The organism is Shewanella psychropiezotolerans, from assembly GCF_007197555.1.
In the GTDB taxonomy this organism is placed as follows: domain Bacteria; phylum Pseudomonadota; class Gammaproteobacteria; order Enterobacterales; family Shewanellaceae; genus Shewanella; species Shewanella psychropiezotolerans.
In genome coordinates this window covers 5,817,860-5,933,202 of sequence record NZ_CP041614.1, presented here as the reverse complement: position 1 = coordinate 5,933,202, position 115,343 = coordinate 5,817,860, and the positions used below count along the sequence as shown (strand labels likewise).

At 45.7% G+C, this 115,343-nt stretch carries 94 protein-coding genes, 1 tRNA gene and 8 pseudogenes (2 of these 103 running past the window's edge); 59 read left to right on the top strand and 44 right to left on the bottom strand.

Features of this window, described 5'->3' with window-relative positions; translation table 11 throughout:
- The 5 genes and pseudogenes from FM037_RS25885 to FM037_RS25865 all read right to left on the bottom strand — a co-directional run.
- Positions 1-345 carry the 5' portion of an acyltransferase gene (locus FM037_RS25885; RefSeq protein WP_144048367.1) on the bottom strand. Its footprint begins 561 nt before the window's first position, so 345 of the gene's 906 nt are visible here — the first part of the coding sequence; it begins with the start codon at positions 343-345; its stop codon lies beyond the left edge, outside the window.
- Between the two features lie 92 nt (positions 346-437).
- Positions 438-1,960, bottom strand: a pseudogene (locus FM037_RS25880) (YifB family Mg chelatase-like AAA ATPase).
- Positions 1,961-2,259: 299 nt separating this feature from the next.
- Positions 2,260-2,664 (bottom strand): MaoC family dehydratase, encoded by a 405-nt coding sequence (locus tag FM037_RS25875; RefSeq protein ID WP_144048366.1) that lies wholly within the window; start codon positions 2,662-2,664, stop codon positions 2,260-2,262.
- Positions 2,654-4,432: a class I poly(R)-hydroxyalkanoic acid synthase gene (gene phaC / locus FM037_RS25870; protein WP_144048365.1), complete on the bottom strand. Its 1,779-nt coding sequence runs from the start codon at positions 4,430-4,432 to the stop codon at positions 2,654-2,656. The genes FM037_RS25875 and phaC overlap by 11 nt, the downstream gene beginning before the upstream one ends.
- Before the next feature lie 54 nt (positions 4,433-4,486).
- On the bottom strand, positions 4,487-4,837 hold the full coding sequence (locus FM037_RS25865) for a phasin family protein (RefSeq protein WP_144048364.1): 351 nt from the start codon (positions 4,835-4,837) through the stop codon (positions 4,487-4,489).
- Between the two features lie 698 nt (positions 4,838-5,535).
- Between FM037_RS25865 and FM037_RS25860 the strand changes: the two genes are divergently transcribed.
- From FM037_RS25860 to FM037_RS25800, 12 genes and pseudogenes are all read left to right on the top strand, one after another.
- The gene (locus FM037_RS25860; RefSeq protein ID WP_144048363.1) at positions 5,536-6,126 is read left to right on the top strand and encodes a TetR/AcrR family transcriptional regulator; all 591 of its coding nucleotides are present in this window, start codon (positions 5,536-5,538) and stop codon (positions 6,124-6,126) included.
- A gap of 147 nt (positions 6,127-6,273) precedes the next feature.
- A complete protein-coding gene (locus FM037_RS25855; protein WP_144048362.1) occupies positions 6,274-7,431 on the top strand; it encodes an iron-containing alcohol dehydrogenase in 1,158 nt (385 codons plus the stop codon).
- Between the two features lie 105 nt (positions 7,432-7,536).
- A complete protein-coding gene (locus FM037_RS25850; RefSeq protein ID WP_144048361.1) occupies positions 7,537-8,217 on the top strand; it encodes a type 1 glutamine amidotransferase domain-containing protein in 681 nt (226 codons plus the stop codon).
- Positions 8,218-8,228: 11 nt separating this feature from the next.
- The gene (locus tag FM037_RS25845; RefSeq protein ID WP_144048360.1) at positions 8,229-8,855 is read left to right on the top strand and encodes a glutathione S-transferase family protein; all 627 of its coding nucleotides are present in this window, start codon (positions 8,229-8,231) and stop codon (positions 8,853-8,855) included.
- 323 nt (positions 8,856-9,178) lie between these two features.
- A complete protein-coding gene (gene cyaB / locus FM037_RS25840; protein WP_144048359.1) occupies positions 9,179-9,727 on the top strand; it encodes a class IV adenylate cyclase in 549 nt (182 codons plus the stop codon).
- A gap of 36 nt (positions 9,728-9,763) precedes the next feature.
- Positions 9,764-10,810 carry an NAD(P)H-dependent flavin oxidoreductase gene (locus tag FM037_RS25835; RefSeq protein ID WP_229381024.1) on the top strand — a complete coding sequence of 349 codons (1,047 nt, stop codon included), beginning with the start codon at positions 9,764-9,766 and terminating at the stop codon, positions 10,808-10,810.
- Between the two features lie 754 nt (positions 10,811-11,564).
- Complete coding sequence (locus FM037_RS25830; RefSeq protein WP_144048358.1) at positions 11,565-12,836, top strand: YeeE/YedE family protein; 1,272 nt, start codon at positions 11,565-11,567, stop codon at positions 12,834-12,836.
- Positions 12,837-13,026: 190 nt separating this feature from the next.
- Positions 13,027-14,004 (top strand): transposase, encoded by a 978-nt coding sequence (locus FM037_RS25825; RefSeq protein ID WP_144048357.1) that lies wholly within the window; start codon positions 13,027-13,029, stop codon positions 14,002-14,004.
- Between the two features lie 662 nt (positions 14,005-14,666).
- Complete coding sequence (locus FM037_RS25820; protein WP_144048356.1) at positions 14,667-15,176, top strand: HD domain-containing protein; 510 nt, start codon at positions 14,667-14,669, stop codon at positions 15,174-15,176.
- Positions 15,177-15,222: 46 nt separating this feature from the next.
- Positions 15,223-15,939, top strand: coding sequence for a hypothetical protein (locus FM037_RS25815; RefSeq protein WP_144048355.1), 717 nt, complete (start codon positions 15,223-15,225; stop codon positions 15,937-15,939).
- Between the two features lie 103 nt (positions 15,940-16,042).
- Positions 16,043-16,344: pseudogene (locus FM037_RS25810) on the top strand (IS110 family transposase); the annotation flags it as partial.
- Between the two features lie 283 nt (positions 16,345-16,627).
- Positions 16,628-17,262, top strand: a pseudogene (locus FM037_RS25800) (transposase); the annotation flags it as partial.
- An 860-nt stretch (positions 17,263-18,122) separates the two neighbouring features.
- Here FM037_RS25800 and FM037_RS25795 read toward each other — a convergent pair.
- From FM037_RS25795 to FM037_RS25780, 5 genes and pseudogenes are all read right to left on the bottom strand, one after another.
- Complete coding sequence (locus tag FM037_RS25795; protein WP_144048352.1) at positions 18,123-18,701, bottom strand: nucleoside triphosphate pyrophosphohydrolase family protein; 579 nt, start codon at positions 18,699-18,701, stop codon at positions 18,123-18,125.
- Between the two features lie 176 nt (positions 18,702-18,877).
- Positions 18,878-19,126 carry a hypothetical protein gene (locus tag FM037_RS25790; RefSeq protein WP_144048351.1) on the bottom strand — a complete coding sequence of 83 codons (249 nt, stop codon included), beginning with the start codon at positions 19,124-19,126 and terminating at the stop codon, positions 18,878-18,880.
- Positions 19,127-19,270: 144 nt separating this feature from the next.
- Positions 19,271-20,445, bottom strand: a pseudogene (locus tag FM037_RS25785) (saccharopine dehydrogenase family protein).
- 24 nt (positions 20,446-20,469) lie between these two features.
- Positions 20,470-20,664 carry a hypothetical protein gene (locus FM037_RS29860; protein ID WP_229381023.1) on the bottom strand — a complete coding sequence of 65 codons (195 nt, stop codon included), beginning with the start codon at positions 20,662-20,664 and terminating at the stop codon, positions 20,470-20,472.
- Positions 20,625-21,566 (bottom strand): saccharopine dehydrogenase, encoded by a 942-nt coding sequence (locus FM037_RS25780; RefSeq protein WP_229381022.1) that lies wholly within the window; start codon positions 21,564-21,566, stop codon positions 20,625-20,627. The genes FM037_RS29860 and FM037_RS25780 overlap by 40 nt, the downstream gene beginning before the upstream one ends.
- A 138-nt stretch (positions 21,567-21,704) precedes the next feature.
- On the opposite strand from FM037_RS25780, the gene FM037_RS25775 reads away from it, so the two are divergent.
- On the top strand, positions 21,705-24,092 hold the full coding sequence (locus FM037_RS25775) for an aminotransferase class III-fold pyridoxal phosphate-dependent enzyme (RefSeq protein ID WP_227993203.1): 2,388 nt from the start codon (positions 21,705-21,707) through the stop codon (positions 24,090-24,092).
- Between the two features lie 219 nt (positions 24,093-24,311).
- Positions 24,312-25,805 (top strand): Na+/H+ antiporter NhaC, encoded by a 1,494-nt coding sequence (gene nhaC, locus FM037_RS25770; RefSeq protein WP_185976913.1) that lies wholly within the window; start codon positions 24,312-24,314, stop codon positions 25,803-25,805.
- Positions 25,806-25,853: 48 nt separating this feature from the next.
- Here nhaC and FM037_RS25765 read toward each other — a convergent pair whose 3' ends face one another.
- Entirely contained in the window at positions 25,854-27,920 is a 2,067-nt protein-coding gene (locus FM037_RS25765; protein ID WP_144048349.1) for a S9 family peptidase, read from the bottom strand.
- Between the two features lie 187 nt (positions 27,921-28,107).
- On the opposite strand from FM037_RS25765, the gene FM037_RS25760 reads away from it, so the two are divergent.
- The 3 genes from FM037_RS25760 to FM037_RS25750 all read left to right on the top strand — a co-directional run bounded on the left by FM037_RS25760 (position 28,108) and on the right by FM037_RS25750 (position 30,400).
- Positions 28,108-28,623 carry a DUF2975 domain-containing protein gene (locus tag FM037_RS25760; protein WP_144049142.1) on the top strand — a complete coding sequence of 172 codons (516 nt, stop codon included), beginning with the start codon at positions 28,108-28,110 and terminating at the stop codon, positions 28,621-28,623.
- Between the two features lie 32 nt (positions 28,624-28,655).
- Positions 28,656-28,868, top strand: a complete 213-nt coding sequence (locus FM037_RS25755) for a helix-turn-helix domain-containing protein (RefSeq protein ID WP_144048348.1) — start codon at positions 28,656-28,658, stop codon at positions 28,866-28,868.
- Between the two features lie 218 nt (positions 28,869-29,086).
- Positions 29,087-30,400 (top strand): winged helix-turn-helix domain-containing protein, encoded by a 1,314-nt coding sequence (locus FM037_RS25750; protein WP_144048347.1) that lies wholly within the window; start codon positions 29,087-29,089, stop codon positions 30,398-30,400.
- A gap of 44 nt (positions 30,401-30,444) precedes the next feature.
- Here the strand turns inward: FM037_RS25750 and fre are convergent, their stop codons facing one another.
- Together fre and ubiD are read right to left on the bottom strand one after the other, a co-directional pair.
- Positions 30,445-31,155: an NAD(P)H-flavin reductase gene (fre, locus tag FM037_RS25745; protein WP_144048346.1), complete on the bottom strand. Its 711-nt coding sequence runs from the start codon at positions 31,153-31,155 to the stop codon at positions 30,445-30,447.
- Between the two features lie 205 nt (positions 31,156-31,360).
- Positions 31,361-32,829: pseudogene (gene ubiD / locus FM037_RS25740) on the bottom strand (4-hydroxy-3-polyprenylbenzoate decarboxylase).
- A 209-nt stretch (positions 32,830-33,038) separates the two neighbouring features.
- Between ubiD and FM037_RS25735 the strand changes: the two are divergent.
- A complete protein-coding gene (locus tag FM037_RS25735) occupies positions 33,039-33,542 on the top strand; it encodes a hypothetical protein (RefSeq protein ID WP_144048345.1) in 504 nt (167 codons plus the stop codon).
- A 158-nt stretch (positions 33,543-33,700) separates the two neighbouring features.
- Positions 33,701-34,684, top strand: a complete 984-nt coding sequence (locus FM037_RS25730; protein ID WP_144048344.1) for a chemotaxis protein — start codon at positions 33,701-33,703, stop codon at positions 34,682-34,684.
- Positions 34,685-34,838: 154 nt separating this feature from the next.
- Here FM037_RS25730 and FM037_RS25725 read toward each other — a convergent pair whose 3' ends face one another.
- On the bottom strand, positions 34,839-35,357 hold the full coding sequence (locus FM037_RS25725; RefSeq protein ID WP_144048343.1) for a GNAT family N-acetyltransferase: 519 nt from the start codon (positions 35,355-35,357) through the stop codon (positions 34,839-34,841).
- Between the two features lie 173 nt (positions 35,358-35,530).
- On the opposite strand from FM037_RS25725, the gene FM037_RS25720 reads away from it, so the two are divergent.
- The gene (locus FM037_RS25720; RefSeq protein WP_144048342.1) at positions 35,531-36,961 is read left to right on the top strand and encodes an aminotransferase-like domain-containing protein; all 1,431 of its coding nucleotides are present in this window, start codon (positions 35,531-35,533) and stop codon (positions 36,959-36,961) included.
- A 30-nt stretch (positions 36,962-36,991) separates the two neighbouring features.
- Positions 36,992-37,153 (top strand): hypothetical protein, encoded by a 162-nt coding sequence (locus tag FM037_RS28700; RefSeq protein ID WP_185976912.1) that lies wholly within the window; start codon positions 36,992-36,994, stop codon positions 37,151-37,153.
- 18 nt (positions 37,154-37,171) lie between these two features.
- On the opposite strand, the gene FM037_RS25715 is transcribed toward FM037_RS28700, so the two are convergent.
- The 3 genes and pseudogenes from FM037_RS25715 to lepB form a co-directional block, all read right to left on the bottom strand.
- Entirely contained in the window at positions 37,172-37,597 is a 426-nt protein-coding gene (locus tag FM037_RS25715) for a hypothetical protein (protein WP_144048341.1), read from the bottom strand.
- 72 nt (positions 37,598-37,669) lie between these two features.
- Positions 37,670-38,167, bottom strand: a complete 498-nt coding sequence (locus tag FM037_RS25710; RefSeq protein ID WP_144048340.1) for a TlpA family protein disulfide reductase — start codon at positions 38,165-38,167, stop codon at positions 37,670-37,672.
- 122 nt (positions 38,168-38,289) lie between these two features.
- A pseudogene (lepB, locus tag FM037_RS25705) lies at positions 38,290-38,939 on the bottom strand (signal peptidase I).
- A gap of 197 nt (positions 38,940-39,136) precedes the next feature.
- Between lepB and FM037_RS25700 the strand changes: the two are divergent.
- The 3 genes from FM037_RS25700 to FM037_RS25690 all read left to right on the top strand — a co-directional run bounded on the left by FM037_RS25700 (position 39,137) and on the right by FM037_RS25690 (position 41,174).
- Positions 39,137-40,075, top strand: a complete 939-nt coding sequence (locus tag FM037_RS25700; protein WP_144048339.1) for an ABC transporter substrate-binding protein — start codon at positions 39,137-39,139, stop codon at positions 40,073-40,075.
- Positions 40,076-40,259: 184 nt separating this feature from the next.
- Entirely contained in the window at positions 40,260-40,946 is a 687-nt protein-coding gene (yjjG, locus tag FM037_RS25695; protein WP_144048338.1) for a pyrimidine 5'-nucleotidase, read from the top strand.
- 137 nt (positions 40,947-41,083) lie between these two features.
- A tRNA-Ser gene (locus FM037_RS25690) sits at positions 41,084-41,174 on the top strand.
- 136 nt (positions 41,175-41,310) lie between these two features.
- Here FM037_RS25690 and FM037_RS25685 read toward each other — a convergent pair.
- Positions 41,311-41,828: pseudogene (locus FM037_RS25685) on the bottom strand (DUF3859 domain-containing protein).
- A 78-nt stretch (positions 41,829-41,906) separates the two neighbouring features.
- Here FM037_RS25685 and FM037_RS28690 point away from each other — a divergent pair.
- From FM037_RS28690 to FM037_RS25675, 3 genes are all read left to right on the top strand, one after another.
- Positions 41,907-42,077, top strand: coding sequence for a hypothetical protein (locus tag FM037_RS28690; RefSeq protein ID WP_005496049.1), 171 nt, complete (start codon positions 41,907-41,909; stop codon positions 42,075-42,077).
- A 41-nt stretch (positions 42,078-42,118) separates the two neighbouring features.
- Complete coding sequence (locus tag FM037_RS25680; protein ID WP_229381021.1) at positions 42,119-42,970, top strand: carbon-nitrogen hydrolase family protein; 852 nt, start codon at positions 42,119-42,121, stop codon at positions 42,968-42,970.
- A 119-nt stretch (positions 42,971-43,089) separates the two neighbouring features.
- On the top strand, positions 43,090-44,412 hold the full coding sequence (locus FM037_RS25675) for a lactonase family protein (RefSeq protein WP_144048337.1): 1,323 nt from the start codon (positions 43,090-43,092) through the stop codon (positions 44,410-44,412).
- An 86-nt stretch (positions 44,413-44,498) separates the two neighbouring features.
- On the opposite strand, the gene rsd is transcribed toward FM037_RS25675, so the two are convergent.
- On the bottom strand, positions 44,499-44,966 hold the full coding sequence (rsd, locus tag FM037_RS25670; protein WP_144048336.1) for a sigma D regulator: 468 nt from the start codon (positions 44,964-44,966) through the stop codon (positions 44,499-44,501).
- Between the two features lie 502 nt (positions 44,967-45,468).
- On the opposite strand from rsd, the gene hemE reads away from it, so the two are divergent.
- Positions 45,469-46,533: a uroporphyrinogen decarboxylase gene (gene hemE, locus FM037_RS25660; RefSeq protein ID WP_144048335.1), complete on the top strand. Its 1,065-nt coding sequence runs from the start codon at positions 45,469-45,471 to the stop codon at positions 46,531-46,533.
- 97 nt (positions 46,534-46,630) lie between these two features.
- Here hemE and FM037_RS25655 read toward each other — a convergent pair whose 3' ends face one another.
- From FM037_RS25655 to FM037_RS25640, 4 genes are all read right to left on the bottom strand, one after another.
- Complete coding sequence (locus FM037_RS25655) at positions 46,631-48,106, bottom strand: sensor histidine kinase (protein WP_144048334.1); 1,476 nt, start codon at positions 48,104-48,106, stop codon at positions 46,631-46,633.
- A 53-nt stretch (positions 48,107-48,159) separates the two neighbouring features.
- On the bottom strand, positions 48,160-48,900 hold the full coding sequence (locus FM037_RS25650; protein WP_144048333.1) for a response regulator transcription factor: 741 nt from the start codon (positions 48,898-48,900) through the stop codon (positions 48,160-48,162).
- 80 nt (positions 48,901-48,980) lie between these two features.
- Positions 48,981-49,709: a spondin domain-containing protein gene (locus tag FM037_RS25645; protein ID WP_144048332.1), complete on the bottom strand. Its 729-nt coding sequence runs from the start codon at positions 49,707-49,709 to the stop codon at positions 48,981-48,983.
- 11 nt (positions 49,710-49,720) lie between these two features.
- Positions 49,721-50,422, bottom strand: a complete 702-nt coding sequence (locus FM037_RS25640; protein WP_144048331.1) for a spondin domain-containing protein — start codon at positions 50,420-50,422, stop codon at positions 49,721-49,723.
- A gap of 352 nt (positions 50,423-50,774) precedes the next feature.
- Between FM037_RS25640 and FM037_RS25635 the strand changes: the two genes are divergently transcribed.
- Both FM037_RS25635 and FM037_RS25630 read left to right on the top strand, forming a co-directional pair.
- Positions 50,775-53,354: a sensor domain-containing protein gene (locus tag FM037_RS25635; protein ID WP_144049141.1), complete on the top strand. Its 2,580-nt coding sequence runs from the start codon at positions 50,775-50,777 to the stop codon at positions 53,352-53,354.
- A gap of 85 nt (positions 53,355-53,439) precedes the next feature.
- Positions 53,440-54,243 (top strand): SDR family oxidoreductase, encoded by an 804-nt coding sequence (locus tag FM037_RS25630; protein WP_144048330.1) that lies wholly within the window; start codon positions 53,440-53,442, stop codon positions 54,241-54,243.
- Positions 54,244-54,437: 194 nt separating this feature from the next.
- On the opposite strand, the gene FM037_RS25625 is transcribed toward FM037_RS25630, so the two are convergent.
- The 4 genes from FM037_RS25625 to purH all read right to left on the bottom strand — a co-directional run bounded on the left by FM037_RS25625 (position 54,438) and on the right by purH (position 60,791).
- On the bottom strand, positions 54,438-55,727 hold the full coding sequence (locus tag FM037_RS25625) for a hypothetical protein (RefSeq protein ID WP_144048329.1): 1,290 nt from the start codon (positions 55,725-55,727) through the stop codon (positions 54,438-54,440).
- Positions 55,688-57,436, bottom strand: coding sequence for a hypothetical protein (locus FM037_RS25620; RefSeq protein ID WP_144048328.1), 1,749 nt, complete (start codon positions 57,434-57,436; stop codon positions 55,688-55,690). The genes FM037_RS25625 and FM037_RS25620 overlap by 40 nt, the downstream gene beginning before the upstream one ends.
- A gap of 284 nt (positions 57,437-57,720) precedes the next feature.
- Positions 57,721-59,013, bottom strand: coding sequence for a phosphoribosylamine--glycine ligase (gene purD, locus FM037_RS25615; RefSeq protein WP_144048327.1), 1,293 nt, complete (start codon positions 59,011-59,013; stop codon positions 57,721-57,723).
- 188 nt (positions 59,014-59,201) lie between these two features.
- Positions 59,202-60,791 carry a bifunctional phosphoribosylaminoimidazolecarboxamide formyltransferase/IMP cyclohydrolase gene (gene purH / locus FM037_RS25610; RefSeq protein WP_144048326.1) on the bottom strand — a complete coding sequence of 530 codons (1,590 nt, stop codon included), beginning with the start codon at positions 60,789-60,791 and terminating at the stop codon, positions 59,202-59,204.
- A 311-nt stretch (positions 60,792-61,102) separates the two neighbouring features.
- Between purH and zntR the strand changes: the two genes are divergently transcribed.
- The 4 genes from zntR (at position 61,103) to FM037_RS25590 (ending at position 67,737) form a co-directional block, all read left to right on the top strand.
- Entirely contained in the window at positions 61,103-61,582 is a 480-nt protein-coding gene (zntR, locus tag FM037_RS25605; protein WP_144048325.1) for a Zn(2+)-responsive transcriptional regulator, read from the top strand.
- A 2-nt stretch (positions 61,583-61,584) separates the two neighbouring features.
- Positions 61,585-62,973 (top strand): SO_0444 family Cu/Zn efflux transporter, encoded by a 1,389-nt coding sequence (locus FM037_RS25600; protein WP_144048324.1) that lies wholly within the window; start codon positions 61,585-61,587, stop codon positions 62,971-62,973.
- A 497-nt stretch (positions 62,974-63,470) separates the two neighbouring features.
- On the top strand, positions 63,471-65,384 hold the full coding sequence (locus tag FM037_RS25595) for a multiheme c-type cytochrome (protein ID WP_144048323.1): 1,914 nt from the start codon (positions 63,471-63,473) through the stop codon (positions 65,382-65,384).
- 370 nt (positions 65,385-65,754) lie between these two features.
- Positions 65,755-67,737 carry a S9 family peptidase gene (locus FM037_RS25590; RefSeq protein WP_144048322.1) on the top strand — a complete coding sequence of 661 codons (1,983 nt, stop codon included), beginning with the start codon at positions 65,755-65,757 and terminating at the stop codon, positions 67,735-67,737.
- An 86-nt stretch (positions 67,738-67,823) separates the two neighbouring features.
- Here the strand turns inward: FM037_RS25590 and FM037_RS25585 are convergent, their stop codons facing one another.
- Positions 67,824-68,849 carry a DUF4382 domain-containing protein gene (locus FM037_RS25585; RefSeq protein WP_144048321.1) on the bottom strand — a complete coding sequence of 342 codons (1,026 nt, stop codon included), beginning with the start codon at positions 68,847-68,849 and terminating at the stop codon, positions 67,824-67,826.
- Between the two features lie 234 nt (positions 68,850-69,083).
- A complete protein-coding gene (locus tag FM037_RS25580) occupies positions 69,084-69,809 on the bottom strand; it encodes a YebC/PmpR family DNA-binding transcriptional regulator (protein ID WP_144048320.1) in 726 nt (241 codons plus the stop codon).
- A gap of 664 nt (positions 69,810-70,473) precedes the next feature.
- On the opposite strand from FM037_RS25580, the gene FM037_RS25575 reads away from it, so the two are divergent.
- Together FM037_RS25575 and FM037_RS25570 are read left to right on the top strand one after the other, a co-directional pair.
- Positions 70,474-71,436 (top strand): TAXI family TRAP transporter solute-binding subunit, encoded by a 963-nt coding sequence (locus FM037_RS25575; RefSeq protein WP_144048319.1) that lies wholly within the window; start codon positions 70,474-70,476, stop codon positions 71,434-71,436.
- Positions 71,437-71,579: 143 nt separating this feature from the next.
- Positions 71,580-74,180, top strand: a complete 2,601-nt coding sequence (locus FM037_RS25570) for a TRAP transporter permease (RefSeq protein ID WP_144048318.1) — start codon at positions 71,580-71,582, stop codon at positions 74,178-74,180.
- A gap of 80 nt (positions 74,181-74,260) precedes the next feature.
- Here FM037_RS25570 and FM037_RS25565 read toward each other — a convergent pair whose 3' ends face one another.
- The gene (locus tag FM037_RS25565) at positions 74,261-75,196 is read right to left on the bottom strand and encodes a LysR family transcriptional regulator (RefSeq protein ID WP_144048317.1); all 936 of its coding nucleotides are present in this window, start codon (positions 75,194-75,196) and stop codon (positions 74,261-74,263) included.
- Between the two features lie 97 nt (positions 75,197-75,293).
- Here FM037_RS25565 and FM037_RS25560 point away from each other — a divergent pair, with 97 nt between their 5' ends.
- The 6 genes from FM037_RS25560 to FM037_RS25535 all read left to right on the top strand — a co-directional run bounded on the left by FM037_RS25560 (position 75,294) and on the right by FM037_RS25535 (position 82,824).
- Positions 75,294-76,352 carry an HlyD family secretion protein gene (locus FM037_RS25560; RefSeq protein WP_144048316.1) on the top strand — a complete coding sequence of 353 codons (1,059 nt, stop codon included), beginning with the start codon at positions 75,294-75,296 and terminating at the stop codon, positions 76,350-76,352.
- A 2-nt stretch (positions 76,353-76,354) separates the two neighbouring features.
- Complete coding sequence (locus FM037_RS25555; protein ID WP_144048315.1) at positions 76,355-77,947, top strand: DHA2 family efflux MFS transporter permease subunit; 1,593 nt, start codon at positions 76,355-76,357, stop codon at positions 77,945-77,947.
- A gap of 64 nt (positions 77,948-78,011) precedes the next feature.
- Positions 78,012-78,917 carry a LysR family transcriptional regulator gene (locus tag FM037_RS25550; protein WP_152830769.1) on the top strand — a complete coding sequence of 302 codons (906 nt, stop codon included), beginning with the start codon at positions 78,012-78,014 and terminating at the stop codon, positions 78,915-78,917.
- Between the two features lie 152 nt (positions 78,918-79,069).
- Complete coding sequence (locus FM037_RS25545; RefSeq protein WP_144048313.1) at positions 79,070-80,509, top strand: DUF1254 domain-containing protein; 1,440 nt, start codon at positions 79,070-79,072, stop codon at positions 80,507-80,509.
- A 46-nt stretch (positions 80,510-80,555) separates the two neighbouring features.
- Positions 80,556-82,094 (top strand): sulfatase-like hydrolase/transferase, encoded by a 1,539-nt coding sequence (locus FM037_RS25540; RefSeq protein WP_144048312.1) that lies wholly within the window; start codon positions 80,556-80,558, stop codon positions 82,092-82,094.
- 82 nt (positions 82,095-82,176) lie between these two features.
- Complete coding sequence (locus FM037_RS25535; protein WP_144048311.1) at positions 82,177-82,824, top strand: porin family protein; 648 nt, start codon at positions 82,177-82,179, stop codon at positions 82,822-82,824.
- 142 nt (positions 82,825-82,966) lie between these two features.
- Here the strand turns inward: FM037_RS25535 and FM037_RS25530 are convergent, their stop codons facing one another.
- Positions 82,967-84,190 carry an OmpP1/FadL family transporter gene (locus FM037_RS25530; RefSeq protein ID WP_144048310.1) on the bottom strand — a complete coding sequence of 408 codons (1,224 nt, stop codon included), beginning with the start codon at positions 84,188-84,190 and terminating at the stop codon, positions 82,967-82,969.
- Between the two features lie 152 nt (positions 84,191-84,342).
- The gene (locus FM037_RS25525) at positions 84,343-85,740 is read right to left on the bottom strand and encodes a DUF1254 domain-containing protein (protein ID WP_144048309.1); all 1,398 of its coding nucleotides are present in this window, start codon (positions 85,738-85,740) and stop codon (positions 84,343-84,345) included.
- A 162-nt stretch (positions 85,741-85,902) separates the two neighbouring features.
- Here FM037_RS25525 and FM037_RS25520 point away from each other — a divergent pair, with 162 nt between their 5' ends.
- Together FM037_RS25520 and FM037_RS25515 are read left to right on the top strand one after the other, a co-directional pair.
- On the top strand, positions 85,903-87,072 hold the full coding sequence (locus FM037_RS25520) for an anaerobic sulfatase maturase (RefSeq protein ID WP_185976910.1): 1,170 nt from the start codon (positions 85,903-85,905) through the stop codon (positions 87,070-87,072).
- A gap of 63 nt (positions 87,073-87,135) precedes the next feature.
- The gene (locus FM037_RS25515) at positions 87,136-87,594 is read left to right on the top strand and encodes a GNAT family N-acetyltransferase (protein WP_144048308.1); all 459 of its coding nucleotides are present in this window, start codon (positions 87,136-87,138) and stop codon (positions 87,592-87,594) included.
- Positions 87,595-87,657: 63 nt separating this feature from the next.
- Here the strand turns inward: FM037_RS25515 and FM037_RS25510 are convergent, their stop codons facing one another.
- Positions 87,658-87,903, bottom strand: a complete 246-nt coding sequence (locus FM037_RS25510; protein WP_144048307.1) for a hypothetical protein — start codon at positions 87,901-87,903, stop codon at positions 87,658-87,660.
- Positions 87,904-88,124: 221 nt separating this feature from the next.
- Here FM037_RS25510 and FM037_RS25505 point away from each other — a divergent pair, with 221 nt between their 5' ends.
- Positions 88,125-89,009, top strand: coding sequence for a radical SAM protein (locus tag FM037_RS25505; protein WP_144048306.1), 885 nt, complete (start codon positions 88,125-88,127; stop codon positions 89,007-89,009).
- A 44-nt stretch (positions 89,010-89,053) separates the two neighbouring features.
- Here FM037_RS25505 and FM037_RS25500 read toward each other — a convergent pair whose 3' ends face one another.
- The 4 genes from FM037_RS25500 to FM037_RS25485 form a co-directional block, all read right to left on the bottom strand.
- Positions 89,054-89,995 carry a LysR family transcriptional regulator gene (locus FM037_RS25500; RefSeq protein WP_144048305.1) on the bottom strand — a complete coding sequence of 314 codons (942 nt, stop codon included), beginning with the start codon at positions 89,993-89,995 and terminating at the stop codon, positions 89,054-89,056.
- Positions 89,992-90,951: a LysR family transcriptional regulator gene (locus FM037_RS25495; RefSeq protein WP_144048304.1), complete on the bottom strand. Its 960-nt coding sequence runs from the start codon at positions 90,949-90,951 to the stop codon at positions 89,992-89,994. The genes FM037_RS25500 and FM037_RS25495 overlap by 4 nt, the downstream gene beginning before the upstream one ends.
- Before the next feature lie 596 nt (positions 90,952-91,547).
- On the bottom strand, positions 91,548-92,564 hold the full coding sequence (locus FM037_RS25490) for an outer membrane beta-barrel protein (RefSeq protein WP_144048303.1): 1,017 nt from the start codon (positions 92,562-92,564) through the stop codon (positions 91,548-91,550).
- 391 nt (positions 92,565-92,955) lie between these two features.
- Complete coding sequence (locus FM037_RS25485) at positions 92,956-93,789, bottom strand: mechanosensitive ion channel family protein (protein ID WP_144048302.1); 834 nt, start codon at positions 93,787-93,789, stop codon at positions 92,956-92,958.
- A 237-nt stretch (positions 93,790-94,026) separates the two neighbouring features.
- On the opposite strand from FM037_RS25485, the gene FM037_RS25480 reads away from it, so the two are divergent.
- The gene (locus FM037_RS25480) at positions 94,027-94,491 is read left to right on the top strand and encodes a hypothetical protein (protein ID WP_144048301.1); all 465 of its coding nucleotides are present in this window, start codon (positions 94,027-94,029) and stop codon (positions 94,489-94,491) included.
- A gap of 137 nt (positions 94,492-94,628) precedes the next feature.
- Here the strand turns inward: FM037_RS25480 and FM037_RS25475 are convergent, their stop codons facing one another.
- Entirely contained in the window at positions 94,629-94,841 is a 213-nt protein-coding gene (locus FM037_RS25475) for a YdcH family protein (RefSeq protein WP_144048300.1), read from the bottom strand.
- Between the two features lie 327 nt (positions 94,842-95,168).
- On the opposite strand from FM037_RS25475, the gene udp reads away from it, so the two are divergent.
- Entirely contained in the window at positions 95,169-95,927 is a 759-nt protein-coding gene (gene udp, locus FM037_RS25470) for a uridine phosphorylase (RefSeq protein ID WP_144048299.1), read from the top strand.
- Positions 95,928-96,004: 77 nt separating this feature from the next.
- Here the strand turns inward: udp and FM037_RS25465 are convergent, their stop codons facing one another.
- The 4 genes from FM037_RS25465 to FM037_RS25450 all read right to left on the bottom strand — a co-directional run bounded on the left by FM037_RS25465 (position 96,005) and on the right by FM037_RS25450 (position 99,535).
- Positions 96,005-96,757 (bottom strand): ion channel protein Tsx, encoded by a 753-nt coding sequence (locus tag FM037_RS25465; protein ID WP_144048298.1) that lies wholly within the window; start codon positions 96,755-96,757, stop codon positions 96,005-96,007.
- Positions 96,758-97,193: 436 nt separating this feature from the next.
- Positions 97,194-98,390 carry a diaminopropionate ammonia-lyase gene (gene dpaL / locus FM037_RS25460; RefSeq protein ID WP_144048297.1) on the bottom strand — a complete coding sequence of 399 codons (1,197 nt, stop codon included), beginning with the start codon at positions 98,388-98,390 and terminating at the stop codon, positions 97,194-97,196.
- A gap of 60 nt (positions 98,391-98,450) precedes the next feature.
- Positions 98,451-98,834, bottom strand: a complete 384-nt coding sequence (locus tag FM037_RS25455) for a RidA family protein (RefSeq protein ID WP_144048296.1) — start codon at positions 98,832-98,834, stop codon at positions 98,451-98,453.
- Positions 98,835-98,857: 23 nt separating this feature from the next.
- Entirely contained in the window at positions 98,858-99,535 is a 678-nt protein-coding gene (locus FM037_RS25450; RefSeq protein WP_144048295.1) for a helix-turn-helix transcriptional regulator, read from the bottom strand.
- Between the two features lie 334 nt (positions 99,536-99,869).
- Between FM037_RS25450 and FM037_RS25445 the strand changes: the two genes are divergently transcribed.
- The 9 genes and pseudogenes from FM037_RS25445 to FM037_RS29855 form a co-directional block, all read left to right on the top strand.
- Entirely contained in the window at positions 99,870-100,784 is a 915-nt protein-coding gene (locus FM037_RS25445; protein WP_267874832.1) for a M24 family metallopeptidase, read from the top strand.
- The gene (locus tag FM037_RS30050) at positions 100,778-101,035 is read left to right on the top strand and encodes a M24 family metallopeptidase (protein ID WP_267874831.1); all 258 of its coding nucleotides are present in this window, start codon (positions 100,778-100,780) and stop codon (positions 101,033-101,035) included. Before FM037_RS25445 ends, FM037_RS30050 begins: the two co-directional genes overlap by 7 nt.
- Positions 101,036-101,051: 16 nt before the next feature.
- Positions 101,052-102,638, top strand: coding sequence for a BCCT family transporter (locus FM037_RS25440; protein WP_144048294.1), 1,587 nt, complete (start codon positions 101,052-101,054; stop codon positions 102,636-102,638).
- Positions 102,639-102,710: 72 nt separating this feature from the next.
- Positions 102,711-103,883: a M20 aminoacylase family protein gene (locus FM037_RS25435; RefSeq protein ID WP_144049139.1), complete on the top strand. Its 1,173-nt coding sequence runs from the start codon at positions 102,711-102,713 to the stop codon at positions 103,881-103,883.
- A gap of 232 nt (positions 103,884-104,115) precedes the next feature.
- Entirely contained in the window at positions 104,116-105,240 is a 1,125-nt protein-coding gene (locus FM037_RS25430) for a hypothetical protein (protein ID WP_407695618.1), read from the top strand.
- A gap of 300 nt (positions 105,241-105,540) precedes the next feature.
- Complete coding sequence (locus FM037_RS25425) at positions 105,541-106,011, top strand: NfeD family protein (RefSeq protein ID WP_144048293.1); 471 nt, start codon at positions 105,541-105,543, stop codon at positions 106,009-106,011.
- 49 nt (positions 106,012-106,060) lie between these two features.
- On the top strand, positions 106,061-107,008 hold the full coding sequence (locus tag FM037_RS25420; RefSeq protein WP_144048292.1) for an SPFH domain-containing protein: 948 nt from the start codon (positions 106,061-106,063) through the stop codon (positions 107,006-107,008).
- Positions 107,005-107,946 (top strand): SPFH domain-containing protein, encoded by a 942-nt coding sequence (locus FM037_RS25415; RefSeq protein ID WP_144048291.1) that lies wholly within the window; start codon positions 107,005-107,007, stop codon positions 107,944-107,946. Before FM037_RS25420 ends, FM037_RS25415 begins: the two co-directional genes overlap by 4 nt.
- Before the next feature lie 97 nt (positions 107,947-108,043).
- Positions 108,044-108,181 (top strand): annotated as a pseudogene (locus tag FM037_RS29855) (rhombotarget lipoprotein); the annotation flags it as partial.
- A 43-nt stretch (positions 108,182-108,224) separates the two neighbouring features.
- Here the strand turns inward: FM037_RS29855 and FM037_RS25405 are convergent.
- Both FM037_RS25405 and FM037_RS25400 read right to left on the bottom strand, forming a co-directional pair.
- A complete protein-coding gene (locus FM037_RS25405; protein WP_144048290.1) occupies positions 108,225-110,651 on the bottom strand; it encodes an EAL domain-containing protein in 2,427 nt (808 codons plus the stop codon).
- 82 nt (positions 110,652-110,733) lie between these two features.
- Positions 110,734-111,765 (bottom strand): ABC transporter substrate-binding protein, encoded by a 1,032-nt coding sequence (locus FM037_RS25400; protein WP_185976909.1) that lies wholly within the window; start codon positions 111,763-111,765, stop codon positions 110,734-110,736.
- Between the two features lie 365 nt (positions 111,766-112,130).
- Here FM037_RS25400 and FM037_RS25395 point away from each other — a divergent pair, with 365 nt between their 5' ends.
- The 3 genes from FM037_RS25395 to ubiA all read left to right on the top strand — a co-directional run.
- Complete coding sequence (locus FM037_RS25395) at positions 112,131-112,484, top strand: RidA family protein (protein WP_144048288.1); 354 nt, start codon at positions 112,131-112,133, stop codon at positions 112,482-112,484.
- Between the two features lie 101 nt (positions 112,485-112,585).
- Complete coding sequence (gene uvrD / locus FM037_RS25390) at positions 112,586-114,751, top strand: DNA helicase II (protein WP_144048287.1); 2,166 nt, start codon at positions 112,586-112,588, stop codon at positions 114,749-114,751.
- A gap of 123 nt (positions 114,752-114,874) precedes the next feature.
- On the top strand, positions 114,875-115,343 hold the 5' portion of the coding sequence (ubiA, locus tag FM037_RS25385; protein WP_144049137.1) for a 4-hydroxybenzoate octaprenyltransferase. The gene runs 395 nt beyond the window's last position; only the first 469 of its 864 coding nucleotides appear in the window; its start codon is at positions 114,875-114,877; the stop codon falls past the right edge of the window.

Genomic DNA, 115,343 nt, shown 5'->3' with positions numbered 1-115,343 from the left:
GAACTTCAGGAAAGGAATCTTACGGTTCAGCACTCGTTGCAAAATTAAAATATCGACCCAAGATTGGTGATTGGCTATGACCATGTACCACTCTTTTGTCGAGAGTTCTGCATCGCTATGGATGTGCACATTTACCGGGTGAAAGATACGTTCTATTACACCGTTAATGGTGATCCAGCTGGTGGCACAACTGTCTAATAAGCTAGAGCAGGTGGTTCTGACCGCTGGGATAGGTATGAGTTTAATTGGGCTAAATATGATGATAGGAAGTACCCATAAAATAGTATTCACTAGCCAACACACGAACGCCAGACTGCCTCTGATTAATGACAAAACTCTACCCACCTAGTATCCCCCGACAAAATTGGAGACTTATAATATACCAATTGCATTAGATATGTAATTAATCCTGAGGGATTCACGCCGTGTGGCTAAGGTTAATATTGCGCCTTTAAGTTATTTAACAGTCGATCCATGGCTCTGTAGCCCAAGGCTTGAGCTATGTGTCTGCGTTCGACAGCTACACTCTGCTGTAAGTCGGCGATGGTGCGTGCGACTCTTTGTAAGCGATGATAGCTTCTTACCGATAAGCCTAACTTGTTGACGCTCATCTCCAGAAAAAGCAGGTCGGCCTGTTTGAATTGTCCTAATTGTTTAAGCTGCTTCCCGGTTAAGTCACTGTTGAGCACTCCTGCCCGCGCCAGTTGTGATTCTCTGGCCATTTTTACTCGCAGTGCTATTGATGCACTGGTTTCAGTCGAGGGCTCGATTTTGGTCAAGGCTCCGGGCGGGAGACGAGGGACCTCAATGGTGAGATCGAACCTGTCTAAGAAGGGGCCAGATAAGCGAGATAGGTATCTTTGTATCTGATCTGGCGTAGCTCTGGCATTATCGATATCACCACATGGACTCGGGTTCATTGCCGCTATCAGTTGAAAGCGGCTGGAAAATTTAAGCTTAGCCGCAGCGCGGGAGATGACCACCTCGCCACTTTCCATGGGCTCACGCAGACAGTCCAGAACTTTGCGAGGAAATTCGACCACCTCGTCGAGGAAGAGTACGCCTCTGTGAGCCAAAGATATTTCGCCAGGTTTGGGATGAGTGCCGCCGCCAACCAAAGAGACCGCAGAACTTGTGTGGTGGGGGTTGCGAAAGGGGCGTTTGTAAAAGGATTTGGGCTCGATAGCCTGACCCGCCACCGAATGTAAGGTGGCGACCTCCAGAGCCTCATCGTAGTTCAGTGGCGGTAATAGCTGCATTAAGCGACTGGCAAGCATACTCTTGCCGGTTCCTGGAGGTCCTAGAAGCATTACGTTATGATTGCCAGCCGCGGCAATTTCCAACCCCAGCTTGGCCTGATATTGACCGATGACATCGCTGAAGCAGAGATTAGTGTCGATATCTTCCGCTTCTATCCACTCCAGCCCTGGCTCTATGCCAGGCAACCTCGTCTGTCCGTGCAGGTATTCGCTTAAACCTTGCAGGTGAGTGGCAAAAAAAACCTTATTGAAACCGACTAATTCGGCATCGGCTCGATTATCCAGGGGATCACCAGGCGGGTACCTAGTTTTCGCGCCTCAACAATGACAGGTAGCAGACCCTGGCAATGCTTTATATGGCCAGACAGGGCTAACTCGCCAACAAACTCATGATCTTTTAGTGCGTTCTTGGGGATTTGTTTCGATGCCGCCAGAATGCCGATGGCAATGGGTAGATCGTAACGACCACCTTGCTTGGGAAGATCGGCAGGTGCTAGGTTTACTGTGATGCGGCGCATGGGGAATTCGAATCCGGCATTAATAATCGCGCTGCGAACACGCTCTTTGGCTTCCTTGACTGAAGTCTCCGGTAAACCGACCAGATTGAATGCGGGTAAACCATTGCTGAGATGAACTTCGACGGTAACCGGAGGGGCATCGACTCCCTTATTAGCTCTGGTAGCGACACAGGCGATGGCCATAAACAAATCCTTTTGTCTAGCTAAACTGCTTATTTTAAGTCACTGCTTCAGTGATCTAATCTGAGTGATTTATGTTAAGTGACCTATTCTAAGTGATTTATGTTAAGTGACCTATTCTAAGTGATTTATGTTAAGTGACCTATTCTAAATGATTTGGGTTTAAGTGTTTAATCTGTATTTTAGCTGCTGTAATGAGTGTAGCAGGTAAAATAGGGCAAGTGATATGGAGAGGGTAACTTGGTCGCTTGATAAAATAGCAATGCCTGAGCATTGCTATCTAGCTGACATATTCCTAAGTTTTAAACGGCTTGAGCCAGCTTAACGGTTGCTTCACCAGATATGGTCAACTCCATTTGCTGGTTAAACACTTCAGTGAGCAAGGTCACTATGGGCTTGTCTTCTCGAATCTGGGTCACGGTCACTTTGGCTGTGACTGATTCACCGACATAAATAGGCTTAGTGAACTTGATTGTCTGACCCAAATAGATACACCCTTTTCCCGGAAGCTTACTGGCTAACAGACCCGAGATCAGGCTGGATGCCAGCATGCCATGAACGATAGGCTTGCCAAATTGCGTGGTTGCCGCATATTCCTCATCGAGATGCACCGGATTAAAGTCTTCGGCAATCTTGGCGAAAGCCGCCACGGTTTCGGCATCGATGGTTTTTTCAATCGTCTCGGTATCGCCAATTTTAATCTTCATGTGATACTTCCTCTTTAGTTGCCTGGATGACGTCTGCAATACGTTGTTTTACATAAGTGCCCGGGGCGTCCAATTCACCTTGAAGAGTACGTGGTTCAATGCGCTCGCCGAAGTTGCGTTCATCGGCCCAGGTTTGCCAGTGCTGCCACCAGGAGCCGTCATGTTTATCGGCGGTACTCAGCCAATCTCTGGCATCCAGCTTGGTATCGGCATTTGTCCAGAAACCGTATTTCTGAGCATCCGGGTGATTCATAGGTCCGGCGATATGGCCACTCTCGCCCAGGACGAAGGTGCTATCGCCACCGAGCAGATGATTACCTTGGTATGTGCCTTGCCATAATGCGATGTGATCTTCGATAGCCGACATGAAATACACAGGAGCATTGACCTTTTGCAGATCTATAGCGACATTGCCTACCTTGAATTTTCCCTTCTCACAGAGCTCATTATTGAGATAGAACTGCCTCAACATCTGGTTATGACAGGCCGCTGTGATATTGGTGTTATCGCTATTCCAGAAGAGTAAGTCGAAAGCCATCGGGCTTTCACCCTTAAGATAATTGGTGATGTAGTAGTTCCAATACAGGGCATTTTCTCGTAGCAGGCTAAAAGATACCGCCATCTGTCGGCCGTCCATATAGCCTTTAATATTATTTTGAGCCTCGATGGCACTGATCATCTGGTCACTGATAAACACGCCTAACTCACCGGGATGAGAGAAGTCGAGCATAGTCGTTAGCAAGGTTGCAGACTTAATCCTCTGTTTAGTGCGCTTAGCCGCCATATAAGCCATCGTCGTGGTCAGTAATGTGCCGCCAATGCAGTAGCCGATACCGTTGACCTCACGCTCGCCTGTCTGCTTTTCAATGGCATCCAGTGCTGGGATCACACCTTGTAGCACATAATTCTCAAAACCCGTTGCAGCCATCTCGGCATTAGGGTTAGTCCAGGACATACAAAATACGGTATGGCCCTGGGCAGCGAGCCAACGGATATAGGAGCGTGACTCTCGTAGATCCATGATGTAGTACTTGTTGACGAATGGCGGGACTATGAGCAAGGGACGTTTATAAACCGTGTCTGTGGTCGGCTGATATTGGATCAGTTCGAATAACTCATTTTGAAATACGACCTTGCCTGGAGTGGCTGCGATATTCTCTCCTAATATGAAGGCCTTCTCATCTGTCATTCTAATGTTCAGGGTGTCGGCGCTTTGAGATAAGTCTTTGGCCAGTTGTTCAAAGCCACGAGCAAGATTTTCCCCATTCGTTTCCAGAGTCAGCTTGAGTATTTCTGGATTGGTCATGACGAAATTTGTTGGTGCCATGGCATTGAGAAACTGACGTGTAAAAAATTCGAGTCGATGTCGGGTTGGGTCATCGAGATCATCGGCAGAAGCGATTGAAGCTTCTATATTTTTACAGGTCAGCAGGTAACTTTGTTTAATGTAATTGTGAAAGGCATTCTCGCTCCAGGCTGGATCGCTGAAGCGTCGATCGGCTTTTTTATCTGTATCCGTTTGATCTGAGCAGGCACCTGTCACACAGGTATTAAACAGTTCCATCTGCTGCTGCCACCACTGCATCTGTTGCTCAAGGTGTGTCATCGGCTGATTACTGAAAGATTGCATCAGAGAGGCAAAATCTTGAGTCTGATTCTCCAGCAGGGCTTTTTGAGTCGGAGATTGGGATTGCAGCGGTTGTAGAAACTGCTGGTTCATTTTAAGGAGTTGATCGAATACATGGTGAAAGGGGGATTGATTAGTCATGAGTATTTTCCTCAATGGGATACCAGCAAAAGCGGCCCCTGAGGCCGCACGAAATTACTTTGCAGGTTTAGCCGCTTTAGTACTTTCATTCACATACTGATCGGCTGCCTGTTTGAAGGACTGGCCGATTTGAGTGAACTTCTGACTGTCTTCCATCAGTTGCTGGCTCACCTTAGTGATCAACTCGAGTTGTTTAGAACCGTGAGTCGCCAGGCTCTGTCCATCGCTAATCGATGTAGCACTCTTGACCTGCTCATTTCCTAGCGTGCTGTAGGCCTTCAGGCTTTCAAGCTGAATGCGTGAAAGCTGCTCGATATTCTCTGCGACTAGTTGGTTAAATTGGTTTAAAGGGGCAAACACTTGTTGTAGCTGGTCATTAAAAGATTTAAACATTTCCTGATTCATCGCTTTTATCTCCACTGTTAATCTACTTTGTCTTTGGCCCATTAGCCGACATCCCGTGTAATAAGCGATATCCAAACAAGTTGTAAAAACAAAAACGTTAAACAATTGTTTGAATTGCTTACGTTGCCGATACTGACAAGCAAAAATGACAATGTCATTACTTAATTTAACTCGTTGAATATATTTGTTAACATGATATTGATGATTTGATTTAAAACATTGGCAGTACTTGTTAAGGAACTCGCAATGTATCTAGCGTTGAAGCGTTTTGTTATTTGATCGTCTTGTTTGAAATTCTAATTCAAAAAACAATGTAAATATTTTGATATGTAATAAATAGTTGTGTTTATTTATTATCTCTTATCTGTTTTTATATCTTTAATCTGTATTTTTAATCTATTAATTACAAAAGTAACACTTGTGGTGATTAATATTCTTAACGTGATTTATTTGGCTGATGTCAATTAATTAAAAGATATTTAGTGCAAACAGACATATATAATATGAGTCATATACGTGAATAAGTCCGGACTAAATTTAATAGCTTACCTCCTTATTCGTCGATAATATTGTGGCTCTAATATCCGAGTTAAAATCAAGCAAGCGAATGACTTGCGGTACATGCTCGACTCACAGGTCTGATAGGATAAAAAAGAACCACTAGACGACTGGTCTAATTTGTCGTAGAATCGCTTCCTATGAAAACAGAATCACCGACACAATCCACTCGTCAGCATATCCTCGACGTAGGCTACAAGCTTATTGTCGCCAAGGGATTTTCCTGTATGGGACTATCGCAACTACTGCAAGCGGCAGAAGTGCCAAAGGGCTCCTTTTACCATTATTTCAAATCGAAAGAGCAATTTGGTGAAGCGCTTATCCAAGGTTACTTCGAAGGTTATAAAGCTGAGCTCGATAGCCTGTTTGGCAATACTAGCTTGAGCGGTTATGAACGTCTGATGACGTATTGGCTGAGATGGCTGACTGCACAGACCCAAGGTTGTATCGACCAGAAGTGTTTGGTGGTTAAGCTCAGCGCTGAAGTGGCCGACTTGTCTGAGGCTATGCGTTTAGCGCTTCTCAAAGGCTCCGCCGGCGTGATTCAGCGCCTGACCGATTGCATTACCGCAGGTATCGAAGATGGGTCCATCGCGGAGCAAGATCCACAATCTACAGCCGAAATGCTGTATCACATGTGGTTAGGTGCCAGTTTGATGAACAAATTGGGCCATAGCCCGGATGCACTCGATAGGGCCATACAAACGACTCAATCAGTCCTGCAACCTTAAGTTCGTACACGAATAAATTATTAGACTCCCGCGTGCCTGGTTAAGGTGCGCGGGGATTTTTTTCAATAAATACTAGACGACTGGTCTATTTCGTCTGATTAGACAATAGATTGGTTTCAAATAAGATCATTTATGTGAGGCAATGCCATGTTAAATTTCGATTACTACAACCCTACCCGCATCAGCTTTGGTGAGGGGAAAATTAGTGAACTAGATAAGTTAGTCCCACAGGGTGCCAAAGTCTTAGTGTTATTTGGCGGTAACAGTGCCCGAAAAACCGGTACTTTAGACGAAGTTAAACAGGCCCTGGGTCAACGTGAACTCATTGAGTTCGGTGGGATAGAGCCTAACCCAACCTATGAGACCTTGATGCAGGCGGTCGAGGTCGTCAAAGCAGAGAAGATCGACTTCTTATTGGCTGTGGGCGGCGGGTCTGTGATTGATGGCACTAAGTTTGTCGCTGCGGCGGCTGTTTTTGAGGGTGAACCTTGGGATATCTTGCTTAATTGGGGCGCGAATGTCACTCAGGCCATGCCTTTTGGCACAGTGTTAACGTTGCCGGCTACTGGCAGCGAGATGAATAATGCCAGCGTGGTGACCCGTAAATCCATCAAGGCCAAACTGCCATTCCGTAACGATCTTGTGTATCCGCAGTTTTCGGTATTGGATCCGACTAAGACCTATACCTTACCTGAGCGTCAGGTAGCTAACGGCGTCGTCGATGCTTTCGTGCATATCACCGAGCAATATCTGACATACCCGGTGAATGCTGCGGTTCAAGACAGAATAGCCGAAGGCCTACTCCAGACGCTTATAGAGTTAGGTCCTCAGGTACTCGTTAATCCTGATGACTATGACATACGTGCCAACTTGATGTGGGTCGCTACGACGGCGCTCAATGGCACCATAGGTAGCGGTGTTCCCCATGATTGGGCGACACATATGATCGGTCACGAGCTCACGGCTCTGTATAACATGGACCATGCCCGTACCTTGGCGGTCATTCTGCCATCCTTACTGGCGCTGACTAAAGACGCTAAGCGTGAAAAGTTACTGCAATTTGCTCATCGTGTGTGGCATCTGCAGCAAGGTAGCGATGATGAAAAAATTGAACTCGCGATCACTAAGACCCGCGACTTCTTCGAGGCCATGGGGATCCCGACTCGACTCTCTGACTATGACTTAGGTAAAAAAGATGTCGATGCCGTCGTCGCGCAATTAGAAGCGCACGGCATGGTGGCACTCGGTGAACATGAAAATATTGACCTAGCCATGAGTCGCGATATTTTAACCTTAGCGCTATAACTTGTTTGCATGAATTTCAACACAAGCCGTGGGTACGGCTTGTTAGTTCGGCTAACGACTAATACCTTTCGGTATGAAATTACTTTTGAATATTAAGGATCGAAAATGAACATTCTTATGGTACTGACCTCTCACGATAAACTCGGCGATACTGGCCTTAAGACAGGCTTTTGGTTAGAAGAGTTTGCCGCGCCTTTCTATGCATTTAAAGATAAAGGCCACAGCATTACATTGGCATCCCCCTTAGGTGGCCAGCCACCACTGGACCCTAAGAGTGATGAAGTCGATTTTCAAACGGCGGCGACACATAGATTCGCCAAAGACTCAGCATCTCAGGCGCTACTGGCTAACACCCAGATATTAAATACTATCAATGCCGAGGATTATGACGCGGTATTTTATCCCGGTGGTCATGGCCCATTATGGGATCTGGCCGAAGATAAAGATTCTATCGCACTGATTGAAGCGGTCCATCAGGCAGGCAAGACGCTTGGGCTAGTATGTCATGCACCAGCGGCGCTACTGCATCCCAAAGGGACCGATGGCAAGCCGTTAGTCGATGGCAAGCAAGTCACAGGGTTTAGTAACTCAGAAGAAGATGCAGTGCAGCTGACCGATATAGTGCCTTTCTTAGTGGAAGATATGCTGCAACAGCAGGGTGGCACATATGTGAAAGGCGATGATTGGGCAAGCTTTATTGTCACCGACGGCAACTTGATCACGGGTCAAAACCCGGCATCATCGGATGCGGTAGCCCATGCCATGATGGCGCAACTTAACCGCTAAGGAAGACAGTTATGATCACCTTGCACCATCTGAATAAGTCGCGTTCTAAACGTATTATCTGGTTACTCGAAGAGCTGGGTCAGGCTTATGAGATCAAGAGCTATCAACGTGATAGCCAGACATTTTTGGCGCCACCAGAGCTTAAGCAGATCCATGCTCTGGGTAAGTCTCCTGTTATCGAGTTCGACGGTCAGGTTATCGCCGAGTCAGGTGCGATAACCGAGTATCTGATCGAGCGATTCGCGGCCGATAGCTTAGCGCCCGCTCGTGACAGCCAAGATTATATCGATTATCTACAATGGCTCCACTTCGCCGAAAGCTCGGCAATATTGCCGTTGTTATTGCGTATGTTCGTCGAAAAAGATGGCTGCACCACTAACTTCCTCGAAGGCTATGCTAAGGTGGAAGTCGAGAAGGTGCTGAATTATTTCAACGCTATGCTCGAAGATAAAACCTATTTAGTCGGTGGTAAACTCAGCGGTGCGGATATCATGATGTCCTTTATCGTTGAGATAGTGCAAAACAATGGTGAGTTAGGCCAGTACCCTCATATCGAACGCTATGGGGCGTTATTAAGTCAGCATCCTCATTGGTTAAAGTCGGTTGAGATCGAAGCCAAGCTTGATGCGTCGGCTTAATAACCTGGTGTCTTAAAGCAGAGTAAACAAGCTCATTAGGTTGAGCTTGTTTAATTTTAGAATTAGCCTTTCATCAAAACCTCTAAATTCACTTATATAAAACTAGATAACCCAAGCTATTAGCAAAATATATAGCTGAAATCTATTTTGTTTTAATTATAAATTAACCAAGTAAATGACGTGGAGGCACAAGTCTGACGAGCCAGTTATTAACGCCAGAAATGTACCATATGGTCGTTTTTCTATCTCTGATTTGACTGATGCTTTTTGTTATCTAAGGGAGTAATATTTCAGCCTCTCAGGAATATAAGAAGTAGCATTCTATGAACAAGCATTTCGAAGGTAGATTTGAAGTTGAACTCAAGTATCGATTGAGTAACAGAGAGGGGTTTATTAAGGCATTAGCCGCTATGGCGCCTGAAGTGATGCACGAAGATAATCTGGAGCAGGATACTTACTTCGATCTGCCGGATTTAAGTCTGGAGAGCCAAAACAAATCTGTTTGTATCCGTGATATTCAACCCTCCGGCATCATGCTTTGGATAGTAAAGGGACCGGAAGCTGATCGCTGTGAAGCGGTAAATATCAATAATGCTACCAAAGCCAGAAGCATGCTCAGTACCATGGGCTATCGCCAGGTTCTGGAAGTGAAGAAGCTGCGTAGCATCTATTTTCTCGGAAAGTTTCACGTCACTGTAGACAGGCTCGAAGGCCTTGGGAATTTTGCCGAGCTTGCCATCATGACCGAAGATGAATCCAAGTTGGAGAGCTATCGATTGCAGCTCCTATCTCTGGCCGGGGAGCTGGGCTTGTCTTCTGAGCAGCTGGAAGTGCGTTCATACCGAGAGCTTCAAACGGAACTTGTGACTTAAGTTAATTCATATATATGATTGAAATGGAGTAGCAACATGATGCGTATACAAGAGCTCTTAGGTGTAGATTTACCTATTATTCAGGCCCCGATGGCCGGGGTTCAGAACAGTAAACTGGCATTGGCGGTCTCTTCCGTCGGCGCTCTGGGCTCTATTCCCTGCGCCATGCTCAGTCACGATGCCTTGAGGGCAGAGTTGAGCCATATTCAGTCGCAAACCCAAGCTCCCATCAATGTGAATTTTTTCAGTCATCATCAAGCCGAATTAAACGTCGAACGTGATGCTATATGGCGCAGGACCTTAGCCCCCTATTTTAGAGAATATTCCATCGACAGCGACGCATTACCCGAGGGGCCTAGCCGCCAACCGTTCAGCAATACCGTCGCAGATATCCTGGAGGAGTTTCGACCTCGAGTGGTGAGTTTCCACTTTGGTCTGCCTGAAAAAGCCCTGCTTGCACGGGTAAAAGCCTGGGGCGCGACAGTATTGAGTACGGCGACGACGCTGGAGGAGGCCCTCTGGCTCGAAGCCAATGGCGCCGACGCCATCATAGCTCAAGGTTTAGAGGCTGGTGGTCACAGGGGCATGTTCCTGTCAGAGGAGCTTGGTCTGCAGGTGAGTACCTACTCACTGCTACAACAAATTCTGGCACGGGTCAGCTTGCCCGTAATAGCGACAGGCGGCATTGTTGACGCCAAAGGCGTAAGCGCAGCTCTCTCACTCGGCGCGGCGGCGGTACAAGTCGGCACCGCTTATTTGTTGTGTGATGAAACCAACACCAGCACGCTACACAGGCAAGCCATCAAGAGTAATCGCTCACATAAAACGGTTATCACCAACCTGTTCTCCGGCAAACCGGCCCGTGGCATCGTCAACCGGGTCATACATGAGCTTGGTCCCATAAGCGAGCTCGCCCCAGAATTTCCCCATGCCGCCACTGCGATAACAGCTATCAGACAGCAAGCCGAAGCCCAAGGCTGCAGTGACTTCTCTCCACTCTGGTGCGGCCAAAACACCACAGGCTGCAAAGAGATCTCGGCAGCTGAGCTAACTTTGGAGTTAGCCAGAGGTGTGGAAGTATAGTTAGACTTCGTCTAACAATGAAAGTCATGGGTGTAGCTACTTTGATTTACCCAAAGTTGGCAAATGTATTAGATAACCAAGCTGCGCTTGAGCTTTATAATTAGACTTCGTCTAATAACTAAAGTCGTGGGTCTTCAACCCCTTTCCGTTGTTAAGAGTCGACCAAGGAGGACTGTCCTCATCAACAACATCCTGTCTAAGGGCCAGTTCGCCATCCATGGCTCTCGCTCAAAGAGGCCATTATCATGACCTTCGCCCCTGCATCCACCATAACGCCCCGGCGAAGTTACATGCATTGAGTACGGGCCTCATACTCCAATAAAAATTGCCTAACGGCTCAGATGCTACATCCATGTAGCCCCGAGCCTGAACCATCATCCATGATGGTTCTACAGCATTTTCATCTGCATATTTCGGTAACTTCCAACGGGGAATTATTGAACCAGCAGGCTATCAGAGAGATTCTAGCGTATATGAATTGGCAGGTTTCATTGCAGGGAGTGCTGTCATTGGTGGCAAAACTTGAATGGAGTAGAAGCCAATTCGTTCTGACTCCTTTGTTTGGTGCTCTTAATACAAGCGTATGAGTTATTACAAAGGGGTCTATCTAAAACACGCTATAGCGATAGACAGAAACAGCTAGATTCACCACAATCTGCAACCTAAATGACAGGAACGGCAAAGCGTTTGAAAAGCATAACGTTTTGTTTGTTTTTTGTTTGGTATTTGTTATTGAGTGTGGTTGGTTAGTCCTGTGGTTATAAATAAGAATCAAGCGGTGATGGCCGTAACAATTTTACTGTTGACGTTAGTGGTTGGCGCAACTCAGTTAGCCAATGACGGGCTCTTTTTACGTTTGTTATTAGGGCTCAGCTTAGGCTTTGCTTTAGTCAAGGGAGCCGTTGGTTTTGCCGGTAGTATTAACCGAGCTTACCGCCGAGGTTCAACGCAGTTATTGCAAACCCTGATGTTTATGTTTGTGATCACTGCAATCATCAATGCCGGTTTACTGCTTAATGCTGACAGCCAGAACTATAATTTATGGATTAATCCTATCAATGCAGGGCTGCTCATTGGCGGCATCATGTTTGGCGCAGGCATGAGCTTATCAAGCTGCTGCGCAACCGGCGTGATGGTGGAGCTTGTCAGTGATGTCCCAAGAGCTGCAACGACATTGGTGTTTTTTGGCGCTGGGGTCTTCTTTGGCTTTCCATTACAAAGCAGCCAAAGCTGGATAACTGATTCGTGGTTTTCATCAGCAAGCTATCAAGGTAAAGGCGTCTTTTTGCCTGACTTGTTTGCTGGTACACCGCTGAATGGTTATTTTATGTCTATATTAGTGACCCTATTTTTAGCGTTAAGCGTAGTGGTTATTGCCAAAAAGTATGAAAATTATCGCCGCCGCAATGGCTCATATTTAGGTGTGTCGAGTGAAATTGAGCGGCAGAATATTCAACATCAAAGCAATCAAAACGGCGAAGATAAATCGTTTAGATTATTCAGCCGTGAAACATATCAAAACTGGTTCGCTAATCTCTGGCAAATGCGCACCACCGCGTTAGTCATAGCGGTTATTTTTGGCATCATGATGGCAAGTACCGGCTCAGGCTGGGGAGCGTCGACACCCTTTGGTATCTGGTTCGCAAAGGGATTGATGTTCTTTGGGGTCGAATTAAGCACCATTACCGAGATAAGCCAGCGACCTGAAGCTATGTTTACCACGCCGTTTTTTGAACATGGCGTGTCAGTGCAAAACTTGGCTATTTTATTAGGCACCTTAATAGCGGTGTTGTTTATGGGTAAGTTTAAGTTTTCATTTACCCTAAACCACTCAGCTAAACAGCTGGCGCTTTTTGCTTTAGGTGGATTATTAATGGGATTTGGTACTCGTTTTGCCAATGGCTGTAATGTGGGAGCATTGTTCACCCCTATCGCTAACTTCTCATTATCTGGATGGGTGTATTTACTGGTAATGATTGGTGGTGCTATCGCAGGCAACCGTTTCCAGCAAGCGGTGATGAAGTAACTCACTGCTAGAACGCTTAGCTGCGAGTTAACGGTTCACCGAATACGGAACGCTGCGCTCACAGATAAAGCGATAAGTATAAACAGTGCCACCCAGACTTAATGGCGTATAAACAGTGCCACCCAGACTTAATGGCGTATTTTCACCCCTCTTACTAAGCTTTAATGAAGAGCTTAAGTGGGAGATTGTTATGCCGCGTCCAAGAAGAACTCAAGTCAGTATTGAAGACACGCCAATGTACCATTGCTGTAGTAGGGTAACCAGAAGAGCCTTCCTTTTTGGATATGATGAGCTTACTGGTAAGAACTATGACCATAGGCGTGGCTGGGTTGAATCTCAGTTACTGAAATTATCGGGTGTGTTTGCTATAGATATTGCAGCCTATGCAGTGATGTCTAATCATCTACATGTTGTTCTTAGTGTTGATATTTATGAGTCAAATCGTTGGACTGACAAAGAAGTGGTTAAGCACTGGCATCAAATATTTTTGGGAACTGAAGTCACTCAAAAATTTGCTAAAGGTGAAGTGATAGAAAGCTTCGAAGTTAACAGTTTAAAGCATTCGATTGCTCTATATCGAAGTCGATTAAGTGATATCAGCTGGTTTATGCGGTCGCTCAATGAACCCATTGCCCGCATGGCAAACAAAGAAGATAAGTGTACAGGTCGTTTTTGGGAAGGACGCTTTAAAAGCCAAGCATTATTAGATGAAGCAGCTGTACTTGCCTGCATGACTTACGTAGACCTTAATCCTATCAGAGCAAAAATGGCCGATACGCCAGAGCAATCAGACTACACGAGTATTCAGCTTAGAATCCAATCCGCCCTCAATGGCAAACAACCAGCCAAACTCCTCTCTTTTATTGGTAATGAGCGCTTAAATCAACCTAAAGGGATAAACTTCACACTGAAAGACTACCTTGAATTGGTTGATGAAACAGGCCGAATGATTCGAGATGATAAGCGAGGAGCCATATCAGCCAATGCTGAAAAAATTCTGGCAAGGTTAAATATTCCTTGTGAGAATTGGTTAAAAATCACCGCTGATTTTGGCAAGTTATTTCATGGTCCAGTGGGGACATTACAAGAGCTGACGAGTTACTGTGAACATTTGGGTAAACGACGACGGCACTTTTCTCAAAACTGCCAGTATTTTCAAGCTGGCTAAGCGTTTCAATCACTCCTCCTGTTAAAGTAGGCTCATTATGAATTGAGTCAAAACCTGCTATCTGAATTTCATCATTATCGCCTCTAAATACCCACTCCCAGTACTTTTTAAGCTTCGAATAATGTATAGACCCATTCGATTGGTTTTATCGCCAAGTAGAGCATTGATAACCAGCTATACTCACTATGTTATTGATTAGCCATGGGTGGCACGATTTATTGTGATTAGCCATGGGTGGCACGATTTATTATTGGCACGATTTATTATTGCACGATTTATTATTGTTATTTTTGGATCACGAGGGTCGTGGAATTGATTTAGGTGGCTTATGACTGATTACAATGTAAAGAACTCAAAAATTTAAACCTAATGATATATTAAGTGGTTATAAAAGGTTCATGAAAACCCCGTGCCTTGTAACCTATCTCGACGATTTGTTTCGCTACCATCGTTTCACTTTGCTTGACTGTATAGAAATACACCCCTTGATGTGCGGTAACTGTTATCAGGGAGTAACAGCGTGTAGAGCACTAATAAAACGGTGAAGGCAGGAAAGCTATTTAATATGAGAAGTGTGAACGAAAGCTGGTTTTTTAATCTTTTTGTACATAGTAAAACTGATAATATCAAATAAAGCTTTGTTATTTTTAGGCGATAGGTAAATGGGTACATCAAATAAGCCATTACCAAGATATTTTAAATATTGGGGGAAGGCAGTAAAAAACGAAGGTGGTAGTGATGATGCGTATCATTTATTACCTTATCATTGTTTAGATGTGACAGCCGTCGGCCAACAATTGCTCTGTTCTAATAAACCCCTTACCAAAGCTCTCGCCGATTTTCTCGAATTATCACCACAGCAGCTCAATGCATTATTTGTGTTTAGCTTAGCATTACATGATTTAGGTAAGTTCGCTTCCGCATTTCATGTGGCGGACCGGGATAACCCTCTTATCAGTGCAAGTAGTCGGTTTGACTATGATGGTTCGCAGTACAGGCACGACCGTATGGGGTTGTACTTTTGGCAAAATATAGAGTTGAGCTTTTTTGAGGCTGCCAATTCATTTATCAATAATGCCTACGCATTGATTCAACCTGATTTCCCTCTGGACATCCTTCATACACCAGAAATTACTATAGGTCAGAGTTGCTTATGTTTAAGAAACGAATGACGGCTCGATCTCAGTTTATGACAGAACCGATTAATAGAGGTGTGAAATGGCTTACGAAGCTCTAGCAGATAATTTTCAAGACGGAGATGTAATTTACGGTTTAGATGTTCCTCGAGCCGTAGCATTACAAATGCTTAAAAGCCGATATGTAAATCGAACTCAGCCAATCATAAACGTCTATTGCTGTGGATTGTTTAGCTCAACTACCACTAAAAGGCACATCATAATTCAAAATGATCTTACTAATGCAGTCTGGAATCCGAGCTTGCCCGGGAGGTATTCTAGTAATAAAAGCATTAATAGTGAGTTAGTTGACGGTCAGCGAGGAATTGCTTTTAAAAACTTCTTGGGAAATCACCCCAATTATAATGTTGCTTCTCGGCTTGATCTAGAAATTGACTTAGTAAAAAGATCTAAAAATGCATGGCAACGTACAAGTAAATCTGGGCTGGAATTCCATGTGAAATCTAAGGGTACCGTGCATTTTATCATAACAAATTTACAGATCGATGCAGTCGTATCAAAGGTAGGGTATGGTGAAAGTATAACCAGTGCAGAATTGCGTTGGTTATATAGGCATAAGAACGTGCAAGATGTTATTGGTCATGTAAAATTTTATGTGGCAGATAAAGAAGTTCTTTATCGCGATGTGTTTAATAATCCAGCTTGGGAGACTTATACATCGAGTAAGACATACGGTAGTGACTGGAAAGTTACGACAATTTCAAAAATGATTGATCTGGTGAAAAATCGACGTTGTTGAATAAATAAGAAAACAAGACTGAATGTGAGATAATTGGACTCCCCACACTAATAAAGTAAGTTAATATGATTATCAAAATGAAAATATAATCAGGGGTATTATCATGCGCAATACTATCGTTGGCGTTGATTTAGCTAAAAATGTTATCCAAGTTTGTGTTTATAGAAACAAAAAGCAATAGAGTCAGGGCATGATGGTCGCCTAATTTCAGCGAAATTAGTATCGGCAGTCAGGAAAAATCAAAAAACAGATAAAAATGACGCGTTAGCAGTCATTCAAGCCACAATGCTGCCAGATGTGAACTTTATAACGGGTAAAAGTGTTGAACAACAATTACAATCAATTAAGCGATTGAGAGAGTTGACTATAAAACAAAGGGATGCCTCTCACAAGCAAGTCGCATCCAGGGTGAGAGCGTGAACGTTTTTGAGCTATAGAAGAATGGTAAGTACTGTTTATTTATATCCAATAGGCTGTAACAGATGGCAATTTAGAATGTTTATTAAACAATCCGAGAGTGTGGATATACATTCTCAACAAAAGATTATCCAACTTATCAATCTGTACAAAACTTGTACAGCAGGCTGCAGAGAAACTATAACAATGCTCAGTTTTCACTCTCGTAACTAATCAATGTTTAGGCGCGTCAGTTTATTTTTAACATAAAATCAACTCACGCTCTTGCCCTGAAGTCGCATCCCTATTGCATGAATTAAACTTTAGAGTGCCAAATAGCATTTCTGGTATGGAAAATTCAATTGAAGATATATTAGAGGACGCTACTAATAAGTTGTCATTTCAATTTAGAGAGGCCCTTAATGAGGCCATGAATCAATTAACCTCATTAGCCGAAACAGTCTCAACCTATGACCGTTGTTTAGAGATGTCAATTCAGGATCATCCTGAGTGTCAGAAGTTATTAAAACTTGAAGGTGTAGTGTAGGGCCAATAAACGCGATTAATCTCTATATTGCTCTTGGTTGTGCTGATATAGGCACATTTAGCCGAGGTCGAGATGCATCAGCTTGCATAGGTGTTACCCCCATTCAGCATTCTTCAGGTGGAAAAACAAAATTAGGCACAATAGGCAAAGGGTCTAAAAATAATATACTTCGAAGCCAATTAATTACAGGGGCTATGGCGGAAGTGCGGCATATTAAAAACAAAGAAGCAAAAACAAAGAAAGAGCAGTGGCTAAAATCACTGATTGATCGGCGCGGGAATAAGTGCGCAGCCGTCGCATTGGCGAATAAAACGGTAAGAACGGCTTTTGCCATGTTAACGAAAGGGACAGAGTATAAAGCCGAATTACTGACAGTGTAAAAAGGTCCATACGACAGATAAAAGAGTTCACACAATAAAAATGCATAAACGAAGATAAAAATCAGTAAGTTAAGTCAGTCGTAAGCATAGAGCCACCAAAATACTTGGCAAGCTCGCTTGTGAGATTTGACAGCTTGTCCGTGTAAATATCATAGAGCCAGAGTTAGCTACTCAAAGTAGAGCTCGTACATAAGCACGCATTTATTTCTTTTGTTTATTTAGGTTTATTGTTGACAACGGGGAATCCACATAAGCTTACGCAGCAAAGGCTATAGCTTAATTGAGCAGGATTTTATTGCTGCTTAGCATGAAGGAGCACCGCGTTAGTATCTGGTATAGCTAAATTGATGAGGCCAACTTTCAGACGAGCAGTCAGCTGACAATTGATTGATAAAAAGGAGTGTATTGTCCCTGACTCGTCATTTTCGAGGGTTCTTCCACTGGACCCGATATTGAATAGAAAGGTATCACATGTCGATAATTCAAAGAAGTGAATAATCTGGTGTGAACGCGGCTGTGACCTTCGACAGCAGGGATGCTGTCGCAGAGCCCACAGGGAGCGTGCTTGAATGATATCCTATCTAAAGGCCAGCTCGGCATCCTTGCCTCTCGCTCATAAGCACATGGCTACGCCAAATTCACCGTGTCGCAGAAGTGTTTGCACATTAGCCTGCGGCAGGCAATAGATCACAATGAAGCTATGGTTTTCAATTCAATAACCCAATATGAAAATTTAAACCGTAAGAAAGCAAAAAAGCACTCCAAATGAAGTGCTTTAAAGTCTAGGGCTGACGATGTGCAATGACCTATCTACGAAGAGATAATCCACCAGACATCAACGAACCAAAAAAAATTAACGATTAAGCTTTAACGAGCTTTGCTAGATCTGCCGGACGATAGTAAACCGACTTTAGCACCTTGCCCTGGCGTACGATTTTACCTGCCATATCTACATCATTAGCGCACTTAGCGATAATGAAGTCGCCCTTGGTGCTGCCGACGATCTCGACGCCTTGCTTGGCGTAAAACTCGATAGTCTCTTCAAGTTCTTTCTCGTTGCGACACACCTTGCTCATGTTGCTCGAATGAACTTCGTCCCAACAGGTGATGAAGTCGATCTCGCGGTTCTTGGCCACATGTAACAGTAGGTCGATGACGTAGCTGATTTCCATGCGGTCACTGACTTGAGTTGCACCTAAGTGAACCAGGCGGCCCATCAAGACATAGACAGAATCGACGATAGCATCGGCCTGCTCCATGCGGCTGTCGGCTTCGGCAAGCTCGGTCAGCTCTTCGATGGCCAATGAAGTGTGCAGTGTATCGGCTTTATCATCCAATGTGCTCTCATCTTCGCTTGGTAAATCGAAAGTAGAGCGAAACTGGAGGATGTCACGATAAAGGTGATCGTAGAGAGGCTGAGTGAGTGCGGTAAGTTTCATTGATTCTGCCTTGAAGCCTGAGCTTTCTGTCATTAGGGTTGAGTTGAGATAACTCGAATGGCGGTGATTCTAAGTTAATGGCAGAGCAAAATAAAGCGAACTGAAGAGGGCTCGCTTGCATAACAAATGAAAATTGATACTCGACGAGTAGTTAGCCATATATTTTTTTGGCAAACTTAATTGATTATGCTGCTGAGCACTCCGCTAGCGACATCCTGATGGGTGACTTTACCATCCCGCAATGGAGGTGGGGTACTGGACTCTCTTCGTTGTTGAGCCTTGAAAATCTCTGTGCTTAAATCCATAGAGGTTGACTGGGCATGATGACTCGAACAGCCAGTGATGAAGAAAGAGAACACAATTGAAATTAATGTGAGACTCGTTGATTTGATTTGTAAGTGATGGAGATTTCTAGTCGATACCATTGCGTCAATTCCCTTTAAACGATTCAATATAATTCAACATTAGATTATTTAGTTGAGTTGTTCAAGGAAGCATAAATATGCTTCCTTTTGTCGTGGATATATTTCGACAATGAACTCTAGTTGGCTAATTTCTGTGGCAGTTAGCTAGACCAGCTGATGACGGAACACCTTCTCATTCATCTTATCCAGCTCATTAAGCCACTTGGTCACTGTCTTCTCATCGTGTGGAGCCGGAGAGACACCGATAGCCAGCTCACCGGCGACTAAAGATTCGATGGCGATAGCCACTGTGAGAGAAACCAGACGGGCCATGGCTGAGCCGCGCTCGTCACCGGCTTCATCTACGCCGTAACTTGAATGCCAGACTGTCTGCTTACCTTGAGGATCTTTGACTTCCAGCTCAACCGATAGCACCACGCGGTCGGCTTCACCCTTGTCGTATTGGTGCTTGTCCCAGAGTCCGTCACTGAGCTCGGCTAAACGGGCCAGTCCCGCATCACCTACTGCACTATCTATTTCGAAATTGTCTACCTCGGTAAACAGCTCACTCCAGGCGTCTGACCAACCATTGAGGCGCAGCGTGCCGCGAACAAATTCCTGAATGTTCCAGTCGCTTGCAAAACCATATTGCTGCTGGAAAGGAATAGAGTCTCGGTTTGGATAAGCCTGGAACGTCTCCAGACTGGCATCACTCATGCGCATATCGAAATCTGATAGGGCCAACCAAGGTTTCTCGGTACGCTGTATTTCGCCGTCTTGGGTCCATTGCGCCGGAGACTTGAGGGCTTTTAGTACCCCAGTGGTGACCAGGAGAACTTATATCTGAAATCGTTGGCGACTTTAGGGAAGCCGCCGCAGTATGAGCGGAAGCTATGCTGGTTTTGCTTGTCGAATTTATCCGATGCCTGATATTCGGCGATCAAGGCGTGGGCCAGCAGGTGATCTAGCCCGGGATCTAGCCCCACTTCATTGACGAAGCAGAGGTTTAGGCTCTTGGCCTTATCATGCAAGGCCTGCATTTCCGGTGACACATAGCTGCTGGAGATGAAATGGGCTTTGAGCCCAAGACATAACTCGGCAACCTGCAGATGCAAGGTGGCTGGCAACATGGAGATCACCTGATCGCCTGGGTTAACTTCGGCTTCCAGAGCAAGCCAATTTAACTGCTTGGTCGGAACCTTAATGCCTAAGCTGGCAACCGCTTGCTCGGCCTTAGCTAAGGTGCGGTTCCAGAGGATCAGCTGTTGACCCGATTGTGCGACCTTGCGTATTCCCGGCAGTGACGAGAGTCCTGCACCTAACCAATGAACTGTTTGCATGTTGATTATCTCTTAATTTAGTTGTTATACCTGACTGAGCTTATCGGTAAAAATTTTATTCGCTTTTTGCCACACGCCTAGATTGAGATTGTCCAGTTGCAGTAGATGTGGCAAGAGTTGCTGGCAGAAATCTTCACTGCTCTCGACCGGCAGCAGCGAGGGTAAGTGGTCTATGGCGATCAAGTCGACGGGATTGCCCCCTCTATGATACGCAGGCACGGCTTATCAAATGTGGTACAGCTTGCGTAGATAGGCAAGGGGTTGTAAGTACCATATGGGTCGCAACTGACGTCACAGATAATGGCCAGGCGTCGTGGCTCTATGCCATTGGTCTCGAGCATGGGCAAGGTAATAAACGGCGGCAGAGCTTCTTGTACGAACACGCAGTTGACCAGTACATCAAAGTCTAAAATATCTTCGAAGGGGCCGCCTACTTGAGTCTCTGCCATGTCCCACTGCGTAACCTCAGCGCCTACGCTCTTAGCCATCTCCACGGCGCCGCGTCCGCTTCGGCCCTTAGCGCCAATCACTAATACCTTGGGTGGTCGTGCTAGCGGACTCAGTGACTCGGCCACATCATCGACCAGCGCCTGCTTGCTTGGCATCGAAGCTAACTTATCCAATACTGGCTGGTCTGTTTGTGCTGTGGAATCTAGCTGCTGACGTTTGCCGAACGCCTTAAGCGCCACGGCAGCGCCGGCAAATCCGGCCCAGTAGCCGAAGGCGGCCACACGGCGATTATTATTATCCACCAGATATTCTAGATCGTATAGCTCGCCTTTGCCGGTCTTGAAGCGGCGCAGCACATCTTGCCAGCCTTGCTGCTCTTTATACACATGAGCGAAATGAATATGACGATGAACCAGAGGCCAATTATCTTCACTGAGTTCTTTGAGGCCCAAGATGATGGTGTCTTGTGGGGCTTGCTGCCAGCTGTGGGCTGGCACAATGTCGCAACCTATCCCTTGGTATTCTTGGGCTGGGATGGCACTCAAGGGGGACTCTTCGACAGTGATCTTGAACCCCGCCTCCAAGAGTTTCCGGGCGACATCGGGTGTAAGGGCAATGCGTTCTTCTAAGGGTTTAGATTCCGCGCGTAACCAAATATGGGCTTTTGTCATACCGCAAGCTCTCCTACAAGTCTCTCGTTAGAGACTACTCGATAAATTGCTATTGAAAAACAGTTAGTGTATACAATATCCCTATTTACACAAGATTAACATCACAGCTTAAGTGAAGAAACCAGAGGCAGAATGGCAATGCAAGAGTTGAAAACTAAGGTCGTTGAATATTCACCATCCACAGTGAAGGCGTTGGTGCAGGAGCATTTCCGGATGGCTGTAGAGGTGAAATCATTGCCCGGTTATGTGGATCTAAATTTTCTGCTTACAGATACACAGGGGAAACGTTTTATCCTCAAGATTGCTAATGCGGATGAGCCACTGGCCGAGTTGGATATGCAAAATGCTGTGATGAATTATCTTAACGGGCAAGACTTGCAGCCCTATCTGTTACCTGAGGTGATCAAAAACCTGGCAGGTCATGAGATCACGTCTCTAAAGGACGGACATGGCAGGCCGAGACCCATGCGCCTGCTTAGCTATGTGCCCGGCGTGTTCTACTGTGACCATAAGGCGCTGGCTGGTCATCATCACAGCCAACTTGGCACCTTGTTGGGCAGGCTGGATCTTAGTCTGCAAGGCTTCTCCCACAGGGCTGCTTCACGGCATTTCGACTGGGATCTCAAGCATGCGAACGCTGTCATCGAATCAAAGGTAGGTTTAATCAGCGACCAGAGCCTGCGTCAGCAGGTACTAAAGATTCTATCCGGCTTCGAACAGCAGGTGATCCCCTTTATGGCTGAGCTGCCACAAGGGGTGATCCACAACGATGTGAATGACTATAACCTGTTACTCAGCAGCGCTAGCTTGGACGCCGAGGTGATAGGCTTGATAGATTTTGGTGACATGGTATATAGCCATCAGATCAATGAGCTGGCTATCGCTTGTGCCTACGCCATCTTAGGAGCTGACTCGCCACTGGCGATCATAGAGGCCATCACCTTGGCCTATCACCAGGAGCGTCCGCTCAATGGCGCCGAGCTGTGGGCCTTGCTGCCTCTTATTGCCGCACGTTTAGCGGTTAGCGTGTGCAACTCCTGTGAAGCGATTTTATCCGAGCCAGATAATGAATACCTGTTGGTGACCGCTAAACCTGCCTGGGCAGCCATCACTACCTTGCTAAAACTAGATGCTAAGAGTGTTGGCTTTGGGTTGCAGCGCCTGTGCCTGACAGCAAACGAAGGGGAAAAACAGAGCGGGCCATTAGACCAAGGCACCGATAACATCTCATCTGAGCGACGCAGAGACATTATCAGCCAGAGAGGTGAACGCTTATTCAAGACCTTGAGTGTCTCCTATGAGCAGCCGTTAATTATCGAGCGCGGCCAGGGACAGTTTCTGCTAGATGAAAACAATATCGCTTACTTAGACATGGTCAATAATGTCTGTCATGTGGGGCACTGTCATCCATCTGTGGTCGCTGCGGGTCAGGCGCAGATGGCTAAACTCAACACAAATACCCGTTATCTCAATGACAATATTCTCGATTATAGCCGGGCTTTGCTGGACACCTTCCCCGAGTCACTTTCTGTGGTGATGTTCGTCAACTCAGGTAGTGAGGCTAACGAACTCGCCATGCGCTTGATGCGCTGCAAGACACAATCCGATGAGTTGCTGGTGGTCGATGGTGCCTATCACGGCAATACCAACAAGGCGATTGAGATCAGTCCCTATAAGTTTAATGGCCCTGGGGGCGAAGGGGCGGCGGAGCATATCCATATCGTGCCTGTGCCCGATCCCTACCGCGGACCGTATAAAGGCATGTCTGTTGAGACGGGCCTTGCCTATGCCGAGCCGGTGCAGCAGGCGATTCGTCAGTTACAACAAGAGGGTAAGCAGTTAGGCGGTTACATCTGTGAGTCTCTGCAGGGGGTTGGCGGCAACCTAGTCATGCCAAACGGCTATCTCGACGCCGTTTATCAAGCGGTGCGCGCCGCGGGTGGTGTCTGTATTGCCGATGAAGTGCAGGTGGGCTTCGGTCGTGTCGGCACTCATTGGTGGGGGTTTGAGACCCAAGGTGTGGTGCCGGATATTGTCACCTTAGGTAAGCCCATCGGTAACGGTCATCCCATGGCGGCTGTCGTCACCACTAAGGAGATCGCCGCTGCCTTCGTGACTGGCATGGAGTACTTCAATACCTTCGGCGGTAATCCGGTCTCATGTGCTATCGGCAAGGCGGTACTCGACACCATAGATACTGAAAACCTGATGCACAATGCCCGCGATAGCGGCGATTATATGCGGATGCGTCTGGTCAAATTACAAGAGACATTCGACATCATAGGCGACGTCAGGGGCCTAGGTTTATTTATCGGCGTGGAGCTGGTGAAGGATGCAAGTTTGACCCCGGCGACCCAAGAGGCGCAAGCCTTAATCGAGTGGTTTAAGTCGCGCAACATCTTGCTCAGTCTCGATGGTCCCTTCAATAATGTGCTGAAGATTAAGCCGCCAATGGTTTTTAACAAAGATAATGTCGATTATTTTATCGAGCAGTTACTCCAGGGATTATCCCGAATAAATGCATAACTAGTGGAGATATCACCTCAGAGTTGAATTTATAGTCTGTTACCTAGGGAGTTCGGTCTGGGCAGACAGGCTTAGATTCACACTCGCTCTAATGTGACCTAGATCTCATTGTTAATTTTATGTAAGGATGTTCGGCCCTAGCTAAGAATAAGCCATCGGATGAATGGTATTCGTTTATCGAATTGGCTGGGCCTGAGAACACATAACCACAAGGAATAAATGATGACCTCGACATCAGATCCCCAGTTAAACAAACACAAGCTGCCTAGCCTGCTCGACGCCCTCATTCCCATCTTTGCCCTGGTGCTTATGCTGGCGGCGGCCGTCTATCTGTATTCGTCTGATAGCTCTTACGGTGCAAACCAGATCGCTCTCATCATGGCCGCTTGTATCGCCCTGGTGATAGGGGTGAAGAATGGTTATAGCTGGAAGGAGATGGAAGCGGGTATCGTCAAGAGTGTTGGCGTGGCTACCGGCGCCTTGTTGATCTTATTTGCCGTGGGCTCACTGATCGGCACCTGGATACTCGCAGGCACAGTGCCGACCATGATCTATTACGGCATGTTGGTGCTCAACCCTGAATATTTCTATGCCGCATCCTGTCTCTTGTGTGCCGTAGTTGCCTTAAGTATCGGTAGTTCTTGGACTGTGGCGGGTACTCTGGGTATTGCTTTGGTTGGTGTTGCAGCAGCTATGGGACTGAGTGTGGAGATCACCGCCGGTGCCATTATCAGTGGTGCCTATTTTGGCGATAAAATGTCGCCCATGTCCGATACCACTAACCTGGCACCTGCGGTAGCGGGAACCGATATATTTAGCCATATTCGCCACATGGTATGGACCACGGTACCGAGCATCATCATCGCCATGATAGGTTTCCTGATCTTAGGTTTCACCAGTGAGGCCAGCGGACAGGCAGGTGATCTGCAATTGACCATGGATTTATTGCAAGCTCAATTTAATCCCGGCGTGCACCTCTTGTTACCCCTGTTGGTGGTATTAATCTTGGCCTATAAGAAGATGCCGGCATTTCCCACTGTCATTCTCGGCACCATCGCAGGCGCAATCTGCGCGGCCCTATTCCAGTTCGATAGCATCATAGCGTTTGCCAATGATGATAGCTTGCCTCCGATTGTGGCCATGGTTAAGGGAATTTGGACAGCCATGTTCGATGGCTATGTGGCTAACACGGGTGATGAAGTGCTCGATAGCCTGCTTAGCCGAGGTGGCATGAGCCAGATGACTAATACCGTGTGGTTGATCCTCTGTGCCATGGCATTTGGCGGGATCATGGAGGTCACGGGCCTGCTTAAGCGTATCTTGCAGAGTATCCTTGGCTTAGTAACATCCAGCGGAAGTTTGATTATCACCACCCTGGCGACTTGTATCGGCGCTAACCTGATCACCGCAGATCAGTTTATCGCCATCATCTTGCCGGGGCGTATGTTGAAGGTGGAGTACACTAAGCGCGGTCTGGCTGCGGTAAATCTGAGCCGTGCCTTGGAAGATTCGGCTACCATCACCAGCCCACTGGTGCCATGGAATACCTGTGGTGCATACATGGCCAGTACATTAGGTGTCGCCACCATAGCTTACCTACCTTACGCCTTCTTTAATTTAGTCTGCCCCTTAGTGAGTGGCACTTATGCCTACTTCAACTTTAAGATAGAGAAACTTGAAGATATGCCTGATCTCGAAGAGGTGAGTGCGTAAACAAGGTGTTTAGGTCCTAGAACCTAGGGATCTAGGACCTAACGAGTATTATAACCGGCTCACATCGACTTTTAGCGTGTTCAGGTGAGTGGCGAGTGAGGGGGTGACCTTGTTATCCACTCGTCCGCCCAAGTGCTCAGCGAAGAACTGCTCCATGGCGACGATATAGGCCAGCTTATTTTCACGCTTCCTAAATCCATGGCCTTCATCTTTTGCCAGAATATATTCAACGGGTAGATTTTGCTTATACATCACTCGAGCAATATTATCGGATTCAAGCTGGGTGACTCTGGGGTCATTAGCACCTTGCACTAGCATTAGCGGTGCCTTGATGCGATCGACGAACTTGATGGGTGACCGTGCCAGCATATCTTCTCTATCGGCTGCTATTTCTGGGTCGCCTACCGCGCTGTAAAACTGTCCAAGGTATGGACGAAAGCGTGGCGGGAATGATTCGAGTAGGGTGATAAGACTCGAAGGCCCAACATAGGAGATCACTGCCTGATAAAGATCAGGGGTAAAGGTCGCGCCAGCAAGGGCCGCATAGCCACCGTAAGATGCCCCCATGATGCCTAACCTTTGTTTATCGGCAATGCCTTGGTCGATAAGGTAGTGTGCACCATCGGTTAAATCGTCCTGCATGCTACCTGTGCCCCAGTTCTTATTGCCTAAGTTGAGGAAACGTTTACCAAAGCCCGTCGATGCGCGGAAATTTGGCTGCAATACGGCATAACCTCGGTTCGCTAATAATTGAGCGATAGGATTGAAATAGCCTGAACTTAAGGTCCAGTAATCACGGGCCCAGGGGCCGCCATGGGGAAGAATAATCGTTGGCAGGTTTTTACTCTGACCCTTTGGCAGGGTCAGGTAGGCTTGTACGTTGACGCCGTCTCGCGCCTGGTAAGTGATGGATTGACGTTTTGAGAGCAGCTCAGGTTTAATCGATACCTCTTGTTCGAGTAACAGGCTCACCAGTCCAGTTTTGGCATTAAAGCGATAGTCGCTACCCATATCGACATCACTGGCGACATGTATCTGCCACAGGCCGGTTTTCTCGTTTCTGTCGGTGATGGTTATCTCGATATCTTGAGTGAAGTGGTCGTTAATTTTTTTCCAGTTGCTGGCAAAGGTCTTATCCAGCGGATAAGTGCGCAGGCGACCGCCATAATAGGAGACGGCAAGTGGTGTGCCTTCATCGTTAAAGAGCACATCATAGACATCAGATTCATTCATGGGGTCTTGATGTAGGGTGAGCAGTTTTCCTGTGGTTATATTGAGGCGTAATAGCTGCTGCTTGTCACGACCTTGGATATTGGCTCTGAGGTAGGCTAAGTTGTTATCTTCATCAAAGCTAAGAATATCGATGTCTTCACCAAATTGGGTCTTAATCAAACTGGTCCATTTGCCATCAATTTTGGCGTAAAGATCGGAAGTATTGTCCGGGTTACTGCTGGTGCCAAGTACTGGCTCTCCCTGTTGGTTTGTCTCTATAGAAGAGAAGCCGTAGGTGTTAGAGAAAATATTGGTTATTTCGGCGGAATTAATATCTATACGGTACAGATCCATCTGCTGAGGGTTATCTTGATTAGACATGACCACTAAGGTGTTGGGCTTGTCTTTTGGCTGCTTGAGCAGGTCGTATCTTATATCGCTATTATTTGTTAGTGCTATGGCGCTGGCAGTTGGCTTGGCTTGGGTAACATCCAGAGTCAGCTTATAAATTTGCGTGTTCTCATTACCGCCACTGTCTTTGAGGTAGAAGAGTTCATTGTTTTGGCTTGACCATCGAAAACTCTGAATCGGTTCTTTTGAAGTAGTTATAGGGAAAGCTGCATCTAAGTCTGCACCTGCCGCCATCAGATAGAGGTTTTTCGCACCTTGATACTCTTTGAAAAAGGCTAACCATTTTCCGTCACTAGAGCTCTTGAGCCCGCTGATCCCTTGCTCGTTGAAGAAGGCTTCGACAGGTAGCAGTTGAACTTGCTGACTTTGCTCTTGGTCGGCGACCTGAGCTGGCAAGCTAGTTGGTGATGGAGTCTGGGAACAGCCAGTTATAAATAAGCTAGCGGCGAGCGCTGTCGAGAGTACGCTAGGTAAAATCTTATGTGTCTTCATCGTTCATTCCTTTAAATAACAGCTCAGATGCCTATCTGCTTTATCAACAAATCAGTTATCCATGAATTCCCAATTAAAGTAATACATAAAATAATTATTGTAAAACGATAATTAAATGTTTTTTTATGATAAAATGTTTCTGTCTGGTATAATCTGTGGAAATCGAGATAAGGGAATGATTGTGGCAATGAACGCGAGCATGCAGAAGTTGATGAAGATCAGCGGTTTTTTCAGGGTATTGGTATTAGTGGCTACGGCAGCTGTGGTGGTTTATCTGGGCTATAGCTACTTGGTGCTGGATGAAATACGTTTCGAGACCAATATGTTGTTTCTCGATCTTTGGCATCATGATGGTGCAAGCCGTGCTGTACTGATGGCTATTCAGGCGCCGCTACTAATCACCTTATTTGTGGGAATTTATTGGTTGCAACGTCTGTTGAGTCACTTTCAGCAGGGACAGTTTTTTGGTAATGAGGCGATGCGTTGTTACCTCTGGTTAATATGGCTGAAAGTGTTGGATATCGTGCTAGAGATCGTTCAACATCTGGCGACTGGCTACTATCATAAGCAATTTTTTGAACATACCAGCATAGAGCTTGGGCTTGAATTCGGTAACATGACCACCCTTTTGCTGATGCTGTTGATTGTTTACTTATTGAAGGCGGCGAAAGAGATCGAAGCCGAAAACAAAGAGTTTATCTAAATGTTACTTCTAGCGTGTTGGGCCCCAAAATTATGGAAATAGTCGTTAATTTAGATGTCATGATGGCGGTGCGTAAGGTGAGTTCTAAGGAACTGGCAAAGGCTATCGGCATCACTGAGGCCAACCTTTCCCTGCTTAAAAGAGGCAAGGTGAAAGGGGTACGTTTCGAGACCTTAGCCAATATCTGTGCATACCTCAATTGTCAGCCCGGGGATATTCTTGAGTTCCGAGGAGCCGAAGTATAAACGCTGAAGGCTCAGAGGCTGGAGGGTATTGTTTTCCTCTTGCAAGCAGGGATTAGCTCCATCGAGTTGGGCTGGATATAGTGTTTGATCTGAACTGGTAATCCCAGTATCTTTCAAAGCCTGAACCTAGAATAATAATAGATAGATCACCTAGGTGACCTCAGAGACATGTATTCGCATGTTTTTCGAGGAAGGCTTGGGATTTAAAGAGGTGTGAGTTGTTAAAAGTTACTCCATATTTGGAGTTAGATAGTGAAGCAAAACATCTAATCGATCACACCAGTGGCAAAACCATAGGCCTGACTTTTTCTGAGTCGGCTATATTAACCTATCTTCTTTCTACTCCGGATGTTATCTGCGGTAAAGAGGTCCTGCTAGAGCAGGGCTGGCCCGATCGCGTGGTGGCAGCAACATCGCTGACCCAGTGTATCAGCACATTGAGGAAGAAGCTGGAGCCCTATCCCGAAGTTCAACTGAAAACCATAGCAAGGCGGGGTTATCAGGTACACGTATCAGCAAGACCCGATACCAAGGTGTCTCAGGTCAAGGATAGCGATTCGATAGAAACGGCGCGCTGGCATGTGTCTCTGGTGGTGAAAGTCGCCGGGGTCCTGATGCTGTTACTGGTCATAGGCATAGGTTGGTTTAACAGCGATCATTACAGTGTGATTGAGGAGACGAGTCAATGGCATGCGGACAAACACATCCCCCTCAACATTGGTGGCACCTTAGCGAGTGCAAGGCTCATCTATCCTGACGGGGTTAATGAGCTGCAGTCAGACATGTGGCAAAAGCATATCGCCCCGGAAACCAATTTGGTCGATGGAGTGGACAAGTTTAACGCCTTCGCGCTGACCGATGGCAGCCACTACTCTTTTGCCGCTTGTCCCTATGGTGAGCAAGGCACTTGTCCCGGTGAGCATTTAATCAATATTACTGCCATAGATCTTAAACCTGCGAGTTTAAATATGAGTCAATTTATACCCTTGACCGATAAGATGGAGAGTCGTATTCGCTATAACCGTATCTTGATCCCTAATAATCAGGTGTATGAGCCGGATCCCTTGGCCGATGATGATGTCACTCCCCAGTTGATAGAACATAATTATCATGGAGATGTCTATTTCCCGGTGGCAAACGAGTTGTTGGTGCGTGCCGATCTGAGTATCTCTCTGGTTTTTGAAGGAGATAGCACGGGTAAGTTCTACTCATCGACCTGTATTACCGATGAAGACTGTTTGACTACGCCGATTAAGTACAAGGTTCGCGGTCAATTTAAACTCTACCAGCAGACAATCAACGATATGAGTGTCGATGTGTTTAAGGTGATTGTGAGTCAGAAAGATCTGATTAAACCCGATACAGTGAGTTCATCGGCGATGCATTTCTATCGTGAGATCAGGAAACACAACATCCGTGACGAGGAGCTTTATTATTATCGAATCTATAAGGATGATAAGACTGCGGTGTGGATCGTGCCCTTGATGGGAAGTATTGTGGCCTGGACCAAATACGAAAGAGTTGAGTTATAAAGGAGTTCCTAGGTTCTAGAACTTAGCACCTAGGAACTGATGACTTATTTTATAAACGCAAACGCATCGCCGTAGAGATGCTCTTCCTCTACACCTATGGCGCGGAAGACTTCTCTGGCTGCACCTACCATGTCGAAACGGCCAGCAATATAGATATCATAACCATGTAAGCTAACGAAGTCGGCTTTGATCTGGGCTAACAGGTTAGCCTTCTTGCCTTTCCAATCTCCGCCAGCTTCTTCGAGTACAGGAACAAAATGCAACCAAGGATGAGCATCGTGCCATTCACGGGCAATCGTCTCGTAATACATGGCATCGGCGTTACGACAACCCCAATAAAGGGTGGTTTCGATCTTTTGTTCGAGTGCTATCTGTTGCTCGACGATACTCTTGATGTAAGAGAATCCAGTACCGCCAGCTATCAGTAATCTTGGACGCTGGCTCTCGTGGCGCAGGTGAGCCTCGCCGCCTGGTACTTCAATTTCAATCTGACCATCGTTAGCCAGGCACTCTTTCATGCGCTCGACGACTTGCATAGGGTAGCTTTCGCTGACAGCGGCGCCGATATGCAGTTCGATAAGTTCTGAATTGGGTGCTGAAGCGATTGAGAATGGGCGTTTATCTTTCTCACCCATGACCACACAGAGGTACTGACCGGCGTTGAAATCGAACGCTGTTTCAGGTTTTAGAATGATTTGATAAACCGCATCATTGAATGGGGTAACAGTTTCGATTTTACAGCTTATGGTGTTCATCTAACGTCCTTTTCGAACCCCTCTGTGGGAGCTTTACCATTTAAAAGTTAATAGTATAAAATGATTCAGAGCACTTGCTTTAGAACCAAGTTAAAACAGATACATTAATCATAGTCATTCCCGGCAGGTTAAGCGGGAAATTACTAGCGTGCTAAGAGCTTGGTTCTAAGTCTTTAAAACCAAGCCTATACTTAAGTCTCTACACCTAAGTATCTAAACCTAACTCTGCCCACATATCGTCGACTTTCTGTTTTACAGCTTCATCCATCACGATTGGAGTACCCCATTCACGATCGGTTTCGCCTGGCCACTTGTTCGTTGCATCCATGCCCATCTTAGAGCCTAGGCCTGTAACGGGAGAGGCAAAATCCAGATAGTCGATAGGAGTATTTTCTATCATCACGGTATCGCGTTTTGGATCCATACGAGTCGTTATCGCCCAGATCACATCGTTCCAATCACGGCAGTTAACATCTTCGTCCACGACTATGATGAACTTGGTATACATAAACTGACGCAGGAAGGACCAGGCGCCCATCATCACGCGTTTAGCATGACCCGGGTACTCTTTACGAATAGAGATCACTGCCATTCGATAGGAGCAACCTTCGGGTGGCAGATAGAAATCGATGATCTCCGGGTACTGTTTACGCAGGATCGGCACAAATATTTCGTTGAGTGCCACACCTAACATAGCTGGCTCATCCGGTGGACGGCCTGTGTAGGTGCTATGGTAGATGGCATCTTTTCTGTGGGTGATATGGGTCACGGTGAAGACAGGGAACTTGTCTGTCTCGTTGTAATATCCCGTATGATCACCATAGGGGCCTTCTTCGGCCATCTCTTCTGGGTCGATATAGCCTTCTAAGATGATTTCGCTGGTGGCGGGCACTTCTAAGTCACAGCTTAAGGCTTTACAGACTTGGGTGCGTTCACCACGAAGCAGGCCTGCGAAGGCATACTCACTCATTGAGTCGGGGACTGGTGTGACTGCGCCTAAGATAGTGACAGGATCGGCACCTAGCGCCACTACAACCGGGTAGCGTTCACCCGGATGTTTCTCTTTAAAATCTTTAAAGTCTAACGCGCCGCCGCGATGATCCAGCCAGCGCATGATCAGCTTATCTTTACCTAGCAGTTGCTGGCGGTAGATACCCAGATTCTGACGTTTCTGGCGAGGTCCTTTAGTGATGGTCAATCCCCAGGTCACTAGGGGGCAGCATCTCCTGGCCAACAGTGTTGAATTGGCAGTTTAGTCAGGTCAACGTCATCACCTGTTTTGACCACTTGCTGACAAGGAGGGTTACGCACTGTCTTAGGTGGCATATTCAAGGCTTGCTTAAATTTCGGTATCTTAGATATCGCATCCTTGAAGCCGCGAGGTGGCTCAGGCTCTTTAAGGAAAGCCAGCAGTTCACCGACTTCACGCAGTGCCAGAGGATCATCTTTACCCAGTGCCATGGCGACACGCTTAGGTGTGCCGAAAAGGTTAGCCAGCACAGGCATCTCGTTGCCGACAGGGTTCTCGAACAGCAGAGCAGGACCTTTAGCTCGGAGCACTCGGTCGCAAATCTCCGTCATCTCAAGGTGAGGGTCGACGGGATGGCTGATACGCTTTAGTTCACCCTGGCTTTCCAGGTGTGCGATAAAACTGCGCAGATCCTTAAAACTCATTGATACTTGCTGCCATAAAAAATGTGATATGGCGCGCACTATAGCATTTTTAGTACGCATGTTTAACTGCTTAACTTTATATACAGGAAGATAATAATTAGTTAAGCAAGGGGCAAATTATGCTGACGTTTAATTAGCGGTTCAATAAGCGTAATATAGGGAGATAACTAAGTTTTCACTCTATCAAAGGGTGAGTTTTGGAGGCAGTAATGGGGATAATCACTCGTGTTGGACAGACTATCATGCTGTCTGGTTTGCTGTCTCTGTCGAGCTTAAGCGTGCAAGCCAGTGATCGCTTCGATTGGAGCAGTAATGTCTGGGTTCAGCCTACATGGAGCAGTAGTTGGGGCACGGGAATAGGTGTCGGCATAGGAACAGGCTCACCTTACTGGAGCAATCACTCTTGGAATCATGGTTGGAATAACACCTGGTACCGTCCTTATTGGCGTAACAGTTGGCGTTACCCCTATCGTTATAATCGTTATGACAATTACTATTATAATGAGCGCAGAGCTGTAAAAAGAGAGCCCACTCCACCAAAAGCTATCTCTGCACCTGTGCGAGTCACTACCAGTGTGCAATATGCATCCGGTTTGAAAAGCCTACCTGAAAATGCCCGAGTCATGCAAAGAGATGGCCGCACCATCTATGAATGGCAAGGTGTCGAATATGTGTTCGATTGGAGCACTGAGACCTATAGAGAGTTGAAATAGCTGTAGTGCAACACGATTGATGCTTCTTTTCCCTCCTCTTTTGCTGATTTATACACTTAGAGCAAATCCCTTCCTATACTCATAGCTAGCGTTACTTTTATTGAGAGCGATTTCTCTTTAACGCTAATTTTACGAGATGGCACCTTCGAGTATTGAGTATGAATGACATTAAAAAAATAGATATCCTCACGGAAAGTGGCACAAATGAACTTGAGATTATCGAGTTTCATCTGCATAAAACCTTGTCTGATGGTGGCTACAAAATTTGTCATTACGGTATCAATGTAGCCAAAGTCAGGGAAGTGATCCGGGTGCCGGATACCGAAGATTATCCTAATGCCAAAGCTCATATGATTGGGGTATTCTCATTACGTGATAACTTAATTCCACTTGTCGACCTTGCTAGCTGGCTGGGGATACCTACATGTGAAGACATGGAAAAAAAAATTGTGATAGTCACCGATTTTAACAAGATGATTAATGGCTTCTTAGTCGATAGTGTCCTGAGTATTCATCGGGTCTCCTGGGAGCATGTAGAGTCTCCGAGCCAGTTTTTAGAATCGGGTGAGCAGGACTGTGTGGTTGCTGTGGTTAGGCGCGATGGTTATCTGATTATGATCTTAGATTTTGAGAAAATAATTTCCGATATTAATCCAGAACTGAGCATGGATAAGTATGACGTGACTCAAGACAAGAATGTCGTTATCAACGACAGCATGCTAGCTAAGCGTCAGGCTAAAACGATAATGGTTGTCGATGATTCTGCCTTTATCCGCAAGATGATCGAGAAGACATTGCAGTCATCTGGCTATAATATTTTGGATGCAAAAGATGGTCAGGATGCACTGGATATTTTAGAAGATTTTGTTCGCCTCGCGGAAGAGGAGGGAGGCTCAGTCACTAACTTTGTCGATGCGATAGTGTCTGATGTTGAGATGCCCCGCATGGATGGCCTGCATTTACTGAAACGATTACGGGATAGCTCACATTATGCCAAGACCCCGATCGTGATGTTCTCATCTTTGATGAGTGAAGGTAATCGTTTGAAGGCACTGGAGCTAGGTGCCGATGACACTATCACTAAGCCTGAGATTGGCCGCATGGTTGCTATGGTTGATGGTCTGGTTCTGGGTGAGAGCTAGTTGGCACTTGAGCGTGAGCAGCCCGTTAGTTTGCCGACAATGTATCAATAAAAAATGGCCGTTTGGAATTAACGGCCTTTTTAAATTCTGGTTAATATCTGAATTCAATTCTTAGCAAAGTATGCATAAATACCTCCTGACTTTATTGATAAGCTTAAGTTTTTAAAAAAGTCTCATAGCGGTTTATGGTGAATCCATCTTCTTGATACTGACTGATATAGCTCATGCCCAGCTTGAGCAGTACATTGATGGATCCTAGGTTTTCGGCTACGGCGTCTCCGAGCACTCGGTTGAGGTCCAAGTGCTGTTTTGCATATTCGATACAGGTAAGGTTTGATTCGGTGGCATAGCCTTTTCCCCAATGGGTCGGGTGGAAACGGTAGCCGATATCGATAGCTTCGATACGGCTGTCATTCTTGAAGCCGCAAAAGCCAATCACTTCATCGGTCTCTTTAAGCACCACGGCCCAGCGGCCATAGCCGAACAGCCTGTATTCTTTTAACCAGATATCACGAATGATTTTCTCTGCATCTTCAATGCTGCTACACATGCCGGCATCTCCGGTAAAGCGGTTGACCTCTTCAGGGGCATTAAAGTGGTAAACCGCTTTGGCATCATCGTGATTAAATTCTCGGATAATAAGACGCTGCGTCTCGGTAATTATCTTGCTCATCTTGGCCACCTTTGTTTCTGTTTGCTTCTTTAGCTATCTCAGTAGCTATCTCAGTAGCAATCTCAATCGCTATAAGTATAACTGTGTTGTTTTTTACTTTAACTGGAGTCGTAAAACCAAAACAGATACAGTTAAACTCAATAAAACCCAATACAGTTGTCTAGGGCCTAATTATGAGCGAGTTTAAGTATCAGAAAATTGTCGATGAGATCGTTCGTGCTATAGAGTCAGGTATATTTTCAGATAAATTAGGGAGTAATAAACTCGAGTCGGTACGTCGTTATGCTAAAGATAGAGGCGTTGGAGTATCGACTGTGACTCAGGCTTACTATGAGCTTGAAAGGCTAGGTTGGATCTATTCAGAGCCTAAACGGGGCTATTTTATCGCTTCAAGGAGAGCGCTTAAGCAACCTGATTATGGTTCTAGTATCAAGCGAGTTATTGCGGAATTAGATCTAGCTAATGCGGTGCAGTATTCGTTTAACGACCCGGATATCTTACCTCTCTCTTGCACGGCTCCCTGTACGGTTATCGATCAAGAACTCCTGCTTAACCGTTTGCATAAGCAGGTATTGAAGCACCGCCCTTACAAACTTATGATGCAAGATCCTATCGAGGGTATTCCTGAGCTAAGATACGAGATATGTCGTCACTTATTACGCTCAGGGCAAGTATTTTTCAAGGAGCAGGTGCTGGTGACCAATGGCAGGCAAGAGGGCTTGTTACTGGCATTAACTGCCGCCAAAGCCATAGGGAAAACGGTGGCAGTGGAGTCTCCGGTATCATTCTATTTTCAGGCGATGTTGAAGCAGTTTAATACCGATGTGATTGAGGTGCCTATGCAGGCAAGTTATGCCGATGAACTAGCGCTGCTCTCCAAGGCGCATAAAGAACAGAAGTTCGATACTTTTCTGGTCAATCCTAATTTTGCCGATCCTACCGGGCGAGTCTTATCTGTAGAGGATAAGCAAGCCTTGATTGAGTGGGCAAGCGAGCATGGTGTCACCTTGATTGAATATGACCGTGGTGAACTATATTTTGGCGCAACTCGCCCTGTGACGATTGCAAGTCTAGTGACTCAAACTCGCACCTGTAGGGTGATTAGTATAGGTGATTTTTATGACACCATCTCACCCGCTATCAGCTTAGGTTATCTGATATGTATTGATACGTTCACCAGCTGTCAGTATGCAAAACAAATTATTGCCGAGGAGCCAAGCATTGCCTTGCAACATATGGTGGCGAACCTGATGTCTTCTGGTGAGTATCATACACTGACGGGGAAGCTCAGAAATCAGATGAACACCAATTACCTTAAAATGGAAAGCTCGATGAGCCCAGTGCTGGGAGGTTCGGTTTACATGAGTCAGCCAACGGGCGGCCCCTGTATCTGGTTTAAGTTACCTAAGGGGTATTCCAGTGAGGCTCTGTGGTCACGGGTCATATCGGAAAAACTATCGATTGCGCCAGGAGCCATGTTCTCTTTTACCTCTAATTATACCTGCTATTTTCGGATAACCTTTGCCCTGCCTTGGAATGACAAAATGGCTTCTGGGGTTATCCGGCTTGCTGAGGTCATTAGAGATTATATCGAGGAGAAATAAAGCTAACTGTTTGTTAAGTCGTGGTTCAGCTTGGAATTTGCTTCGACTCAAACTGCGGTTACCGCACTACTCGTTAAATCAGAAGCCGATGGCACAGTGCTTATCTGCCAATATCGCACCATGAAACAGGTACACTTTCAGGTGCTTTTCACTAATCAAGTATGCCCATTATCGATGCAGGTTGGGCACTAAGCCACCTCCTATTTTGTACTATTTGGCTTTATCTGGATATCTTTGCTCAATTGCTCGAAATGAGCGTAGGAAAAGCCCAAGTCCACCTACGCTAAGCACCAAAATCACGATAAGATCGAAGGCACTCATATGGGTAAAGCGGAATTGAATCGAACTGATAACGCCAAAGACAAGAGCGACTAGTGAACCAAAAGTGAGCACCCAGCCGAGGATATTTTTGTAATTGTAAAACATGATGCCGACACCAAAAATAAACGGGATCATTATCATGCCACTGGTAACATTAAGGCCACCAAAGTTTGAAACGTGATAAAGGCTGTTACCCATGCCAAAAGAGCTGGTTATCTTGATGGCATTGAGCAACATATAGAAGCCGCCACACATCATTATTAAACCAATGAAGAATTGGCCTATACCGCCGGATGTTCCGCCTGCACCGTTCATTTTGATTCCCTTAAAATTTAGTTTTCAATATATCGCTTGCATCAGATATCGCCAGATTTTACCGATTGGGAGTTACCACTGCACTTCGGCCAATGGGTTTTCACCTTCGGCTATTATGGTCTTAACTACGATGTTATGAGCATCGAGTAGAATCAGCCTAGGGACCCCAGCATTGGCAAACTTGGCATAAATAGCTCTGTCTGTATCGGCAATAAGAGGAAAGTTTATCTCATACTCGCTGGCAAATTTGTCTAATGCAGCGATGTTTTCTTCGCGGCCTATGGCTATTATGTCGACATTTGGGTCTAGGTTGAGATCTGATGCTTCCAGCGCCTTCATGGCTCGCTGAGAATCTGGACACCAGGTGGCAAATAGCACCAGCAATTTGGCATTGGCTGACTCTTCTAAATTAATCTTATTACCTTGGATATCGGTAAATTGAGTCACAGGAACCACTTGTCCCACTTTGACATAGGTTAGGTATTCAATCTGTTCATTATCAGTTGTTGTCGCACAACCAGAGACAAAGAGGGCCAATGAAAGCAAAGAAGCCGAAATGAGCTGTTTCATCACAAATCCATTTAATAGAAAGTGTGCTTAAAATAGCAAATATCGACTTTTTTGTGTAGATAATTACTCAAATTGAGGCTACTAAAAATCTGTTCTCCTAGAGCCTGGAAATTAGCAGCTTATTATAACGTATGCATGAATCGCTCAGGCCGAAATAGATAGTAGTTATCGTAGTCGTTAGAGAAGGCCACGGTTTTTGCTCTGCCGGTGATCTCGTCTCGCGCTATAAAGCCTATTACGCGTGAGTCGGCACTGGAATCTCGATTATCTCCCAAGGCCAGGTAGTAATTATCGGGCACTGTGACCGGACCGAAATTGGCAAGTCGAGAGGGAGTATCATGGACTCGAATCATGTGATCTACGCCTAAGAGCTTTTCGATGCTATCTGTGTTTGAGGCAAGTTTGTTTTGAATTTCATAGTCCAGCTTTTGCCCATTTATGATTAGTTTGTTTTGTTTCATTTCGATGATATCACCGGGTATACCTATCACACGTTTAACGAGTTTCTTATCTGCTTTGACTGAGTCGAAGATGATTATCTCCCCCGAGCAGGATCGGCCATTTTTACCAGAGAAAGATGAGTGAAAGGTACACGTATATCATAGGCCATCTTATTGACTAATAGCCTATCTCCTTCGAGTATGGTGGGTTTCATCGAGCCAGTAGGTACCGAATTCCAGTCGGCAACAGCGCTTCTAAATACCAGCATCAATACCATAAACAGTAAGAAAGAGCGGTTTTGTTTGAGTAGTTTAACGAGTCCCTTCAGCATCAAGAGATCCCTGATCGATTATGAGTGTATTAGCTCTGACAGATGTTTGTCTGGAACAGTTCCGAAAGGTGAGGAAACTGAGGGAAGTTAAAAGTAAGCAGATGTGTATTATCCATTCTGGCTAGCCCTGTGGAGGCATTGCGCTTTGTAAACATAGATTCTATGCTCAAAGCTGCGACAGTGAATTAGGCTTAATAATGGATAAATTTAGCAGGCCCTTGTGTTTGTTTGTGGCCGTATTGGCTTCAGTGAGTATGAGTGTTTGCGCTAAAATTGGTTTGTTGGAATTAGACTGGTCCAGTCAGAAAGTGTTGACTCATGTGGTTGGTGAACTCCTTCAAGCTAAAGGCATTGAGGTGGACTATGTCTCTTCTGCTGCTGATGGTCAATGGTATCAATTGGTTTATGGCCATGCGGATGTGCAGATTGAAGTTTGGCAGGGAAGTATGGCGACTCAATTCGATAAGCTGGTCAAGGTTGGCAAGATTATCGATGCTGGAACCCACATGGCGGTAACCAGAGAGGATTGGTGGTATCCGGACTATATTGAACCATTATGCCCAGGTTTGCCCGATTGGAAGGCATTGAAAGCCTGCTCGGCTCTTTTCTCCGATGGTGAAGATCCGCAAGGAGTCTATATCTCTGGCCCTTGGGTTAAGCCAGACAGAGCCAGAATTAGAGCCTTGGATTTAGATTTTAGAGTGAGGGAGATGCCGACCGGAGATGCACTTTGGGAGGTTTTTGATCGCTTGATCGAAACAAAACAGATATTTGTCATCTTTAATTGGACGCCTAACTGGGTCGAAGCCGTTTATAAAGGTAAATTTATTGAGTTTCCCCCATATAGCAAGGCATGTGAATTTGATCCTGCATGGGGAGTTAATGAAAAATATCTCTGGGATTGTGGTAACCCTAAAAATAGTTGGCTGAAAAAGGCCGTCTCTCGATATTTGGCTGATAAGTCTGCATGTGCCTTAGATATTGTGCGGAGCTTTTCACTGTCTAACCAAGATATCGCCTTGGCTGCAGCTTTAGTGGATATAGATAACTTGAGTGTTGAGCAGGCTGCAAAACAATGGCTGTATGTTAATCAGGCAAGGGTAGAACAATGGCATGATCATGCCTCCTGTATCTGAGTCGAATTCTGTCTGTTTCATCCAATAATAAAATATGCGCATTGTATATCCTTATGCCATGGTTTCCCTTTACAAGGGGCCGATAGGTGATTATTGTCGGCCGATAATGAATGCACCCGATCTTAGGGTTTAGCCAACTCAGGCGCATTAACGGAATTTAGGTTTATTCGGAGAGTTTATAACGATGAAGTACCAATGGATCTTATTTGATGCCGATGAAACCTTGTTTCATTTCGATGCTTTCAAAGGCTTACAGCTGATGTTCTCGAAATTTGGTGTCGACTTTACCTTCAATGATTTTCAAATATATCAAGAGGTGAATAAGCCGCTGTGGGTAGAGTATCAAGATGGTAATATCTCAGCCCTCGAGTTACAAAATACCCGCTTTGAACCTTGGGCGGCGAAATTAGCGGTCACTGCTCAAGAGCTCAATAGTGGCTTCCTGGCTGCCATGGCGGATATCTGTAGCCTGTTACCCGGTGCGAGAGAGCTGATCGATGCATTAACGGGCAGAGTCGAGATGGGGATCATCACTAATGGTTTCACCGAACTGCAGACCATACGTTTACAGCGTACAGGCTTATTAGAGAGTTTTTCTCCTGTGGTGATTTCTGAGCAAGTGGGCGTCGCAAAACCCGACGTGGCGATTTTTGAGCATGCCCTCACTCATATGCAACACCCACCGAGAGATAAGGTGTTAATGGTGGGCGATAACCCACATTCAGATATACAAGGTGGTTTGAATGCCGGTTTTGATACCTGCTGGCTAAACAGTGAAGGTCGAGATGTGCCAGACGGGATCACTCCTCACTATCAGGTGGGCTCGTTAACCGAGTTACAAAGCCTGTTGCTAGATAATGTTAGCGATTAAAATTGATGCATAAACGACAAAAAAGCATCAGTTAACGACTTTTTTTAAAATAATTGCAATTTATGATGTTTTCTTGCCCAGTTGTGCGTTTTCCCCCTTTACATCAAGGTCAACAATCCCTATTATCAGCGGCGTTCGGAGAGATGGCAGAGTGGTCGAATGCACCGGTCTTGAAAACCGGCACGGGTTTATAGCCCGTCTAGGGTTCAAATCCCTATCTCTCCGCCACATTCAGATGAAGCCCCTAGCAGAAATGCTAGGGGCTTTTTCGTGCATAAAGACGAAAGGCTCATCACTTCTTATTAGAGACAGTGATGAGCCTTTTTTCGTTTAGGAAAGAAATAGCTTGATAGGGGGGAAAGCCCTAAAGTCCACGCTTCTTCCAGAATGAAGCCACTTTTTCTATATCAGAGTTAGCTTTGGTTTGAGTGCCATCTTGTGGAGGGTTATCAAGCATATGTACCTTGAAGGTCTTCTCGGCTATAACCTTGCCTTTGAGCTCTAAGGTCATGCTTATACCAATCGGTATAAAGGTGTGGTCACTTTCTTATACCGATTGGTATTACCTAGCTTGTTTTGCTCCGGTGCCCAGATGGTATCGCCAAGATAGAACTTCCAATCATTTTCTTACACGTAGACCTCGCCATCGAAAGGGGGCCTGATATTGCCGTCAGCATCGGGGATATCGGGATGGTAGATGCAATACCTGAGTGTCTGGTTCTTTGCTTTTTTTATCCGGGTAATGAAACCAAATTCGATATCGATCTTTGCGGGTACATGCACGGTAGATTTGGTTAATCTGGGCAGGGCACCATCATGCTCATCCCATTGGGTGAAGATCCCGCTATGAATAATAGTGACGTCGGGTTTTAGTTTAGACATGGTGAGCTGCTTTTGAATTCCTGTCATGTTAGTTTATCAAAATCTTTAGCTAAGTATGTACGGGCAATCAGAAAAAATATGACTAAGAAAACCCTTAAGTTTGAATATGAGAAAGAGACTAAAAATAGCGTGCGCTACCAGGAGATGCCGGAGCCGGGTCAGGCCCCCGTGCTTGGAACCCTCTATGTGCAGAAATGGTTTGCCACAGACAGTAAGATATTAGAGATCACCATAGAGAAGAAAGACTAGCGTTATAGCCCTGTTCGGCTAGCTTTAATAAGGTGTACCAGTTGCCTGTTACTGCTTTGCTGATGGATGGGATCTATATGTCTAGAGTGGCCATAGTTCAAGAGTCTTCGATCGTATTAAATCGTGATAAAACCATAGACAAAGCCGTGCTGCTTATTCAAGAGGCGGCCTTGTCAGGTGCCGACCTGGTGGTATTTCCTGAAGCCTTTATTTCCGGGTATCCTGCATGGATCTGGCGGCTGAGGCCTGGTATGGACTGGGGGACGAGTGAGGCATTGCATGGGCTATTGCTTGAAAGCTCAGTTAATATTGAGAGCGGTGATCTGGCTCCCTTGTGCGTTGCGGCCAAAGCTAATCGGGTGACTGTGGTTTGCGGTCTCAATGAGCGAGATAATGAGCGCAGCAGGGCGACCCTGTATAACACAGTAGTCGTCATTTCTGAGGAGGGCAAACTAGTCAACCGACACAGAAAACTGATGCCTACCAACCCCGAACGTATGGTGTGGGGGTTTGGCGACGGCTCGAGTCTTAAGGTGGTCGAATCACCCGCAGGCAGGCTGAGCACTTTACTCTGTTGGGAGAACTATATGCCTCTGGCAAGGTACACTCTCTATGCGCAGGGGGTTGAGATCTATATCGCTCCTACTTATGACAGCGGAGATGCCTGGTTAGGCACCATGCAACATATAGCGCGGGAGGGACGCTGTTGGGTGATCTCTTGTGGAGTGGTACTGGAACATAGGGATCTCCCCGATGATTTTCCCGATAAAGATAACTTGTATCCAGACAGTGATGAATGGATTAACCCAGGTGATTCTGTTGTTGTCGCCCCTGGCGGTGAGATTATTGCAGGCCCCTCAGAAAAGAGAAAGGCATACTCTACGCCGAGGTAGATATCAAGTTGGCTGCAATCTCTAAACGGGCATTAGATGTGGTGGGACATTACTCGAGACCAGATATATTTACCTTAAGTGTTAATACCCAAGTACAAAGCTCGATTAAGATTAAATAGATGTTCAATCAAAAACTGATACTCGCCGTACTATGCCTCTTGCTATTGGCATGCAGTTCCGTCACTCGTGATGCTTACTATAAAGATCTGAGCCTCTTCGACATTCGTTTGGATCCCGTGCATGTACTCAGACAGGGTGAAGCTGGGGTCGAAGGTCTAGACAATGCGCGCGCCGCCGTCATTACGCCGGATAAGACTCAGCTGTTAATCGTGAGCGCCGATGATGATTCCGTGACTATCTTCGACCTGGATAAATTGCTCAAGCCGACCCTAAGGCAAGTGATTCGAAGTGGTGATTTGAGTCTTGCACATCTAAATAGTGAAATGGATGTACTGGCCGGAGCCTCTAATTTGGTGCTTTCAGGCGATGGGCAATATGCCTATATCGTTAGCTTCTATGGCAGCTCTTTGCTTGTGCTAAAAAGAGGGCAAGATAATACTTGGTCATTTCATCAACTGCTCAGCGATGGCCTTAGACCGGAGCGAATATTTAAAGATGAGCGCTCCATTGGAGAGTTGGATACCCTTGGGTTACTTGGCGCTTGGGATGTGGCAATAACATCCGATCCCAGGCAAGTATTCGTGACTAGCTATAAGAGCAGTAGCTTGAGCGTGTTCGATCTTACCGATGATGGTAAGGCCAAGCTCAGACAGGTGTTCAGTAGTCACAACAAGTCACTCGATGGAGATGAATACGGGCTAAGTGGAGCCGTGGGAGTAACGGTATCTCCGGACGGTTCTCAGGTATTTACCTCGGCATTTGAAGATAACTCAATAAGCATTTTCACTAGAGACTCCAGCGGCAACTTGGTATGGCTACAAACCATAAATCAAGGAGAACATGGCTTAGATGCATTAGTAAACCCACAGAGTTTGCTCGTCTCTAAAGATAATAATTGGCTGTATGTAGCTTGTTCAGGCACAGGTTCGCTTATGGTTTTTAAGCGTGAGGATAGCGGGCAATATCTGCATATGCAGACGTTAACGGACACTGATGACTCTAGTTCTGAGCTTGGTTCAGGCTTAGCCTTGGTTGGAGCCGGAAGCCTGGCACTGACCTCTGACGGTCACCATCTGTTTGTTACCGCGGAGGCGGACGGTGCATTGAATTATTTCAGCAGAGAACCGAATGGTCATTTGGTTTTCAAACACAGTTTACAGGCGGGTGATTCGAGTGAGGGTCAGGATAAATACAGCGAACTAACCGGGGCTTCTTCGGTAATGCTTACCCCAAATGATGATTTCGTGATCTTGACCTCGGGTGAGGGCAACGCATTAATCATTTACCGTATGGTGAAAGTTGCGATTCTTGAAGAGCGGTAAAAGAAAGCCAAGAAAGACGGGGAGCTTGGCTGGTGCTTACTTTACTCTTATTAGTTATGGGCTATAACTGATATCTATTTCGAGAATTATGAGTGCTTAGTGTGCAGCACTTCCAGTAGCTCATCTTCTAATTCGAAACGGGTTTCCATTGCATGGCCCAGTGATGACAGATCTTTATCAAGTTGATATAGGATTTGGTCATCGACTGATTCGGTATACTTTTCATTGAAATCTAGAGCCGAATCTGTGGTTTCACTTATTCGTGGGACTAGGTTCTGCGCAAGAGATTTACTCGATGTGCCATTTCTCTCACATGCGGTGACAACTCGATCATAAACTTCGAAATGCCCTTCGGAGACATAGTCCACTAACAGGTCACAAAATTCTTTAACTGTCTTAACGGTAGGAAGTGACTTTTCAGTCGATTCATAGGGCGGGATACCGGCAATTTGGCAATAGTTGATCAGTAATTGGCGACGGTTATTAAGCCAATGATCGATAAGAGTGTTAGAGCCGCCCCATTTTCTTTCAGCTTTTTCGAGTTGTTTTAACATGATAGTTCCCGTTTTAAAGTGCTTCCCTGACTTCTAATGTAGGTGACAAACAGGGTATTGATCAACCATTTTCGCTGATATAAGTGAGATATTCGTAAATAGTTAAGATGGCTGTTTTGTATACAGAAAACGAAGTGGGATAGAGAGTTGAATCCCCTAGAAAATAAAATGCCCAGCGATAGAAATCTATCGCTGGGCGAGTAAAGGTTTTGCGGGCTCGATGCGACGAGCTTCTTGATTGTTCTTGCTAGCGCAGACTTTTTATACCAAAGGCTGGAGATGTGTGCAACTTTTTTCTGTCAAATTGAGAACATTAACACTATTTTTTGTCAGGATATTTTACTTTATGATGCTGGAGAGTGCACTGAGGCGGCTCATAGGGGGAAATTTCGTATCTGGGGGGCTTTGTCACATAAATACTCAGATTAAGGTTACTTTATTAACGTAAATGCTAAACTAGCGACCCAAGCGGATATCACTATAAGTTTAGGAATCAAGCCAAATGGCAGAACTAAAGAATGATCGTTATTTACGTGCGTTATTGCAACAACCTGTCGACAGGACTCCTGTTTGGATGATGCGTCAAGCTGGCCGTTATCTGCCAGAGTATAAAGCCATCCGCGCTCAGGCCGGTGACTTCATGTCTCTTTGTCGGGATCAGGATCTAGCTTGTGAAGTGACGCTACAGCCACTACGTCGTTATGATTTAGATGCCGCTATCTTATTCTCTGATATTCTGACGATTCCAGATGCCATGGGTTTAGGTCTATATTTCGAAACTGGCGAAGGCCCACGTTTCCAGCGTCCGACCGACACTATCGATGCCATCAAGAAGCTATCCATTCCGGATCCGGAAGATGAGTTAGGTTATGTGATGCGTGCCGTAAGCACTATTCGTCGTGAGCTTAAGGGTGAAGTCCCGCTGATTGGTTTTTCTGGCTCTCCCTGGACACTTGCCACTTACATGGTTGAGGGTGGTTCAAGCAAGACGTTCGAAAAGATCAAGAAAATGGCCTACGAAGAACCAGCCACGCTGCACATGTTGTTAGATAAGCTTGCCGATTCTGTGATTCTGTATCTGAATGCACAAGTCGCTAACGGTGCTCAATCTTTGATGATTTTCGATTCTTGGGGCGGCGCACTGTCTCACCATGCCTACCGTGAATTTTCACTGCGTTATATGCAGAAGATCGTCGACGGCCTGACTCGTCATGCCGACGGTCGTCAGGTTCCTGTTACCCTGTTCACTAAAGGTGGCGGTCTATGGTTAGAGTCTATGGCTGAGACAGGTTGTGATGCACTGGGTCTGGATTGGACAGTAGATATTGGCGACGCACGCCGCCGTGTCGGTCATAAAGTCGCGCTTCAGGGCAACATGGATCCTTCGGTACTCTATGCTTCACCTGAGCGTATTCATCAGGAGGTGGATCAAATCCTTGCTAGCTACGGTGAAGGAGCCGGCCATGTATTTAACTTAGGCCATGGTATCCATCAACATGTCGATCCTGAGCATGCTGGCGCATTCATCAAGTCTGTGCATGAGCTGTCGGCTCAATACCATAAGTAACTTATAGCTAAAGCAGTAGCGATACGTTATTCGAGAAGACCCGCCTACAAGGCGGGTCTTTTTTTGCTCTCATTTATATGCATAACTCAAATTCAAACTAAATTTTCTGTAACTCAATCTGGAAGCAGCTGCCCTCTCCCGGGGTGCTATCAATATCGATATTGCACTCGAGCAGGCCTAGCAATTGTCTCACTATCGCTAGCCCGACTCCGAGTTGAGGCAAGATATCATCACGTTTAAAGCTAGGTTTATTACGCATCTGTTGCAGTGCCTGCAGCTCATGTTTATGCATGCCAGAGCCGTTATCGGATACGCTGAGCCAGATACGCTGGTGGCTTTGAACTTCCGGACTGGAGTTGGCGACGATCAACTTGATACTTATGATGCCACCCGATGGCGTATAACGAATCGCATTATCGACCAGGTTAGACAGGACTCGCATCAATATCTGAGGATCGGTGAAAATTGATAGGTTCGTGTCTACTTCGAAGTCGAGCTGCACCTTCTGTGTCATGGCACGAGGGGCAAAGTATTGCTTTAATTCTTCCAGTAATAAGCTCAGCTTGGTCTCTTTAAAATCAGGCGTTATCTGGCCGTTCTCCAGTGCAGCTAGCTCCAACATCTGACTCAGAAGTTGCTGTATATATTTGCCTGAGTTGGCGGCGACTTCGATGAGGTCACTGCTGCGTTCATTGGCAGGCAGTAATAGCCAGGTATCGATATAGCCCTGCAGTGAAGTCAGCGGGGTCTTAAGATCATGTGATAGATGCAGCATGAAATCATGCCTCGCTTGCTGCTGGCGATTGATGGCGAGGTGCTGCTCACTTATCTCCTTGAGTAAGCGTTTTATATGCAAGCTTAATTGACGGATCTCTATGCTACCCCGGTAATCGTGAGATAGGCTTAAGCCATCGGCGAGTCTTTGGGTTTCTACCAGACGCAGGTCTTGTTCAAGCCTGGATAGAGGGGCGGTTAAGTATCTGGCCAGTAGGGCGAATAACAGTAAGGCGAAGATACTCGAACCTATGAGCATGCCTCCCCAGATCCGCGGCGCCTGGTGTTCACTGACCAAGGATTGCCACATATCAAAATCTTCGCCGCCTATGATGACGTAGAGGTAACCAGTGATCTTGCCTGCGGCATCTTGCAGATGGGCGGCGGAGAATATCTTATTGCTATCGAGTGAACGAGGGTCCATGCCTTTAATTGGTAGCTCACCACCTCCGATAAAGGCTTCTATGGGTTGAGTCGATACCTGTGGGCGTTTAATTTTCTCTTTGTTTGCATCATAGGCGATGACGTTGCCTTGAATGTCTAAGGTGTAAATCTCGAAACTTGGTCCCAGAAGCATGAAGTCATGAAAGGCTTCTTTTAATGCAGCATCTGAGGTGATCCCTTGAGACAGTAAGGGATTGATGTGCGCCATATGCAGGGCTAACTCTTGGTGCAGAGATTGCTGTACTTGATTACGGCTAAAGTCTTGGCTGAATTGAAACCATTGCCAAACCGCTACTATTAAGATGAAAACAATCATACTCGCCGACAAGAGCAGTCGACTAAATAAACTCTTCATGGTTTAGCCCTTAGATCTATTCACCAGTTTATCGAGCTCATCATCCAGATTCATTAATGGTTCATGGCTTGGGTTGGTGGTGAGAATTTATATCCAACTCCCCAAACGGTTTTCACCAGATCGGCAGTCGATGCACAATGGGATAATTTGGCTCTTAGGCGGTTAATATGGCTATTGACCGTATGTTCATATCCGCTATATGAGTAACCCCACACGGCTTCAAGCAGCTGCATGCGGCTGAAAACTTGTTTGGGATGCTTAGCCATAAACAGCAAGAGATCAAATTCTCTGGCCGTGAGCTCCAAAGTGGTATCGAAGGCAATCACTTCTCGTGTGGTACAGTTAATCGTAATACCATAAAAATCCAGCTGTGATTCCTGCTGATCTTCTATCTGGTGGCTCCTGCGCAGCAAGGCTTTGACCCTAGCCCTCAATTCTAAGACGCTGAATGGTTTAACTAAGTAGTCATCTGCTCCCGCTTCTAATCCGAGTACGATATCGGCCTCAGAATCTTTAGCCGTCAACATCATGCATGGCACTGTTTGGCCCGACTCTCTGAGCTGCTGGCACAACATGATGCCATCTCCGTCGGGAAGCATGCGATCGATGAGAATGAGATCAAATTGCTTTACCTCTAATGTTTCTCTGGCATGTTTCAATGTGGTGCTATGGGACACGCCATAGCTTAAGGTATTGAGATTGAGCTTGATCAAGTTAGCCAGATCAGGCTCATCTTCCACGATTAATATGTGGTGGCTGTAGTGTTCACCAAATACCTTCTGTGTTCCATTCATCTTGAGTCACCCAAAGCAGATCCGTAAATCAATAGACCTGACTCGGGCGATATTTATTTCGAATAATTATCTCGTCGTGTTTATCTCAATCGTTCGATTGAGATAGTCAGAACAGGATTATCGAACCTATGGGAGGCAGATAATACCGAGTCGGTTAATCCATCATCGGCGCTGATGACACCTGGATGAGCATGGACCCTGTCGACATCGTCTCGCATGGCATTAAATCCTTCTCCACTGTCCGCAGGTCCGGGAATGGTTCCCTTGGCTTCGGAGTTGGCTTCGGTGCCTGCATCGTAGGCGATGGAGCTGAATTTCACTGTGGCGTTAACCGCTAGATCCACCAGAGACACGCTATTTAGTCCAGCGAAGGCGTCATTGGTATTAACTAACATGGTTAGCACCGAGATTGAGGCGACCTCATCCGGGCTAAGCTTGAGCTCGATACTCTCCTTCATTCCTGGGAGTAAAATTCCCTGACCCTTGACGAGCGCATCGATACCTTCCATATCGGCAAAGCCAGTGCTATCACCAGACTCGGCTAAGGTTTCCAGAGGAAGACTCGCTGCCCCGCCTGTTTGCCATGCTGTCATGTCTGCCTGGTGTCGTATTAAGGCAATGGGAGACATGGGTTGATTGGCAGTCAAGTTGGTCACTGTGACTCGGTAATCTTGTGTAGGAACTGGTGGCGGTTCGGGTGTCTCCATGGAGTCATTGTCATTATCTGAACATGCACTCAGAGTAAACAGGGTGGCGAACACCAGAGATGCTGTGAGTCGCTTATGGGTCATTTGTTTGATTATGCTCATGATTTAGCCCCTTATTTAACGACCACGACGACTCTTGCGACCGGGTTCAGCCATCTGTGGATGCGACTATCGACGTCACTCATGCCACCTGCTGTATCGGTATCACCTAATACTCCCGGATGGATATGGACGTTTGTATTACTGCTGCTGTCCATTAAGCCGGTGCCATTAGTGCCGCCATCGCCTCCTGGTGCTGCCGGGATCCCCGGTGTACCTGGCATGCCGCCGCCATTGATAATTTCATCATTCGCTTCGGTGCCGGCATCATAAGCATTGAGGTTAAGTGTATAGGTGCCTGCTGCTGTTGGTATCTCCCATGCGTCCAGGCCGATGAATGCATCGTTTGTCGGCAACACCATGGCGACTATCGACAGATGGGTCATCGTCTGGGTATCTAGCATTATGCCGCTGGTTTTAGCACCCGCTGCCAAGAGTCCCATGGCCGGATTCTCCACCGTTATCTCATTGTTGCCCATCGCTGCTGCGGCTAAGTCGGCAATGTCTCCTCCCTCTGCCATCTTCTGCAGTGCGGGACTGGCCATCTCACCGGATTGGAAAAGATGACTGGCATCACCGTGGGCTGTGATGAGGATAGGGGTAAAGTGGTTGCCATGGGTCAAGTTGGTGATGCTTATCTCTAAATCGGCGGCAGAGACTGGAATGCTCATCATACTGCCGAGTATTAACAGGCGAGTGGCGTGGTTTAGATTCATGGTGGATCTCCTTGTAGACGAATCGATTAGGTATCATTTGATTGTTACAAAGTGATGTCACCGGGTTGTCGCGACTTAATCACAAGTTAGATAAGAAAGTATCACGAAAGTGTCACATCTCATTTTTGGATTAATTATGATTGTTTCTTTCTTTATTGGTCGTCTTACTGAGCTATATCAAGAGAGGTTGCTAGGAAAAAATGCACTCTATTGCCTACTTTAGCAACGGGCAAAGCGAAACGGGTTTTATCCGTGATGTAAATGGGGTATTTTGCATGTCGAAGTTATGGAAGCGCTATTCAATTTAGTGGCTTCCGCCGTTAATTTTCAACGTTTATCGCTGCGAGATAAGATGCATATAGGAAAAAAACTGATCGTCTTTGTTGTAGGCTTCTGCATGCCTGCAATGATTTCTGTTTCCTACTGCTTAAGCATGTGGTTCGATCATAGGGTCGAGTCTTTAAAGCTAAGCACTTATAACACTGAGTTAGTCACCATACAATCTCAGCTGGATAAAGATATCAAGCAGCTGGAGTTACTCGCCAATATCTATGCTGTGCCCCTGTCGGAGCTAAGCCCAATTAAGAGAGTTACCTTAGATGAAGCCTGGCGAGCGAGCAGGATATCTGAGCATCTCAGCCTCTTCTACCTCAATGAGGGGCAGCTAAAGCCATTTTCTCCACTCTATGACGACGTGATGTCATTTGAGCTCAAGCCTATTCCCGGTTATCTGTCACACGGGACTTCTTCCCATTCGGGTGTGTATATGGATAAAGGCATCGGCTATATAGTGAGTGTTGTGCCGATCGAGCCAGATAGGTCGGTCATTATGGTGAGGAAGCTGACCGCTGAATATCTATCGAGCTATGGCTTACAAGGCATAGTGAGCCGGATAATTATCCTAGATGGTGCCGCGCCAGATTTACGGGCTAACCCGATTAGGGACACCTCAGTCCTCGAGTTACCAAGCCTGATCTATGATAAGCCTGTGCACCTGGAAGTCAGCTTCTCTGACAAGGCTTTCAACCAAGTACAATTAAAATATGATCTGGTATCGATAGGCATCGTTTGTGTGGGGATATTGATACTCATTGCAGGTTATATCTGGTTGAACTTAGGGTTTATACGTCCTTTTCATCGCTTGATGACACAGCTGGAGGAGATCGATCCCACGGCTAAGACTTATACGCCTCTGATAGGGGGTGGTTGCTCCGAACTCGTGGTGATGGCTGACAGGATTAATACCTTGTTGGCAAAGATTTTTCAACTGAAAGAACGTTCAAAAACCACCTTAGAGTCGATTGCCGAAGCTGTGATATTGACCGACATAAAGGCCAAGGTGGTGTACTTAAATCCTCAGGCGGAGCGGTTACTCGGGGTAAAGAGTCCCTATGCTATAGGGGTAACAGTCGATGTATTGCTTAAAACAGATAAGAGTATCAATGAAGATTTGTTCAAGTTTATGGCGAGTCGAGCACAGGCCCCGGTACTGAGTAAACTCAAGCTGCAAGGCGAATCGACACGGATAATGGAACGCAGCATAAGTAACCTGCTTAATCATAAGCAGTTAGTGATGGGAAGCGTTATTTTGCTCAGAGACATCACTCAGGAGGAGCTGCTCAAGCGTAAATTACGTCAGCGAGCCAACTTTGACCCGATCACGTTCCTGCTTAACCGCCGGGCTTTCGAAGAGAGGTTAGAGGAATTTAGCCTTGGCGCTCAATCGATCGCTATTTGCTATTTTGACTTAGAGCAGTTTAAGTTAATTAATGATTCTTGTGGCCATAGCGCGGGAGACAGGATGCTGGCCATGGTGGCCAGAGCGATGCAATCTTGCCTGACTCAAGATGAGATGCTAGCCAGACTAGGTGGTGACGAGTTTGGCTTAGCCATCCGGGATCATAGCGCCTTGGAGGTGGCTCAGTTAGCCAAACGTATAGTTGCCAGTGTGTCGATGCAAGTGTTGCGGGATAATGCCTGCCATTATAAGGTCGGTGTCAGTGCCGGGATCGCCATAGCCAGGGCGCCTTACATTTCGGCGAAAGAGCTATTGAAAGATGCCGATATTGCCTGTCTTGCCGCAAAAAGTAAGGGAAGTAATCAGGTTCACTTCTATGATGATAAAGATAAAGAACTGATCTGTCAGCGTAATGCGCCTATGTGGGCGGTAAGAATTGGTCAGGCGATAGAGCACAATGAACTCTTGCTTTACTATCAACCTATTAAAGGTATGGGCTCGGGCAAGCATAGACAGCGGATGGAGATCTTGCTGCGTATTCAAGAGCCCAGTGGACGAATATTAGCTCCGGCGCAATTTATTGCCGCCGCTGAGCGCTTTAAATTGATGACTGATGTTGATAAAGAAGTGATTAGAAAGGCTTTTCTCTGGCTATCTCTGCATGAAGATATCTGGGAAGACCACTGTATCTCTATTAATCTATCGGGCAATAGCCTAGGCGCTGAGGGCATGGTGGATTACATTATCGAGCAGTTCGAGCGTTTCGCCATACCCAGTGAGTGTATCTGTTTCGAGATCACCGAAACCAGTGCGATTCAGAACCGAAATCGGGCCATGGATATGCTTGAATACCTGAGGAAGTTGGGTTTCTCTTTCGCGTTAGATGATTTTGGTAGTGGCTTCGCCTCCTATGGTTACCTCAAGGAGCTGCCTGTTGACTATGTGAAGATAGATGGTTGCTTCGTGAAAAACTTAGCCACTAATGCGAAAGACTACGCCATCGTTAAGTCTATCCACGATGTCTGTGGTGTTATGGGCATAGAGACCGTTGCTGAATTTGTGGAAAATCAAGATATTATCGATAAATTGCAAGAGATAGGAATTAACTACGCCCAGGGTTATGCCATAGGACGCCCCCAACCTCTGTCCAGTTATCGGCCCAGCAGATCGGTATCTCAGCGTCTGACAGCATGAGTTAGCAAATATTCAATCTTTGAACTCGGTGTGTGATTTTATCTATGCTATATACTTAGATAAAATCATTATTCAAGGAATGAATATGGAAGGCCTGACAGATAAAGTCATCATAATCACAGGAGCCTCTGAAGGGATAGGACGAGCGCTGGCACTCGCCTTGGCACCCTTGGGCTGTAAGTTAGTTTTGAGTGCGAGAAATGAGTCCAGATTACTCTCACTCGCTCACGAGGTTGCCAGTCAAGGACACGAGCCTTGCATTTTTGTCGCAGATGTCACCAGTAAGTCACAATGTCAACAACTCGTCGATACCAGTATCGAGTATTTCGGTCGCCTCGATATCTTAGTCAACAACGCGGGCATGACCATGTGCTCTAAGTTCGATGATCTCATCGAGCTTGATATTCTTGAACGTATCATGAAGGTTAATTACTTAGGCCCTGCCTATTTGACCCATGCAGCCTTACCCGAACTCAAGAGAAATCAAGGTCAGGTGGTTATCGTCGCCTCGGTAGCAGGCCTCACCGGGGTGCCTACCCGTTCAGGATATGCAGCCTCAAAACATGCGGTAATAGGCTTCTTCGATTCACTTAGAATCGAGCTTGTCGATGATAATGTCGCCGTTACCACTATTTGTCCGGATTTTGTCGTCTCTGAGATACATAAACCTGCCCTGGATAGCCATGGACAGCCATTAGGTGGTTCGACTGTGCAGGAGTCGAAGATACTCTCGGCGGAGGAGTGCGCCAAGATGATGGTGCCAGTGATATCCAGTCGAGGCCGACTACTTATCACCTCGATGAGAGGTCGTTTGGGGCGTCTGCTCAAACTGTTTGCGCCACGTTTGATAGACAAGATAGCAAGAAGTGCGGCAGCCTCCGGGCATTAGGCTCAAGAATCATAGGATTCCATATCTATGCCCTTCTGGTCAGGAAGACTAAAACTCTTCAATTAACCATTAAATGGTCATGATTTAGTTGAACGGCTTTTTATTAAAATGCTTGTAGATACAAGGCCAGATATTTATGTATCTGGCCTTGTATAATCAAAGTGATGCTACATTATTTTTTCGTCATCACTTTTTTAGTTAACAACCAAGTTTACTTTTATCAGCCACCAGGCTCTCGGTTGAATCTCTCCGGCTTCGATGACACCGCCTGCGCGATATGGCTTAGCAAAATGGACTAAGGTTATTGGTTCCTTAGCTTGATAGGTACCCGCTGAGAGTGATTCATTAAAGGCATCGGTTTTATTGAAGCTTACCGTCACTTCTGAGCGTGTAGGTTGTCTGAGACCCGGACACATATAACGGATTTTTGCTCCTACGGGATATGAAATTTTACTTCCATCGGGACAATGACTGGTATTTTGTAACCTGACTGTCACTAAGGTACAACTCAATAAATCTTGAGGATCCTGACAAACTATCACTGTCTTAGTGGCGTAACCGCCAGATTTTTGAGCGTTATCACCCATAGTTTCGGCTTCAGAGCGGGTATCGAAGGCTGAAAAGTATGATATATCTCCGGCTGCTACATCGATGGGAGACGTAATCGGCAACTCGTTCCCATCGAATGTGATCACAGCTTGCTCGCCGTCGCCCTCTTCGATAGGAAGCACGTAAACATCATAATCGACAGAACTTGGCTGGTAATTATCGCCGCCGTCATCAGTAACGGTTATACGGACATAGGTGTTAGTGCGCGAGGCCGGGTACTTGAGTATTCTCAAGGTACCGTCTTGCTTTAAATCATAAGTCTCCGGTTTTTCTGTATGTGTGAACTCATAGCTAAGTGCGCCGAATTGATTGGCCAGTTCAGCTGGTGCAATCTCAAGTCCTGGGTAATAGCTAGCACCGGGTACCTGATTAGCTACGCTCAATACTGGATGCTTAGCCTTGCCGACGTTAACGGTGAAGTTACGGGTCGTGTTTTCAAAGTTACGACTCACCTCGGTAACCTGTACCTGAGCCGAACCAGCACCTTGAATCGTCAGTGCGCCGCTGCTCGAATCTGCGGTAACCACCTGCCTATCGCTATAATCGACAAAATATTTAATCGAATTCTCTGACGCTTTTCCCGACACCGAGGGCGAAGTTAGCTGCTTATCCTCTTCATATACCGTATCTATGAGTGTAGAATTCAGGCTCAAGTTAACATTCTCAGCCGCCTTGGCTATCGATACTCGCAACTGTACTCTGCGGGAGGCGATGGCTGCATTACCCGAATCTGTGAGGGTATAGTAGGTGGTGCCGGCATTTTTGATGGTGACAGTGCGGTCAACAATATTGATGCTGACGACATCAGCCGGTTGACCTCTCTCTAGCTGATAACTCAGTTGTCCAATGACTCCCGAAACTGGAATACTGACCACCTTGTTGGGGCATAGCTTGCCGAAACGGCTGAAGCTGTCAATGAGCCATCGGCAAAACCGACATCGACAATGAAGTCTGTTGTCTGGCTTAGGTAGTAATCGTTACCATGATCGGTTGCGGTTATCCAGCCTCGACCTGCACCGATTAATGTGATGACCTTGGTCGTCGGGTCCTGAGTTAACACATTAGCCGTCGATTTAGACGAAATCGCGTAGGTGACAAGCCCCTGATTTCCTTTAGCTATCGGCGTATAAACGGTATTCGCCACATTATCGTGCAGATCATTCTCGACACTGAATTGCTCGTTAATGAGTTTGTTGATAGTCACAAAGAAACTTGTGGTTTGCGGAATGTAGAATAGATCACCATCATCGGTGACACTAATTTCCGCTTTACCGGGTTTTAGTACCGTCATCTCACCCGATTGTGCATCTATGTTCACTACATCCGTCGCACTATCTGTTGCAAGAGAGAAGCTTAACTTGCCCTGTCTGCTTGCGACTTGAGCCGATATCACCTTGTTTTCCTGGTATGAACTCTCAAGATTGACAGAGAAGAGCTGAACCGGTTGAACGCGCTCCACTTTCACATCGGTCACAATCGACATACTCAGGTAGTTAGTGTTACCCGAATCTGTAATTTTTACTTTAGTCGCGCCTACACCGCTGAAACGATATTGTCCGGTTTCACTGTTGATAAAGTTGATCACATCGGTCGACTCGCCATCGAGAATCTCGAAAGTGAGTGTTCCCTGAACGCCGGTTGTTTGCAGTATTAGTTCATCATCAAATCCATAAGGAATGGTCAGAATGCTGGCCTTAAAGCTAGTGTTATTGGCTTTGTTTACCTTGACTTTGAAGCTTTGTTTTGCAATATCTTGATGGTTATCTTCAGGTGTCTGGCTGACGATAACTTCTGTCTCACCGGCTCCCTTAATATTCATCACACCCGTAGTTGGGTGTATCTGCACTACATCTTGATTGGCGTTCTCGGCGACAGTGAAGCTTATCTCATTAGTCGGTGAGCCGGAATAAACAGGCAGTAACGTGCCACCCAAAATTAATGGCTTATTTGTTATGTCTTGATAGGTGGCAAACTGAGAGCTTGCGGCTTCGACGGTAATGGTAAATTGGCTCTCGCTGGCCTGGTAGTTTCGACCACCGTCATCTTTGACCGTGACTTGCGTTTGTCCTGCACCCCATACTATTAACGAGCCTGCGACATCAATTTTGACAACATCATCAGGGTAACCTGGGCTGAGTTCGTAAAGTAATTGACCTTTTGTACCACTGACACCGACTTGGTGACTAGCGCCAGAATCATACTGATAAGTGTAGGGATTCGTCAGTAAAGGAGCTCGGTTGGCTTTATCAATAGTAATATTTAGCGATATGCTAGTGGCTTTATACTGGCTGTTACCACTATCGGTAGCGATTAACCTAGTTTTTCCTGCATTTAATATGGTCAGGCTATTTTGATCTACTCGCACAACGTCATTGGCTGCACCATCTGCCAAGCTGAAACTGAGGTTACCCACAGAGCCATTGAGTGTTGCTGTAAGCTTGCCATTGAGTGAGTAATCGGCTTGAATATCAGGGGCTATGAGCCCTGGATGAATAGATTTTTCTTGTATTGTCGTGCTTGTGTCATCATCTCCGCCACCGCATGCGGTAAGAAGTATGGTGATCATTATTAATAGATATCTCATCAGGCCCCCAGCCAAATATATAAGGAGCGGAAGTATACGCAGATGAAAAGTCTGTAACAATAGTGTTTTATAGTGTATTGGTGATGTTAAAATGTTCGATGTTTGTTTTTTACAATGGTTATGCACTTTGAAGGTATATTAAAATTACGGCTGTTATTTAACCCTTAAAAAACAAAGCACCTAGTAACTGCAAGGTGACTTGATGCTTTGTTATGCAATAAGTGTGCATATTATTCTTGGCGTGATCTCTGTCACACTTCTAAGCGATTATTTTATAATAGATATTAACTTTCCCGTGAAATCGCACGATAAGCAATATCGGTACGGAAATAGACATCATCCCAATGGATAGTATCGACTAAGGCGTATGCGCTGGCTTGCGCCTCTGTCACTGTGTTACCTAAGGCGGTTGCACAAAGCACACGGCCACCATTAGTCACCACATGGCCGTCTTTCATGCTGGTACCGGCATGGAATATTTTGGCGTCATTGTTGCCAAGATTTAAACCTAAGATCACATCATGTTTGCGATACGCTTCCGGGTATCCCCCCGCGGCTAAGACAACGCCTACGGCTGCGCGCGAGTCAAACTCGGCAGTGACCTTATCTAGTTCACCACGTGTAGCCGCGAGGCAAAGCTCTACCAGATCGGATTGAAGACGCATCATGATAGGCTGAGTCTCAGGGTCGCCGAAACGACAGTTGTACTCTAAGACTTTAGCGCTGCCATCAGGAGAGATCATCAGGCCAGCATAGAGAAAGCCGGTATAGACGTTGCCTTCGGCTGCCATGCCATCAACCGTTGGGCGAATCACATGATTTATCGTCCAATCGTGTACGGCTTGAGTCACTACGGGCGCAGGAGAATAAGCGCCCATGCCGCCAGTGTTAGGGCCGTTATCGCCGTTATCACGGGCTTTATGATCTTGGCTGGTGGCCATAGCGAGTATGTTGTTGCCGTCAACCATGACGATAAAGCTGGCTTCTTCGCCCTTTAGGAACTCTTCGACAACCACGCGGGAACCAGCTTCGCCAAACTTGTTACCTTCGAGCATATCTTCGATAGCCGCATCGGCCTGAGCCTGATCTTCGGCGATAATCACGCCTTTACCCGCCGCTAAACCATCGGCCTTGATCACGATAGGAAAACCTGTGCTTGCTGTCATCTCGGTAACATAGGCTTTAGCCGGTTCAATTTCGGTGAAATTTGAATAGGCTGCCGTGGGGATCTTGTGACGAGCTAAGAAGTCTTTGGTGAAGGCTTTAGATGATTCCAGCTGCGCCGCACCCTTAGTCGGGCCGAAGATGGGTAAGCCGGCTTTATTGAAAGCATCAACAACACCCATAGCTAATGGCACTTCCGGACCCACTATGGTGAGCTCAATTTGCTTATCTTGGGCAAAAGCGACCAGAGCCGCAATATCTTCGACATTAATGGCCAGGTTTTCTAACTTAGGTTCAATCGAGGTGCCGGCATTACCCGGTGCGACAAATACTGTGTCAACTTGAGCCGATTGCGCCGCCTTCCATGCAAGTGCATGTTCACGACCGCCGCCACCTATAACTAATACATTCATTTTTTTATCCTTTATCGCTGCTCCATTTTCCCTATCTCAGTGTCAAGCATGCTCGTGTATGGGTATACACTGCGCGTGCTTTCCTTGACCTAGAAATAATGGCTTTGCGCTAAATATTAAAAATTTCAATTTTTTTCGAAATTCTAGGATCTAGGTAAGAGTTCCTAGGAACTTTCACCTTCTTTCAATTAATGACGGAAGTGACGCATTCCGGTAAACACCATGGCCATGCCGTGTTCATCGGCTGCGGCTATGATCTCTTCATCACGAATCGAACCACCTGGCTGTATGATACAGCTGATCCCAGCTGCCGCGGCTGCATCGATACCGTCACGGAATGGGAAGAAGGCATCGGATGCCATCACTGAATCTTGCACTTCCAGTCCTTCATCTGCGGCCTTGATGCCGGCAACTTTTGCGCTGTAGACTCGGCTCATCTGGCCGGCGCCCACACCGATAGTCATGCTGTTCTTGGCATAAACGATGGCGTTAGACTTAACGAACTTAGCCACTTTCCAGCAGAACATAAGATCTTTCATTTCGGCTGCAGTGGGTTGACGCTTACTGACAACTTTAAGGTCATCGATTGCTACCATGCCTTGGTCGCGATCCTGTAGAAGCAGTCCGCCGTTGACGCGTTTGTAATCGAGACTCTTAGTCTTAGTGCCCCATTCGCCACATTCAAGCAGACGAACATTCGCCTTAGCGGCAATGGCATCGCGAGCGGCTTGGCTGACTTTAGGTGCGATGATCACTTCGACAAATTGACGCTCAAGGATAGCGTTGGCGGTTTTTTCGTCTAGTTCACCATTGAAGGCGATGATGCCACCGAAGGCCGAAGTAGGGTCGGTTTGGTATGCACGCTTGTAGGCATCGAGTAAATCACTGCCTATGGCTACACCACATGGGTTGGCGTGCTTAACGATGACACAGGCCGGCTCACTGAACTCTTTAACACACTCGAGAGCAGAATCGGTATCGGCGATGTTGTTGTAAGACAGCGCCTTGCCTTGCAGCTGAATCGCACTGGCAACCGAGGCTTCATCGATATGAGTGTCGACATAGAAAGCGGCCGTTTGATGGCTGTTTTCGCCGTAGCGCAGATCTTGTTTCTTGATGAGTTGAGTATTGAAAGTACGTGGGAATTTAGAGTCTTCAGGACACTCGTCTTTGCTATGGGCAGGGACCATAGTCCCAAAATAATTTGCGATCATGCCATCATAAGCAGCAGTGTGCTCGAATGCGGCAATTGCTAAATCGAAACGAGTCTCAAGAGTCGTGCTGCCTTCATTGTCATTCATCTCTTTGATCACGCGATCGTAATCCCGAGTGTTAACTATGATGGTGGTGTCTTTGTGGTTTTTAGCCGTAGAGCGAACCATGGTCGGGCCGCCGATATCGATATTCTCGACGGCATCAGCCAGAGTACAGCCTTCTTTGGCGACTGTTTCTGCGAAGGGGTACAAGTTAACTGCCACAAGATCGATAGGCTTGATGCCGTTCTGTTCCATGACAAGCTCGTCGATACCGCGGCGCGCCAAGATGCCACCGTGCACTTTAGGGTGCAAGGTTTTGACACGACCATCCATGATCTCCGGATGTCCTGTATGCTCCGATACTTCAATGACAGGCACACCGTTGTCAGCCAAAAGGCGGGCGGTGCCACCAGTAGATAGTAGTTCTACGCCCTGAGCATGTAATGCTTTAGCAAACTCAAGGATTCCGGTTTTATCTGAAACGCTTAACAGCGCGCGACGAATGGGTCTGGCATTATTCATTTTGGGTACAGTGTCCAGTAGTTATATTTAAGGATCTTTCGGAAAACTCAGTGGCGTTAAGGTGTCAAACGCCTCACCACTTTCCAAAAGTCCCTCAATTCTAGCTGCTTTGATGAGCCCCTATTCGTGCGCGCACATTTTACCGTAAAATGGGTTCATAGGCTGTTTTTTTCTGCGCGATTTCACAATACGCACAGGAGAACAAGCACAGGTCATAAATAAGTCGCATAATAACCCTTGACCTTAGATTTAACTCCAAGGTTTATACTTGCCATAAAATTAGAGCCAATTGGACCAAATGGAGCCGAAACATGTATCGAATTGGAGAATTGGCTAAACAGTGTGAAGTGAAAGCCGATACCCTGAGATTTTATGAGAAGCATGGCCTGTTATCGCCATCTTCTCGCACAGATTCCGGTTATAGGATCTATACAGAAAATGATGCAGAGCGGCTGCGTTTTATTCTGCGGGCCAAGGCGGTGGGTTTTACCTTAGCCGAGATCAGCGAATTGCTCTCAATCGAGTTAGATAAATCGAATTGGGCGTGCGCCGATGTGAAGGGCATGGTGGATAGTAAACTCGCTCATGTCGAGGCTAAGATAGCCGAGCTTAAATACTTTCAGGTATCGCTGCAGCGATTATCCGATGCCTGTTGTGGTGGCCCCGAGAGCGCCGAGCATTGTTCCATATTGGAAGCGCTCGAGACCAATACAGATAATATTAAATGTGAGAATCATGACCATCACCATGATGATTCTCAGTACACAAAAAATTGCCAAAGTAAGGGTTAGGTATGTTGTTTGCGAATTTTATTGACCTCTTTTTAGATTCTGCTCCCTGGTTGCTACTGGGGCTATTCTTGGCCGGTATGCTGAAGATGTTTGTGCCCATGGAGTGGATGCAGAAGCAGCTTGGTGGCCATGGATTTAAGACCACGGTCAAGGCGGCTATTCTAGGCGCTCCCTTGCCCTTGTGTTCATGCGGAGTGATTCCTGCTGCTGTTGGCCTACGACGCTCAGGTGCCTCAAAGGCTGCCACGACTTCCTTTTTAGTCTCAACCCCGGAAACCGGAATCGATTCTGTAGCGGTATCTTATGTGTTACTCGGCCCCTTCATGGCCATAGTAAGACCCATAGCGGCCGTCGCGAGTGCGATTGTTGCCGGACTCTTAGTCGGAAGGGATGAGGATCCGTTAACAGATAAAGGTGAGGGGAAAACAAATTCAGCAAAGGTAAGTCCTGGTGCTTCGTCTTGCTGTAGCAGTAAAAAAGACAACCTTGAGCCTAAAGCTAAGAGCTCCTGTTGTAGTTCTGCTTCTAAGGCTGGAGCTAAGACAGAGTCAAAGGCGGCTCCCGTCGTGACTATGACGCCTATAGCTGCCAGTGAAAGCCTGTTGGCGACTCCTATTACGAGCCCTATGACGAACGCTGAATCGACATCTGCGCCAATAGGTAACACAGATTCATGTTGTAGCAGTAAAACTCAAACGCCAGAGAAGGAATCTTCATGTTGCAGCTCAGCCAAGAGTGAGTCGGCTAAAGCTAGTGAAGGTGATGATGAAAGCTGCTGCGAGTCGACCAAGGACATTGCCGCCGAGCTTAGGGGCACGCCTGTGATGAGCCGTATCGGCAAGGGCTTACACTTCGCTGCGACTGATCTGGTACGAGATATCACGCTCTGGTTGTTGATCGGCCTGTTCTTCGCCGCACTCGTGCAAACGTATGTGCCAGCGGATTTCATGGCGCAGTGGGGCGACGGTATCTTAGCCATGTTGGTCATGGTGGTTATCTCTGTGCCTATGTATATCTGCGCCACCGCATCTACGCCTATCGCAGCGGGTTTGTTGCTGGCGGGAGTATCACCCGGCGCCGTACTGGTCTTTATGTTGGCAGGACCTGCGACGAACATAGCCACGCTCGGTGTGGTGACCAAGGAGCTGGGTAAACGTGCGTTATTGGGTTACTTAGGTGGTGTGCTCGGGGTCGCTCTGGTTTCTGGCATCATAGTGAACTATCTGGTTGAAACATTCGGGTTCGTGGTTATGCCTCAAGTAGGTGAAAATCATAATCTGTTGCCCGACGTTATCGTCTATAGCTCAGGGATCTTACTAGCCATTCTTATGGCGAAAGTCATGCTGGAGAAACTGCCTAAGAACTGGTGGCGCAGAGATTGTTGCTCATAGTGAGTTAGCTTGTTGTTAATAGCTGCTTTCATAGCCATATCAAGCCAGCCAGAAAGCTGGCTTTTTATCGGGTAAAAATAATCAGAGATACTTGATTCTCGTATGCTGCAGCTTTTGTTCTAATTAAAAAGTTATGGCATTTATATTCGTTTTGCATTGCTTAGTAATTTCGCTATATCTACATTAGCTTATGTTTTTATCCTTATGTTTCATAAGGGGTTTAAGCTATGGTTAAGCTTCATCTCAGCGTACATTAATTGAAGCCTTTGTGTCTCAATGTCCCCCTATCTTATTAAATTTCGTAAATTTGCTTTTTTTGGTTGCTGCCAGTGATGACTTAGATAGTCCCCCCTGTTGCCTGTTTGTTTTTCGTTCGAAAATGTTATGACTTAGGTCTAGTAATCACTCAAATCATTACAAATAGTAAGGTTTATTCAATATCGTATTCCAAGGGGAGTAAAAGATCTGCATATAAAAATGATGAATTAGGAGTGGCGATGAAAGATGTTAATAAGCGCTATCTGGCGTTGATAGTGGCGGGGGCTATGGGCCTATCTGCATGTGGCAGCGATGGGAAAGATGGTTCGGACGGTGAAGACGGTAAACCAACTCCACCACCAACAGTGGAAGCATCAAGTGTGACTAACGTTGAGATGATTGCTCACACGTTAGAAGAAGGCTTGGTGAGATTTGAGTTTGAAATCACCGATGAAGAAGGCCAATTAATATCGGGTCTCGTAAAAGCCAATGCAGAAGTTGCTGAGTTAACCGAGAAAGGCATTGGTCGTAGTCGTGATGATTTTGAAGGTACGATTCTGGGCGGTAGTGCAAGTGAAGCGACTGAAGGTGCAAGCCTGACTGAAGTTGAGCCTGGTCGCTATGAGTTTGTGGCACCTATGGCTTCAGTTAATGCCGGAACTGAAGGCTTGATCCGCCTAGTTGTTGGTGGTGGGGATAACATCGCTAAGTCTCGTTATATCGTCGTTGCTAAGAGTGATGATATCCATACGACTTCAACAGCGACCTGTCATGCTTGCCATACTGACTATGCGGCATCTTCATTGAAGCATCCTAGCTATACCGCGATTAATCCGGAAGGTAAAACTGATTTAGTCGCAGGCTGTATGACTTGTCACGGTAACATAGCACGTGATGATGGTGGTTATGCGCGTAATACACTGCAGAAAATTGGTCATATCAATCACCAGGAATTTGAGAAGGACTTTGCACCATCTAACTGTTACACCTGTCATGAGAAACCAATCACAAGGGTTTATTCTATGCAGACCTGTACGGATTGTCATGATGCTGCCGATGTAGGTACCAGAGGATTAGCGACTCAGTTCAATGCCTTTAATGAAGGTGAAGATGCGCGCTTATTCCACAAGCAAGTAACCGCACGAGCAGAGTTACGTGATACTCATTATACAAGAACATTGGCTCCATATATTAATGATGGGCTGGAGTGGGAAGAGTATCCAAATGGGGGCTGGTGTACCGATGTCGCTCTCTTTAATACCGCAGCTGAATCCGAAGTTCAGCTAAATATCGCAGCCTTATATTCAGACGGTACCCTTACGTATGCCGGTGCCTATGTTCACGGTTATCAAAATGATTCGTTAGTTGGCCGTCCAAGCCCACGTGGGTCTGAGCAGTATATTGAGAATATTGATGGTAGCCGTTCAATCTGTTATCCGCATCTTGATGGTTTGGAAACTGATTACCGTCTAGCCGGGTTAACGGCCAGTACTCGAGTGACATTTAAACAGCAAGATGAAGATGGCGGTTACGATGGCGTCTCCTTCACTAGTTATTCTGATGTTGTCGATCATGCAGGTCTAAAAATCCAAGCGTTCGAGCGTCGCCACAGTGTGACGGCCGATAGTTGTACGACTTGTCACACTAACGAGACTAATTACCATAAGAATGGTAGCTATAACGAAGGTGGTAAAGACTGTGTCGCTTGTCATAACAATGGCCAAGATCGCAGCGCGAAGAACTCGGCGCCAGGTTTCGGCCCTATGGTTCATAGCATGCACTGGGGAGTGGGTAATACTGCAACCAGTCCTGAGGGTGAAGCAAACTCAGCCGCTAAGTTAAATGCTGAAAATTGTGTGTCTTGTCATGCCGAAGGCATAGACTTAGACGTTATTCCAAACCAGTATATCTTGTCAAAAGCTTATAATGGTGGTGCATCAGGTGTGATGACTAGCCCAATAACGGCTAACTGTTTTGCTTGTCATAATGATGACTCGGCGAAGAACCATATGCTTCAACAAGGTGGCGAAATCAATGTTGAGAAGTTAGAAGATTGGTACACGCTGCCAACTTCAGAGTCTTGTGCAACCTGTCATGCAGAAGGTAAATCATACGGTATCGATAAGTTCCACGTTTTTGAGCGTGCGTTGTAAGCATTGGTCCTATGGGGTGCCTCAGGGTTTAATCTCTCGGGTCCCATAAGATTACCGCTAGTCGCTAATTTGAGTGGTAAACTGGGATGGGAAATGGCTACCCTGCAGGCTGTCACTTCCATCCCCAATCTTAGTTGAGAGGGCCCTTAGGGGCCTTTTTTGTTATCGGAGCTTTACAGGTTTACACATTTTTCGGCTTGAGTATATTGATGAGCGAGTATAAATGACTCGTTTTTTTGCCTGCTATAGGCTAGCTTGCTACCTGATCACTGTATTTATATCGAGAGTTTTTATCTTCTTTTTAGGTGTTAGTGGCGTGAAGTACATGGATTTTAACGATCTTTTTCGATGAATAATTAAGAGGAACACAATGAAAAAGTCTCTTCACCTCAGCGCGCTTGCGCTGGCTGTTAGCTTAGGTTTATCAGCATGTTCTGGAATTAATACCGGAACGAATCAGGTTAATATAGGCTCAGAAGGTACTCAGCTATCTCAGCAAGAGCCTGTTCAACAATACGATGCCAAGACTTTCTTTGAGACAACCACCTATTTCGGTTCGTCTTTTTCAGCTGATGGTAAGTCGATTCTCATTGGCTCGGATCAGTCGGGTATCTTCAACTTGTATAAGCTTGATGCGGCAACAGGGGCACAATCAGCCTTAACCACATTTAAAGACACCACTTATCCAGTTTCCTGGTTCCCCAATGATGACAGAGTTTTATTGACCCAAGATAACGGCGGTAATGAGCTGTATCATCTATTTGTACGTGAGCTTGATGGCAAGATAGTCGATATCACTCTGGGTGAGGAGACTCGTTCTGACTTTGTGAACTTCACTAACGATGGTCAGTACTTCTTTGCGACAACCAACGAGCGCGATCCTAAGTTTATGGATCTATACCGTTATGATGCCAAGACCTATGAGCGCGAGCTAGTATTTAAGAATGAGCTAGGTTTTAACATTTCAGAAGTCTCGAATGATGGCCGTTTTGTCTCTTTGTCTAAGACGCACACCAACAGAGACAGCGATACTTATCTGTTAGATTTCAGGAAGCGCATGGTTAAGCCGACCATCATCAGTCAGCACTCAGATCCAGCCAACTATAATCCGATGACGTTCTCGGCCGATGGCAGCGCCCTGTATTACAGCACAGATGCCAAGGGAGAGTTCTCCCAAGTATGGCAGTACGATATTGCCAGCAGTGAGCATAGTCTGGCGGTGAAAGATGACTGGAATGTCAGCTTCGTTTACTTCTCTGAATCTGGCCGCTATCGCGTGTCAGGTGTGAATGCTGATGCCAGTACCCGCATCAGTATTTTAGATACCAAGACGGGCAAAGCGCTCAGGTTACCTCAGTTACCCGATGGCGATCTCAGGAATGTGAACTTCTCTAAGGATGAACAGACCCTCGCCTTCTATATCAACTCGGATACGTCTCCGTCGAACCTGTTTGTATGGCAGCTGGGCACAGATTCTGCTAAACAACTCACCCAAGCCCTGAACCCTAAGATTAACCCAGATGACCTAGTTGCCAGTGAAGTGGTGCGTTTCAAGAGCTTCGATGGCCTCGAGATCCCTGGGTTACTGTTTAAGCCAAAGGGTGCCAGCGCAGAGAATAAACGACCCGCCGTGGTGTTTGTCCATGGTGGGCCAGGTGGCCAGAGCCGCACCGGATACAGCGCTATGCGTCAGCATCTGATCAATCATGGCTACGCCGTGTTTGCGGTGAATAACCGTGGTAGCTCAGGCTATGGTAAGACCTTCTTTCACCTCGATGATAAGAATCACGGCGAGAATGACCTGCAGGATATTATCTACGGTAAGAACTATCTGGAGACATTAGATTGGATCGATAAAGATAAGATTGGCATCATGGGTGGCAGCTATGGTGGCTATATGACGGCTGCAGCTTTGGCCTTCGAGCCGGAAGAGTTTAAGGTGGGCATCGATATCTTCGGTGTCACCAACTGGGTTCGTACTCTAGAGTCTATTCCACCTTGGTGGGAGTCTTTTAAGAAGGCGCTCTATGATGAGATGGGCGATCCCGCCACTGATGGCGAGCGTCATCGCGCTATCTCGCCTCTGTTCCACGCGCAAAACATCACTAAGCCCTTGATGGTCATTCAGGGAGCTAACGATCCACGCGTGCTCAAGATCGAGAGTGATGAGCTGGTGGAGAAGGTGAAGCAAAACGGCGTGCCAGTGGAATATGTGGTATTTGACGATGAGGGTCATGGATTCCGTAAGAAGCAAAATCGAATAACCGCCTCTGAAGCTTATGTGAAATTTCTCGATACTTATCTGAAAGGTGATGCAGGTCAGCTTCCTGGTGAGAGAGTAGCGACTAAGTAGATTAAGATTTTCTACTGAATGACGAAGGCACTCTGTTGAGTGCCTTTTTCCCTCTACGCCCGTTTTGCCAGATAGACTAATCGGTATTAGCTAAGCGGCAGGATAAAATCATAGATTGACGTTGCACCTATGGTCACATCGACATTGCCAGTTGTGGCTTGATGAATGAAAAATACGGGATCTGTGGCACCAGCTTGCTCCGTTTCCGGATCATCATTGTCGGCGACACAGGTAAAGCCTAACTGATAACTCCCTGCCTCGATAAAACCAAACTCATAGCTGTAACCTGTGATCTCATCTGCCTCGAGTACTGGATTAGCTCTCGTTGCAGCCAGTGGAGCCGTGAGTGTGGCTGCAGGCCTGAAGTCTTCCATCGCCTCGATTAATGTATTTTGAGGATAGAGATAGATGGCTAAGCCGAGATCACTATAGCCTGGTGAAGTGCTTTCACAGGCAGCCAGTACATCTAAGTGAACGTTCCCCGAAATTACGCCGACTTCAGTAATATTAATCAGTTGTACCGAAGTGGGTTTAAGGGTCCAGTAGGCTTTATTGCCATGGGGGGCTTGTAAGCCTTTGGCGAGATTGAATTCGGCAACGTATCTGTTGCTATCCGCGGTAATAGTGACGGCTTTATTGAGAAATAGTCGGCCCGTGTCGGGATCATCTGCACCTATTCCGCCACAGGAGCCGTTATTGTTAGTGACTAGCCCCTCAACAGCTTCACCAACTTTTACATGGGAGCTGGTTTCATCGGCGACTTCTCTGTTCTCCATGTAAATACACATCTGGTATTCGCCTAGAGGGACGCTCTCATCTGTGACTAAATTGGCCACAGTTTGTCCTTGTACTGAGAGTAGATCGACCTGACTGGCGTTGCCTTCATTGTCAGAGACATCGAATGAGATTGAACCATCCTCACCTTTTAATACGACTTGTTTAAAGGCAATATTGACCTTATCGGCCAGAGCGGGGTTATCTGAGACGCCTAGGCTAAATGTTCCTGTAGTGGGATCAGGCGTATCTGGTGTGCTGCTATCACTATCACTGCCGCCACAAGCTGTGAGCATTCCTGCCAATAAAAGATAGGGGATTGTTTTGGTATATTTCATGATTAATCTGCCACTTTTTTGGATTTGGCTTCTTCTGATGTTCTCTAAGCATTTGTGAGAATGAGTGGTAAGAGGCCTGAGATAGCTAAAGTTTAGATGAGATCAGGGAACTGCAGACTATAAGATTGTGTGGATATTTTTGAGTCTTGTTAGTGCAGGGGGATCAGCAGTTTGAAGTAGTTAACTGAAGAAGGATTCGCTGTTATTGGATAAATAACAGCGAATACAGAAACGTTACTCAGGCAACTCAGCGTTATGGTAGACGTTCTGCACGTCGTCACAATCTTCCAGAGCCGCTAAGAATTTCTCAAACTGCTCAATCACTTCAGGATCTGTGATGTCGGTAAAAGTTTGCGGGACGAAGGTGATCTCTTCCACTTCGAAGCTAATATCTGGTGTCTCTTCGGTCAGTGAGGTCTTGACCTTGAAAAACTCTGTGTGCGGCGCAAAGACACTGACGATACCGTCTTCAACTTCGATATCGGTAACATCCACATCGGCCATCATCAGGGTTTCAAGTATGGCTTCTTCATCTTCGCCCTTGAAGGCAAAGACGGCTTGATGGTCAAACATGTGGCCAACCGTACCCGGTCCACCTAGCTTGGCATCGTTCTTTACGAAGGCTTGACGCACTTCGGTGAAGGTACGCTTACCATTGTCGGTTAAGCAGTCAACGATGACCATGGCGCCACCTGGGCTGAAACCTTCGTAACGAGCTGTGACATAATCTTCGCCGCCGCCGCCTCTGGCCTTTTCGAGAGCGCGCTCGATCACGTGAGCCGGAACCTGATCTTTCTTAGCCTTGGCGATCATTTGACGAAGTGGCAGGTTGCCGTCGGGGTCGAAGCCACCATTCTTAGCGCAAACGTAAATTTCTTTACCGTATTTTGAGTAAATTCTGGTTTTTTGGCCAGCAGTTTTAGCCATAGACTCTTTGCGGTTTTGGTATGCTCTTCCCATCTTGATCTATCTCATTATGCTTAAAATTGTCTGCAATGTTAGCAGCTTTAAAACCATTTTTGCAGGGGAGGAGTTTTTAATTTGAGACGCAGGCTCAGATTTAGAAAAATTAGTCGATCTCGCTATAGATAAAGTGCTTTCCTCTCACTCTGCATAAAACAATTTAAACCTAAATTGGATCTATTTTTTCTTCAACTCTGCTTGAAGTATTGGACCAGTATTAACCTTCTTTGTTGATATTTTTCTCGTTTGTTTTCCTGTTTCACCTGATTTTCATGCTGTAAACCTAAGGTCATGGCCTATAAAAGTGGATAAGATCACGTGCTGGCGATGCGCTTTGATACGCTTTGGGGTAATTTGTTTTCCTCTGTACGCCTGTGTTTTGCAAAAGCGAGTTTTGTGTTGCCTGTAGGTTTAGCTTTTAGCGGTATATCTCACTATCTGGGCTTTTTATTCTGGTTGGACTTGCTTGAAATGGCGAGATCTAAGAGTGTTTAAGCCTAAATTAGAGCGTGCCAATAAAGTGAATATGAACATTTATTGTTTCTAAGTTCATCTGGGGTTCATCGAGTAAGTGACTTTAGCTGGTTTCTGTACTTGAAGATTCGCAGGTTTTGTTGGGAAAAATATCACGCCGATACTTTACGAACTGAAGGAAACAAGCATGTCTAAAAAATCCATATTAGTTGCTGCGGCACTATCGACTATGGCATTGAGCCCCTTAGTCCAGGCACAAGAATTTATTACTATTGGAACTGGCGGTGTCACGGGGATCTATTATCCTGCTGGCGGCGGCATGTGTCGCTTAGTTAATCAGAATAACCAAGAACACGGCATGCGTTGTTCAGTTGAGAGTACCGGTGGTTCAGTTTACAACCTCAATACCTTACGAGCGGGTGAGCTTGAATTCGGTATCGCCCAATCTGATCAGCAATACAATGCCATTAAAGGTAAAGGTGCCTTCGCTAATGCCGGGCCCTATGACGATCTACGCTCTGTGTTCTCCATCTACACCGAAGCATTTACTGTCGTAGCCCGTAAAGATGCCAACATTACCACTTTCAACGATCTTAAAGGCAAGCGCGTCAATATCGGTGAACCAGGCTCAGGTCAACGGGCCACAATCGAAGTCATTATGGATGCGAAAGGCTGGACTCGCAGCGATTTTCGTCTTGCATCTGAGTTAAAAGCGGCGGAACAGGCCCAGGCACTTTGTGACAACAAGATAGATGTCATGGTCTATTTCGTGGGTCACCCCAATGGTGCAGTGCAGGAAGCAACAACGTCTTGTGATACAACCGTGGTCAGCGTCGATGACAAGGAAGTTAAGCAGATGGTTGAGTCAACGCCTTACTTTGTCTCTTATGAAATCCCTGGCGGCATGTATAACGGCAACGACAAGCCCGTGACCACTATTGGTGCTAAGGCAACTCTGGTGTCGAGCGCTAAGGTCTCAGATGAATCGGTTTACTGGACGGTTAAGTCGGTATTCGACAACTTCGATAACTTCCGCCGCTTACATCCAGGTTTCGCTAACCTGACCAAAGCAGAGATGTTGGAAGGTAACACGGCGCCACTTCACCCAGGTGCAGAGAAGTATTTCAAAGAGGTTGGCTTAATCAACTAAGCCAGCGAGAAAGAACACATTCTGGTTATTTTTTAGGGCAGTGTGGAGCTTCTACACTGCCCTAGTTTGCCAGCTAGATTTCAAAGAGACTATTTTTGTGATGCCCGTCGGGGGAGCACAATCAGTTCAAGCAGGTTATCCACATGCAAAAAACACAAGAACAAGGGGCGCTAGGGGAAATGGCCGCCAATAATGACTCCGGAGCTCGGCAATTAAGGGGATTTTCCGGCAAGCTTATCACAGGTATTGCCTTGTCTTGGGCCTTGTTTCAACTTTGGTACGCCTCGCCACTGCCGTTTATTCTAAATATTGGCATCATTAATGACACTCAAGCCAGAGTTATCCATCTGGCATTTGCCATTTTCCTCGCGTTTACGGCATTTCCGGCATTTAAATCGTCGAAAAAACACAGTGTCCCTGCTCTCGACTGGATGTTTGCCTTCGTGGGAGCTGGAGCCACCCTCTATCTTTTCTGGTTCTATGAGCAGTTATCGACTCGGCCGGGCGCTCCGATACCCATGGATATCTATGCGGCTGTTATCGGCATGGTCTTACTGCTTGAGGCGACTCGCCGCGCGTTAGGCCCACCCTTGATGATAGTCGCGGGCTTGTTTCTGGTTTATATCTTCGCTGGCCCCTTCATGCCGGAGGTGATCTCTCATCGAGGCGCGTCACTTTCCAAGGCTGCCAGCCATATGTGGATCACCACCGAAGGTGTGTTTGGCATAGCTTTAGGTGTCTCTACCAGCTTCGTTTTCCTGTTTGTGCTTTTTGGTGCCTTGCTAGAGAAGGCCGGAGCGGGTAACTACTTTATCAAGATGGCATTTGCTTTGCTGGGCCATATGCGCGGAGGGCCTGCAAAGGCGGCCGTGCTGGCATCGGGTATGACGGGACTCATTTCAGGCTCCTCTATCGCCAATGTGGTCACGACCGGCACCTTCACCATACCCTTGATGAAACGTATGGGCATGCCGGCTTACAAGGCTGGCGCAGTCGAAGTCGCCTCATCTTGTTATGGACAAATAATGCCGCCAATAATGGGCGCCGCGGCGTTTCTTATGGTGGAATATGTAGGTATCCCCTATGTCGAGGTGATTAAACACGCTTTTATTCCGGCGATAGCAGCGTATCTGACTTTCCTCTACATCATGCATCTGGAGGCATTGAAGGCTAACCTGCAGGGCATAGCGCGCACCGAACCGCCAGCGCCTTGGAAGATACGCTTGTTGCGCTCGGGTATCACCATCTCCAGCCTGATAATTCTCGCCGGTGTGGTGTATTTTGCACTGGATTTTGTCAAGGGTAATACGGGGGATGCCGCAGTTTGGATCATTTCTGTGGGCACCTTACTGGCATACATCTTTCTGGTTTCCCATAGTGCTAAGTACCCGGATTTAGAGATTGACGATCCTAACTGTACGACGCCTGTACTACCTAAGCTCGGACCTACGGTTAAGTCTGGTCTGCACTTCCTGTTACCTGTGGTCATCTTGGTCTGGTGCCTGATGGTGGAGAAGCTATCGCCTGGTCTTTCGGCCTTTTACGCCACCGCCTTTATGATCTTTATTCTGCTGTCACAGCGACCGTTATTTAGCTTCTTCAGGGGGAAAAATGGAGGAGTGAATGATATCAAGGCGGGCGTTCGAGATCTGCTCGATGGCTTAGAAACCGGGGCCAGAAACATGATTGGCATAGGCGTGGCGACTGCTGCTGCCGGTGTGGTCGTCGGCGCAGTGACTCTGACTGGTCTGGGCCCTGTGATGACCGAGCTGGTGGAGGTGATGTCCGGTGGTAGTTTAGGCTTGATGTTAGTCTTGATTGCGGTGATCAGCCTGATCTTGGGCATGGGTTTGCCGACGACGGCTAACTATATTGTCGTGTCTAGTCTGATGGCGCCAGTCGTGATTAGTTTAGGTGCTCAGCATGGCTTGATTGTGCCGCTTATCGCAGTACATCTGTTTGTATTTTACTTTGGCATCATGGCGGATATCACTCCTCCGGTTGGCTTGGCGGCCTTCGCGGCATCGGCAATATCCAAGGCCGATCCGATAAAGACAGGGGTTCAGGCCTTTAAATATGCCATGTTGACTGCGGTTCTGCCATTTATGTTTATCTTCAATACTGACATCATCTTGGTGGGCATAGACAGTATCTGGCAGATGATGTTCATCTTTAGTTATACCTTGGTAGCCATGTGCCTATTCGCTTCGGCAATGCAGGGTTATTTCGTTACTAACAATAAGCGTTATGAGTCAGTGTTGCTTATTCTGGTGGCCTTTAGTTTGGTTCGTGCCGATTTTTGGGTGGATCAGATACAGGCTAAGTTTATCGAACACCCGGGTAGTGATATCACTCAGGTTGTCGATACGCTCAAGGATGATGAACCATTACGTCTGGTGCTGGGCTATGAAACCTATAAAGGTGAGAGTAAGCAGAGGGTGGTGATACTGGAGTTGCCACAGGCAGATACTGCCCAGCAGCGACTCGATGCAGCAGGCCTGATGCTGATGAAAAATGATAAAGGCCAGACTGTTGTGGATATGGTTGGCTTTGCCAGTAACGCACAGAAGGCGGGCATCGACTTCGATCAGCAAATTCTCGCGGTACAGCAGACGAATGCCCGCTTCGCTAAAGAGTGGATATTCATTCCGGCCCTGATGCTGGCAGGATTTGTTTTCTGGCGTCAGCGCAGGCGAGCCGATGCTGCAACTGAGCTGGGCGTTGAGCCCGTGCCTGGCTACTAAGTGTGTTGACTTAACATCATTGAATCAGCCGCAGAAGTTATTATTTTGCGGCTTTTTATGCCTGTTTAAAAAGTCGGGTATTACTTTTGTGGCATTGAGATGAAGTCCGGAATTTCGAGCAGAATATTATCCGGATTTTGGCTCAGACTTTCATAGAGAAATTCGATAAACACCCGGTATTTTCTCGGTAGATAGGCTCGTTGTGGAAAGCTCATAATGAGCTTAGTTTGGGTCATGGGAAAGTCCTCCAGCAGAGGAATCAGTTGTTTATTATCTAAGGCCTGTTGGGCGATGATATTGGGCACTGTTGCTATGCCTAATCCCTCTATTGCGGCTTCTCTAGCTAAGGTTACATTGTTCACCGTCAGTTGTGCTTCTGGATCTGAAGTTACCCATTTATCTCCGTCAAACAGGGTCCAACTAGCATCTATATGAGCGGATTTTAGCTTGATGGCTTTATGTTGGTTGAGATCTTGCGGAGTCTGTGGGGTGCCATTACGAGCCAGATATTCCGGGCTCGCCATCAGGGTCTTGGCAGTAATAAGCAGATCATAACTCTGTAGCCTAGTATCTGTTGACGAGGTTATCTGAAACAGAATATCCACGTCTTCCTCAATCACATCGACTTTGCGGTTACTGAGTTCGGCCTCTATGGAGATGTCCGGATAACGCCTAAGGAAGCGGGCAAAGATTTTCCCCAAAAATAGCTGCCCCAGCTCTATGGGACAGACAATTCTGAGCTTGCCCTTGATCACCTCTTGGCTGGCGCTGAGTTGAACTTCTGCTTGCTTGAGATCCGCCAGAATACGGTGAACCCGGTTGTAATAGGCCGAGCCTGCCTCGGTCAATTTGAGTTTTCTGGTGGTGCGAAATAAGAGCTGAACCCCAGCATCAGCCTCTAATTCGGCAATCTTACGGCTCACCGTCGCCTTGGTCAGGCCCAAGGCCTTAGCCGCTCCGGTAAAGCTTCCCTGTTCGACGACTTGATCAAACATCTGTACGCGATTGAGATCCATGATTGTTACACCTGTGAAACAGTGGGTAAGATTTTAACTATCTAATAAACATATGGAGACAGTAGTAGACTATGAAATACTAATCAAGGAGTCATGTATGTCCAAGAGTAAATTATTCATTCTAGCGCCACTCTTCATCGCAGTCATAGCGGGTGGTGGCTATTACTGGTGGACTCAGGTGCGCTTCTTCGAATCCACAGATAACGCCTATGTGGAAGCGGATATTTCCAACATCAGCGTCAAGGTGCCCGGTTATGTGGTGATGACCGAGATTACCGATAATCAACATGTAGAAGCTGGCCAGCTACTGGCTCAGCTCGAAGATAATCAATATGAGGCTAAGGTCGCCCAGAATCAGGCGGAGTTGGATAGCACTAAAGCCGAGCAACAGACCTTAGTGGCTAAAGTCAGCCTGCAACAGGCACTGATCTCTCAAGCTCAGGCCGGGGTGATCGCTGCCGAGTCGGATCGTTTGCGTGCACAGCAGCAACTGACTCGTTCGAAGAAGTTAAAGGTAAAGAATTATAGTTCTCAAGACGATGTCGATGAGAGGCAGGCCGGGTTTGAGTCTGCTAAGGCGCATTTGGATGAAGCAAAGGCAGCGCTGATCGCTAAACGCAGAGAGCTCGAGGTGTTTTACGCTCAGCTCGTACAGGCCGATGCCAATGTAGTGCAAGCTCGAGCCGGATTGGATCTCGCTAAGATACAGTTGGCAGATACCCAAGTGCGGGCACCATTTTCGGGTGTGATAGGTAAGCGCGGGGCCATGAAGGGCCAGTATGTGCAGCCTGGTCAGGCGCTCTACAGTTTGGTGCCGGATGGGGCTGTTTGGATCACGGCTAATTTTAAAGAGACCCAGATCCAACATATGCAGCCCGGTCAAACGGTGAAAGTTAGTCTCGATGCGTTTCCCGACAAAACCTTTACAGGTGTTATCGATAGTCTGTCACCCGCATCCGGTGCCAAATTTAGTCTGTTGCCGGCGGAGAATGCCACGGGTAACTTCACTAAGATAGTGCAGCGCATTCCGGTGCGGATCCGTCTAGACCTCAGCGAAGAGGAGGCGAGGGTTGTTCCGGGTTTGAGCGCCGTGGTTAAGGTCGATACCCGCAGTGCTTCCCTAGAGCAGGCCCTCGCTGCTAATTTGGATCGCTAGTCATGAGCGCCGCTGTAGAGTCAGTATCAGAGCCGTCATCCACTGTGACGGTCAAGCCACAGGGCTATGAGAGGGGCAGTCGCCGAGCCTGGATTGCCGTGTTCGGTGGTCTTATCGGCGCTTTCATGGCTATTCTGGATATTCAGATAACCAATGCCTCCATGAAGGAGATTCAGGGCAGTCTTGGCGCGACCTTAGAGGAAGGCTCCTGGATCGCGACCGCCTATCTGGTGGCCGAGATGATCGCCATTCCTCTGTCTGGCTGGTTGAGCCAAGGCCTGTCGGTACGACGCTATCTGCTGTGGACCACAACCGCCTTTATCGGCGCATCGATACTCTGTTCCATGTCCTGGAATCTTGAATCTATGATCGCCTTTAGGGCCATGCAGGGCTTCTTCGGTGGCGCCTTGATCCCCTTAGCCTTTAGATTGATTCTAGAGTTTCTTCCCGACGATAAACGCGCCGTGGGCATGGCCTTGTTTGGCGTGACCGCCACCTTTGCCCCGTCTATCGGCCCGACTCTGGGTGGCTGGTTGACCGAGCAATTTAGCTGGCACTACCTCTTCTATATCAATGTTCCCCCAGGGCTTCTGGTGATGGCCATGCTCGCCTATGGTTTGGAGAAGAAGCCGGTGGTATGGGATAAACTGAAAAATATGGACCTGTCTGGCATCATCACTATGGCGCTGGGCATGGGGTGTCTGGAAGTGGTGCTCGAAGAGGGCAATCGCAAAGAGTGGTTTAGCTCAGATCTGATCCGCAACCTGAGTCTGGTTGCCGCCGTCAATATCGCCCTGTTTATCTATATTCAGCTAAAGAAGAAAGAACCTCTGGTTAATCTCAGGCTACTGAGGCACAGAGACTTTGCCCTCTCGACGTTAGCTTACTTTCTACTTGGCATGGCGCTATTTGGTGCCATCTACCTAATCCCGCTATATCTGTCACAGATCCATGACTATAGTCCGCTGGAGATAGGTGAAGTGATCATGTGGATGGGCTTTCCTCAACTGCTGGTATTGCCATTTATTCCTAAGTTGATGGAGCGCTTCGATGGGCGCTATCTGGCGGCATTTGGTTTCGCCATGTTTTCTCTGAGTTACTATATGAACAGTCATATGACGGCGGATTATGCCGGTCATCAGATGATAGCCTCCCAAGTGGTGCGCGCTCTGGGTCAGCCATTTATTCTGGTGCCTATCGGTATCATAGCCACCATGCATATTAAGCCCCATGAAAATGCCTCGGCATCGACGGTACTCAATGTGATGCGAAACCTGGGAGGGGCCTGTGGTATCGCTCTGGTGGCGACCATGACAGATAACCTGTCACGGGAGCATTTGGCTCATATTAAAGAGACATTACCGGCGGTGAGTCCCTTGGCTAATGACTATTTCACTCAAACCACCAATGTGTTTATACAGGCGGGTTCAGATCCTGTGACGGCATCGGCCCAAGCCCATGCCATGCTGAGTCAGACCATGACACAACAAGCCTATATTCAGGCCTATAATGATGTGTTCTACATGTTGGCGGCTCTGCTGTTGATTGCCGTGGTGTCAGTACTCCTGATCAGAAAGCCAGGTAGTAAGGCTTAGATTGCATATTTGGATGTAATAGGCCTGTGATAGACTATTACTTCTATAACTCGGGATAAACATAATGGCTAAAGACTTAAATTTACTGCGTTTGTTGATTATTTTAGCTGAAGAGAAACAAACGGTACTAGCCGCTAAACGCATGAATTTAAGCCAACCGACGATCAGTATTATGTTGAAGAAATTGCGGGATCAATTTGACGATTCCCTCTTTATCAGAGATAAAAACTTTCTTGTGCCGACAAGAAAGTGCACCCAAATTTTATCAAGCTTACCCGATATCTTTATTCAACTAGATAAGCTGTATAGCGATAACACCAAGTGGGATATTTCAGAGCTTAGTGGGGAACTTCATCTCATTCTCTCACCGCCTCTGATACCGACTCTTGGGGTTCATTTAATAAAAAAACTCACGTCATTAGCCCCCGAACTCACGGTGCAATGTTCCCATTGGAGTCTGAATACGCCGCAACAGCTCGAGCTAAATGCGCAGCATTTCGGCATTACCTATCTTCCCATGGAAACCAATAAGACCTTAATGGAGCAAGAGATCGGCAGCGATGAATTTGCCTTGGTAGTGAGAAAAGACCATCCCCTAAAGGAAGCGACGGTCGAAGCCCTGCTGCCGTACCCTATCTGTATTAGTATTATTCCTGGTGTCACCGGCCCGTCTAAGGCCGAGAAGCTCATTCGTCATTTCAAGCTGAAGAAAAAAATAAGCCTGAGAACCGGTGATATATCCTTGATGACCAATTTAATGAAAGAGAGTGATTATATCGGTATCATGCCGCGCTCACTGCAAGTCTCTATTGGCGACAACTTTCGTTTTCTCCCTCTTCCCCAAGAGTTAGTTCCGAAAGGCTATCAAAGAAAAATTGCATTTTTCTGTCACCAAACAAACCGTAAACAACCCTTAACCGAATGGTTAATCAGGGAGTCGAAAGAGATATTAGCCCAAATTTGCCCTTAGGTTTAGAGACATTCGGCTTCAAACAATGAAACTCGCTATCTCGTTATTTTAATTCAACTAAATTTCTCTATTTAAATTGATAATAGAGAGTATAGAGATAAATTTTAGCGAAAATACGTAAGCTACTCCTATCCACTTGAGAGGAGTAGCTTATGTTTAAGAAACGAATGACCGCCGTTATTGTGGCAACGGTCTTAATGCATTCTATGGGCGTCAGTGCTCATGAAATGAAACCATCCCCCTCGTCTGCAGCCTCCCAGATCCAAGACAATCAAGCCAGCACCTGGCTAGATCAAGAAAGTTACCTATTGGCAACCGATGCCTATTTATGGGGCTCGACCTTAGTTAGGATGGAGCAAGTTGCACGTCAATATACAGATCTATCACAGGCTCAAAATGATACTAGTTATCGTGCGCCTTTAAATCATTTTGGCCATGCCCGTCGTCTTCCTACCGATGAAGATACCGACATGCCCACCGCAAATCGCGATACCTTGTATTCGAGTGCCATTGTCGATGTGTCGACACAGCCAATGATCTTATCGACGCCTGAAGTCGATGACCGCTATTTTGTCATCGACATGTTTGATATGTGGCATAACCTGTTTAAGTACGTGGGAACCCGCACTACGGGAACATCTGCGCAGAAAATTATGATTGTGCCACCAGGTTGGCAAGGCGACGTGCCTGAGGGGGTCACGCTTGTAGAAGCGCCGACCGCTAAGGTTTGGTTATGGGGACGAACTCAGGTCTTTGGTGAAAAAGATTACTCTAAGGTTCATGAGATTCAAGATCATTACACTCTGACACCATTGAGCATGTATCTGTCAGGTGAAATTACCGACGTTACCTCTATTCCTTTATCGCCAAGAGCTGGAGCTGCTAAGGATCCTCTTAGATTCTATGAAGAGCTAGGTGTTTATCTAAAAGCCAATCCTATTCCTGAACGCCAGCAAGCACTATTGGGGCAATTCAAGAAAATCGGTCTGACTGAAAATGGGTTTGATCCCAGTAAATTAACTCAAGCGATGAAGGTGCAACTGGAGAAAGCAGTCAGAGACGGACAAAAAATTGTCGCTGCGCAAACCTCAAATCCAGTTACTCTGACTCAGAAAGATGCCTGGTTCTACTCTTTTGTGCTTGATCAATTTGGTGATGACAACGCCTTACGCTCACTTATTTCGCACCCCTACCTTGGTGGTCAAGGCGCGAAGGAAGCCATGTATCCGATCGCTTTTACCGACTCACAAGGTCAATTGCTAACGGGTAATAAGAACTACAGCATGCACTTTAGGAGTGCGCCGCCGGTTCACTCGTTCTGGTCCGTTACTCTATATGATGCAAAAACAAAGATGTTGATTGGTAATGAAATTAATCGTTTCAGCATCAGCGACCAAACCCCGCTCATCAAGAATGATGATGGCTCGTTCGATCTTGTCCTATCCCATAAAAAACCCACAGGCAGCAGACAGGTCTCCAACTGGCTACCAACAGCCAAAGGAAACTTCTATGCCATCACTCGTTTATATGTTCCATCACAACAAATTCTCGACATGAAGTGGACTGTACCAGCGATTAATCCGTCGAAATAATCGATTAATTGCAGCTATGACTCTTTAAATTTATAGGTACTACTCAATGAAAAAAACCAGCTTAGCCAAGACAGCCTTGGCGATCGCCGTGACCTCTTTTGGCGCTCATGCGGCTCATACACAACCTAACATTGTCACTATTATGATTGATGATGTTAGCCCAATGGATATCTCAGCTTATCACCGTGGTTTAGGGGCAATCGAAACTCCCAATATAGATCGGATTGCCAAACACGGCATGATGGTGAGTGATTATTATGCTCAAGGTAGTTCTACTGCGGGTCGAAGTGCCTTCATTACCGGCCAATATCCTTATCGAACGGGTCTGACAACCGTGGGGCAACCAGGCTCAAATATTGGTTTGCAAAAAGAGGATCCTACCTTGGCTCAGATGCTGAAGGCCAAAGGCTACTCGACGGTTCATGTGGGTAAGAGCCATTTAGGGGATCGTAATAAATTTCTGCCTACAGTGCATGGCTTCGATGAGTTTTACGGTTTCCTGTATCACTTAAATGTCATGGAAATGCCCGAGCAAGCAAACTTCCCTAAAGATCCGAATTTTGTCGGACGTCCACGAAATATGATCCACAGTTATGCCACCGATCATTATGATAAAACCGTACAGGCTCGCTGGGGGGAAATAGGTAAGCAACGCATAGAAGATAAAGGCCCCTTAGGCGCAGAACGCATGAAAACCATTGATGATGACTTTGTGAAGTTTTCCACGGATTGGTTAGATAAGCACGAGTCAACCCAGCCCGATAAGCCCTTCTTTATGTGGTTTAACCCATCGCGTATGCATCAACAAATTCATGTCAAAGATGAGTATTTAGGTTCGAGCGGACATACTGAATACTTCGATGCATTGAAAGAATTAGATGATCAAATTGGGGTGTTGTTAGATAAATTAGATGCCCTCGGAGAAACTGACAATACCATCATCATGTTTACCTCAGATAACGGTATTAACTTAGATCACTGGCCAATGGCGGGTTCGGCTGAGTTCCGTGGCCAGAAGGGGACAACATGGGATGGTGGTTTTAGAGTGCCTATGCTGATTAGCTGGCCAGGACACATTCCCGAAGGGAAGTACACAGGTGGCTTTATGACTTCTGAAGACTGGGTTCCTACCCTAATGGCTGCAGCCACCGGCAATACTAAAATTAAGCAGGAATTACTTCAAGGTAAGAAAATTGGCGACACAAGCTACAAGGTGCATTTAGACGGTTACAACCAATTAGATATGCTGACTAACAATGGAGCGAGTAAGCGTCACGACTTCTTCTTTTATAACGAGCAACATTTGAATGCATTTCGTGTTGACAAGTGGAAAGTGCACTTGAAAACTAAGACCGAGTGGACCGAACCTGCAAAAGCCTGGCCTCTGGGCATCATACTCGATATTAAGGCGGATCCTTTTGAGCGCAGTATCGATACCAACGGTTGGTTTCTATGGATGAAAGAGCGTTCTTGGGTGGTGCCAATATTGCAAAAATCAATTGTGGAGTACAAAAAATCATTGAAAGCTTTCCCTCCTCGCCAGAAGTCGGGTGGGATCGGCATGTCGGATAATTCAGTTAAGTAGGGTATTTGACTGAAGCCTAATCTTGAAAAAAGGAGCATTTCGCTCCTTTTTATTTCTCTTCATGTTTTAAGCAAGGTGTTCGATGAAATATATACCACTATCTCTCTTAGTGATTGCTTTAACTCCATTCTATTGCGCTGCAGCTGCAACAGCTGATGATGTGGACATGTCTGATCCCATGGCTGTGTACACTGGCGGAGATATTAAGGCTGGTGATCAGGGCTTGGGAGGGGCGCTGCAATTTTCTGCAGGCAAGAAGGACTGGGCTGTAATGGGAAAAGTGGAAGCCAGCAACAATTTTGAGACCTATCGCGCTCGTATTTTTACACCAAATAAAATTACTGGTACAGGCATTTATATCGATGCGGGTAAAGATAACCACATCGATGGTTTCAGCTCTAAATACGCCACAGTTGGTGTGTTACAGGTGATTCCTATCAATGATAAACTGAGGTTATATGCTGGGATCACCTATGGCAAGTCTTGGGAAGCTAACCAGAAGTTTCAAGATACCAAGCTAATTAATACTCAGATTTACGCTAAATACAAAATTGATGATAAGTTTTTTATTATGGTATCACCGCAATATAAATACGGTCTGGATGGTGAGGAGTTTCGTGACTTTTATGCCGAGCTTAGCCTAGGATATAAGATAGACAAGAGTAACATCGTTATGTTTACTGGCAGTACCGATCAACAAATGTGGCTGACCTATAAATTCAAAATATAATCGTACTTTAGATTATTGACAGGAGACGGGTGTCTACACCAGAAAGGGAAGAGTTAAAGGGAGTAACTCCCCCCTTAAGCTGGATTAAGATGCTATCTATGGGGTGATTAGATAAGCGTTGTGTCGGTTACTTATCGGCGGGTTAGTTAAAGGCCATGTTCATGGTAATTCCAAAAAATTGATTCGAGTTATCAAATTGTCCGTTCATGCCATCATTATTAATCTCAGGTTCGCCATAATCCACATAGCTATAATATGTATTGAAGGTGATGTCTTTGGTCCATTGATACGTTACGCCAATACTGTAGCGGTGCTGGGTATCGACAGGTAGGTCAGCACCTTGGTATTCAGGCACATCTAATGGAGAACTTGCATATCCTATGCCAGCTTCCAATCGTACTCTAGACGTTAATTGATAACGAGCGCCCAGGGCGCCAGTCCATACATTGTCAAAATTACGAGCTATTTGAGTCACATTATTGCCATTAATTGATATCCGGGTCGATTCATTATCACTCCATTGTTCAAAACCTAGGCTCCAAACAAGACTCAGAGGTTGAGATAATTGATGCAGTCCGGAGACTTCAACTTGACGTGGGTTCAATACATTTAAACCTGCTAGGCCAGATTTGGCAGAGATGCTTGGATCCAATTGGTCAGGCACATTCGGTAGATCTACCTTGATTGAACTACTATTAAACGTTCCGGTTAAGTCATGTTCCATTCGAGATCTATAGGTAATACCAAAACGTGTATCTTTATTCCACTGATATATGGCGCCAAGGTTATAACCCAAAGACCAACTGTCTGTATTCACATTGGCTTGACCATATAACAGATTTTCTTCAAATGTCGCATAGTCAATTTGAAGGCCTGCACCTAGGGAGAGCTTTGGATTAACTTGATAAGAAACACTTGGATTAAACTGCATTACCGATAATCTGAGATCATTTAAATTTAATGCTCCTCCATAGCTGGTTCCATAGTCTAATGCACTTCCTCCCTGAACTGAGATGCTCATGCCAAGATGCACATCATCATTTAGTTGATGTACATAATAGAGGGAACCATAGGGTTGCAGTCCCCCTGCATTGCCACTATCCAAGCTGGGATCTGATGCATCTTTATAATGAACCCCGAGATCCATCATGGCCAGGTTAACGCTCAGTGCATCGCCATCGAGGTAGCTCATACCTGCGGGGTTCGAATATGCTACCGAGGCATTTTCGGCTATCACAGCACTGCCTGCTCCGGCTGTGCTCACTGTCATGGTACTCATTTCTGGGATTAAGGTGCCGGCCGCGTTTGCCTGACAGGCAAGCAGCAAGGCTGAACTTAATAAAGTTAAGGAGTGTATTTTCTTCATAGAATAATTCTCTTTCTGTGCAAAGTGCCAAACAAAAAGAGTATCTTGAGCGAACACCCAAGATACTCTTCATCGAGACTTATTTAATGGTTGGTTAATCTCATTCCATATAAGCCTATTTTAAGTTCAGAGACTTACTCGGAATAATGTCATTACTGTTTGACCACTTGGGGAAGTTGGTAGGTGTTGTCTAATACAGCTTGGGTTGGCTCATACAAGCGCATATGCAAGTAGAATTTTTCTTCCGGTGCGGGTAGCCAGTTACATTGTGCATCTAGTGGCTTATCGTGCTGAATGCATACGGTTAATGATCCATTCTTGTTGTAAGTCAGTTCATCTTTACGGCTGCTTGATATCGAGTAGCGGTTAATACTGTTGGGTACCATAAATAAGTGCTTCGCATCGTACATGGTCAATGACCAAAATGCTTTTGCCGGCGCATCCGCTGGCATCGTCATTCTGTATTGATTCTTTCCTGACAGTTGTTGCCCATCATTATCCGTATAACGATTGGGGTATAAGGCTCTCTCTTTAGTATTTAATCCCCCGGCGCGGAAGTTAATACTGGCCCGGCTTAAGAAATCATTACCGTACTTACCTCCCTTAAACATCATCGACCAGCCGTTATTCTTGGTGCCTAAATTTCGGCCTGCGTATTCGATGATCTGTGGTGCAGCATTGAGCGCGCGCATCAGACCTTTTTTCTGATCTGCCGTCAAATTATCTGGGTCGAAGGGTTTATCTCTACCTATGTCTATGTACTTAAATTGATCGACGATAGAGGCATCGGCAGGAATGGGATTATTGCGTAACTCTTTATCAATTAGTTTATACCAGTCTAATCCTTGAGGACGGGCCATAGGAGGGATGCCACCTTTAGCATGGGTTAATTTCACACTTAGGTGCTGCTGTCCAAGTTCTGATAGGGGGTAATTAATGAAGCCATCATGAATTTTTAATGCGGCATTTAAATCTTTATTACCGGCAACTCCAGTTCTTTGAATATACCAGACAAAGGGGGTTCTCGATTCTATGATACCGTCAATTCCATCAGGGGTTTTACCGTCAGCTCCTTTCCAGCCCTTGTTCACTAGCAGGAACTTACCGCCATCTTTACCGACATTATCTTCAATTAAATTGCCTACGGCTTCGGAGTAATCATCCAGCAGTTGCACAATGAAATAACGATTGTTCGTGGGCGGTATTTCAATCACTAAGGGGCCAGTTTGATTTAAATTGATGTGTGATTGTGAATACAAGGTGTCGTTATTCACCGTTGGAACAATTTTGTCATCTGGCCCAGCTAAGCTAACGGTTTTACCCATCATGTTCATAGGTGCCATGCCATTATCCATCGGCGTGTTTACGCTTGTTGAGGTTTGCCTGACTTGCGCTACGGTCAATGGGCCTGCACCGTATATAAAGGCCTGTAGCCCTAAGTTATACGCCAATTCTTCCTGGGGATTTATTGGTGTCAACTCAGCCGAAAATGCCGCTGTGCTGCTTAATAAACTTGCCGCAATGAGTGTAGAAATTATCGCCTTTTTCATATTAACGCCTCTTTCATAGATATCAGCAAAGGCTAGCGACTCTTAGTCGTAATTAACAATTAAAAGAATGAATAACCACTATTAAAAATATCAATTCGACTGGGTCAATAAAATTGCATAAATTAATAACAATCGATAATTTTTATGAAAGAAGGTAATAGGATGACAGTGGCATCTGATCCGGCACCAATAATGCCATATAGCCTCTTTATTAAATCTGAAAGTGCTAAATGCAATTTGGATTGTCACTATTGCTATTACCTCAAAAATGAAGATAAGCAAAAGCCAGGAATGGATGAAGCGACATTAGCGAAAATGATTGTTAATCATATGAAGTCACAACCTGAACAGGCTGGTGTTGTCGATTTTATCTGGCATGGCGGTGAGCCTATGATGAGAGGATTAGACTTCTATCGCTCTGCCATTGAATTACAGCAGCAGCAAAAATCCGCCACACCCATCCAAAACACAATTCAAACCAATGGCACCTTAATTAATGATCGTTGGGCCGCTTTCTTCGCTAAGCATCACTTTATGGTTGGGATCAGCATAGATGGTCCGCAACTTATCAATGATATTGCTCGTATTGATAAAAGCGGACATTCCTCATTCGAAAGAACCATGCGAGGCATGCGTCATCTGCAACAGCATAAGGTTGATTTCAATACACTCACAGTGATTAATAATAAGAGTTATCGCCACGGGAAGCAGATCTATCAGTTTTTAAAGGATAACGGCAGCACTTATCTGCAATTTCAGCCTTGTATCGATCATGAAATGGATCGCAGATTCGATTATGACTGGACCATTTCGGGTAAACAATGGGGACAATTTCTGTGTGAAGTATTCGATGAGTGGGTAGAAAACGACATAGGTAAAATTTATGTCCAATTCTTTGAAAACTGCCTGATGATTCTAATGGGGCAGCAGAGCCAGATGTGCCACCACGCCGATACCTGTGGTCAGCAACTCATGATCGAGTCCAATGGAGAAGTTTTTAGCTGTGATCATTATGGTTATGATGAATACAAGCTTGGTAATATTCACCAGAACAAGGCCTCCTTCTCGGCCATGGTGAGTTCTGAGCAACAAGTCAATTTTGGCCAAGATAAACACGAGTCATTAAGCCAAAAATGTCTGCAATGTGATTTTAAACCTTTATGCAACGGGGGCTGTCCAAAGAACAGAGTCGCTAGTAGTGATAATGGTGAAGATCTCAATGTTCTCTGTGAGGGTTATGAAATCTTCTTCAAGCATTCACTTCCTGTGATGCTGAGAATGGTTGATGCAATGCAGAAAGGCTATTCACCGCTGCACTATCGAGTATTTTAAACAGCATATTTAGATTGAAGATGCCTGTGATAGACTGATCTTTTACTTTGGCGGAGAATGAAAATGCAGTGGAATGAATTGGCGTTTAATGCACTCTCGGTCGATGAGTTATATGAGCTGCTGAAGCTTAGGGTAGATATCTTCGTGGTGGAGCAAAATTGTCCTTATCCGGAGCTGGATGATAAAGATAGACACAGTGAAACACGGCATTTACTTGGACGAAATCTTCTGGGTGATATTGTGGCCTATGCGCGAGTATTAGCCCCCGGTGTAAGTTATCCAGAGGTTAGTATTGGTCGTGTGGCGGTGGCGGAGCAAGCCAGGGGAGCTGGTGTCGCCCATCTACTGATGACTGAATCTATGAGGGTCGCTTATACCTATTGGCCCAATGAGAATATTCAGTTAGGTGGTCAGGAATACTTGAAGAGTTTCTATCAGAAGTTAGGCTTCGAGCCTGTGTCCGAGGTGTATCTGGAAGATGGGATACCACATCTGGATATGCTCTATAAAACCGGTAAATAAAAGGAGCACTCCAGAGATTAGTGGAGTGCTCCTCTTTTGGGTATTACCGCAATAAATTGAGGTTTATTCCCTTAGCTGGACCTTAGTGTCGAAATCAACCTCACCCTGCTGGCAGATACTCGCCACTTGGTTATGCTGTGCGATCACCGCTAATGGTCCAGAGGGCAAATGGCGGACAAACAAGAGTCGATATCCGAATCGATGTAGGCTGTATAGCGCCATCTTTTGCTCGGCGCTCATTGAGTGCCAATGTTCGCTTTGCTCCGGGATGGTGCTTCGCCTATCTTGCAGTTGTTGTGCTATTTGCATATTTTTATCTTCACGTATGCAGGCCGATGCTGCCTGTCTGTTTACGCACTTTGTGCGCTCACTTATCCTCGAATTGAGGCTAGGTGAAGTGTTATAGTAACAGCTCATTACTGAACGAAAATTGAACTGAATCATCGTATACTTATTTATAAGTAGATAAAAGTCTTTCTTGAGAGCGAGTTCACAGTTTATTAGGTGTGAGTTTATTAGAAGAGGTTAACTTGCTGAATTATATCGAGCCTGTGTTTCGTCCCCCATCTGAGTGGAAGTCACTTATTTTGCAGGTGACTAATGGTTGTAGCTGGAATAAATGCAGCTTCTGCGACATGTACACGGCACCACAGAAACGCTTTCGCGCCCAGAAACTGGATAAAGTGGCCGATGATATTAAGGCGGTGGCTCGTCGGGGAGTGAGTGTAAGTCGTGTTTTTCTGGCTGACGGCGATGCCATGAGCCTGCCTTTTTCCAGACTGGAAGAGATCTGTTTGTTGATCAGGGAGCACTTGCCTCAAGTCACGAGAATAAGCAGTTACTGCTTGCCGAGAAACTTGAAAAACAAGAGCCCAGAACAGTTGCTTAGATTGAGGGAGCTAGGCTTGTCTTTGCTCTATATCGGCTGTGAGAGTGGCGATGATGAGGTGCTCAAACGCATCGAAAAAGGAGAGACCTATGCGTCCTCTCTAGAGGCGCTGAATAAGATAAAGGCTGCCGGTATTAAGTCTTCTGTGATGATTCTCAACGGACTTGGTGGTGTCGACTTGTCCCATCAACATGCGATAAACTCGGCTCGATTGATGAATGCGGCTCAGCCAGAATTCCTTTCGACTCTAGTCGTGACGCTGCCTTTGGGCACACAGAGAATGGATAAGGCTTATGGCGGCCTTTTTCAACTGCCCGATCAGATGGGATTGTTCAGGGAGATGCATACCCTGTTGCAGAATTTGGAGTTGAATAAAACGATATTTCGTTCGGATCATGCATCGAATTATCTGGTGCTTAAAGGTGTATTGGGCAAGGACAAGAGCGAGTTGCTTGCCCAAGTTGAGGGTGCGATACATAGACCTCAGGAAACCATACTCAGGCAGGAATGGCAGCGGGGTCTCTAGCTGCCTAAGTTAGGCTGTGTTTTGCACTTCTGGGATCTTGTGGGTCAGTCTCTGAGGCTGCTGCTCGATCTGAAAGAGTCGGTTATACTCAGGCAGTAATCTTTAAACCATTGGATGAGTGGGTCCTTATGGACTCTTGCGTGCCAATACAAAGCACTCTCAATTACTGGCATCTCTTCATGGTGAATGAAGGCCAGTTTATCTTGCCAATAGGTATTATGGATAATGGTATCGGAAAGAAAAGCGATATGTTTTCCCGCCAGTAATCCATTTCTGAGAACCAACATAGAGCTACTGGAGAAGCTGACTTTTCGAGTCAGGTTATGGGCCTGCACTAACTGATTAACCTGTGTCTCGGCTGCACTGGAGGATGAATACTCCGCTGTATCGAAACTGAAAATCTCCTCCAGACTAGGCTTGACCAACTGATTGATGGGATGATCCGGACTGGAAGCGATACAAAACTTATCTCTGGTGATATGACGACCGTATATGTTTGCCGGGGGCACGACTTTACCTCCGGCGCAGAGGTCAATTTCCCCTGACTCTAACATGGCAAACATATCTTTAGGTTGATGTAAGAACTCCAATTCGACATTAGGTGCCGTTTGCATCACCATCTTGAGTATCTGAGGGACAATTTCGGACGTCATGCTATCGATAAATGCGATTCGAATGACGCCATGTACTTCTTTAGGATCGAAGGTTTTTTGCAATATTAATCGACTGCTCATTTCCAGCCATTCCAGCAAGTTGGGTAATAAAGCCAGCGCCTTCTCCGTCGCCTTAATGCCTTGACCATGTTTAATAAACAAGGCTTCGTCGAATAAATGGCGTAGTTTCTTTAAATTTTGACTCATGGCTGGTTGAGATATATCGAGGCGTTCGGCACTCTTGGAAACGCTCTGCTCCTCGATCAACACTGTCAGGCTCAGCAGTAGGTTAAGATCGCAACGTTGAATTATTTTTAGATCCGAGTGGTTCATTTAATGACATCTTTATCGGTTAACTGTTCAATAAGAATCGATGAAATAAGCGTTCTAAACCATTTCTGCAATTTACTATTTCGATGATGTATGTTCCAGCACACTTTAAGCTCCAACTCGATAGGCTCCCCGAGCCAGATAAAATCTTCTGTATTACGCTCCTTTAGCACGCCAGTTGAGAAATGAGGTACCAAGGTTGCCGTTTTGGGTGCTGTCAAGGCCTGTATCATAGTGCCTAAAGAGCCCGATGATAGTGAGTAAGATGCATCCTCGGCGTTGATGGTCTTCAGCGCATTGATGACATGGATCTGATTATGTTCCTGATACAGGTATCTCAGAAGTTGAAATGGACTCTCATCGCTGACATTGTCACCTCGATGTAAGCTTTCACTATATTGAGCCGCATTCTTATCGAGTGTCACCATCTGCCAAGGGTAATGAGCAATGACTCTACTCTTTATTGGTTTAGGTACATTGTCATAAAAACCGACAATAAGATCTATGTGCCCACGTCTGAGCATCTTAAAACCTTGGGTCTTCTGGGTGACATATTCAAGCTCTATGCCTGGTGCATACTTGTCCAGATCTTTAATTAAACGTGTAATACACAGCTGAGCGATAACGTCATTCATCATGACTCTGATCCGCCCCTGCGCAGTGGCCGGATCGAATTCATCTCCCTCTAGTATGCTGATGACTCGATTGAGCAGAGGCTTGAGATCTTGCTCTATAGCCGTCGCCTTGTTGGTGAGTGTCATGCCGTTGTGGCTCTTCACCAACAGAGGATCTTCGAACATTAATCTTAGGCGTTTGAGCACCTGACTCATGGCTGATTGAGATAAGCCAAGCTCTTTCGCTGCTTTTGTTACATGTGCTTCTTTTAACAGCACAGATAAGGCGATCAATAGATTTAGGTCACATTCTTTAAGTAGATCGAAATTTCTTTTTAATGGCATCCAGCAGCTCTAAGGTATGATCTCATAACTGTTTGACTATAGATGAAAAAATGATTTCAGCATAGATATAAGACGTGAAAAAAGGCCATCCTTGGCCTTAGGGGTCACAAACTTGCATCTTAACCAAGTGTATTGATTAAGAGGGATAAATTCTTTCCTTTTAGCCTAAATCCTTTTAAAAGTTCCATCTTGTTTAACAGCCCAAATATCCTTACCTAGGCTCAGGCATTCCGCCTGATTAAACTGTGTTATCCGTATCTGGTACAAATTCATCGTTTATATTAATTTCACTTCAAACCAGTACGTCCTGGTTCTGGTGCATCCCGCATGAATGAAGTAACTCGTTCCATCTGCTTCTGACTTACACATCTTGTGTAACTAGCTTCCTGCCTAGCCGAAGTCTATCTATCCATGTTCAACAACCTATTATCCTTAATAGGTTGTCTTCTGGCCTCTAGCATTTCCTTTCCAGAGATAGTGAATCCTTTCTATAGTCAGATACTCAATCCTAGAGTGGTCGGGTCCATATGCTCTGACAAATTTGTGCGCTAACACACTAAAGGCCTATCCCTGGCCTCCAGAGTTACATCTCAAGTCTAAGATGCAATAACTTGGCTTTCACTGGTTAGAGTGATGATAACGCGACGTTCGAGAGCTCGCTCTTGAGTCGAGTTAGCATGAGCATCTTGCTCACCAGATGCCTGGTGATCTAGCTGCTGAACTTCAACGCCGTGAGACGTCAGGTAGTCTTCAACATGCTGTACACGTGCTTCAGAAAGCTTCTGGTTGTAGCTTGCATCGCCTTGATTATCAGCCTGGCCGATAAGCATGATGGCATCGCTGTCATGCTTCTTAGAGAGACGAACGACTTCGTCAAGTTTCGCCTGAGCTGTACTGCTTAGCTCTGAAGAATCAAAACCGAACAGTACGGCAATGCTGCTCTTTTCAACTTTCGTCTCGTAGACTGGCTCTGGACGTGGTGCAGGCTTAGTCTCTTTGATCACTGCTGGTAGTACGGCCGCAGTCTGAGTTGGAGTCACACCGAAACGGTAAGTCATTTGAATGCCTACAGTTTGTGCATCCATATTTGCCGTGTTCCATGCATTTTCATCGATACCTGCAAAGCGGCGGTATTTAGCTGATATAGCTAGAGAGTCTGTGATGTTGTAACCAACACCTGCACCGAAGTAAGCAGCGGTATCTGTATCACTGACATATTGGTCAGCAGTCATCTGATGGGCGATGTGGTATTGATAAGCACCGGCTTCACCAGTTAAGAACCACTTTTCGTTAAGTGGAAGTGTGCCAACTAAGCCCAGTGTAAAACCGTCGACTTCGATGTTTTGGCCATTGTCGGTACGCATATGATTATCATCAAGAGTACCAAGGTCTTGCCAGCCAGCTTCTACGGCGAAGTATTTGTTTAGCTGGTAACCTAGGATAGCGTTCCAGGCTAAGTCACTATCGTCACCTAGGTAATCGCCTGTTACATCAACACCCTCGAAGTTGCTCTGGCCTGCGCCGGCACCTATGTACCAAGTGTTGTCGACATCTGCTGCGTTTGCATATGAGAAAACGCTCATCAGTGCGATAGCTAGTAGTGATTTTTTCATCTTTGTGCTCCCTAATGGAAATTTCAAAATCATTATGTGTTTTGTTTCTATGGGACGCATTTTGGGGGAAACTGCGGATTTGATCGATAGAGTATCTCTTATAATGATTATTTGAATTTATTATATATAGGGTCAAACCCTTGTGGTGCTTAAGATTCACTTAAGCTTTTAAGTGATTTTATTTTGGTGATAGTTTTGTTTGAATAGAGGTATACATAACAAGTTTTTGTTCATCTTATTGAATTTTATGCGATTTAAGTTGGTTTAATCTTGTCTTGTATATTATTGATGAGATTTAACTCCTTATTAATAGTAAGCCTTAACTTAATATTAATAAGGAAAACGAATTAACGTGTGATCTGGCCTGTAGAGAAATAGGCTCTATATATGGCTATCTTTCGATGTGGACTTCTCTTATCGGGCATGGGATCTCGATGCCAGCGGTGTTGAGTGCCTTATAAATGGCTAAGTTGGTTTGGTACTTATCCTGATAATAGGTCTGTGTCGGCACCCAGTAACGTATGCCTATTTCGATACCTATACTGTTGAAGCCATTGATGCCCACATGAGCGCCCTTGTCCTGATATACATTAGGGCTTGCGGCTAAGATCTCTTCAGCCAGTGCCGTGACCTGCTCTGGATCGGATTTATAACTGATGTTGAACTGAGTTTCGACTAGCTTGTTGGCAAAGGAGTTATGCAGTATCTCGCCGACTATATGTTTATTGGGTATATTTATCTGCTCCCCCTCCTCATTGGTTAGCACTGTCATGCCCAAGAAGATATCTTTGACTATACCCGTGACCTCTTTCACTGTGATGGTATTACCCACCACAAAAGGCCGGGTCACTATGATAGTGATACCTGCCGCGTAGTTAGACAGCATGCCCTGTATTGCCAAACCTGCGCCGAGAGAAGCGGCACCTATCGCAGCAACCATAGGCGTGATACTGATCCCCAGTTTGCCTAAGGAGATGATGGCCACCATGATGATGATCAGTATGCGTACCAGATTACTGACGAAGCTGCTGAGGGTGAGATCTATGCCGTGTTTTTCAAACTGTCTGGTGACTAGGTTTGAGACTTTAGCTGCGAGCCAAAGACCTATCAAGAAGATGAAGAGTGCACCCACTAGGCGGAAACTGTATTGCACTAAAAATTCGGTGATCAGCGAATATACATTTTGTAGTTGCTGGATCTCCTGTTGTAGATGATCTTCCGTCATAACTTGTCCTTTAAAATAACTGCAGAGCTAGATGCTGAGGCTGGATGATCATGTTACCCATATCTGTTGATATTTGTAGTTATATTGTTAGTAATTTGCCGGATTTCCAGTTGGCATCTTGTGCAACTTGAGATTCAACGTGAAGAAGATCATGAATTGGTGCGACGCTTGCGGTGATATCAGCTGGGGTAGGATACTCTGTTGCCTTATATGACTTAATTCAGGAGCTAATAAATCATGAGAGCACTTATTTTTGCCATCTGTACCCTGTTTGCTGGCTTTGCTCAGGCATCTTTCTATGCCGAAGGCGAGCTTATCTCCTCGTTCCAACTGCAAGATCAGTTTGAAAATGAAGTGGTAGTGTCTTCTGGTACTGAGGTGCTGTTGTTTAGCCGCAACATGAAAGGTGGCGATATCATCAAGGAAGCCCTCGAGCTGCTCAAGGACGGTAATGAACAAGGCCAGGATCATTTAGTGTATGTGGCGGATATCAGTGGCATGCCTTCATTGATTGCCAGGTTCGTGGCTATTCCTCAGATGAAAGATCTGCCTTTTTCCATGGGGCTGGATAGGGATGGAGATGTAACTAAGATGCTACCCGGTGAGAAAGATAAGGCGACATTGATCAGATTAGATAAGCTTAAAATAGTCGATGTGATAATTTTTGATTCTAGTGAAGCCTTGCTCAAAGCATTGAGATAACCTAAGCAGTATTTTTGTTGTGGCCGTTTTAGTGCTTATACCGATTGGTATTTTATGAGTGCGGGGTAAAAACGACGATAAATTGAATGGGCGCTTAGCGCCCATTTTTAGTGACGAGTCACGGCAAGCGTTCTACATTATCCGGCTTTTTTCAGGATCGAAAATATCTCTTCTTTCAGATGCAGTTTTCTTTTTTTCAATTCATGGATCTGACTATTTGAATCGCTGGCGCTGTGCTGCTCAAGCTCCTTAATCTGATGATCTAGCGCATTATGCTTGTTAAAAGCCTTTAGAAAGTGGGCGTCATCACTCTTAAGTTGAGTGATTAGTTCTCTGTATTCCGGAAACATAGTTTGTATCCCTCCTGCTGTTTTTTCTTCTGGTTTAAGTTTAAATTAGCTCAGTTTTTTACCGATGAATGTGATCTGCGTCAACTAGGCTAACATTAATTAATTTGAACTGGCTGGCCCTATGGGAGTGCCTATATTACTGAGTTTTATGGGCATCTATGCTAATTAGACTCGATAGACCAAAGAATTGTTTTCGTAACTGGATTACATCAAAATATTTACCTGTTGCCAGAAAAAGTGTGATCGAGTTAACCTTATCTGCTTCGATACTAGGTTAAAGTCGAAATTAGAAGAATTTTATAATCAAAATTGAAAGGGGTTTTCACAATGTCTGATGTATTTCATTTAGGCTTGACTAAAAAAATGTTAGATGGAGCAAGCTTGGCGATAGTGCCAGGGGATCCTGAGCGGGTAAAGCGCATCGCCGAATTGATGGAAGGGGCGACATTTCTAGCCAGCCATCGTGAATATACCAGTTACCTGGCATACATAGACGGCAAAGCTGTGGTTATCTGCTCTACGGGTATCGGTGGTCCATCGACGTCTATTGCCGTTGAAGAGTTGGCTCAACTGGGGGTGACGACCTTCTTACGCGTCGGCACTACGGGTGCAATTCAACCTCAAGTTAATGTTGGTGATGTGATTGTGACACAAGCATCGGTACGTTTGGATGGTGCAAGCTTGCACTTCGCTCCTATGGAGTACCCTGCCGTAGCTAACTTTGAGTGTACTACCGCTATGGTAGCTGCATGTCGCGAAGCTGGTCTTGAGCCACATATCGGTATTACCGCATCCTCAGATACCTTCTACCCAGGTCAAGAGCGTTACGATACAGTTTCAGGCCGAGTGACACGTCAATTCAAAGGCTCGATGCAAGAGTGGCAGGACTTGGGCGTGTTGAACTATGAAATGGAATCATCGACGCTATTTACCATGTGTGCTTCTCAAGGTTGGCGTGCGGCCTGTGTTGCGGGTGTTATCGTGAATCGTACTCAGCAGGAGATCCCTGATGAAGCTATGATGAAAAAAACTGAGGTGAGCGCCATCTCGATCGTTGTTGCCGCGGCGAAGAAGTTACTGGCTTAATAGCATGAGTTAGAGCTAGTTAGCCAGTAATACAGATATAAAGAAGGCGCCTCAGGCGCCTTCTTCGTTATTATGGATTAGAAATGGTATTTGGCGATCACCGAGTAGGTGTTCTGATCTATGCCGTCAACACCATATTTGTTCTGCCAGTAGTCATATTCGATACCCACAAATAGTTTATTTTTCTTATGCTCGCCGAAGATAACGGCACCGAGATCGTATTTTAACTGAGGATTGAAGTGGAAGTTCTCTTCATAACCTTGGTTGTCTGTTGCGAATACCCAATCGATATATCCATCGAAAACGATAGTGGAATTACCCACGGGAAAATCCATTCTAAATGCGGGGGTTACTTGCCAGCCGTCGCTGATGTTGCCACTGCTGATAGCATGGCGACGATAGGTGTTAAGGGTAAAGTAGGTGAAGTAAGGGATTTTTATATCCATGCCCAGACCGTATAAGAAGCTCTTTACCGGTCCTTCACCCTCTTCGAAAGTCATGGCCAATGATAGATCTGTTATCGGGCCGAAGCCAATCTCTTGGCCTAAGATTTTCCCCGCGCTTAAGCGTGTGGAAATCTCACCATAGGTGGTACTGGTTTTGTCGACATTTGAGCCATTGAAGTGAGTCACATCCTGAAATGCGAACCAATCACCATATTTCCAGCCGCCGGCAGTCTCGAAAGTAAAGGTGGTGAGTTTATCGGAAGGAGCAAGGTCGTACTCCTCACCATATAGAGCGGTCACACTTGCATCCCACCAGTGTATTAAGTCTCCGGCTACCGCTTGTGGTGCCGCTAGCATTGCTAAATAAAGCCATGTCTTGTTCATCTCAAACCCTCTTTATACGCCTATATGGCATATTTTTACTTGTTATATTAAGTGCTTATTGTTTTTGCAGGGAGTTAAATTCACTCTTTCCTGCTCGTAAGTTTCTACTCGAAGCATCTAAGGTAAAGTATCGTCAGCACTAACTAGGTGCTTAGCGGGGCTGAAATTTTTTGTTTCAGCCAGAGCCAGAGTATTAACAAAAATAACAATAATAAAAAATCAATGATGAGACCATATTTTTTGATTTCACTGAGTAAAACGAGATAATTATTGATAGTTTGTCATCAGACTTGATTAAAGATTGGTTATTAGATTGGTTATTAGATTGGTTGTTGTACGCAGAGTAAGGGGCCAAGGTATAAGATGTATCTCGACAGAGTGCTGTTATGTCGAGATATAGCTATCCCTCCAGGGTTATGAGCCTGAAGGGATATTTTTATGCTGGACCGTCAACGGCCAACATGCCTTCCCAGACTATTTTACGGTAACGTTCGGGGTTGGTATTTCCTTCGGTGCTAAAAATCATCACCACAGAATCCTGATTAAGATCAACAGATGTAGCAATAGAGTGAATTTCTGCGGCTTGTGTGGCTAATAAATACAGCAGTCCCATATTAATAGCCCCAGACTCACCACTTATTATTGCTGTGTCATCTTTAAGAGGGTTACCTAAGATACGCATACCAGTTGCGGAGACATTATCTGAAACGGAAGCAAAAAGGTCGCTGCAATCGCGTAGTATCGGCCAGGTCACCGGGTTAGGTTCACCACAGGCCAGTCCTCCCATGATCGAGTTTAAATCACCGCTAACACAAGTGATATCACCGTTTTTACTGGTGCCAGAGCGATAGATACAGTCTGCGGCGGCTGGTTCAGAAATAATAGTCTTAAAGTTATCGGGCCCCAATTTATCGCACAAGTAACCTAATACTCCACCGGCCATAGCACCCACACCTGCCTGAAGCATAACGTGAGTCGGCACTCCCTGAGGCATAGCAGCTGCTTGTTCCAGCGCCTCATCTGCCATGGTCATGTAACCTTGAGATATCCAGGTTGGAATTTGTTCATAGCCATCCCAGGCGGTATCTTGAATTAACATCCAGCCATTTTCATCTGCTGTGCGGCTTGCGAAACGGACGGTATCATCATAATTGACATCGGTAACAATACACTCGGCTCCCAACGCCTTGATGCGATCAACATTGGCTTGTGCTGCACCTTTTGGCATATAAACTACGGCTTTTTGGCCCATTTCTCGTGCAGCCCAAGCGACGCCCGTTCCATGGTTACCCGCAGTTGCAGTAGTAAATACCATAGGTTTATCTAGCTTAGATGACACCGTTTTTAAATCGATAGCTGAAATGTCCACACTCAGATGATTGGCCAATACACGGCCAAGGGCATAAGAGCCACCCAGTACTTTAAAAGCATTGAGCCCAAATCGATGGGATTCATCTTTAACTAAAATAGCTTTTACGTCCAGTTGTTTAGCTAGCTGGGGTAACGAGATTAAAGGGGTCGGTGCATAGCCTGCAATTTTACTGTGAAATTGTCGGGCTTGCTGGGCAATATCTTTATTAAAAAGAGGGCTGGTTTTACCGTTGTAGAAACGGTTTTCAGAGATGTTAATCATAATTATCACTTCTAAAAAATAAGAATAGAGGCCATTTATCATGGCCTTGTACGCCGTTTATTACTTGATAAAAGCGATGGCTTCAACTTCTACCAGTGCATCTTTAGGTAAACGGGCGGCTTCAACACAAGAGCGTGCTGGTGCAGCTTCGGTGCCAAAAACTTCGGTGTAAACTTCGTTAAATTCCGCAAAGTTTTCCATATCAGATAGAAAACATGTTGTTTTTAAAACCGAGCATAATGATGCCCCGCTCTCTTCCAGTACGGCTTTTAAGTTTGCCAAAGACTGGCTTGCTTGCTCTTTGATACCGCCTTCAACAAAGGCCATTGTTTTGGGATCGAGGGGCAGCTGTCCAGATGTAAATACCAGCTCTTTGAATGCTGAACCTTGTGAGTAAGGGCCAATTGCAGCAGGGGCTAGTTCAGTGTGGATTGTTTTTTTCATGGTGTATCTCTTATTTTCAATGGTTATGATTTGAACTCGCGAATGTATTTATATATAGCGTGGCGAGTTATCCCTAAACGATTGGCTACCATAGCCGTCGCATCTTTTAATTCAAACAGGCCATTCTCAAGCAGTACCTTGGTAATTTGCTTGTTCTTGCTTTTAAGGTTCACTGACTGATCATTTTCAATTTTTTGTATCGCATGTTTCAGGGCTTGCTCAATTACATCCGTTGCATTTGAACTAAAGTTTTCACTGACTATCCCAGTCCTAGTCGCTACATCCGGCATTAATGTTTTAATAATTTCAGGAAAAGGATGTGACAAGTTCATATTGATACAGAATAATCCAACCGGCTTATTATTCTTTCCTGCTAATACACAGGTTGTTGATTTTAATTGATCGCCATCTTTGCTGTTGGTGAAATAGCATTTAGGAGTGACTTCTCCGCTTTGTTCAAATTCACGCAGCATTTTCAAACCCACATCTGTGATGGGGGAGCCCACTTTACGCCCTGTATGGTGGCCGTTAACTATTTTTACCACTGATTTTTCTAAACTCTCAAAAGAGTGAATGACCACTTCGCAATGAGGGCCTATGAAATCAGCAATTGTTTCGGCTAATCTAAAATAGGAGTTTAAAAACTCTCTGTCTTCATTGGTATATTCGGCGATAAAAGATCTATATATGACCGGGCTCATTCTAGGTCACTATCGTGAACAGAATATAATGTTACTTTGATAATCAAGCTTATCACTCCTCGATATTAAATTAACTTTATGTAACTAATGTACTGTTATTTTAATCTACACTCCAGTCTTGAATGTAACCGCAAGGTAACGTCAAATGTTAAGCTTGTGATAAATAAGATTAATGGGTTTTATTCTGTTTTCTTTTCAGTTGAATAAAGTTAACTGAAATGTTGCGGTTACAAAAGTTAACTTTAAATATATTTGTGTTCAGTGTAATTGTGTAAATAAGGTTAACAATAGTCTTGTTGACTCATAGCTAATAACAATAATAAAGAGGTTTAACATGGCTAATTATTTACAGCGTGGTTTTGAACTATCCGAATTTGAAAATAGAGCCAAACGGGCTCAAAGAATCATGCATGAGAATAAGTTAGATGCGATGATTTTTACAACTGAGCCAAATGTCCGTTACTTTACTGGGTTCCATACTCAGTTTTGGCACAGTCCGACTCGACCATGGTTTGTCATTGTGCCGTTAGAGGGTAAGCCTATCGCGGTCATTCCAGAAATAGGTGCCAGTGGTATGAGATCTACCTGGATTGAGAGCATCATTACCTGGCCTTCTCCACAACCCCAAGATGATGGGATTAGTTTGCTTGCCGATACCCTGACTTCACTGCCAAGCCGTTATGGTCGTGTTGGGGCCACATTAGGCATAGAGTCACACCTTCGCATGCCAGTGAATAACTATCTTGAGCTCCAGTCTTTAGTGAAAAAAGAATTTGTGGATGTGTCGCTACTTGTACATGAACTGCGCCAAATTAAGTCTCAGGCTGAAATTGCTAAAACCCGTGAAATTTGCCGTATCACTAATCTTGGCTTCGACAAGATCCCTCGCTATGCCCGTGTTGGTATGAATGAGCGTGAGATCTGTAAACAGTTTCGCATTGATATGCTTCACGAAGGTGCCGATGAGTGCCCCTATATTATTGCGGGTTCTGGTCCTGATGGCTATGACAGCATCATCATGGGCCCGACAGATCGGGTTATCGAGGAGGGTGATGTTTTGATCATAGATACCGGAGCCGTGCGTGATGGCTACTTCTCTGATTTCGACAGAAATTGGGCGTTTGGTTATGCGAGCGAACAAACCAAGGCGGCATATCGTGCGACTTATGAAGCCACAAGCAAAGGCTTTGAAGCTGCTCGTCCGGGGGCTACAACAACGGACATCTATCTGGCGATGTGGGGGTGTTAGAGGCTAATGGTGCCTTAGGTAATGATGTTGGCCGACTAGGGCATGGCCTGGGAATGGAGTTAACCGAACGTCCATCTAATACCGCTTCCGATAATACCGTTCTGAAACCCGGCATGGTGATGACGTTGGAACCGGGCATGGTTTATGCGCAAGGTAAATCTATGGTTCATGAAGAAAACATAGTGATTACAGAAGACGGTGCCGAATGGCTAAGTCAGCGTGCTGAACCAGAACTTGTCATCATTAAATAAATTACGGGAGAGCTTTATGATTACCAATAAAGAAAGTATGACTCAAGGACGAATGTTATTTATAAGTACGATGAGCTTTATCGGCTTAATTGTAATGTCTGGAATTATATTTCCGGATCAATTATATACCGTAGGTATTGGTACCATGAACTATTTGACGGATACGTTTGGTTGGATATACATGGCCGGCTCCTTCACATACGTCATGGTGATGTTTTATTTTGCATTTAGTAAATACGGCAGCATTAAGTTTGGACCGGATGATGCGCAACCTGAATTCAGTACCTTCTCATGGATAGGCATGTTGTTTTCTGCCGGAATGGGGACTGTGATGTTGTATTGGGGGGTCGCAGAGCCTGTGTATCACTATATGAACCCATTATCGACTACAGGTATTACTCCCCAGACAGCAGCCGCCGCTGAGTTTGCAATGAAACAAAGTTTTATTCACCAAGGTATCCAGGCGTGGGCTGCATTTTCCGTAGTCGGTTTAGTACTCGGCTATTTAATGTACCGTAAAAATGAAAATGGCCTTATCAGTAATATATTAATTCCATGGGGCAGAGATAAAGCCAATGGCACTTTAGGCAAGATCATCAATATTGTTTGTGTGTTTGGTGCCATCGCCGGAATATCCACTTCCCTAGGTCAGAGTGGGCTTTCTTTAAGTGTGAGTTTTTCTTACCTATTTGGCACGCCTGATTCGGCTTGGCTCACATTCATCTTGGTCGGGGTAATTGTCGTTATTACCATAGCTTGTACGACAACTGGACTGGAAAAGGGGATAAAAATACTATCCGATTGCAATGCTTATTTATTGATTGGATTAATTATTTTGGTTGCAGTTGTTGGTCCAACAACCACTATGATTAATGTTTATTTTGACACAATAGGTAACTACTTAAATGATTTCTTCCAAGATAGTTTGATGTTACCTACATTCGCCGCCGAAGAGGAAGCATCGTGGATCAGAGGTTGGCCAATTTACTATTATGCATGGGCTATTGCATGGGCCCCCTTTGTAGGACCATTTATTGCTCGGGTTTCGAAAGGACGAACTGTGAGGGAGTTTATCTTAGGTTCAATGCTTATCCCTTGTATTGGAATTTTTATCTGGGTGGCTTTCTTTGGCACCATAGGAATTCAATCAGAACCTGAAGTGCTTGCGGCCGCTGCAGCCTCCTCAAAAGCGGCAACATTTATTGTGCTGGAAGGATTCCCTATGGGAACCGTCATCTCTATTGGTGTTGTCATTGCTTTGTTTACTTGTTTCATCACCTCACTGAATAGCTCCACATATACGCTGAGTAGCATGTGTGAAGATGGCACTGATAATCCAAGTAATAAAATGAAAATCATCTGGGTTATTGCACAAGCTGCTATGGCACTGACTTTAATGATGGGAAGTAAAACGGGCATAGATCTATTACAAAGTATCAGTTTGATCTTCGCGCTGCCCCTGATGTTCGTGTTGTTTTTATGCATAGTTAGCACTTTCAAGATGTTCAGAGCTGAGTTTTCTGAAGACCAGATTGAAGTAGAGCCTAGTCAGCAATCCAGCCCTGTAGTTGATGCGGCAGCTCAAGCTGAAAAAGCCAGTTAAGCCTAAGTAGAATAATATGCCCTCTTGTTGAATTGACATGGGGGAAATAAATACATAAAGCAGAGATTTTTGATGACTATACAAGAGCAAGTTGTAAACTGGCGTCGCCATATCCATAAGCACCCCGAGTTTGGTTTTGAAGAGGTGTTAACGTCAGCTATGGTGGCTAATAAACTGGAAGAATTTGGTATCGAAGTGCATCGTAATATAGGTAAAACCGGTCTCGTTGGCATTTTGAAATGTGGTGACAGTGAACGCTCTATTGGACTACGTGCCGATATGGATGCCCTTCGTATTGAAGAAGTAAACTGTTTTGAGCATGCGTCACAGCATACTGGATTGATGCATGCATGTGGCCATGATGGCCACACTGCGATGTTACTCGGGGCCGCACACGAGCTAGCTGCAACACGTAATTTTGATGGCACTGTGTACTTCATTTTTCAACCGGCAGAAGAGCATGGTGTCGGTGCTAAAGCCATGATAGCCGATGGCTTGTTTACCAAATGGAAGATTGATGAGGTATATGCGATGCATAACCTCCCAGGAGTCCCGGAAGGCGATTTCATCACTCGTCCCGGCTCCTTGATGGCAAGCGAGAGTAGTTTTGAAATTAATGTCATAGGGACTGGTGGTCATGCTGCTTTACCCCATATGGGAACAGACCCCATAGTGGTCGGGGCGAGTATAGTTACCGCTTTACAGACTATTGTCTCCCGTAACTTGAGTGCGGTAAATGAAACAGCGGTAATTTCGGTAACTGAATTCACCACCAATGGCACGGTAAATGTGATCCCAACACAAGTGACGATTAAGGGAGATACTCGCAGCTTTACCGATGAGGCTTTAGCAAAGATTGACGCCACGATTGAGCGTATTGTTTCAGGTCAGTGTATATCGGCAAATGTGACTTATGAGTATCATTTTAATAATAGCTTCTTATCGACAATTAATAGCAAAGAGCAAACCACCTACGCTGTTAATGCTGCCCAGAAAGTTGTTGGTGTCGAAAACGTGAATGCTAATTGCGAACCTTTAACCATAAGTGAAGATTTCTCCTTTATGCTTCGCGAAGTCAAAGGTTGTTATATATTACTCGGCAATGGTCAAGGTGAGTGTGGCGGTACCGCATTACATAACCCTGGCTACGACTTTAATGATAATATATTAATGAAGGGTGTTAATTACTGGCAGGAATTGGTAAGTAGTAGACTTAATGAAAATAATTTTGGCTTAGACAATTAATATTGGCTAAGCGTAACGACTAGTCTCACCGTTAACCAATTTTCCCTATGTACTAGGAAAGTTATTGATACCTTGTAGGTACTATACTATTAATAAATAACTTGTTAGATATATTTAATCGTTAGATTTTGTTGCTTTAAATTAAATTAAATTAAATTAAATTGATTTTTAACTTGGATTTATAAAATCTGGGGGTTGACTTGTGTCAAATAAAAATAATAAGGTGATAATAATGAAAGAAAATAAGTTTGTGTTATCTATTTTGGCTAGTGTGGTCTCCTTGTCCTTGATGAGTATTTCAGCGCAAGCTGAAGACGGGATAAGTATTGGTGGGACAGTGCGTGTTAATTATGCATATAAAGATTACGACGAAAGCTCAAAGGATAAAGCTGGCGATCTCACATTCGATATGGCAGCCATTAAATTTGATGGTAAGAAGGGGGATTGGGGATTAGCAGCTGAATACCGTTTCGCATCCAGTACAGATTACATTAGATATGGCTATGGTTACTATGAGTTGAATGCTGATTGGCAGTTGCAATTTGGAATAAATAAAGTGCCATTCGGTAATCCTGAATTTATTTCTAATAGTTTCTGGTTCGGTTTACCTTATTACCTTGGTTTTGAAGATGATCATGATGTAGGTATAAAAGCCGTTTATGAACATAATGGCTGGCATACGGATATGGCTTTCTATAAAAATGCCGAATATGGTGCAAGTGAAAACAAGCGTTACGCAACGGATCTCTATAGTGGAACGATTAATGGTACTGAGTATAACAATGAAGAAACTAATCAGTTGAATCTGCGTCAGACCTACACCTTTGTATATGATGGCATTTCGACTACTTTAGGCGGCTCATTTGAAGTGGGGCAAATCTACAACAGTAAAACGGGTAATAACGGTGATAGGTATGCGGTCGCAACTCATATGAATGCTAGTGTCAATGGCTGGAATTTGCAGCTACAAGCCATGCAGTATGAATTCGATGCGGCTGATAGCTTAGATGAGAATAAAATCGGTGTGTCGGTACTCAGTTGGCAATATGAAGTTGCCTCTAAGGGACAAATTTACAGTGTGAATTTTGCCAAAACAATCAAAACTGATTGGGGTAGTCTGAAATTCTACAATGATTTTGGCTTGATGACTCCTGATGTACTTGATACGAGTTATGATAACAGCATGCAAAATGTCACTGGGCTAGCTATCGCTTCAGGCGCGACTTATACCATGGTAGATTTCATCATGGGTAAGAATATGACCTTTTCTACAGCGAATAACGATCATGTTGGCTTACCTGAAGTGGGTGATGATTGGGACAAGCGTATTAACATCAATTTTGGATATTATTTCTAAGTTTCATCACAAGGCAGAGGATAGTTGCACGTCCTATGCAGCGTTAACATTTCCCTTGTTGTAATCTTGTCCCGAACTCAATGACTATCCTAGCTAGATCAAATCGTGTTCGTATCAAGTTCTTGATTCGGTCCGTATTCCTGTTATAGACGCTAATTCAGCTAATGCTTTAATTCATATAATCAATTTATTAACTTGTTGTAGTGCAGAGTATATACTTTTCGCGACATATTATGTCGCGAAAAGTGCTAACTGCTGATATAGTGGTTTTTTACCGAAACCATGATTTCAGGGGGAAATATGGAGTTTTCTAATCCCATCATCATCTGGGCCTGTCTGGGTGTTTTTTTGATGCTGGCAGAGATAATTATCCCGGGTGGTATTGTCATCTTACTTGGCGGCGCATGTTTAGTGGTTGCCGGAGCGCTCGCTGTCGGGTTCGTCGATGGAATCGTGCAGGCGTTGACCCTGTGGTTCATTGCATCTATCGTCCTATTGCTGAGCTTTAGACAAGTGACTCAGAAATTAGTCGGTGGAGATGTTCATGTGGCCAGCACCGACGAGGAGCTGGAGCTCTATAACCAAATAGCTTTAGTTAAAGAAGCCATAGGACCGGCGCAGAAACAGGGTCGTATCGAGTTTCAAGGAACTGAATGGTCAGCCCTAGGTGATGGCAGCGAAATAGCAGCCGGAACTCGAGTGCGTATCATCTGCAGGGAGAATATAGCCTTTGTTGTCGAGCCCTACCAAGGGACTGAATACACCAAATAAGCCGAGATCTAATTAACAACAGATTAATCAATAAGTAAGGATGGAATCTATGTTTGTGTTTACCCTATTTGTGCTGTTTATCTTTTTTCTTCTCTATAAGTTAATGTTGATCGTCCCCATGCGCGAAGTGAATGTTATCGAGCGTTTAGGAAAGTTTCGTGCCGTACTACAACCAGGGTTTCATTTTTTGATCCCCTTTTTCGACAGGGTCGCATATAAGCATGAGATCCGTGAGCAGGTCTTAGATGTGCCACCCCAGAGTTGTATCTCGAAAGACAACACTCAGCTCGAGGTCGATGGTTTAGTCTATCTCAAGGTGATGGATGGCAAGCTTGCCAGTTACGGCATCGAAAATTATCGCCTCGCAGCGGTTAATCTAGCCCAGACAACTATGCGTTCTGAGATAGGTAAATTGAACTTGAGTCAGACATTTTCTGAGCGAGATAGCCTCAACGAGTCCATCGTTCGTGAGATAGATAAGGCCTCCGCTTCATGGGGTATCAAGGTGCTTAGGTATGAGATAAAGAACATCACTCCCTCGAGACACGTTATTCATACGTTAGAGAAGCAGATGGAGGCAGAGCGAAGTAAGCGCGCCGAGATCACTTTTGCCAATGCCGAAAAAGCGGCGATGATCAACCTATCTGAAGGTGAGAGACAAGAAGCAATCAATGTTTCCGAGGGGCAGAAGCAGAAGCGTATTAATGAGGCTAAAGGCACGGCTCAGGAGATCAGCATAGTCGCCAAGGCGAAAGCGGAAGGCATGAGAATGTTGTCGGCTGCATTGGCCGTGAATGGCGGTAATGATGCGATGAATATGCAGTTAAAAGAACAGTTTATTGTCCAGTTAGGTAAGATTTTGGAGGAGGCCGATGTCTCCGTTGTGCCAGCTGAGATGGCTAAGTTGGAAGGTTTTTTTGAGGGAATGGAACAGGTGACACATGCCGTAAGCTCCTCTTCGACAAAGACTAATACAGTGAAAGGAGCTCGCTCATGATTGCAGGAATAGATACAGATTTTATCGTGTTGGGTATTTGGGGACTTATCTTCGCCGTCTTCATCATCAAATTATTTCAATCTATTCGCTTAGTGCCAACGAAATCGGCTTATATCGTCGAGCGCTTAGGTAAGTACCACGCTACCTTAGACGCAGGCTTTCATGCCTTGATTCCCTTCGTCGATAAGGTGACTTACATTCATGATCTAAAAGAGGAAACTATAGATGTGCCACCTCAGGAGTGTTTCTCAAGCGATGAAGTAAATGTTGAGGTAGATGGGGTGATCTATATTTCGGTGATAGATCCGGTTAAGGCTAGCTACGGAGTCACAGATTACCGTTACGCCGCCATTCAGTTAGCCCAGACGACGACGCGTTCTGTTATAGGTACTTTAGCCTTAGATCGCACCTTCGAAGAGCGTGATGTGATTAGCGCTAAAGTGGTCGAAGTGTTAGATCAGGCGGGAGCCACATGGGGCATTAGAGTCCATCGTTATGAGATCAAGAATATTACCCCACCCGATACGGTAAAAAAAGCCATGGAGATGCAGGTGAATGCCGAGCGTGAACGCCGTGCCTTATTAGCCAAGAGTGAGGGTGACAAGCAGAGTAAGATCAATCGCTCTGAGGGTATCAAGGCTGAGATGATTAACCTTTCTGAAGGTGAGATGCAACGTCGCATCAATGAAGCTGAAGGTAAAGCTGAGGAGATCTTAGCTATTTCTCACGCCACCGCCGAGTCTATCGAGCGTATAGCCGAAGTGATCTCTGCCCCAGGGGGACAGAATGTGGTGCGAATGCAGCTAGGGGCTCAATATCTTAAGCAACTCGATGGTTTGAGTAATAACGCCAGTAAAATCGTGTTACCAGGCAATATGATGGACTTCGATCATTGGATGGACGGCATCGGCCTCAAGGAAGAGAATTCCAAAGTCTAGTTAGCTATATAGCGAATGCTATTAATAGCTTGAACTCATATTAAAAAGGCGTGCTCGACTCGAGCACGCCTTTTTTGTACTCATTGTTCCGTCCGGAATTAGTGACATGGTCGTTAATCTCGATGATGAATTAGCTCGATTTAAGGTTAGACTGAAAGAAGAGAAGCTTGCTAAAGTCGAGCATAAGCAAGGGTATAGTGGCGGCGGACTTGGAGGTCTAATACTAGTTTTCTAAGTTTAACTGTCTTTTTCAGGCGGTCTCACTACCGGACTTAAGGCTAAGGTGAATTTATTGTCTTTATATCACATTGAGGCTCAGGGTTAGACATGAGCAACTTGACGACTGGACTTGGCTTGCTGAAGAAATAACCCTGAGCATAATCACAATTGATGCTCTTAAGGTAATTGAGTTGGGCTTCTGTCTCGACTCCTTCTGCAACCACTCCTATTCCCAGGGCATGAGCCATGGCCACCATGGCCAATACTAACTCCTTGTTCGCTGTGCCAGTCTCTATATCGTGGATAAAACTTCTATCTATTTTAAGTACGTTAAAAGGGTAGGTTCTCAGATAGTTAAGTGAGGAGTAGCCTGTGCCGAAGTCATCCATGGCAATTGAAAATCCCGCCTTACTCAGGGCTTCTAGCGCCACGGTAATATAGTCATGACCACTGAGTAAGACCCCTTCGGTGATCTCCAACTCTATGTCTTTAGGCGACATCTTGGATTGATTAACGTTATCTATGATAAACGACACTAGATCTGGGTCTCTAAATTGGCAGGGAGACAGGTTGATGGCAATTCGAAATGGACTCTGATGTTTCTTCTTCCACAATGTAGTAGCGACTATGGCCTGTAGGAAAACAAACTTTCCCAGTGGAATGATCGCACCTGTTTGCTCGGCAATGGGGATAAATTCTTCCGGTGATATGCTGCCTAATGCCGGATTGCTCCACCTCAGTAGAGCCTCGGCTCCCATGATGATGTTGTTGGTAATATCTACTTGGGTCTGATAGTAAACCTCGAACTCCCCGCGCTCCAAAGCACCATGTATCTGCTCCTCAATGGCGAGTCTTCTGGACACTTCCTTGTTCATTTTATCAGTGAAATAGGAATAGGTATTTCTGCCTTTTTCTTTGGCATGATACATGGCCGAGTCCGCATTTCTTAGCAACTCCGAGGCGTTTTCTCCATCGTCTGGGTAGATTGATATGCCGATACTGGCCGTTAAGATAAGCTCGCGTTCTCCCACCAAAAAAGGCTTCCTAAAGCTATCGATTAGGTGCTCGGCTACGGGCCTAGCATCCGCAGCTTGTTTGAGTCCATGCAGTAATATGATGAATTCATCACCGCCTAAACGGCCAACGGTATCTCCGTTTCGAATGGAGCTAAGTAGCCTCTTGGCCGACTCGATGAGCAACCTGTCTCCGGTCTCATGACCCAGTGAGTCATTGATCTTCTTGAAATCATCGAGATCGAGAAATAAGACCGCAATATTCTCTTGGGAGCGTTCGCTCTCCTCCAGCATTTGAGATAAGCGTTCCAAGGCGAGAAAACGGTTGGGGAGATCGGTCAATGTGTCATAGTGGGCTTGATGTCGAATCACCTCCGCCGCTTTTTCTCTGTCTGTGGTATCCAGAAAAGTCACGACGGCACCTATTATCTTATCTTCACGCTCTATTGGATAGGACCAATATTCGGAGGTGAAACCACTGCCGTCGGCTCGCCATAGTTTTTCTGAGTTGATATGCACGCCTTGTCCTGAGCGTAATACATTAAGAATGGGACAATCTTCGACATGATAAGGAGTCAGATCTGCATGTTTATAGTGTATGAGTTCATGCATATTCTTGCCTAATAGCTCATTAATATCCCTATAGCCTAGCATCTTGATGCAGGTGGGATTGGCGAAGATACACTCTCCTTTGAGATCGATACCGTAGATGGCCTCGGCAGTAGAGTTCAAAATATCTGTGACTAAGAGTTTCTGCTCCAGAGTGGCTATTTCGGCTTGCCTACTCAGCTCGAATCTTTCTTCTAGCTGGGTGGCCATATCGTTGAAGGACTGGCCCAGCAGCGCGATCTCTCCCTGACCCTTGATCTGGCAGCGAACGCCTAGCAGCCCATCCGCCAGACTCTTTGAACCTGTGACCAAGTGTCGGATCGGTCGGGTAACGAACAGGTCGAGAAACAGGCTTATTGTCAGCATTGCGAGCAGTAAAAATAGACCTATAGGAATGCTAAACAGGCTGACTTTCGACCAGATCTGTGCTTGTTCGGAGCTAAGGTCGTAGGCGACGAAAATAGCTCCGGTACGGGTGGGGCGGATCTCATTGGCTGCACGAGCGAGAATCAGTGGATAGTAAGCAAAGATTTGATGACCATTCTCCGAAAGCCGAATATCCATCTGTTTATTTTTCTGTACTTGGATAAAACGTTTCATCTCAAAAAATGGCAGAACTGTGTTGGCCATCAGTCCTTTAATGGCGAATCGAGTCGAGTGTAATATTTTGCCATTCTCATCGAGAGATAACAGGGTCTTATAGCGAGTATTTACGCCTCTGGCCGACAATGATTGTTCGGCTTCCTGTGGGCGATTGCTGCTGAGTTGTTTTTCCATCTGCCTTTGCAGGGCTGAAATATCTTTACGGATAAAGTTCAGACTCGAATTTACCAGCTCAGCCTCGAGAGCTTTGTAGGATTGCAATACAACAAATCCCCTAAGGCACTAAATGTGAATAATATAAGCCCGGGTAACCAGAGCCTTAGAGAGAGGGTTCTTATTCCCTTCATGGGTTTACTTCTAAGGTGAAGCGATCACTTGCCAGCGCCTTAACGGACACTTTACGGCTCAGCAGTCGCCGTTCATGCATGAAGATGGACAATTCGCTGGCAATCTCCTCTAGTTTCGATGTCTCTCCCCTGAGAAGATCTAGGTTCTCGGCTAAGCTGGGCAAGTGCAGACCTTGGTAGCTATGAAGGATTTCTCTGGGAGTCAGCTGTAATCTGGCCTTCATTAATTCAGCTGCAGCTTGAGGTTTTTGCTTGAAGTAATCTATCGCCTGGAAATAACCTTTAATTAGCTGCTCTAGTGCTTTGGGGTGAGAGTCGAGAGCATCAGAATGTACTGCGAGCACATCGATGATCCTCCCCGGGATTTGGCTACTATCGAACAGTTGATTGGCTCCCAGAGCGAGAATGTTGGTTCTATTGGGCTCGAAGGTGACCACGGCATCGGCCTGAGTGTAGCAAGCTTGGTGTTCATCGAAAGAGCAGGCGATGATGTTGACATCTCGGGCACTAAGCTCTGCCGCATCCAGTGCACCGTTAAGTAGAATCGCGCCAACAGCTGTGTATTCCACGGCGATATTTTTTCCCTTAAGTTGTGTCAGGGAGCTGATTTCTGGCTTGCTGAGTAGAACATCACCGCCATTGGAAAAATCCATCACTAAGATGACTTTCAACTGGTAACCATCTTCCATCACAGTCAATACTTCATCCAGAGTTAGCGCAGCTCCTTCTATGGTGTGATTACGTAATGCATGAATGACCTCGGATGCAGATGTCATCTCAACTAAGTTCACTTGAGAGTTTTGATAGTAGCCCAAGGTACGAGCAAGATAGAGAGGTTCATATCCGGGCCAGGTATTGCTGGCAATACGCAGTGGCGCTTCCGGTATTGGCTTACAAGAAGATAGAGGAAGTATTAACACTAGCGCTAAGAAGATGAATTTCAGGCAGTGAAATAGGGACTCGCTAAAACGAGGTTGTATCCTGTGAGAGTGTGGGGAGAGGTTCAAGTGTGAAAGAGAATAAGTCACTAAACGCACCATCCTTTAGTCCATTAATTGATCAAGTTCATCTCTGCATCTGAACTGAGCGGATATATATAGGTCGATAAGAGTTCAGTTATTAGCTTGCTTATAATCTTAATGAGTATAGTTGAAAAATTGAGCGGGCTAGTATTGACGAATGTAATTTTTTCAGATTATTCAAACTCATCCATGAGCCAGAGTAGCCAAGGTGTAGTCTTTTATAGTTGATGCTACTGCGTTCCCAAGATGTTGGGTTTATGACTGATGCACCTCTTCGATTTTCAGTCATCATTTTCATCTATCAATAGTCGATAATTGAGGCTCTTATCGGTAAGATAGCCCTCTTTTAAACTCTCCTTACAAGGCTTCCAATGACAATCGAACGTTTAGAAACGGGTACCCGCATGAGTCGTATCGTTAAGCATAATGGCACTGTTTATTTATGTGGTCAGGTATGCAAAGACGCCAACGAAGGGATCACTGAGCAGACATCCAGCATGCTCGAAAAGGTTGACGCTCTTCTTGAGCAGGCGGGAAGTGATAGGAAACATATACTTTCTGCGACAATTTATATCAAGGATATGCAATACTTCGCCGAGATGAATGCGGTATGGGATGCTTGGGTTGCCGAGGGGCATGCCCCCGCTCGTGCTTGTGTCGAGGCTAAGATGGCCCGCGATGTTTTATTAGTCGAGATATCAGTAGTGGCGGCCGAAAAGGTCTAAAACAAGGTTTTAGAACCTAGAACCAAGATCCTAGGGCCTCGTTCCTAGGATCTCATCACCCGCTCCTGTTATACTGCTTCTTCGATTTTTTGGAGGCAAGAATGGACGTATCTTCTTTACTAGACGGCCTGAATGATGAACAGCGCGCAGCCGTAGGGGCACCTCAATCCAGCATGTTGGTATTGGCGGGGGCAGGCAGTGGCAAGACTCGGGTGTTGACCCATAGAATTGCCTGGTTGATGCAGGTCGAACAGCAGAGTCCATATTCAATTTTAGCGGTAACCTTCACCAATAAAGCGGCGGCAGAGATGCGCGAGCGAGTGGAGAAGGTCAGTGGCAGCAATATGGGCCGCATGTGGATAGGGACCTTCCACGGTTTAGCTCATCGTCTGCTAAGAACCCATTATCAAGACGCTAACTTGCCCCAGACGTTTCAGATCATCGACTCTGATGATCAGTTACGTCTAATCAAACGTATTCTTAAGAGCCTTAACTTAGACGAGAAGCAATATCCGCCTCGCCAAGCTCAGGGCTACATCAACGGCAAGAAAGATCAGGGGTTAAGGCCAAAGCATATCGATGCGGGTGGTTTCCCGATAGAGCAGAATCTTTTACAGATCTATCAAGTTTATCAAGAGTCCTGCGATAGAGCCGGTCTGGTCGACTTTGCCGAAATTTTACTGCGTGCCCACGAGTTATGGCTCAACAAGCCCCACGTTCTTAAACATTACCAAGACAGGTTTAAGAATATTCTGGTAGACGAGTTTCAGGATACCAACGCGATTCAGTATGCTTGGATCCGTGTGCTGGCGAGCGAAGGGGCCAATGTGATGATCGTCGGTGATGACGATCAGTCTATCTATGGTTGGCGCGGTGCTCAAGTCGAGAATTTACACAAGTTCCTCGAGGACTTCCCCAAGGCTGGCACTATACGTCTGGAGCAAAATTACCGCTCCACCGGCCATATTCTCAAAGCCTCCAATGCATTGATTGCCAATAACCCAGATCGCTTGGGCAAGAAATTGTGGACCCAAGATAAAGACGGTGAACCCATCTCAATATACTGTGCATTCAATGAGATGGATGAGGCTCGATTTATTGTGGGACGCATAAGTGATTGGCACGATATGGGCGGAGATCTAAGTGGTTGCGCCATTCTGTATCGTTCTAACGCTCAGTCTCGAGTATTAGAAGAAGCCTTGCTCCACAAGGGCTTAGCCTATCGTATCTATGGTGGACTGAGATTCTTCGAGCGCCAAGAGATTAAAGATGCCATGAGTTATCTGCGTCTCATCAACAATAAAGATGATGATGCGGCCTTCGAGCGAGTGGTCAATACCCCAGCTCGTGGGATTGGCGGACGTACACTAGATATCTTACGTTCTACCGCAAGGCAGCAGCAGTTAACTCTGTGGCAAACTTGCTTACGTGCCCTCGAAGAGAAGCTGCTCAGTGGTCGTGCGGCTAATGCTGTACGCGGCTTCATGGATCTTATCGTAGAGATGCAGCAAGATACCCAAGAGATGACACTGCATCGTACAACCGACCATATCATTGCCAAGTCAGGGCTCAAGGCTATGTATGAGGCTGAGAAAGGCGAAAAGGCGCGTTCTAGAGTGGAAAACCTCGATGAACTCGTGACCGCTGCACGTACCTTTATTATGCCCGAAGAGATAGAAGATATGGGTGAGCTTAATGCTTTCCTATCTCATGCGGCGCTAGAGGCCGGAGAGGGTCAGGCTGATGCATTTACCGATGCGGTGCAGCTGATGACATTGCATTCGGCTAAAGGCCTGGAGTTTCCAGTGGTATTTATGTCGGGTGTCGAAGAAGGAATATTCCCCAGCCAGATGGCTATGGATGAGGGGGATAGACTCGATGAAGAGCGTCGTCTCTGTTATGTCGGCATGACTCGAGCTATGGAGAAGCTGTACATCACCTATGCCGAGACGCGTCGAATCTATGGCAGGGAAAATTTCGCCAGACCATCACGCTTCATCAAAGAAATCCCAGCTGAGCATGTGGAGGAGATCCGCCTTAAGACTCAGGTGAGCGCCCCTCGGAAAACCAGTAGCTCCCGTACTCGTAGCATAGTGGTAAATGATTCGGGCTTTAAGGTTGGCCAAGGGGTGATGCACCATAAGTTCGGTGAAGGTAAGGTGACCAATACCGAGGGCAGTGGTTCCCAAGCCAGAGTACAAGTCAATTTCTATGATGTCGGCAGTAAGTGGTTGGTTGTTGCCTATGCTCGACTAGAGACTTGCTAATAACCTACTAGAAAGCGGTTGAGTTCTTGAATGTGTCGGTCATGATGCCATTTATGATGATTCACAAGGTTAGATTTAGATCGTTAAATTGAGCGTTTGAGCAGTATTTGGAGAGCCTGAATGATGAGTTTTTTAAAGGGAAAGTTAGACGTTTATATGCGTCTCGCTCGCATGGATCGCCCAATAGGGACTTTATTGCTGTTGTGGCCTTGTTTGATGGCGTTGATATTAGCCGCAGATGGTATGCCCGATCTCAAGGTGCTGGCGATCTTTATTTTAGGTGTGGTGGTGATGCGGGCCTGTGGTTGTATCATTAACGATTACGCCGATAGGGAGCTCGACTCTCACGTAGACAGGACTAAGTCCCGGCCCCTAGCCAGTGGCGAGATCTCCAGTAAAGAGGCGCTGCTACTATTTGCGGTAATGGGGCTATTCGCTTTCGGTTTAGTCTTGATGCTCAATCCTCTGGTCGTCCAGTTATCTGTCGTTGGCATCATATTGACTGTTATCTACCCTTTTACTAAGCGCTTTACCAACATGCCGCAGATGTTTCTCGGTGTGGTGTGGAGTTGGTCAATTCCTATGGCCTACG

Excerpts from the sequence above, each read along its gene's own strand:
- FM037_RS25590 (WP_144048322.1), top strand. The coding sequence starts at position 65,755 with ATGAAAAAGTCTCTTCACCTCAGCGCGCTTGCGCTGGCTGTTAGCTTA.
- dpaL (WP_144048297.1), bottom strand. The coding sequence starts at position 98,390 with ATGATTAACATCTCTGAAAACCGTTTCTACAACGGTAAAACCAGCCCT.
- FM037_RS25465 (WP_144048298.1), bottom strand. The coding sequence starts at position 96,757 with ATGAACAAGACATGGCTTTATTTAGCAATGCTAGCGGCACCACAAGCG.
- yjjG (WP_144048338.1), top strand. The coding sequence starts at position 40,260 with ATGAAGTACCAATGGATCTTATTTGATGCCGATGAAACCTTGTTTCAT.
- FM037_RS25620 (WP_144048328.1), bottom strand. The coding sequence starts at position 57,436 with ATGAGATATCTATTAATAATGATCACCATACTTCTTACCGCATGCGGT.
- FM037_RS25760 (WP_144049142.1), top strand. The coding sequence starts at position 28,108 with ATGAACGCGAGCATGCAGAAGTTGATGAAGATCAGCGGTTTTTTCAGG.
- FM037_RS25755 (WP_144048348.1), top strand. The coding sequence starts at position 28,656 with ATGGAAATAGTCGTTAATTTAGATGTCATGATGGCGGTGCGTAAGGTG.
- FM037_RS25765 (WP_144048349.1), bottom strand. The coding sequence starts at position 27,920 with ATGAAGACACATAAGATTTTACCTAGCGTACTCTCGACAGCGCTCGCC.
- FM037_RS25495 (WP_144048304.1), bottom strand. The coding sequence starts at position 90,951 with ATGCCATTAAAAAGAAATTTCGATCTACTTAAAGAATGTGACCTAAAT.
- FM037_RS25655 (WP_144048334.1), bottom strand. The coding sequence starts at position 48,106 with ATGAAGAGTTTATTTAGTCGACTGCTCTTGTCGGCGAGTATGATTGTT.
- FM037_RS25395 (WP_144048288.1), top strand. The coding sequence starts at position 112,131 with ATGACAATCGAACGTTTAGAAACGGGTACCCGCATGAGTCGTATCGTT.
- FM037_RS25580 (WP_144048320.1), bottom strand. The coding sequence starts at position 69,809 with ATGGGAAGAGCATACCAAAACCGCAAAGAGTCTATGGCTAAAACTGCT.
- FM037_RS25860 (WP_144048363.1), top strand. The coding sequence starts at position 5,536 with ATGAAAACAGAATCACCGACACAATCCACTCGTCAGCATATCCTCGAC.
- FM037_RS25435 (WP_144049139.1), top strand. The coding sequence starts at position 102,711 with ATGACTATACAAGAGCAAGTTGTAAACTGGCGTCGCCATATCCATAAG.
- FM037_RS25635 (WP_144049141.1), top strand. The coding sequence starts at position 50,775 with ATGCATATAGGAAAAAAACTGATCGTCTTTGTTGTAGGCTTCTGCATG.
- FM037_RS25545 (WP_144048313.1), top strand. The coding sequence starts at position 79,070 with ATGTTTAAGAAACGAATGACCGCCGTTATTGTGGCAACGGTCTTAATG.
- FM037_RS25720 (WP_144048342.1), top strand. The coding sequence starts at position 35,531 with ATGAGCGAGTTTAAGTATCAGAAAATTGTCGATGAGATCGTTCGTGCT.
- FM037_RS25480 (WP_144048301.1), top strand. The coding sequence starts at position 94,027 with ATGAGAGCACTTATTTTTGCCATCTGTACCCTGTTTGCTGGCTTTGCT.
- FM037_RS25555 (WP_144048315.1), top strand. The coding sequence starts at position 76,355 with ATGAGCGCCGCTGTAGAGTCAGTATCAGAGCCGTCATCCACTGTGACG.
- fre (WP_144048346.1), bottom strand. The coding sequence starts at position 31,155 with ATGAACACCATAAGCTGTAAAATCGAAACTGTTACCCCATTCAATGAT.
- FM037_RS25865 (WP_144048364.1), bottom strand. The coding sequence starts at position 4,837 with ATGAATCAGGAAATGTTTAAATCTTTTAATGACCAGCTACAACAAGTG.
- FM037_RS25820 (WP_144048356.1), top strand. The coding sequence starts at position 14,667 with ATGGGTACATCAAATAAGCCATTACCAAGATATTTTAAATATTGGGGG.
- FM037_RS25725 (WP_144048343.1), bottom strand. The coding sequence starts at position 35,357 with ATGAGCAAGATAATTACCGAGACGCAGCGTCTTATTATCCGAGAATTT.
- FM037_RS25575 (WP_144048319.1), top strand. The coding sequence starts at position 70,474 with ATGTCTAAAAAATCCATATTAGTTGCTGCGGCACTATCGACTATGGCA.
- FM037_RS25850 (WP_144048361.1), top strand. The coding sequence starts at position 7,537 with ATGAACATTCTTATGGTACTGACCTCTCACGATAAACTCGGCGATACT.
- FM037_RS25735 (WP_144048345.1), top strand. The coding sequence starts at position 33,039 with ATGGGGATAATCACTCGTGTTGGACAGACTATCATGCTGTCTGGTTTG.
- FM037_RS25450 (WP_144048295.1), bottom strand. The coding sequence starts at position 99,535 with ATGAGCCCGGTCATATATAGATCTTTTATCGCCGAATATACCAATGAA.
- FM037_RS25875 (WP_144048366.1), bottom strand. The coding sequence starts at position 2,664 with ATGAAGATTAAAATTGGCGATACCGAGACGATTGAAAAAACCATCGAT.
- FM037_RS25485 (WP_144048302.1), bottom strand. The coding sequence starts at position 93,789 with ATGACGGAAGATCATCTACAACAGGAGATCCAGCAACTACAAAATGTA.
- purH (WP_144048326.1), bottom strand. The coding sequence starts at position 60,791 with ATGAATAATGCCAGACCCATTCGTCGCGCGCTGTTAAGCGTTTCAGAT.
- FM037_RS25455 (WP_144048296.1), bottom strand. The coding sequence starts at position 98,834 with ATGAAAAAAACAATCCACACTGAACTAGCCCCTGCTGCAATTGGCCCT.
- phaC (WP_144048365.1), bottom strand. The coding sequence starts at position 4,432 with ATGACTAATCAATCCCCCTTTCACCATGTATTCGATCAACTCCTTAAA.
- cyaB (WP_144048359.1), top strand. The coding sequence starts at position 9,179 with ATGAACAAGCATTTCGAAGGTAGATTTGAAGTTGAACTCAAGTATCGA.
- FM037_RS25585 (WP_144048321.1), bottom strand. The coding sequence starts at position 68,849 with ATGAAATATACCAAAACAATCCCCTATCTTTTATTGGCAGGAATGCTC.
- FM037_RS25415 (WP_144048291.1), top strand. The coding sequence starts at position 107,005 with ATGATTGCAGGAATAGATACAGATTTTATCGTGTTGGGTATTTGGGGA.
- udp (WP_144048299.1), top strand. The coding sequence starts at position 95,169 with ATGTCTGATGTATTTCATTTAGGCTTGACTAAAAAAATGTTAGATGGA.
- FM037_RS25540 (WP_144048312.1), top strand. The coding sequence starts at position 80,556 with ATGAAAAAAACCAGCTTAGCCAAGACAGCCTTGGCGATCGCCGTGACC.
- FM037_RS25475 (WP_144048300.1), bottom strand. The coding sequence starts at position 94,841 with ATGTTTCCGGAATACAGAGAACTAATCACTCAACTTAAGAGTGATGAC.
- FM037_RS25780 (WP_229381022.1), bottom strand. The coding sequence starts at position 21,566 with ATGACAAAAGCCCATATTTGGTTACGCGCGGAATCTAAACCCTTAGAA.
- FM037_RS25420 (WP_144048292.1), top strand. The coding sequence starts at position 106,061 with ATGTTTGTGTTTACCCTATTTGTGCTGTTTATCTTTTTTCTTCTCTAT.
- hemE (WP_144048335.1), top strand. The coding sequence starts at position 45,469 with ATGGCAGAACTAAAGAATGATCGTTATTTACGTGCGTTATTGCAACAA.
- FM037_RS25640 (WP_144048331.1), bottom strand. The coding sequence starts at position 50,422 with ATGAATCTAAACCACGCCACTCGCCTGTTAATACTCGGCAGTATGATG.
- FM037_RS25855 (WP_144048362.1), top strand. The coding sequence starts at position 6,274 with ATGTTAAATTTCGATTACTACAACCCTACCCGCATCAGCTTTGGTGAG.
- FM037_RS25650 (WP_144048333.1), bottom strand. The coding sequence starts at position 48,900 with ATGAATGGAACACAGAAGGTATTTGGTGAACACTACAGCCACCACATA.
- FM037_RS25795 (WP_144048352.1), bottom strand. The coding sequence starts at position 18,701 with ATGAAACTTACCGCACTCACTCAGCCTCTCTACGATCACCTTTATCGT.
- rsd (WP_144048336.1), bottom strand. The coding sequence starts at position 44,966 with ATGTTAAAACAACTCGAAAAAGCTGAAAGAAAATGGGGCGGCTCTAAC.
- FM037_RS25430 (WP_407695618.1), top strand. The coding sequence starts at position 104,116 with ATGAAAGAAAATAAGTTTGTGTTATCTATTTTGGCTAGTGTGGTCTCC.
- FM037_RS25710 (WP_144048340.1), bottom strand. The coding sequence starts at position 38,167 with ATGAAACAGCTCATTTCGGCTTCTTTGCTTTCATTGGCCCTCTTTGTC.
- FM037_RS25600 (WP_144048324.1), top strand. The coding sequence starts at position 61,585 with ATGTTGTTTGCGAATTTTATTGACCTCTTTTTAGATTCTGCTCCCTGG.
- FM037_RS25425 (WP_144048293.1), top strand. The coding sequence starts at position 105,541 with ATGGAGTTTTCTAATCCCATCATCATCTGGGCCTGTCTGGGTGTTTTT.
- FM037_RS25835 (WP_229381024.1), top strand. The coding sequence starts at position 9,764 with ATGATGCGTATACAAGAGCTCTTAGGTGTAGATTTACCTATTATTCAG.
- FM037_RS25550 (WP_152830769.1), top strand. The coding sequence starts at position 78,012 with ATGGCTAAAGACTTAAATTTACTGCGTTTGTTGATTATTTTAGCTGAA.
- FM037_RS25440 (WP_144048294.1), top strand. The coding sequence starts at position 101,052 with ATGATTACCAATAAAGAAAGTATGACTCAAGGACGAATGTTATTTATA.
- FM037_RS25530 (WP_144048310.1), bottom strand. The coding sequence starts at position 84,190 with ATGAAGAAAATACACTCCTTAACTTTATTAAGTTCAGCCTTGCTGCTT.
- FM037_RS25515 (WP_144048308.1), top strand. The coding sequence starts at position 87,136 with ATGCAGTGGAATGAATTGGCGTTTAATGCACTCTCGGTCGATGAGTTA.
- FM037_RS25645 (WP_144048332.1), bottom strand. The coding sequence starts at position 49,709 with ATGAGCATAATCAAACAAATGACCCATAAGCGACTCACAGCATCTCTG.
- zntR (WP_144048325.1), top strand. The coding sequence starts at position 61,103 with ATGTATCGAATTGGAGAATTGGCTAAACAGTGTGAAGTGAAAGCCGAT.
- FM037_RS25675 (WP_144048337.1), top strand. The coding sequence starts at position 43,090 with ATGTTCAATCAAAAACTGATACTCGCCGTACTATGCCTCTTGCTATTG.
- uvrD (WP_144048287.1), top strand. The coding sequence starts at position 112,586 with ATGGACGTATCTTCTTTACTAGACGGCCTGAATGATGAACAGCGCGCA.
- FM037_RS28690 (WP_005496049.1), top strand. The coding sequence starts at position 41,907 with ATGACTAAGAAAACCCTTAAGTTTGAATATGAGAAAGAGACTAAAAAT.
- FM037_RS25775 (WP_227993203.1), top strand. The coding sequence starts at position 21,705 with ATGCAAGAGTTGAAAACTAAGGTCGTTGAATATTCACCATCCACAGTG.
- FM037_RS25560 (WP_144048316.1), top strand. The coding sequence starts at position 75,294 with ATGTCCAAGAGTAAATTATTCATTCTAGCGCCACTCTTCATCGCAGTC.
- FM037_RS25790 (WP_144048351.1), bottom strand. The coding sequence starts at position 19,126 with ATGGTATCGACTAGAAATCTCCATCACTTACAAATCAAATCAACGAGT.
- purD (WP_144048327.1), bottom strand. The coding sequence starts at position 59,013 with ATGAATGTATTAGTTATAGGTGGCGGCGGTCGTGAACATGCACTTGCA.
- FM037_RS25700 (WP_144048339.1), top strand. The coding sequence starts at position 39,137 with ATGGATAAATTTAGCAGGCCCTTGTGTTTGTTTGTGGCCGTATTGGCT.
- FM037_RS25825 (WP_144048357.1), top strand. The coding sequence starts at position 13,027 with ATGCCGCGTCCAAGAAGAACTCAAGTCAGTATTGAAGACACGCCAATG.
- FM037_RS25500 (WP_144048305.1), bottom strand. The coding sequence starts at position 89,995 with ATGAACCACTCGGATCTAAAAATAATTCAACGTTGCGATCTTAACCTA.
- FM037_RS25445 (WP_267874832.1), top strand. The coding sequence starts at position 99,870 with ATGGCTAATTATTTACAGCGTGGTTTTGAACTATCCGAATTTGAAAAT.
- FM037_RS25510 (WP_144048307.1), bottom strand. The coding sequence starts at position 87,903 with ATGCAAATAGCACAACAACTGCAAGATAGGCGAAGCACCATCCCGGAG.
- FM037_RS25815 (WP_144048355.1), top strand. The coding sequence starts at position 15,223 with ATGGCTTACGAAGCTCTAGCAGATAATTTTCAAGACGGAGATGTAATT.
- FM037_RS25535 (WP_144048311.1), top strand. The coding sequence starts at position 82,177 with ATGAAATATATACCACTATCTCTCTTAGTGATTGCTTTAACTCCATTC.
- FM037_RS25520 (WP_185976910.1), top strand. The coding sequence starts at position 85,903 with ATGACAGTGGCATCTGATCCGGCACCAATAATGCCATATAGCCTCTTT.
- FM037_RS25570 (WP_144048318.1), top strand. The coding sequence starts at position 71,580 with ATGCAAAAAACACAAGAACAAGGGGCGCTAGGGGAAATGGCCGCCAAT.
- FM037_RS25730 (WP_144048344.1), top strand. The coding sequence starts at position 33,701 with ATGAATGACATTAAAAAAATAGATATCCTCACGGAAAGTGGCACAAAT.
- FM037_RS25630 (WP_144048330.1), top strand. The coding sequence starts at position 53,440 with ATGGAAGGCCTGACAGATAAAGTCATCATAATCACAGGAGCCTCTGAA.
- FM037_RS25525 (WP_144048309.1), bottom strand. The coding sequence starts at position 85,740 with ATGAAAAAGGCGATAATTTCTACACTCATTGCGGCAAGTTTATTAAGC.
- nhaC (WP_185976913.1), top strand. The coding sequence starts at position 24,312 with ATGATGACCTCGACATCAGATCCCCAGTTAAACAAACACAAGCTGCCT.
- FM037_RS25490 (WP_144048303.1), bottom strand. The coding sequence starts at position 92,564 with ATGAAAAAATCACTACTAGCTATCGCACTGATGAGCGTTTTCTCATAT.
- FM037_RS25845 (WP_144048360.1), top strand. The coding sequence starts at position 8,229 with ATGATCACCTTGCACCATCTGAATAAGTCGCGTTCTAAACGTATTATC.
- FM037_RS25565 (WP_144048317.1), bottom strand. The coding sequence starts at position 75,196 with ATGGATCTCAATCGCGTACAGATGTTTGATCAAGTCGTCGAACAGGGA.
- FM037_RS25595 (WP_144048323.1), top strand. The coding sequence starts at position 63,471 with ATGAAAGATGTTAATAAGCGCTATCTGGCGTTGATAGTGGCGGGGGCT.
- FM037_RS25715 (WP_144048341.1), bottom strand. The coding sequence starts at position 37,597 with ATGAACGGTGCAGGCGGAACATCCGGCGGTATAGGCCAATTCTTCATT.